A 114,569-nucleotide genomic window follows, 5' to 3' on the forward strand; every position below is an offset into this window, starting at 1 on the left:
AAAAAAATAAACACCCCCCACACACCCGGGGGGGGGCCCGGGCGGCGGCCCCCCCCCCCCACGACCGGGCGGGGTCAGGATGTCGGTGGCAGCACCGGCTCCAGCAGCGGCAGACCGGGGAGCGTGACGGCCGTCTCCTCGGGTTCCGCCGGCGACGGGGCGGACGACTCGCCGGCCACATCGTCGGACGGTGTCGACACGGCGGGTTCCTCCTGGAGCGACGGGTTGCCCCCGAGCAGCGCGGCGAGGAGGTCGTCGACCCCGCCCAGCAGGTCGTCGACCGCGGGAAGGACGCCGCCGACACCAGAGGTGATCGTCTTCAGGAGGCCGTCGACCGCTCCGACCACGAGGTCCAGCAGGTCGGTCACGGGGTCCGCGGCGCGCGGCACCGACACGCCCGGCATCGCGGCGGGCAGGGCGGGAGCCGGCAGTCGCACCATCGTCGACACGAGCGAGGTCGGCACACCGTGGGCGGCCGACTCGGCCAGGGCGGCCTTCGCGGCGGTTGCCAGCCGCGCGGCCTCGGCCGGGGGCAGTTTCCCGTCGCTGTCCCGGAGCACGGCGTTCAGCAGGTCGGCGACGGGGGTGAGCTCACCCCAGTTCAGTTTCCCGACCTGCGCGAGGCGCGCGTCCGCGCCGGGAAGCCGGGCCTCGGGCGCCGCACGGTGGCCGTGCCCCCGGGACGATTCGGCCGCCATGGCGACGGGGCCGGTGATCCCGACCAGAAGGGCGGCGCAGAGCGCGCCGGACACGATGCGCCGTGCGGACAGAGCGCACATGGGGATTCCTTTCGACGGCGTTGGATCTTGAGCCCACCGTGAAAGCGCCCACGACTTCCTGCAACCGCTCATACGCTTTTCGGGATTTCACAATTCCCCCGTTTGCTGCGTCCGGCCTGATCGGACGGTTTGTCAGGGCGCACCCTTTCGAACCCTGATGGAGCAAGGCCGCGGCCCGCGCCGAGCGGCAGCCGTCCCCGGGGGCGACTCGGCGGCCGGAACCGGTAAAGACGTGCGGTTTCACGATTCCGACACACTTGTCAGATTTCATCGAATTTCATCGACTATGTCCGGTTGGTGACTAGAGTTGCGAACCGCCCGACGCACTCTCAGCGCGGACACATCGCATTCGTGGCGCTCTGCCACGGCCCCCCGTTCGAAAGGGCAACGACCGGTCATGCGTCATTCCTTGGGCCCGCTGTTCCGCCGCGCGACCGTGGGCGTCCTCGCCCTTGCCGCCATGTGGGCGGCCGGCGGTTCACCCTCCGCCGCACCGGCCGCCGCGCCCGCGCCGGAAGCCGAGCGTCTCAGCTTCACCGAGCGGTACCGCGCGCTCCAGCACGGCGGCATCGTACGCGCCGCCAACGCATCGATCACCTGCCGCACGGCCCAGGGTTCTTCGTGTTCCGAGGCCCAGGCAGGCGGCCCCGGTGTGAACGGCGACTTCGACATGTTCTACGTCGACGTCGACCGCGACGCCAACACGTACAACTCCTCCCGCGGGGAGGTGCGTCTGCCCAGCGGCTCCCGGGTGACGTACGCGCGCCTCTACTGGGGTGGAAATCTGCGCGTGGGGGAACAGAAGCCGCCGCAGGACAACGGGCGCGTGCTGATCGCCGAACCCGGCGGCGAGTACAAGGAGTTGCTCGCGGACACGACGGTCGGACACCGCGTCATGGACGGCATGGACGCCTTCCAGGCCTCGGCCGACGTGACACGGCTGGTGCGGGAGGGCGGAGCGGGCCTGTACACCGTGGCGCAGATCAACATCGCCATGGGCAGGTCCACGGCCGGGGCCTGGGGCGGCTGGACGCTCGTGGTGGCCTACGAGAACCCGGCGGAGCCGCTGCGGCACCTCACGGTCTGGGACGGCTTCACCCCCCTGGGTGCCGTGGAGCTCGGCCTGGGCGGCCTCGATTTCCCCGCGGGCGCGTGGGGCCGTGCGGGCCTGGTGACGTACAACGGCGACCGCGGCACCGGCGGAGACTCGTTCACCGTGACGGCCGGCCAGTCCGCGTCCGCCCTCAGCAACTCCGCGAACCCCCGCGACGACGTCCTCAACTCCACCATCAGCGAGCCCGGGGCGGACGCGTCGCGTGTGCCCGCCCACGCCAACACCCTCGGTTACGACTCCGACGTGTTCGACCTCGGAAGCGCCCTGCAGAACGGCGGGGACCAAGCCACCTTCCGGATCCAGTCTCAGCAGGACGCGGCGTGGGCCGGCGTGCTCTTCGCCGCCGTCGACGCACGGCGGTGAGTACGTCGCCGCCCGCCCCGAACGCCTTCGCGAGCGAGGAATCCGCGCACATGCACCTGTCATCCGCCGCACCTCATCCCAGAGTCCTGCACCTCACCCAGCCGGTGGACGGCGGTGTCGCACGCGTCGTCACGGACCTGGTCCAGGCGCAGCTGTCGGACGGCCTGGACGTCACCGTGGCCTGCCCCGACAGCGCGCTCACCACGAAACTGCGGACGCTCGGCGCGCGCGTACGGCACTGGCACGCCACACGGTCTCCCGGTACGTCGCTCTTCCGGGAGGTACGGCACCTGGCCCGGGTCATCGACGAGGTGCGTCCGGATCTGATCCACGCGCACAGCGCGAAGGCCGGACTCGCCGGACGCCTCGCGGTACGCGGGCGGATCCCGACGGTCTTCCAGCCGCACGCCTGGTCGTTCGAGGCGGTCGGCGGGGGCACCGCGACCCTGGCGCTCATGTGGGAGCGCTGGGGAGCGCGATGGGCCTCACGCGTGGTGTGTGTGAGCGAGGCGGAACGCGCGACCGGCATGGGCGCCAGGATCACCGGCCGCTGGACCGTCGTCCCCAACGGCATCGACCCGGAGCGCTTCCGCCCGGCCGCCGCGGGCGCCGTACGGGCCGGACTCGCCCCGCTCGCCGGCCTCCACCCCACGGCACCGCTCGCCGTGTGCGTGGGGCGGCTGTGCCGCCAGAAGGGGCAGGACGTCCTGCTGCAGGCGTGGGAGACCGTCGAACAGCAGGTGCCCGACGCGCGCCTCGTCCTGGTCGGCGACGGGCCGGACCACGACCGGCTTCGCGAGAGCGCCCCGCGATCCGTGGTGTTCGCGGGCGCCGTAGCCGACGCCTCCCCCTGGTACCAGGCCGCCGATGTCGTCGTGCTGCCGTCCCGCTGGGAGGGCATGGCCCTGGCGCCGCTGGAGGCGATGGCCTGCGGGCGGCCGGTCGTGGTCACGGACGTCGACGGCGCCCGCGAGAGTCTGCCGTCCTCCACCTCCGCCCGGTGCCTGGTTCCGCCGGAGGACCCGGCGGCCCTGGCCGAAGCCGTCACCGCGCTGCTGGCAGACCCCCTGCTGCGCGAAACCCTCGGCGACCAGGGCCGCCGGCACGTGCTGTCCGCCCACGACGTGCGGCACACCGCCGAGGCCGTCTCGGACGTCTATCGCGACCTGCTCGGCCCATGGACCGCCACCACCCCCAGCGCTGAGCACGGTCAGCCGCTCGACACCGGACGTCGCGCCGAGACGAACCGGCCGGCACAGCGCGTCGAGCCCACCGAGTACAGGGAGTCCATCCACTCGTGACCGCCGAACGTACCGTGCCCTCCCCCGGCGTACCGCCGCGGGACCACGGGTCCTCACCAGTCTCGGTCATGCCCCCGCGCGGCACGACCACCGGTTTCCGGTCGTCCGCCCCGCGGCCCCCGGCCCGGCCGGCCTCACCCGTTCCGCTGCTCCTGGCCGACGGCTTCGCCGCCCTCGCGGGCACGCTCGTGCTGACCGGGGCCCAGCGCCACCCCCTCCTCGTCACCCTGCTGATCATCGCCTCGTCGCTGCTGCGCCGCCGCGACGGGCGGCCGACGGTGCCCGGGTTGCTGGACGAACTGCCCGCCCTGTGCGGCCGCATCGTGGTGGCGTGGCTGGCTCTCGCGGCGCTCCTCGCGGCGTACCGGCCGGAGCACGCGTTGTCCCTGCGTACCGTGCTGACGGGCCTCGCCCTGCACACGGCGGTCGGCTGCGCGCTGCGCGGAGCCGTGCACGCGCGGCGTCGCGCCGCGCTGCTGCGCCACCCGCACACGGCTCTCGTCCTCGGCCCGGTCACGACCGCGCAGCGGGTGGCCGCCGCCGTACTTCGCCACCCGCGCTGCGGGGTCCGGCCGGTGGGGATCGTCGCGGAGCAGCCGGAGGGCACCGAGACGCTGCCGGTGCTGACGACCGCCGAGGAGGTCGAGCGCGCGGTCATCCAGAACGGGGTGCGGGCGGTGCTGGCCGTGCACCCCTCCGTACGCGCCGAACAGGAGCCGCTGCTGCGGGCGCTGGCCGAGTCGGGCTGCGTGGTCTGGGAAGTCGACGCCGAGACCCCGTCGTACGCGACGCGGGAACGGCTGGCCGGGTTCTCCTGCCGACGGCTGGACATGTCCCCGGCCCGGCGTGACAGTGCGGCAAAACGGACGCTCGACATCCTTGTGTCGGGGGCGCTGTTGTTGCTGGTCAGCCCGCTGCTGCTGACCTTCGCCGCGGTGCTGCGGATCAGCGACGGGCCGGGTGTGGTGTTCCGGCAGGAGCGCATCGGCAGGGGCGGCGAGCCGTTCACACTGCTGAAGTTCCGTACCCACCGCCCGGTCGACGAGCACGAGTCGGCGACCCGGTGGAGCGTGGCGAACGAGAACGAGATGCGCTGGTTCTGCCGGATGCTGCGGCGCACCTCGCTCGACGAACTGCTCCAGCTGTGGAACGTGCTCCGGGGCGACATGAGCCTGGTCGGACCCCGACCCGAACGCCCCTACTTCGTCGCTCAGTTCGGCCAGACCTATCCCGGTTACTCGGTCCGCCACCGCATGCGGACCGGCATCACCGGCCTGGCCCAGATCCACGGCCTGCGCGGCGACACCTCGATCGAGGACCGCTGCCGTTTCGACAACGCCTACATCGACGACTGGTCCCTGTGGCAGGACGTCTGCATTCTGCTGCGCACCGCCGCCACGGTGGTACGTCCCACGGGGAGCTGAGACAGGTGAGCCTCGCACTGACACCGCTTCCCCTGCGCGACGCCGCGCTGACACCGGCCCTGCTCGTGGTGGCCGTGCCGGCCTTGCTGGCGCTGCCACTGACGTCGGACGGAGCGGGGCCCGCCGACGTGTTCTCCGGGCTGGTGGTGGTCTACTGCGTGATCCGTCTCGTGTTCGAACGGCGGCGCCCGCTCTCGCCCGCCGCCGCGGTGATTCTGGGCCTGCCGGTCGTGGGGCTGGCGCTCTCCACCATGGGGGCGTTCTCGCCGCAGGCCGGGCTCACCGGTCTCGGACGCTATCTGCAGACCTTCGTTCTCGTTCCGGCGGCCGTCCTGCTGCTGCTGCGCGACCGGACCGGCTTCCGGATGGTGGCCTGGGCCTGTGTGGGGCTCGGTCTGTGCCAGGGAGCCCTCGGCGTCCACCAGTTCGTCACCCGGACCGGTGCTTCCTACCAGGGCGCGAACATCCGGGCGGTGGGCACCTTCGGGGCGCACGACGTGATGGGCATGGCGACGGCGGTCTCCCTCGGCCTGGTGTGCGCGGTCGGTCTCGCGCTGGGCCGGGTGTCCGTACGGCAGCGGGCGGCCGCCGCCGCGTGCGCTTCGGTGCTGCTGCTGCCGCTCGCGCTCTCCTTCAGCCGGGGAGCATGGATCGCGACGTTCCTGACGTGTGCCGTGCAGCTGGTCCTGACCGGATGGCGGCGCGCTCTCAAGGTGGCCGCGGCGGCGGTCGCCGCCGGTGTGATCCTGGTGGGCGGGTTCGGGGTGGGCTCGGTTCTTCTGCAGCAGCGCATCGGCAGCATCGCCCAGGTCGCCGACGCCCCCGACCAGTCCGTCGTGGACCGGTACACCCTGTGGGCGTCCGCCACGGAGATCTGGCGGCAGCACCCGCTGACAGGGGTCGGGCTGAAGGGTTTCCCCGAGTACCGGGACGGACACGCCACGCTCGCGCTGTCGTCGGGCAGCGAGACCGAAGGCGCGGGAGCGGCGTACCAGCGGCAGCCGCTGCTGTCTCCGCACAACATGTACCTGCTGGTGCTGAGCGAGCAGGGCCTCATCGGGCTGCTCGCGCTCGCCGGAAGCTGGCTGGCGCTGCTGGTGTGCGGAGTGCGGCGGCTCGTGCGCGTCCGCGACCGCGGCCCGGGAGCCGACTGCGGGCTCGTCGCCTGCGGGCTGCTGATCTGGCTGCTGACCGACTTCATGTACGGCGACATCGGCGGACCCTCGACCGTGCTGATCGCCGTGGCGATGGGGCTCGGGGCCTGGTGGGCGCTGACCGGCGACGCGCGCGCGGAGGCGCCCCGCTGCACGGTGCCTGAGCGCGCCGAGGAGGCCCTGGCGCGATGACGGTGGTGCCTTCGCATTCCCCCGGCTCCGAAACGGACGACGCGGTGACCGTGCCCCCGGCGCGGGCCGCCACCAAGACCGGCGACGGTACCGACCAGGCCTCGGCGCCGTCGTCGGTCTCCGGGAGCTTCCTGGCCAGGGCCGCGCTCGTCACGGCATCGCTGTCCATCGCCGGTTCACTGCTCGGCCTGGTGCGCGACCAGTCACTGGCGCGGCTGTTCGGCGCCGGGAGCGACACCGACGCCTTCCTGGTGGCGTGGACGGTTCCGGAGTTCGCCGCCACGCTGCTCATCGAGGACGGGCTGGCGATCGCGCTGATCCCGGCGTTCAGCATGGCGCTGGCCCGCCGTGCCCGGGGCGCGCCGGGCGACCCGGTCCGCGCCCTGGTCGGCGCCACCCTGCCCCGGCTCTGCCTCGCCCTCGCCGCGGTGGCCGCCCTGATCGCCGGCACGGCTCCCTATCTGGTCAAGGCTCTTGCCCCCGGTCTGCCCGACCCCGGGCTCGCCGCCGACTGCACCCGGATCACAGCTGTCTGCGTGCTGGCCTTCGGGCTGGCCGGGTACTGCAGTGCCGCCCTGCGGGCACACCGCTGTTTCCTCGCGCCCGCGGCGATCTACGTCGTCTACAACACCGGCATCATCGCCGCGATGTTCCTGCTCGGCGAGGGCTGGGGCGTGCGCTCCGCCGCGGTCGGGGTCGCGGCGGGCGGTTGTCTGATGGTGGCGGTGCAACTGCCGTCGCTGTGGCGGCGGCTGGCGTCGCCCACGCCGCACCTCGCCAAGGCCGGGGCGGTGGCCGAGGAGCGGCCGATGCAACTCGCCCTGGTCGCCGCGGTGCTCCTCTTCGCCCTGTGCCGCCAGTCGCAGGTCCTCGCGGAGCGCTTCCTCGCCTCCGGCCTGCCCGCCGGTGCCATCTCGCACCTGAACTACGCGCAGAAGGTCGCCCAGATCCCGATGACGCTGTCGCTGATGGTGTGCACCGTCACCTTCCCGGTGGTGGCGCGGGCTCTCGCGGACGGCGACACGGCGCGGGCCCGCAGCCGTGTGGAGCGGGATCTGGCGCTCGCCTCGTGGCTGGTGCTGCTGGGCATGTGCGCGGTGGTCGCCTGCGCCCCCCAGATGATCGAACTGCTCTTCCAGCGGGGAGCGTTCACCCCGGGCGACACCGACGCGACAGCGGACGTCATGCGCGTGTACGCCCTCGGGCTGCTGGGCCAGACCCTGGTGGGCGCCCTCGTGCGGTCCTACTTCTCGGCGGGCCGGGCCACCTGGTACCCCCTCGGCGCGATGGCGGCGGGCATCGTCGTGACGTCCTGGCTCGGCGCCGGCGCCGTGCACTCCTGGGGAGTGGCGGGTATCGCCGCCGCCAACGCCCTCGGCATCACGGTCACGGCGACCCTGCTGCTCGCCGGGCTGCGTACGGGCCGGCCGGACAGCACGCACGGCGTCTCGGTCCGAGTCCGGCCGGTGCTGGCCGAGCTGGGCAGGCTGGTGGCCGCCGCGGCCGCCGCCACGGCCGCGGGGGCGTTCGCCGCGAGCCGGCTGCCGTCGCCGGCGGCGGGCCTCACGGCCGGCCTGCTGACCGTGACCTTCGTCTTCGTCCCGCTCAGCTGGGCCTTCGGGGCCCAGAGTTCCGCGTCCGCTCTGCGCTCCCTACGCGCCGTCACACGAAGGCTGACACATGGCCGTTTCCGTTGACTCCCTCGACACCGACAGACCCCGGGCCCCGCGCAAGGGCCCGGCCCCCTGGGTGGCGATGTACCACTCGGTGGGCGACTGCTCGGACGACCCGTACCGCATCACGGTCACGCCCGCACGGCTCGAGGAGCAGCTGGCCTGGCTGCGCCGGCGCGGGCTGCGGGGCGTGTCCGTGACCGAGCTGCTCGCGGCCCGTGCCCGGGGCGAGGGGCACGACCTGGTCGGGCTGACCTTCGACGACGGGTACGCCGACTTCGTCACCGACGCCCTGCCGCTGCTGCACCGCTGGGACTGCGGCGCGACCCTCTTCGTGCTGCCCGGACGGCTCGGCGGCGACAACGCCTGGGATCCGCTCGGCCCGCGCAAGCCGCTGCTGACCGGCGACGGCATCCGGCGGGCGGCCGCCGAAGGTGTGGAGATCGGCTCGCACGGGCTGACGCACGTCGACCTCACCAAGGCGGACGACCTGACGCTCAGGGCCGAGGTCGCCGAGAGCCGCGCACAGCTCGAGGAGCTGACCGGCACCCCGGTCGACGGCTTCTGCTACCCGTACGGCACGATCGACGCCCGCGCCGTTCAGGCCGTACGGGAGGCGGGGTACACCTACGCCTGCGCCATCGACCCGGGCCCGCTGACCGGTCCGCACGCCCTGCCGCGCGTGTACGTCGGCCAGGACGACACGGCGTGGCGCCTGCGTCTCAAGCACTGGCTGCACCGGCTGCGCCGGCGCCCGGTGGAGGGCCTGTGAGATGAGGGCTCTGCACATCATCACCGGCCTCGGGGTCGGCGGGGCCGAGCAGCAGTTGCGCCTGCTGCTGCGTCATCTGCCCGTCGAGTGCGATGTCGTGACGCTCACCAACCCCGGCGCGGTAGCCGAGGGCCTGGCGGCCGACGGCGTCCGTGTCGCGCATCTCGGCATGGGCGGCAACCGTGACCTGGCGGCGCTGCCGCGCCTGGTCCGGCTGATTCGCACCGGGGGCTACGACCTGGTGCACACCCACCTCTACCGGGCCTGCGTCTACGGCCGCTTCGCCGCACGCCTGGCCGGGGTCCGGGCGGTCGTCGCCACCGAACACTCCCTGGGCGACTCACAGATGGAGGGCCGCAGCCTGACCGCGGGGGTGCGGGGGCTGTACCTCGCCAGTGAGCGGCTCGGTTCGGCGACGGTCGCCGTCTCCCCGACGGTGGCCGAGCGCCTGAAGCGCTGGGGCGTGCCCGCGCCCCGCATCGAGGTCGTCCCGAACGGCATCGACCTCGACCGCTTCCGCTTCGACCCGGAGCGGCGCGCGCACGCCCGCCGGCATTTCGGCCTGCCGGAGGACGCCTGGGTCGTGGGCGGTGTCGGCCGGCTCACCGCGGGGAAGCGGTTCGACGTCCTCGTCCGCGCGCTCGCCCTGCTTCCGGACGAGTGCCGGCTGCTGCTGGTGGGCGGCGGCCCCGAGGAGCACGCCCTGCGTCGCACGGCCCACGAGGCCGGGGTTGCCGAGCGTGTCGTCTTCGCCGGCGAACGTCCCTACGTATGCGACGACTCCTCGGGTCCGGACCTGCCCTCACTCACCTCGGCGATGGACCTGCTCGCGTCCCCGTCCACGGAGGAGGCCTTCGGTCTGGCGGCCGTGGAGGCTCTGGCGTCCGGACTGCCGGTGCTCTACGCCTCCTGCCCGGCCATCGAGGACGTGCGGCCGTCCGCTGCCGCCGGGGCCCGGTGCGTGCGCGGTGGCCCCGAGGCGTACGCCCGCGCGATGGCCGAGGTCCGGGCGGCCGGCGCCCGGCCGCGCAGGGCCTCGGAGGTCGCCCGCCACTACAGCATCACCCACTGCGCGGCTCGTCTCTCGGACGTGTACGCGACAGCGGTCTCCAGTTCGCCGTCCCTCTCACCCCTGGGAGCCACCTCCTCATGACCGACACTCCGCCCCGTCAGCACCGCCTGTCCCCGGCTCGTCTCAGGGGCCTTCCCCTGTGGACCGTGCTGGCGGCCGGCACCCTCGTCGGGGGTCTGCTCGGCGGCTCCTACGGCTTGCTCACACCCTCCACGTACACGGCCACGAGCTACGTCATCGCCGTACCCACCGAGAAGTCCACGCCGGACGCCGCCCTCGGTTTCGCCCAGGCGTACGGCCGGGTCGCCACGCAGCTCGCGGTGCTCGGGGACGCTCAGGTGTACGCGGGCGTTCCGGTGCGCACCCTGCAGCACAGTGTGCGCACGGCGACGTCGCCGGACGCGCCGATGGTCGCCGTCTCGGCCACGTCCTCGCGGCCGGGCCTCGCCGTCGACATGGCCAACGCGGTCACCCGCTCGCTGACCCGCCACGCGCAGGACAGCAGTGACAGCACCCATGTGCGGCTCGTGCAGTTCTCCCGGGCGGTGGAGCCGCGCGAGCCGACGTCCGCGTCACCGGCGGTGACCGGTCTGGTGGGGGCGAGCGCCGGCGGTCTGCTGGGCGGCCTGGCCCTGCTCGCGCGGCCCAGGAAGGGCGGCCGGGACGGCGAGAGCGCCCCGGCCCCCTCGGTGCCCGGCCCGGCCGCCGCCGCCGATGTGCGCGGACAACGGTGACGACGGCGGGCCCGGACCGGCACGGCACCGGGGAGCGGTGTTTCACCGACCTGGCGGATCACCACCAGTCGAAGCGGAGGCAGAGCTTCCCGCCGAGCCACTCCTCCACCCAACTGCCCAGGTCCAGCGGGGTGCAGTCCGCCGGGGGCGGCGTCGTGCCGGGCGGGGTCGGCGTGGGCGTGGGCGTGGGCGTGAGGGGCGGTGCGGCCTGGTCGCTGCGGCCGAACAGGGCGGACCGGTAGAGGTGGGACGACTTCGGGTTGGCTCCGCACTGCCACACACCGTGCGGGCAGTAGTCGGTCAGCGTGTTGTAGAGCGGCTTGTACTCGTCCATCCAGGCGAGCATGCGCCGCATGTACTCGGGATTGTCACCGTTGCGGAAGAGCCCCCATTCCGGGTAGGAAATGGGTTTGCCGTGAGCCTTCGCGAAATCCACGTGGTGCTGCAGCCCGTAGGGCTCTTTCACCTGCTGGTCGAACGACATTCCGTTCGGCTGGTCATAGGAATCCATGCCGATGACGTCGACCGTGTCGTCTCCCGGATAGCATTTCGTCCAGGGAACGGCATCCTGGCCACGGCTCGGCGTGAAATCGAACCGAAACTGCTGGCCCGGCACGGAACGCATGGTGGCGACGATCCTGTTCCAGTACTTCTTCCAGGCCTCCGGGTCCGGCCCACAGCGATGGGTGTACGTGGTGCCATTCATTTCCCAGCCGAGCACGATGACCGTGTCCGGCACCTTCAGCTTCACCAACCGCTCGGCGAGGACACGGAAGTGGTGATCGAACTCCCCGGCCGCGCCGCGCCGCAGCAGCTGTCTGACCTCGCTGTCGGAGACACCCTCCTCGTTGCGCTCCTGCATGGGGACGTTGAGGACCAGCATCCGGTCGGCCTTCTCGTTGCGCCAGTGCGCCCACACGTCCAGGAAGTCGGCGGCACCCTCGATGTCGCGCCAGCGGTGTCCGGGCAGGTAGGTGTGGCCGACGCGGAGTTCCGTGCCGCCCAGCCAGTGGCTGAACAGCGGCATCCGCGCCACGCCGCGGGCGTCGGACTTGAGGAAGACGCCGAAGGCGGGAATCCCCTCACCGGCCGCCGCGGTGGTGGCCGGGGCGGGCGCCGGGGGCTGGTCGACGGCCGGAGGTGTGAGGGCCGAAAGCGTGGCGACGGGCGCCGGGGGCTGGTCGACGGCCGGAGGTGTGGGGGCCGAGGGTGTGGCGACGGGCGCCGGGGGCTGGTCGACGGCCGGAGGTGTGGGGGCCGAGGGTGTGGCGGCGGGCGCCACCGGGGTGGGCGCCGGGGCCCGGGGCTCGGCGGCCTGCGCCACCCCCACCTCCGACACGAGGCCGGACGCCAGGGCGGCCGACGCGGCGACCGCTGCCGCGCCCAAGGTCAGCCGGCGGGCCTTGGCCCGCCTGTGCTGTGGGGCCATGCCTGTTCCTTTCTTCGCTCTCGTCCGGAGTGCTGCCGCAATTGGTGTTATTGACGGGCAGTCATATAAGTGAGTCACAGAAAAGCCTGGAGCGCCAGTGCCGTTGCGGCTTTCGAGTGCCGGGCTCGCCCGTGCGGGTGAGCCGATCGAAGAGAAAGAGAGAATTCGTGTCGCTGCTCGACATCCGCGTCCCCGCTGTTGTGCTGCGGATCGACCGGAATCCTTTTCACCACGGAACACTGGGTGCCGTGCGCTCGCTCGGCAGGGCGGGAGTGGAGGTACACGTCGTCGCTGATACCGCGGGAAGTCCCGTCGGAGCGTCACGTTACGTACGTCAAATGCACCCCCCGCCGCCTCCGGGAGCGTCCACGGAGGACATCCTCGCCGTGCTGCGCCGCGTGGCCGACCGGATCGCGCGGCCCGCCGTCCTGGTCCCGATGGACGACGCGAGCGCGATCACCGTGGCGCGGGCGCGCGACGAACTCGCGTCCTGCTACCTCCTGCCGGACATGCCCGGCACCCTGGCCGAGCGCGTCGCCGACAAGGCGGAACTGGCCGCCGTGTGCGCGTCCGCCGAGGTCCCGCACCCGCTGACGCTGACCCCGGACGGTCCGGCCGAGGTCGACGAGGCCGTGCGGCGGCTCGGGCTGCCGGTGGTGGCGAAGTGGAGCCGTCCCTGGCTGCTGCCCACCGGCAGTGGGCTGCGCAGCACGGTCCTGGTGCGGTCCGCACAGCAGGCCCGGGACCTGTTCCTGCGTACCGGGGAAGCGGGCAGCCGGCTGCTGCTCCAGGCGTACCTGTCACCGGGTCCGGACCGGGACTGGTTCTTCCACGGCTACGCCGACCGCTCGGGCAGCGTGCGCGCGGGCGGGCCGGGCCGCAAGCAGCAGGCCTGGCCGCGGGGCGCGGGCCTGACCGCGGTGGGCTGCTGGACGCCCAACCCCCAGGTGCAGGCGCTGGCCGAGCGGCTCACCGGCGAGCTGGGCTACCGGGGCATCTTCGACCTCGACTTCCGCCGCTGCGGCGAGACGGGCCGTTACCACCTGCTCGACTTCAACCCACGCGCCGGAGCCCAGTTCCGGCTCTTCGCGGACAGCACGGGCCTGGACGTCGTACGGGCCCTGCATCTGGATCTGACGGGCCGTTCCCTGCCGGCCGGGGCCCCGATGGCCGGGCGGGCGTTCGTGGTGGAGAACTACGCGCCGATGGCGGCGCTGCGTGCGGCGCCGGGCGGGCGCGAACTGGCCTGGTACGCCGCGGACGACCGCTCCCCCGGACGGGTCATGTGGGCCCAGTGGTGCCGGCACGTGTCCCGCCGGCTGTACGAGCGGCTGGGCACGACGGCGGTGCCGACGCCCCGGCTGATCCCCCGGGCGGCCTCGCCCTCCCGGACCGACAACGAGAAAGCGAGCAGTTGATGGTGTACGACCTTCTGGTGGTGGGCGCAGGCCCGTACGGTCTGTCGATCGCGTCCCACGCCGCGGCCGCCGGGCTGAACCTGCGCGTGTTCGGCCGGCCCATGGCGTCCTGGCGGGACAACATGCCCCGCGGCATGTTCCTGAAGTCGGAACCGTGGGCGTCCAACCTCTCCGACCCGGCCGGGCAGTGGCGTCTGGACGTCTACTGCGAGCAGCACGGCCTGACGGCACGTCATGCGCAGCCGATCCCGGTCGAGGCGTTCGCGGAGTACGGCCTGTGGTTCGCGCGCAATGCCGTACCGGAGGTGGACGAGCGCACGGTGAGCCGTGTGGCGGCCGGGCCCGGCGGTTTCACGGCGGTCACCGAGGACGGGGAGGAGGTGCAGGCGCGAACGGTGGCCCTGGCGGTCGGCGTGATGCCGTTCGTCGAGGTACCGCAGGCACTGCGCGCACTGCATCCCGCCCTGGTGACGCACAGCAGCCACCACAGCGACCTCGACCGCTTCCGCGACAAGGACGTCACGGTGATCGGTGGCGGGCAGGCGGCCCTGGAAACGGCGGCACTGCTCGCCGAACAGGGCACGCGTGTCCGTGTGCTGGCGCGGGCGGAACAGCTGCGGTGGAACGACGTGCCGCCGCCCTGGGAGCGCCCCTGGTACCAGTCGGCCCGCTCCCCCCACAGCGGCCTCGGCCCCGGCTGGCGGAACTGGTTCTACGCGGAGCGCCCGAATCTCTTCCGGCGGCTGCCGGAGCCGACCCGGGCACGCATCGCGACCACGGCGCTGGGGCCGGCGGGCGCGTGGTGGGTGCGGGACCGGGTGGAGGGCGTGGTGGAGCTGCTGCCGGGCCATGAGGTCACCGCGGCCTGTGCGGTGCCGGGCGGGGTACGGCTGGACATGGCGAGCCGTACGGGTGCCCTGCGCAGTCTGGAGACCGAACACGTCATCGCCGCCACGGGGTTCCGGGCGCGTTGCGACCGGCTCGGACTGCTCTCCCCCGAGTTGCGCGGAACGCTGGCGGCACTGCCGGACGGCTCCCCGGAGGTCGGGCGCAGCTTCGAGTCCTCCTACCCCGGCCTGTTCCTCGCGGGGCTGGTGACGGCCTCGGGCTTCGGCCCGGCCATGCGCTTCGTGCAGGGCGCGTCCTTCACGGCGTCGACACTCGTCCGCGGGGTACGCCGCCGACTCGGGGCGACGCCGGTGGGCGGCATCGTCCCCGCGCCGGTGGACGGCAGCCGGAGCGAGTCGCCGTCGCCCGCGCACCGCTGACGGGGCACCCCGCACGGTGAGCCGTGGGCCGCTGACGGCGACAGCGTCGTCAGCGGCCCGCTCTTGTGCCGGAGCGCGGTCGGGCAACCCGGTGTGACGCGACGGCCGACACCCCCCGGACCTCGGTCGACGGGGGGTGCGGGTGATGCGGTCCGGGGCGGCCCCGGCGTGCGGGTGTGGGTGCCGGAGAACTGTCCGGCACCCGGCCACCCGGGGGAACGGCTAGCGGGACGAGGTGGTGCGGGCGCGGCGGTACATCATCACTCCGCCCGCGATCAGGACGGCACTGGCGGCCGATGCCGCCGCCAGGGCCTCGCTGCCGGTCTCGGCCAGCTGGGGCAGGGTGCTGGGCTCCTCCTGCTCCTCCTGCTCCTCCGCTTCTTCGGTGACGGACGAGTCCTCGGTGTCCGGAGTCGTGGAACGCGGCGTCTCGCTGTGCGGCGGGACGGAACCGTCCTTGGCCGGGGGCTTCGGCTTCTCCTCCGTCGACGGCTTGTCGTCGTCGCCGTAGCCGCCGCCGTAGGAGCCGTTCTCGCAGTCGTTCTCGAGCGCGTCGTTGAACAGCGCGCCCCCGTCGACGCTGTTGCCGCAGGCGTTCACGGGCACATCGAGCGGCACCTGCACGTTGTTCCCGGACCCCACGCCGGGAGAACCCTTGACGACCGCCGACGCGTCCGCGCCCGCCTCGTGGCCCGACGACTTGTGCGAGATGTTCCTGCAGGAGTTGCCGAACGCGGTGTTGAGCGCCGCGAGCACGTTGACGGTGTTGCCGCACACGTTGACCGGCACCTCGACCGGCACCTGCACGCTGTTCCCGGACAGCACACCAGGGGAATCCTTCGCCACTCCCGACGCATCGGAGTCGGCGAGGGCGGGGCTGCCGTACAGGGACAGAAGCCCCGTGGCGGCGGCCGCCGCGAACGCTCCCTTGCTCAGGGTCTGTCGCATTGCAGTTGTCCTCCTGCTTGAAGAATCGGGGCGGCCGGCCTCGGTGCGGGGATCCACATCCAGGGCCGACGGTGCGGCGGCATGAACAGGTCGCAGCGCTGAACAGGAATCAGGCGTGTGGAACGCCGTCTCGCGGCACAGGGGCTGCGGAGGCAGCGTTACTCGCCGTTGCCCTGCGCGACGGCCGGTCCGCCGGCGAGTGCCGGGACAGCGGCCGTCACCGGCACATCAATGGCGGAAGCGGCGGCCGCCGCAGCGATCATTGCCTCCTTGAGCACTGCGCGTTCCTTTCTCGTGGCGCCGCATGCTCTACTGCCTCATCAACCCGGTGCAGAAGAATTGGTTCCGCAGGTTCACCCGGTTGGCCCGCGTCCCGTCCCGTGACGCCGGGAGGTCTTCAGTCCCGCTGCCGGTCCGCCTGTTCGATGGCCCGGGCGAGTGCGCGCACTGCCCCGTCCTCAGTGGTGTCGGACAACACGCGAGCCCGGTCGGCGAGTTCGGCGAAACCGGCCGGAGCTCCCGGAAGGCGGTCGTAGCGGCCGTCCCGCGAGCGGAGGGCGTCGGCGAAGTAGGCCGCCACCGCGGTGACCTGGAAACGGCCGGGGGCGGCGCGCAAGGAGCCGTGGAGGGCGTCGGTCTCCAGGTCGCCGGCCTCCTCGTGCGGGTCGCGGGTCTCCGGGTCGAGCCAGCGCACGGTGGCGGTGGCGAGGTGGCCCTCGGCGCCGGGCCGGGTGCGCACGGCGTACAGGGCGGTGACGGTGTGGCCCGGGCCGACCTCGCCGCCGTCGACGCGGTCGTCACGGAAGTCCTCGTCGGCGACACGCCGGTCGTCGTAGCCGACCAGGTGGAACTCCTCGACCGTCTCCGGGTCGAAGGCGACCTGGGCCTTCGCGTCGCGGGCGGTGAGGTCGACGTTGCGCGGGAGCTGCTCGGAGAAGACCTTGCGAGCCTCCTCGGAGTCGGACACGTAGGCGGTGTGGCCGTCGCCCTTGTCGGCGAGGCGTTCCATCAGGGCGTCGCCGTAGTCGCTGCCGACGCCGACGCCGAAGAGGGTGATGCCGTGCTCGCGGCGTTCGCCGGCGATGCGCTCCAGGATGGCGTCCGCGTCGGTGTCGCCGGTGTTGGCGAGCGCGTCGGAGATGAGGACGACCCGGTTGGTGGCGCCCTCGCGCAGGCCCTCGGCGGCCGTCTCGTAGCCCGTCTCGACGCCGGCGCCGAGGTTCGTGGAGTCCTGGGTGTCCAGGTCGGAGACGGCGTCCTGGATCTCGTCGCGGTTGCCGTCGAGGCGGGTCATGGGCAGGACGGTCTCGGCCTCGTCGCTGAAGGTGACGAGCGCGACCGAGTCGTCGTCGCGCAGCCGGTCCGTCATCACCGAGAGGGACTCCTTGGCGAGGTCCAGGCGGCCCGGTTCGTCCATGGAGCCCGAGACGTCGATGACGAAGGTGAGGGCGGCGGGCGGGCGTTCGCCGGTGCGCTCGGTGGTGCGGGTGGCGAGGCCGACGCGGACCAGGGACCAGTCCTCGTCGTCGGTGCGGGCGCCGTCGACGGTGACCGAGAAGCCGTCGCCGTCGGGGCGGTCGTAGTCCTGGCGGAAGCTGTTGACGAACTCCTCGGGGCGGACGGTCGACGGGTCGGGCAGCCGGCCGTCGGCGAGGGCCCGGCGGGCGTAGTCGTAGGAGGCGGTGTCGACGTCGAGGGCGAAGGTGGAGAGGTGGTCGGGGTCTTCCCGGCGGTCGTCCCGCTCGCTCGTGCCGTCCTCGTCGCCGTGGGCGGGTGCGGGCTCGGCCGCTCCGTAGCCGGGGCGGTCGGCGGCCTTGCTGCTCCCGCCCGAGTCGGCGCTGCCGCTGCACGCGGTGAGCAGCAGGCCGCTCGCGGCCGTGAGGGCGAGCAGCGCTGTTCGTGTCCGGAACCGCTCCATCGTCCGTACCCCCTGCATCCGTTGGTGTCGGCTTCTTGCGACTGTGACGGTGCAGGGGGCCCTAACGTGCGGTACGGGGCGTTGCGGAAGCGTCTCGAAGCGGCCACGGGGGCGGGCTTTCGAGACCGGTGGGTGATCCTCCGTTGACCTGTCCGCTGGCCTGGCCGTTGGCCTGGCCGTTGACCTGTCCGCTGGCCTGTCCGTCGGCCTAGGAGACGACGTCCTTGCGGGCGAAACCGCGGAAGGCCAGGGCGAACAGTACGAGTGCGTAGGTCACGGAGATCGACGTGCCCTGGATCATGTCCGACCACTCCGGCTGGGGCCGGACGGCGTCGAGCCAGGCGTACTGCCAGTGCGCGGGCAGGAAGTGGCGCCAGTCGCCGAGGGCCGTCACCTCGTCGAGGACGCTGCCGATGATGGTGAGGAACACCGCGCCGCCGACCGCGCCCAGCGGGGCGTCCGTTCTGGTCGAGAGGTAGAACGCCAGTGCGGCGGTGACCAGTTGGGACACCATGATGTACGCGACCACGATGAGCAGGCGCTGGGCGGCCGTGCCGGTGGGCAGTATGCCGCCGGTGGGCAGTTCGAGCGGCCCCCAGCCGTAGGCCGCCGTGCCCACGGCGAGGGCGACGACCGGGAGCAGGACCATCGCGGCCAGACTCAGGGTGAGTCCGACGGCGAGCTTGGACCACAGCAGCCGGGCCCGGGGCACGGGGGCCGCGAGCAGATAGCGCAGGGACGACCAGCTCGCCTCGGAGGCGACGGTGTCGCCGCAGAACAGGGCGACGGGGATGACGAGCAGGAAGCCCGCGGCGGAGAAGAGGTTGACGGCGGCGAAGTTGGCCCCGGACGCGGTCGCCGTGTCCATGAGGTTGACGCGGTTGTTGTTGCCGCCCGGGTCACCGCCGACCTGGAAGGCGATCAGCAGGATGATCGGCAGGGCGACCAGGACGCCGCCCATGACCATGGTGCGGCGCCGCTTCAGCTGCCGGGCCAGCTCGACGCGGAAGGGCAGGGTGCGGCCCGCGCGGTAGCCGTCGGCGACCTCGACGGGCGGCTCGGCGAGCGTGCTCATGCTTCGGCTCCGATCAGGGTGAGGAAGGCGTCCTCCAGGCGGCGGTGGGGGCCGACCGACGCGACCGCCACGTCCAGCCGTACGAGGTCGGCGACCAGGCGCTGCGGGGTGCCGTCGGCGTCGAGCTGGATCAGGAGGCCCTCGTCGGTGCGCACGGCCGAGGCGACGCCGGGCAGGGCGGCGACCTTCTCCACGACGGGCTCGTCCACGGGCGTGGCCGTGCCGACGAGGAGGGTGTCGCCCGAGCCGACGATGTCCTCGACCGGGCCCGCCTGGACGAGCTGCCCGTGGTCCATCACCACGAGGTGGGTGCAGGTCTGTTCGACCTCCGCGAGGAGGTGGCTGGAGACGATGACCGTGCGGCCGGCGGCGGCGTAGCGGATCATCACCTCGCGCATCTCGCGGATCTGGGGCGGGTCGAGGCCGTTGGTCGGCTCGTCGAGGATGAGCAGGTCCGGCAGGCCGAGCATGGCCTGGGCGATGGCGAGGCGCTGGCGCATGCCCTGGGAGTAGGTGCGCACGGCGCGGGCGAGGGCGTCGCCCAGGCCCGCGATCTCCAGGGCCTCCTCCAGGTGCGCGTCCTCGGGCGGGCGGCCGGTGGCGCGCCAGTACAGCTCCAGGTTCTCGCGGCCGGACAGGTGGGGCAGGAAGCCGGCACCTTCGACGAAGGCGCCGACCCGGGAGAGGACCGGGGCGCCGGGGCCGATGGCGTGGCCGAAGACGCGGATCTCGCCGCCGTCGGGCTTGATCAGGCCCATCAGCATGCGCAGGGTGGTGGTCTTGCCCGCCCCGTTGGGGCCGAGCAGGCCGAGGACCTGGCCCTGCTCCACGCGGAAGGAGAGGTCCTTGACCGCGTACCGGTCGGTGGACTTCGCGTACCGCTTGGTGAGGTCCGTGATCTGGAGGGGGACTTCGGCGAGGGCCGGGTCCGGCGGTGCGGGTGCGGCGGTGCGGCGGCGGCCCGTGAGGATCAGCGCGAGCGCGATTCCCGCACCGGCGAGCGGCAGCCACCACACCCAGGCGGGCAGCCCGTCCTGGGAGTCGCGCTGCCCGAGGGCCGAGGGGACCTTCAGGTCGCCCTCGAGGGAGACGGTGTACGTCGCCGGGGCCGTCGGGGAGGCGTAACCGAGGTCGGTGGAGGCGAGGACCAGGCGGAGCCGGTGGCCGTCGTCGATCTCGTGGTCGATCGCCGGGAGCGTGATGGTGACGTCCCTGCCGGCCTTGGCGCCGTCGACCCTGAGGGGTGTGACGAGCTGGGAGGGCAGCACCTGCTGGGTGCCGCCGCCCGGGCCGACGTCGTAGAGCTTGGCGAAGAGCACGGCGTCGTCGCCGGTGGACTTCACGTGCACGGTCGCGGTGGGTGAGCCGGTGATCTGGAGGTCCTCGCGCATCGGCGCGGACTCGAACGCGGCGAACTGGCCGGGGAAGTCCAGGGAGACGCCGATGCCGAGCGTGGACAGCTGGCTGAGGCCGTCGGCGCCGCCGAGGCCGGGCAGGGCGGAGACGCCGGGCGGGCTGGCGCCGGGCGGATTGTCGAAGCTCTGCTCGCGGCCGGCCAGGGAGACGGAACGCTGCTTGCTCTCCAGACCGGGGTAGCGGTCCGACGTCACTCCGGTCAGGCGGGGTTCGCCGTCGCCGGAGCCCGTGCCGAGGGTGCGGGTGACGCGGAAGGCGGGGCCGGTGTCGGCGCTCTCGTCGTCCTTGAGGTAGCGGTCGAACCAGGATGTCACGCGGCCTTCGACCCGGCCGGTCTCCATGTCGCCGCCGTCGTGGCCGCCGGCGATCCAGTCGACGTCGACGGGAGCGCCGTTGGCCCGGATCGCCTTCGCGGCCTGGTCGGCCTGGCCGAGCGGGAAGAGGGAGTCGGTCTGGCCCTGCATCAGCAGCGTCGGCACCTTGATGTTCTTCCCGACGGCGGACGGCGAACGCTCCTGAAGCAGCTTGCGCGCCTCGGCATCCGGCTTGCCCGCCTCGGCGACCCGCTCGTACATCCGGCACAGCGCGGGCTCGAACTTCTCGCAGCCGCCACCGGAGTTGACGAAGATGCCGGCCCAGAGCTTCTTGAAGACGCCGTTCGGGAAGAGGGCGTCGGCGAGGTTCCAGTACGTGATCGCCGGGGCTATGGCGTCGACGCGGTCGTCACGGCCCGCGGCGAGCAGGGCGATCGCGCCGCCGTAGGAGGCGCCTGCCAGGCCGACGCGGGGGTCGCCCTTCTTGTCGAGTTCGACATCGGGCTGCTTCGCCAGCCAGTCGATGAGCTTCGAGACGTCGGCGACCTCGCCCTCGGGGTCGTTGAGGCCGATCTTCCCGTTGGACTTGCCGAAGCCTCGGGCCGACCAGGTCAGGACCGCGTAGCCGTCCCGGGCGAGGTCCTCGGCCTGCTGCCGTACGTCGTTCTTGCTGCCGCCGAAGCCATGCCCGAGCAGCACGGCGGGGCGGCGGCGGTCTGCTCCGGAGGTGAAGAACGAGGTGTCGATGCGGACGCCGTCGCCGGTGGCCAGGAACCGGTCTTCGCGGTGGACCGGGGGCGTCTCGTCGTTCGCGACGGCCGTCCACGTGCCCGCGCCCGCGAGGACGACGACGGCGGCCCCGGCGGCGAGGAGCCTCCGGGGCCTCCGCAGCAGCCCGTGGAGTCCGGGCAGTCGAAGATCCATGCGTCAACGGTACGGGGTGAAGCTGTCGAACAGTTGTCGACCGCAGGTCGAACCGGCACCCCTCCCAGGGGAGTACGGGGCTCCTCGGCATACCGCGTCCGCGGTACGCCACCAGGGACACTCCGCCGACTCGGATTCCTTTGTCCTTGGAGTCGGTGAGCAGAGCACCGACCCGACACCCTTTTTACATGCGAACAAATCCCGAGGGGAGAACAAAGCACAATTGGAATCTCAAATTCCGCGAAAATATTTGTGATGTGACGCCCATCACATGGGTAAAGCATTGATCAAGCCGAGTCGGCTCTTCGTATACTGTCGGGGCGGACGGTCACTGCCCGGATGGGTGACTCCACTGTGCAAATCACCCCTTCCACCTCCCGCCCGAAAGGCGCTGCTGAAGGGGCGTCCGCACTGTTCGCGGAACCGAACGGCTAGGGGGAAGCATGCTTCACGCCAAGACCCGCACAATGAATCCGAACCAGCTCAGTTTCTGATCAGTAGCTCCGCCTGACACGCGCCTCAGAGGATCTTCGCTCCACCGAATTCCTCTTTGTTGACGGCGTGATGGGCGTGCCGGCCTGGTCGAATGACCGCGGACATATGGTGCTGGCATCGACGCCGAGAGAAGAGCCGGCGTTTTTGACATGCGCGTCCGCGGGACAGCTGAGCGGACAGGCGAGCAGCGCAACTTTCACGCCATCAGGCGGAGCTCCGACGCCCCACCGTCGGACGAAAAATGAGGTTTGCCAGGTGACATTGAATAGTTCCTTGAGAGAGCCCCACCTCAGATTAGGGAACGATCACTTGAGAATATTGCAACTCGTCTCCCAGGGCTGCACCATGACGCAGGTCGCCAGACGCATGGACATGAGCGACCGCACACTCCGTCGTAAACTTCGGTCGATCTGCGACCGCGTCGACGTGGAAACCCCCATAGAAGCAGTGGTGTGGGCCGTGCGTCGAAGAATCATCTGAGCCGGGAGCGCACGGCCGGCAGGTCGATGCGGCGGCGGGTGACGGTTAGCGGAGGAAACCGTCACCCGCCGCCCCTCTTTCCACCTCGCCGCGCCCCGCTTCACCGCGCCCGGCTCCGTGACCTGTCACCGCCGGGCGGCCTCGCGAACCGCCACACCGGGGTCCCGCCGGCGGTGGCCGATGCCGGTCAATTCGTTGTCCGGCGTCGGCGCCCCGCGATAGAAAGCCCATGTGGCAGGAGAAAAGATTGCATATCCGCAGGGCCGGTCTTCCGCGTCGGCTGTCGACAGTCCCGTGGACTCATCGGTCGAACAGCTGCTGAACCGGCTCGGGCTGGGATCGTTGAACGCCTCGGAGATCTACTCCTATCCCGGCCGGAACGAGAACTGGTCAGGTATCACGGACACCGGAAACTCGGTATTCGCGAAAAGACTCAAAGGGAACCCCAAGGAATCCCTGAAGCGGTACCGGAGAATCCTGCTCTTCGAGCGCCTCGCGCGGGAGGGCGAACGCCCCTTCCCTCGCCCCGAGTTTCTCGGGGGCGACGAGGAGCAGCGGCTGCTGGTGTTCCGGATGCTCGACGGCATCAGGTCCGGCAGCGAGCTCGCCGCGGACCAGGAGTTCACCGAGTCCATGTCCGCCGAAGCCGGACGGACGCTGGCGGCGCTGCACGGGCTCCCGTACTCGGCCGGGGATTTCCCGGAAGCGGATCCCCATCCGTACCCACCGGTCGAGGACCTGCGGTCCCTGCCGCTGGAGAGTTACGTCAACGCCACCGGTGCCTTCGTCGAGGCGTGGGGGCTGCTACAGCGCGACGCCCCGCTGGTCGAGGAGCTGGAGCGGCTGCGCGCGACCGAGGCCGGGGCCGCACGCGTGCCCATCCACGGAGATGTGCGGCTGGATCAGTTCCTGATCACCGACACGGCGTTCTACGTCAACGACTGGGAGGAGTTCCGGCTCGGCGACCCGGCACGCGATGTCGGGTCGTACGTCGGCGAGTGGCTGCACCGTGCGGTGCTGCGCATTCCCGCGCAGGAGACGGACGACGCGTTCTCGGCCGTGCTCACCCACGAGGAGGTCGTGGCGCGGGGCACCGAGGAGCTGACCCGGGTGCTTCCTCTCATCTCCGCCTTCCACCGGGGCTACCGCGAGGGCGGCGGACCCGACGACGACGGGTTCGTGGTGCGTGCCACGTCCTACGCCGGATGGCACCTGATCGACCGTCTGATCGCCTCGACCAGGGAGAGCGGCCGGCTGTCGGCCATCGTCCGGGCGGCGGCGGGCATCGGCAGGACCGCACTACTGGATCCGCGGAGCTTCGTCTCCACGGTCGGACTCGGGGAGGCAGCATGAGCACGCGTGCCGGGCAGACCGTCGCGGCCGAGCGCCGGCCGGGGCAGGCCGACGCCGGGGAAGCAGCGGTGCCGGAGCTCGCGGCCGGGCTCCGCCGGGCGCTGGAGGACGTGACGATCACGCCGGACGGCAGGACCGCATGGGTGCGCGACGACGAGGTGACCGCCGAGTCCGCGTCGGCGATGCGCTTCCTGCTGGCCCGCACGTTGTACGAAGTGCTGCACACCGGTCGGGGTGTCAAGGACCGCGAGGCGCCCAGGACCCTGCGCGCGCCGGACTTCGAGGCGCGGCTGGCACAGGCGACTCCGCACCGCGAGACGGTCGCCGCGGGGATCCTCACCGGGCAGCGCACGGCTGCCGGCCGGCAGGTCGTGCAGATCGACGGCCTGCGCGTGAACGTACCTGACTCGGTCACGCTGCGGGACAGCGGGCGTACGGCGGGCGATCCCGCCCGCCCGGTGGTGCGGATGAACCTCCCGTCGGCCCGCCCCCTGGTCTCTCCCGGGTTCTTCCTCGTGGACAGCGGCGCAGGCCGTGCCACCGGCGGCGGGGCTCTGCTGCGGCTGTATCTGAGGGTGGCCGACCCCGACGCGGCGCCCGAGCTGTGGCATGCCGTGCTGAGCGCTCTGGAGGGCCGTTCCGCGACCTACCGGGCGAAGATCATCTCCAATCCGGCGAGTCTGCCGCGCAACGACGGCATGGTCGTCTATCTGAACTCGGGTTCCTGGGACGCCGTCGACACGGTGGTCGAAAGCGCCCTGGCCACGGCTCTGCCGGAGGGGCCCGCCCCCGCTTTCGCCCATGTGCTGGCGCCGGGTGTGACGGCCGCGTGGGAGCCGAAGGACGAGCGGACGGGCATGCGCGCCCTGAGCTTCGGCGAGCACCGGGCGCATGTGGTCGCGCGGGCCTTCGTGGACGCCGCGGAACGGCACCGTGAGCGTCCGACGGCCACCGAACTGGCCTCCGCGTGCATCGCGGCGAACGTGGACCCCGCCGACCCCGCCCGCAATCTCGACTCGGACGACTGGCCGTGGAAGACGGCTCTCCGGTCCACGATCTGAGCCGTCCGCCGTGCCTCCGACGGCCGGCCGGACGTCACCGCATACTGCAGGAGGTCCCTCACCATGGCCAGAGCACCACGCCCGGACGGCACGGACGAACTGCGTGTCTTCGCACAGCTCCTGAAGGGCCGTAGGGCGACCGTCGCCGCCGCGGTGGTGCTGAGCCTGCTCTCCGCCGCCGCCACCCTCGTCCTCCCCCTTCAGGTGCGCGACCTGGTGATGGCCCTCGCCGGGGACGAACGTCCCGTCGGTCCGCTGCTGACGATGGCGGGCCTCGCGGTGGGCGCCGGGCTCGCGTCGGCGGGGTCCTCCTACCTGCTCGCCCGTGCGGGTGAGGGCCTGGTCTCCGAGGCTCGGTTCCGCATCGCCTCGCACATTCTGACCCTCCCGCTGCGACGGGTTCGGCGGGAGGGGGCCGGCAACCTGGTCGCCCGGGCCACCTCGGACAGCACACAGCTGCGGTCCGTCGTGGACGTCGGCGTGGCGCAGATCCCGTCCTCGCTGTTCCTGGCCGTCGGCACCCTGATCGCCATGGGCCTGCTGGACGGAGTCCTGCTGCTCGTCGTGCTCGCCACGTTCACCATCGCCGGCGTCGGCATCTTCCTGTGCGTACGGTCGATCCGCAGCGGTGTCGAGCGCCAGCAGAACGCCGTCGGCACCATGTCCCAGAACATGACCGCGGCCGTGCTGTCACTGCCCACGGTCAAGGCGTTCCTCGCCGAACGCCAGGTGGCGGCCACACTGGGCCACAGCATCGAGGACGCCCGCACGGCCGCCGTGTCGGTCGCGCGGGTGACCGCCCTGGTCGGACCCACGATGCAGCTCGGCCAGCAGCTGTCGATCGTCGCGGTGATGGTCACCAGCGGCGCCCGGCTCGCCTCCGGCGCCCTGGGCATCGGCGAGTTCGCCGCCTTCATCGTCTACCTGCTGCAACTCGTGGCGCCGCTGACCCTGCTGGTCTCGGGAGTCGCCAGGATGCAGAGTGGCCTGGCGGCGCGCGCCCGCCTGAACAGCGTGCTCACGATCGCCCCGGAGCATCCCGGGGGCCTCTCCCCGGTCGTTCCGTCACCGATCGCACCCGCGGTGGAGTTCGAGTCGGTCACCTACCGGGACAGCGGGCGCACCATCATCCACGAGGCGACGTTCGCGGCCCCGACGCGCGGGCTCACCGCCATCGTCGGGCCGTCGGGGGCAGGAAAGACAACGCTGCTCGGCCTCACCGAACGCTTCCTTCTGCCGGAGTCCGGCCGAATCGCCGTCTGCGGACTGCCTGTCGAGCAGTGGCCCCTGCACCAGTTGCGCGGCGCGATCAGCTACGTCGACCAGAGCTTCACCCTCGTGGAAGGCACGGTACGGCAGAACCTCCTGCTCGGACGGGACGACGCATCGGGTGCCCCGCCGGAGACGGAGCTGTGGCGGGCGCTGGAGGCACTGGCACTGCGCGAGGCCGTGGAAGCGCTGCCGGACGGCCTGGACACCGAACTGGGACGGGCCGAGGATCTGTCCGGCGGTCAGCGGCAGCGGCTTGCGGCCGCGCGCGTCCTGCTGCGGGACTCGCGCGTCGTCCTGTTCGACGAACCGACGTCCCAGCTCGACAGCGAGAACGAGGAACGGCTGCGGACCCTGATGCGCACCCTCGCCGAGGAGCGCGCGGTGCTCGTGATCGCGCACCGTATCTCCACGGTGCAGGACGCCGATCTGATCGTGGTCGTGGACGAGGGACGCACCGTCGACCGGGGCACCCACGAGGAGCTGCTGACGCGCTCCGCGCTGTACCAGGAGCTGGTGCACGGACAGTCGCTGCGCGGCGGCGGTGTCCGGCAGCCGGCCGGCGGCGAGCGGGCGCCGGCCACGCCGGCGGTCGGGGCGGTGGTCCGGTGAGCGGCGCGGCGACCGCGGTCCAGCCGGTGGGGGCGCGGCGCCTGCTGGTGATCGGGACGGGTTCGGTCACCGCCGCGCATCTGCCCTTCTGGGCGAGCTGGCTGAAGATCGGGCACCCCGGGACGGAGGTGCGGTACGTACTGACCGGGGCGGCCGGCAGGTTCGTCACCCGGGAGTCGCTGGCCGCCATCGGCGGCTGTGAGGTGCAGGCGGACCGGTGGCCCGACGAGCCGGAGCCGAGGGCGCGGCATGTGGACCTCGCGGAGTGGCCGGACACGGTCGTCGTCTTCCCGGCGACGCTGAACTACCTGGCCAGGCTTGCTCTGGGGCTGGGCGACTCGCCTTCGCTCCTCGCGCTGCAGTGCACGCGGGCGGCGATCGCGCTGGCGCCCGCGTTGCCGCCCGGTGGCGCGGAGAGCGCGGCGTACGCGGAGCACGCCGCCAAGCTCCGCGCGCGTCACAACGTGGTCGTCGTGACGCCCCACCCCGGCCGCAGCACGACCAGCGGGAGACGCGAGGCGTGGGCGCCCGCGCCGTTTCCCGACGTGCTGTCCGCGGCCGACCGGCTGCGGGCGGCGCTGGAGGAACCGGCCCTCAGCGGCCCCGACGGGCACGAGCCGGAAACCGTATCCACCTGACACCGCACGGAGGCAGCACGATGACCACCGAGACAGACCGGCCGACCGGCGCCGAGGCGACTTCCGGCGGGAGCGCCGCACCGGGCGGGAACAGCAGCGCGTACGGCGAGTCGCTGGCCGACGTCTACGACTCGCTCTATCCCGCCGCCGGCCCCGCCATCGACTCGATGGTCGGCTTCCTCCAGGAGCTGCGCCCCGCCCCGGCCTCTCTGCTCGAACTCGGGGTCGGCACCGGCCGGCTGGCCATCCCGCTGGCCGGGAGCGGCTATCGGGTCCACGGAGTGGACGCGTCCCCCGCGATGCTGGCGAAACTTCACGAGAACGACTCCACCGGCCGTGTCACCACCGCGGTGGGCGACTTCAGCGCGCTGGCCGTCGAGGAGCGTTACGACCTGGTGCTCACCGCGCTCAACACCTTCTTCATGCTGCCCACCCAGGAACAGCAGATCAGTTGCCTGCGCGGCATTCACGACGCGCTCGCGGACGACGGTGTCGCGGTCTTCGAGACCTACAACCCGCAGGTGTACCACCGGCTCACCGAGGCGACGACCCGGGTCGGTCATCTGGCGCCGGACGCGCTGCTGCTCGACACGATCCAGGTGAACCAGTCGCTCCAGTCCGTCCTGGTCGTCCACACGATCATGAGCGCCGGCGGGCTGCGGAAGGTGCCCGAGGTCAGCCGGTACGCCTGGCCTGCGGAATTCGACGTGATGGCCCGGCTCGCGGGACTGCGCGTGATGGACCGCTGGGCGGACTGGGACCGCAGCCCGGTCACGGTTCATTCAGAGAAGCACGTCTACGTGGTAGAGCGGCAGAACGTATGACTACCTTGACGGAGTGATGTGTTAACGCAATACTTCATCGAGTTAGTGCATCACTCTGGTACATCGCTCTGGAGGTACGGCATGACTGCGCCTGTGCTGGAGGTCGACGGCCTGCGCAAGAGGTACGGCAGACGTCAGGCAGTCGCGGACATGGCCTTCGGCATCCACGCCGGTGAGCTGTTCGGCTTCGTGGGGAGCAACGGGGCGGGCAAGACCACCACGATGCGGATGATCCTCGGCGTCCTCACACCCGACGAGGGAGAGGTCCGCTGGCGCGGCCGCCCGGTCGATTTCGCCGCCCGCAGGCAGTTCGGCTACATGCCCGAGGAGCGCGGCCTGTATCCACGGATGAAGGTCGGCGAACACCTGCGGTACCTGGGCGAGTTGCACGGCCTGCCGTCGGCCGCAGCGCGAAGGGCGGCCGACCGGTGGGTCGAGCGGCTGGAGCTCTCCCGATACGCCTCCGAGGAGGTCCAGAACCTCAGCCTCGGCAACCAGCAGCGGGTCCAGCTGGCCGCGGCACTGGTCCACGACCCTCAGGTGCTGGTGCTCGACGAGCCGTTCTCGGGCCTGGATCCGGTGGCGGTGGACGTCATGCACGACGTGCTCGTCGAACGGGCCGCCGACGGGGTGCCCGTCATGTTCTCCAGTCACCAGCTGTCGCTCGTCGAGCGCGTCTGCGACCGGGTCGGCATCGTCTCGGGCGGGCGCCTCATCGCCTGCGGCACGATCGACGAGCTGAGCGAGAACACCGAGCGACGGCTGCTGGTCGACGCCCCGGAGGCGGGCGAGGACTGGGCCGCGGGGCTGCGCGGCGTGTCGGTCGTGAGCCGCGAGGGCTCCCGTACGCGGCTTCGCCTGGCCAAGGGTGCCGACGACCAGCGGGTCCTGCACGCGGCGCTGGCCACCGGGCCGGTCTTCGCCTTCGTGTCCGAACGACCGCCGCTGTCCGACCTGTACCGCGACCTGCTCACCGCAACCGGCGCACACGGGGAGGACACCGGACGGACGTCGGAGACGGACACCACGGCAGGCGTCGCGACGACAGTGAACGGAACCGACGGGGACGAGACATGAACACAGTGGCACCAGCACCGGGCGGCACGCACGGCCCACAGGTCCCGGACGGGGAGCGCACCTCCGCCTCGGGCGGGGGCGCCTCCGGCCCCCGGAACGGCACCGGCGCGCTGCCGGCCCGCCGGGCCGTCGGCCTGGTCGCCCGGCGGGAGATCAACAGCCGGATGCGGACCCGATCCTTCGTCCTGAGCACCCTGGGGCTCCTGCTCGGCCTCGGCGTCTACGCCCTCGTGATCCTCCTCGCCAAGGACGGTCCGGCCAGGGTCGGCGTCGAGCGGGAGGTCGCGGCGATGCGCCCGGTGCTCGCCGCAGTGGCCGAAAAGGCCGGGGGCGACTTCGAGTTCGTCACCGTCGACGGCGACCGTACGGACCGGATGCTGCGCGACGGGGACCTCTCCGCCGTGCTCGGCGGCACCGACGGGCGGCTCACGCTCTCCGTGGAACACGAGGCGGACGAGAACCTGCTCGGCGTCGTGCGCGCCACGATCGCCGAAGAGCGCACCACCCGGGAACTCGAACGCGCCGGCGTGGACCCTGTGGAGTTCAGGGAGCGCGTGGCATCGTCCACGGTGCGGGTCCACGCACTCGAGCCGTCGGAGAACAGCGCGGCCGAGCAGTTCGCGCTGATCGTCTCCTCCACCGGGCTGCTGTACTTCTTCTTCGTCTTCTACGGGATCACCCTGGCGCAGGGCGTGGTGGAGGAGAAGAGCAGCCGCGTGGTGGAGTTGCTCCTCTCCACCATCCGCCCCTGGCAGCTCCTCGCCGGAAAGCTCATCGGTGTCGCGGTGGCCGGCCTGACCCAGCTCCTGCTGCTCGGCGGAGCCGCGGTGGCGCTCGCACAGGGCACCGGCGCCCTCACCCTGCCGAGTGCGGTGGGCGGGTCGCTGGTGACGATGGGCGTCTGGTTCCTGCTGGGCTTCTTCCTCTTCGCAGCCCTGCTGGCCGCAGCCGCCGCCCGGGTCTCCCGGCAGGAGGACCTGCAAGGGGTGGTGCAACCGGTGATGCTGCTCATCACCACGCCGTTCGTGCTGGGCATCGCCCTGTTGAGCAAGGACGCGCACGACCCGTTGATCGAGTGGCTGTCGCTCGTACCGCCGCTCAGCCCGATCCTGATGCCGGCCCGCATGCTGCTGGGCACCGCCCCCGCCTGGCAGGTCGCTCTCTCCCTGGTGCTGGCGGTCGCCGCGCTGGTGGGGATGACCCGCGTCGCCGGGCGTATGTACGCGGGCAGCGTGCTGCGCAGCGGCTCCCGGGTACCGCTCGCCGAGGCGCTGCGGGTGCGTTAGTTCCCCATCCCCGACCGACCCCCTCCTGTTCCCGACCGACCTCCTCCTGTCCCCGCCAACCCTCTCCTGTGCCCCGCCGACCCTGTTGTCCCCCGCCAACCCTCTCCTGTGCCCCGCCGTCCCTGTTGTCCCCCGCCCACCCCCTGCCGAAAAAACCTGAAGGAGCACCTCATGAGCACCGCCCTCTGGATCGCCGTCGGTATCGCCGTTGTCGTCGCCGTCGTCGCGGGAATCAAGAAGAGCCGGGGCTGACCCGCCCGATCGGCTCGCCCCGAGGGGCTGTGCTTCCGAGTGGTCGCTCGGAAGCACAGCCCCTCGGGCCGTCAGAAGCTCAGTTCGCCGGTGGTGCCCCTGCGCAGGGGCACCACCGCCGTCTCGTCGGCGACGACCACCCCGGTGAAACCGGCGGGCCGGAAGAACCGGTGGGCCGCCTCGCCGACCTGGTCGCGGGACACGCCGTCCAGCAGCGGCCCCCAGTCGTGCAACCAGTCGGCACCGACCCCGACATGCAGCAGGTTCGCCAGCCCGGAGGCCAAGGCTGCCGGTGACGACATCGCCGTCGCGGTGGAACCGACCGCGTAACTCCTGGCGGCGTCGATCTCCCGCGCCGAGGGCGGATCGGCGGCCATGCGCTCCAGTTCCTCCCTGATCACCGCGAGAGCCGCGACGGTGTGCTCGGCGGCGGTGTCGGCCTCGACCATCAGCGTCGATGCGCCCGGCACCGACTCCACACCCGAACCGAGCTGATAGGCGTACCCCTTGTCCTCGCGCAGGCGCGTGACCAGCCGCGAGGCGAAGGACCCGCCGAAGACCAACTGGGCCAGGTGCAGGGCCGGGTAGCCGGGGTCCGTTCGGGGCAGGGCGGGGGCGGCCAGCCGTATCACGCTCTGGACGGCCCCGGGCCGGTCCACCTGCCGCAGGGGCCCGCCCGGGAACCACGGCGGCACCTCGGGTACGTCGCCTTCGGGCCCTGGCTTCCACGCTTCGAACAGCTCGGTGACCGAGGCCAGGGTCTCCTCCGGCTGCAGGTCTCCGACCAGCACGAGCACCGCGCCCCTGGCGCCCAGATGCCGCGCGTGCACGCGAGCCAGGTCGTCCCGCGTGCAGGCGGCCACCTGTTCGGGCGTCGGCTGCCAGCGGGCGGCTCTCTCCTCGCCGTACCTCCGCCGCAGCAGTGCGTGCTGTGCGAGCGCCGCCGGCTGGTGGGTGGCCAGCCGTATGCGGCGTGCCAGCCGTTCGCGTTCGGGGGCGACGGCATCCTCGGTCAGCCGGGGCCCGCCGACGGCCTCGGCCAGCAGGGCGAGCACGGCGGGCAGGCCGTCGGCCATGGTGTGACCGGTGACGGTGAGCTTGCGGGCGTCCGCGGAGGCGTCCAGGGTGGCGCCGTGTCCGGCCAGTTCCGCGTCGTGGTCGTCGGCGCTCCGGTGGGCGGTGCCGCGCAGCAGGAGCTCGGCCAGCAGCTGGCAGTGCGCCACCTCCCCGGGTGCCGTGGCGGCGTAGGGGACGGTGAGCCGGATCTCCACCAGGGGGACGACGGGAGCCGAACACACCACGACCCGTAGTCCGTTGCCGAGGGTGAGGTCGGCATCGGGCAGCGGCAGCCGCCCCTGAGCGACACCCGCCTCCGGCCGGCTGCCGTACCCGGGCAGTTCCTTCGCCGCAGCACCGGTCATGCCGTCGCCTCCCGTGCGATGTCCCGCGGCACGGCCTGGCGTCCTGGCACGAAGCGCACGACCGCCCGGTGGGAGGACCTGAGCCGGGCGGCCGCCCGGCTCACCTGTTCACCGGTCACGCCGGCGCGTACGAGCTCGGGCAGCGCGTGGGTCAGCTCCGCCTCGCCGAAGAGCGTCTCGCGCAGGCCGAGCAACTGCGCCCGGGTACCCGGATCACCGAGTTCGCGCATCGCCCCGGCGGCCCAGCGGGCGGTCGTGGCACGCAACCGCCCGGCAGCGAGCTCGTTCGTCGCCAGCGCTTCCAGCGTGCCGTCGAGCGCGTCCAGGACGTGCTCAGCGCCTCGCTCGTGCTCGTGCACGGCGAACAGCGTCAGCAGATCCGGCCCCACCGTGTCCAGTGGCAGCCCGAAGAGACCGCAGCCCACGGAGAGGCTCGACGCCCCCGCGGCCGCGGTCGGACCTCGGCGCAGCAGGGCGTGTCTGCCCTGTCCGAGCAGCGCCGCCAGGACGAGGTGCGCGAGGTAGTCGGCGCGCTCGGTGACCGGGTCCGGCATCCGGTAGCCCACCGCCACAGCGGGTGAACCGGCGTGCGGGTCGACGACCGTCAGCCGCCGCTCCTCCCCCGGCATCGGCTCGTGGGGATCGGGCGATCGCACCGTCGGACGCGCCGGCAGGTCCTCGAAGTGCCGGCGTGCAAGACGTTCCGCCGTGTGGCGGTCGAAGGCACCGGTGACGGTCACCACGGCATTTCCGGGACCGTAATGGTCGGCGAAAAACCTCTCGCACAAAGCAATGTCGAAGGCGGCGAGGTCGACGGTTTCGCCGTACCCGTCCCGCACGTTCTCCGAGCGCCGGTGCAGAGCGCGCGGCAGCGCCCAGGGATGAGTTCCGTAAGGGCGATTGCGGACCATGAGCCGGATCTCCTCGTCGATCACCGCGGTCTGTGTTCGGAGGTTTCGCGCGGAAATACAGGGCGAGCGCATTCGGTCCGCTTCGAGCGCGAGCAGCATTTCCAGTGCGGAGGCGGGTCCGGCGGCGTGATAAACCGTCACGTCCTGGCGGGTCCGGGCGTCGCCGAAACCGCCGGCGCGCTGCACCCGTGGCAGATAACCCTCGGGCTCGGCGCCCCTGCCCCCGCGGAACATGAGGTGCTCGAAGAGATGCGCCAGGCCCGTGCGCCCCTCGGGTTCCGTGCGGAAACCGACGCCGTAGTGCACAGCGACACCGATCGAAGCGCCCACGGGATTCGGCGCCAGCAACACCCGAAGACCATTGTCCAATACCAAGCGATGCAGCTGATCTCGGCTCATCCCGGCGAGCATAGGACCGAGTCAAGTACCGGCTCAACAGGGGACGTTGACCGATTGCGGACAGTGTCCGCATGCGGTCAACTCCGTTGCCATCACGACTCCGTTCGAGGAATGGTTCTGCCACGGCCGGAGAGCGCGGTTGCCGAAATCGCCGATCCGGTCGCCATCAAAATCCGAGAAAACGGGAGTCGACATGAACACCCAGTCCCTCATCAGCGGTTACTCCACCTACGCCGCCGCCGACGAGATCGTCCCGGCCGTGGAGGCCCCGGCCGCCACCATCACGATCACCACGTCGTCGCAGGCGTGCATCTCCGCCGCGTCCGCCGTCTCGGCCGTCTCGGTCGACAACACCTTCGACCACTCCTGCTGAACCGCGTGACCCGCTGAGAAAAAGGGGGCGGGTGCCCACCGCCGCAATCGGTGGGCACCCGCCCTGTCGCACGAGAACCTGATTCCCGCTCCGCGCCGGCCGAATCACTCGTCCTCGTCCTCGTCGGCGTCCTCGACGCCCACGCCGGACATTCCCAGGATGACGGAGGGGACGGCGGACGCGGTGAGCATGAGGCTCGTCAGCAGCGCGGGCATCCGCTCGATCATGTCGGGCTGGTTCTGGAAGACGACCATGAGCAGCACGACGACCATGCCGGCGCCGACCGCGCACTGGTAGCCGATGAAGGAGACCTGGTCGCGCAACCCGCGCTCGCGTTCGTCCAGTCCCACCTGCGGCCGTTCGGCCACTCCGCGGGTCATCGAGCGCAGCACGCCCCAGAGCAGCAGCCAGAGCACGAAGGCCACGAGCCACCACGAGTCGGAGAACGCGTTGCCGTCCGAGATGAGCGACAGCACCATCATGACCGCGCTCAGCACACAGAGGGAGAGCGCCACAGGACGCATGGGGCTGCGCGCCAGATCCGTCGTCCCGTTGACACCTTGCCGACTCACGAGCGGTCCTCCTTGTTGTACAGCTGGGCGGAGAGGGGGGCGAAGGGCTTGCGGTTGAAGATCGCTTCCACCGGAAGCTCGAACACGTCGCTGAGCCGGAACGCCAGGTCGAGACTCGGGAAGTAGTCACCCCGCTCGATGGCACCGATGGTCTGCGGGTGCACCTCCACCAGCTTGGCCAGCGCGACGCGACTGAGGCCACGCTCGGCGCGGAGCACTCTCAGCTGGTTGTAGATCTGCATTCCCTCGCGATGACTCACTGGGCTCATGGAAAAAACGTAGTAGAAACACAACAGTTCGTCAAGGAACAGCAACAGCTCCGGCAGATGTCAGAGCACCAGCGACATAAGGAAGGTGTCCAGCCGTGACCGCCGACAACGTGCTCCCGAGCGTGCTCGTGCCGAACATGCCGGAGACCCCGGACTCCCTGCGGCCCCACACCGAGCTGGTCCGCGACACCGGAGTGCGCCGCCTGTGGACAGGGCAGTCGCTCAAGGTGGAGGCGCACCAGGCGTTCGCGCACCTCGCCGGCGCCGGGCTACGCGTCCCCGTCGGCCTCAGCGTGACCCTGATGCCGCTGCGCCATCCGTACGAGGCCGCCCTCCAGGCCCGCTCGCTCGCCCTGCTGACCGGCCTGCCGGTGGTGGCCGGCTACGGCGTCGGCTCGACGGCGTTCGTCCGCAGCCTCAACGGACGCCCGTACACCAGCCCGCGCACGATGGCCGCGGACTACCTGCGCACCGTTCGGGCCCTGCTCGACGGGGAGATCGTCGACCACGCGGGCGACTACCACAGCCTGCAGGGCCGGTTGATCCCCATGGAGCATCCGCACGTGGAGGTCGGCGTGGGCGTGCTGCGCCCCAACATGGCCCGGACCGCCGGCGGCGTCGCCGACGTCGCCATCACCTGGATGACCCCGCCCGCCTATGTCGCCGAGACCCTGCTGCCCGCCCTGGAGGAAGGGGCCAAGGACAGGGACAGGGACACCCGCTGCCGGGTCGCGACCGTCGTCCATGTCGCGGTGGAGCGCGAGGGCCGGGACCCGCACGTGCTCGCTCACACGGCCACCTCCGGGCACCTCACCATGGAGCACTACACGGACATGCTGCGCCGGGCCGGCGTGCCCGTCGACCCGGCGGACCCGGTGGCCGGTGCCGCCGCCCTGGTGGACAGCGGCACGTACCTGTACGGCTCGGCCGACCACATCGCCGCAGAGCTGGAGAAGTACCGGAACGCCGGCGTCGACGAAGTGATTCTCAACTGCGCCGGAGTGCTGTTCACCGAGGGGCAGTCAGCGGCGTTGCGGGACACCCGGGAGATCATCGAGGCGGTCGGGCGGCGGAACAGTGGCTGAGCCGGTCGATTCCGGGCCGGCGGTGCCCGCGGGGCCGACGGACACGGGACGGCCTCCCGGCACGGAGCCCGTCACCGTACGTGAGTACGGGACCCGCTATCTGCGGATCACCGTGCGCTACCACGGGGACGCGGGATTCAGCTGGCTGCGTGCCCCGGGGCCGGCCCACACCACTTCGCAGCGCCTCCCCCCGGCGGAGGCCCGCACGGCACTGCGCCGCGTCGACCGGGCCGTCGCTACGGCCACGGCAGGGGCCCGCGGCACCGCCGAAGCGCCGCGCGGCGCCCGGCTCGCCCTGGGCGAACGGGCCGTCGGCTCCGCGCGGGACGGGTCGACCCTGCCGGACTCGGGCGTGCTCTACCGCGTGCCCGGCGCCGTCTCGGTGGCACGGCTGCTGCCCTCCGGCGACGAGACCGCCTTCCGGCTCTCGATCGACGCGCTGGCGGATCTGGGCAGGACCCTGCGAAGGCTGCACCAGGAGCCGTGGGACCTCCCCGAGCGGCCGCCCCACCAGGGAGTGCGACGGCTCACGGCCTGGCTCTCCGGAGACGAGGACGCTCCAGGAACGTCCCGGCTGCGCACGCTGGCCCGAGCCCGGCTCGGTCCCTCACTGTGGTCCCGGCTGACGGACTGGGCACGGGCCGCGGACGAGCCCCCCGGAGGCGGCGCGGTCCTGCTGCACGGAGCGCCCAGCACCGGCTGGCTGGTCCCCTCCGCCACCGGTGGCCGCACCGCCCTGCTCACCGGCGAGGAGGTCACCGGGGGCGACCCGGCCCTCGATCTCGGCTGGACCCTCGGCGAGTTGCACGAACTGCGCGCCGCCGCAGCCCGTGGCCTCGGCTCCGCCGGAAAGGGCCCGCGGGTCGACTACCCGGTCGCGGCCCACGCCCTGCTCCGCGGTTACACCGGCGGCGACGGCACCGCCGCCGTCCCGCCGGGCACCGCACGCGCGGCCACCCTCCGTCTGGCCGTCCACATGCGGGACTTCGCGTCGTTCGTCGGCTGGCACGAGGACCTGCGGCACTACTGCGACCTGCTGGCGGAAGCACTCAGTGAGGACGGCACGCCCTGTCTTCGCTGGCCCACGCCACGGTCGTCCGCCGAGGGCGGCCTTTCGGAGCCGCCCCCGGGACATCCGGCACATCAGAAGGGATCGGACCCATGTCACGCACGATGAAATCTCTGGCGGGCGCTGCGCTGCTCGCCCTGGCGGTCTCCGCCCACGGCACGACCGCCCACGCGGCCGAGGGGTGGTCCGTCTCCCACGCGACGGCCACCGCGTCGGGAACGACCCGGTCCGTGGACTCGGGTGGAATATGGCCCGACACCGCCGTCGAGGGAGAACTCCGCAACACCGGCTCCGGGTGCTACACGCTCTGGATCCAGTGGACGGTGGACCTGACCGTGGGGCCGCCGTTCAAGATGGGCACGCAGTGCGGCGCGGGTTCCGTCCCGGTCCGCTTCCAGAAGCCGGGCGGTCTGGGAACGACCTGGCTGAAGATCTGCCGCGACACGCAGCACACCGACTGCAGCCCCCTCCGGTACCTGTGACGGGGCGGGCCGCCGACGGCCGGGCGCCTCACGCAGATCCGCCCGGTATCCGTCCGTGCCCCCTGTAGTCCCCTTCGGCCGAGCACAGGCGGACCTGCCCCGTTGCCACCTTCGGCCGAGCACAGGGGACCGGCCCCTCCTGCCTCTCCCCCCGCGGCAGCGGGGTCTCGACAGCCCCTCCCCGGTGATCCGGGGAGGGGCTGTCCGCTGTCGTCAGCTGCCGGCGACGATCGTCGTCGTCGCCGTCACGGCGACGATCACCGCCAGCGCCTCCTCCGCCGCCCGCACGACCTGGCGCACCGCCGTCGCTGACCACTGGCCGTGGGAGATGGCCTCCATGGCCTCCCGGACCTCACGCGCGTCGGCGTCCGGGAAGGCCAGCCGGTGCAGCTTCGCCCCGTGCAGCAGGGCCACCAGGGACGCCGTACGCTCGTCCGGCGCCGCTCCTCGAAGGACGACCTCGTCGAGCCGCTGCCGTACCGCCGCCTCCGCCGAACCGTCCGCCTCGGGATAGCGGCGCACGGAGAAGAGGCCGAGCACCTTCTTCTTCTCCTCCCGGACCAGACCCTTCTCGATCAGGCCCCGGTTCGCCCAGGCCGCCGCGTCCGCCTTCAGCCGGGTGATCCAGTCCCTGGTCCTGCCCGGCTTGTCCCGGCCGGCGATGTCGGCGAGTGCCGTGTCCAGGGCGGGTTCGCCCAGCGGCGTGGCGTCGACGACCGTCACCTTGTCGTCGGTCACGTCGATCCGGCCGGCCAGCGCCAGCTCCACCAGCAGGGCGGCGGATATCGCCGGCGCCACCTTCGCCGACTCCTTCGCCGCGCCGGACTCGTCGTCCAGCGACAGGAGCAGGAGCTGCTCGCCCAGGGTCGTGGGGGTTTCCGCGGGAGGGTGCATCGGTGTGTGCATGTCCCACAGTCTCCGTGATCGACTCCCGGCCCGGTGAAGAGTGGCCGATACCGGTCAGTGGTTGCGCGGGAAGCCCAGGTCCACGCCCGCCGGGGCGTCGGCCGGGTCCGGCCAGCGGGTGGTGACGACCTTGCCGCGGGTGTAGAAGTGCGTGCCGTCGTTGCCGTAGATGTGGTGGTCGCCGAAGAGCGAGTCCTTCCAGCCGCCGAAGGAGTGGTAGCCGACGGGGACCGGGATCGGGACGTTCACGCCGACCATGCCGGCCTCGACCTCCAGCTGGAAGCGGCGGGCCGCGCCGCCGTCCCGGGTGAAGATCGCGGTGCCGTTGCCGAACGGGGAGGCGTTGATCAGGTCCAGCGCCTCCTCGTAGGTCTCCGTGCGGAGCACGGTCAGGACGGGACCGAAGATCTCGTCCTGGTAGGCCTTGGCGGACGTGGGCACCTTGTCGAGCAGCGAGATGCCGATCCAGTGGCCGTCCTCGAAGCCGTCGACGGTGAAGCCGGTGCCGTCCAGGACGACCTCGCAGCCCTCGGCCGCGGCGCCCTCGACGTAGGAGGCGACCTTGTCGCGGTGGACCTTGGTGATGAGCGGGCCCATCTCGGAGGCGGGGTCGTTCCCCGGGCCGATCTTGATCTTCTCGGCGCGCTCGCGGATCTTCTCCACCAGCTCGTCGCCGATCGAGCCGACGGCGACGACCGCGGAGATGGCCATGCAGCGCTCACCGGCGGAGCCGTAGGCGGCCGAGACGGCGGCGTCGGCGGCCGCGTCGAGGTCGGCGTCGGGCAGGACCAGCATGTGGTTCTTGGCGCCGCCGAGGGCCTGGACGCGCTTGCCGTTCGCGGAGGCCGTGGTGTGGATGTACCGGGCGATCGGGGTCGAACCGACGAAGGAGACGGCCTTGACGTCCGGGTGCTCCAGGAGACGGTCGACGGCCACCTTGTCGCCGTGGACGACGTTGAAGACACCGTCGGGCAGGCCCGCCTCGGCGAGCAGCTCGGCGAGCTTGACGGACGCCGACGGGTCCTTCTCGGACGGCTTCAGCACGAAGGTGTTGCCGCACGCGATGGCGATGGGGAACATCCACATCGGCACCATCGCCGGGAAGTTGAACGGGGTGATGCCCGCGACGACGCCGAGCGGCTGGCGGATCGAGGACACGTCGACGCGGCTGGCGACCTGCGTGGACAGCTCGCCCTTCAGCTGCACGCTGATGCCGCAGGCCAGGTCGACGATCTCCAGGCCGCGCGCGACCTCGCCGAGGGCGTCGGAGTGGACCTTGCCGTGCTCGGCGGTGATCAGCTCGGCGATCGCGTCCCGGTTGGCGTCCAGCAGGGCGCGGAACTTGAACAGGATCGACGTGCGCTGAGCCAGCGAGGACTGGCCCCAGGTCAGGTAGGCCTCCTTGGCGGCGGCGACCGCCGCGTCCACCTCGTCGACCGAGGCGAACGCGACCTTCGTCGTCACCTCGCCGGTCGCCGGATCGGTCACCGGCCCGTGCGTGCCCGAGGCGCCTTCGACGGTCTTGCCGCCGATCCAGTGGTTGACGATCTTCGTCATGGCCGGGAACTCCTTCACAGATGGCGGCGTCGGGTGGAGACGTGCCGTTCGTACAGCTCACGTGCCTTGACCGCGGACGGCCGTGTCGCGGTCTCGGCCACGGGTACATCCCACCAGGCCTGCGCGGGAGGCGCGCCCGACACTGTGTCTGCCGTTTGGGTCTCGACGTAGACACATGTGGGAGTGTCGGCCGCCCGGGCCTCGGCGAGGGCCTCCCGCAGGTCCCGGACGGTCTTCGCGCGCAGGACGCGCATGCCGAGGCTGGCCGCGTTGGCGGCGAGGTCGACGGGCAGCGGCGCCCCGGTGTACGAGCCGTCCTCGGCCTGGAAACGGTAGGCGGTGCCGAACCGCTCGCCACCGACGGACTCGGACAGGCCGCCGATGGAGGCGTAGCCGTGGTTCTGGACGATCAGGACCTTGATCGCGATGCCCTCCTGCACGGCCGTCACGAGCTCCGTCGGCATCATCAGGTACGTGCCGTCGCCGACCAGGGCCCACACGGGCCGGTCCGGGGCGGCCATCTTGACGCCGATGGCGGCCGGTATCTCATAGCCCATGCAGGAGTAGCCGTACTCCAGGTGGTACTGGTCGGGCGACCGGGTCCGCCACAGTTTGTGCAGGTCGCCGGGGAGGGAGCCGGCGGCGTTGATCAGGATGTCCGAGGCGTCGGCGATCTCGTCCAGGGCGCCGAGGACCTGCGGCTGGGTGGGGCGGGTGTCGGGTTCGTCCACCTCGTAGCAGGCGTCGACGCGCTGCTCCCAGCGTTCCTTGTCCTCGGTGTACTCGGTGGCGTAGGTGCCGGCGACCCGGTACGCGTGCAGCCGGAGGGCGTCGGTGAGCTCCTGCAGGCCGCTGCGGGCGTCCGCGACCAAGGGGTGCCCGGCGAGCTTGTGACCGTCGAAGGGCGCGATGTTGAGGTTGAGGAAGCGGACGTCCGGGTTGCCGAACAGCGTGCCGGAGGCGGTGGTGAAGTCGGTGTAGCGGGTGCCGACGCCGATCACCAGGTCGGCGGTGCGGGCGAGTTCGTCCGCGGTGGCGGTGCCGGTGTGGCCGACGCCGCCGACGTCCTGGGGGTGGTCGTGGCGCAGGGAGCCCTTGCCCGCCTGGGTGGAGGCGACCGGGATGCCGGTGGTCCGGGCGAACTCGGCGAGGGCCTCCTCGGCGCGGCTGTGGTGGACGCCGCCGCCCGCGATGACCAGGGGCCGCTTCGCCGAGCGGATGATCCCTACCGCCTCGGCCAGTTCCGTCGGGTCGGCGCCGGGCCGCCGCACGGTCCAGACGCGCTCGGCGAAGAACTCCTCGGGCCAGTCGTAGGCCTCGGCCTGCACGTCCTGGGGCAGGGCGAGGGTGACGGCGCCCGTCTCGACCGGGTCGGTGAGGACGCGCATCGCGTTCAGCGCCGAGGGGATCAGGGCCTCGGGCCGGGTGACCCGGTCGAAGTACCTGGAGACCGGGCGCAGGCAGTCGTTGACCGACACGTCGCCCGCGTACGGCACTTCGAGCTGCTGCAGGACCGGGTCGGCGGGGCGGGTCGCGAAGACGTCGCCGGGCAGGAGCAGCACCGGCAGGTGGTTGATGGTGGCGAGGGCGGCGCCGGTGACGAGGTTGGTGGCCCCCGGGCCGATGGACGTCGTCACCGCGTGCGTGGACAGCCGGCCGGACTGGCGGGCGTAACCGACCGCCGCGTGCACCATGGCCTGTTCGTTGCGGCCCTGGTGGTACGGCATCTCCTCGGCGTGTTCCAGGAGCGCCTGGCCGATGCCGGCGACGTTGCCGTGGCCGAAGATGCCCCAGGTGGCGCCGATGAGCCGCTGCCGGACGCCGTCGCGTTCGGTGTACTGGGCCGACAGGAAGCGCACGAGCGCCTGTGCGACCGTCAGTCTCGTCGTCGGGGTCATCGGTGTCCCTCCCTCTGGGTGGTCACGGGTACGCGACGCCCGCACCGAGCGTTCACAGGGCGAGGCCGCGTACGCCTCTCCCGGGAGACCTCCGGCGCGGGGCCGTAGCGGGCGGGGAGTTGTCGCTCGCACTTCGCTCCTGCCAAAGCAAAGCGGCTTCCCGCGCCGGAGGCGATCTGGTCCCGGGACCCGCCCGGGAGAGGGAACTGCCACACTTCCGCGCCGCCGCCCGGAAGGGGGAACCCTCGGTCTTGCGTACCGTCGTCCGACATGAAGGTCCGGGTGGTCATGACGCGGCCCTCACAGCAGTCCGACAGCGGTGTCCACGGCGGCGGCCACATCGCCGTCCGCCGGATACAGCAGTGAGCGGCCGACCACCAGCCCGCGCACGGTGGGCAGGCGCAGGGCGCCGCGCCACTTCTCGTACGCCCCGGCCTGCTCCTCGACGGAGCCCCCGACCTCTCCGCCGAGCAGCACGGCGGGCAGGGTCGACGTCGCCATGACCTCGGCCATGTCGTCGGGGTTCTCGGTGACCGGCACCTTCAGCCAGGTGTAGGCGGAACTGCCGCCCAGGCCCGAGGCGATGGCGATCGACTTGGTGACGGCCTCGGCGGAGAGGTCGTTCCTGACCTTGCCCTCGGGGGTGCGGTGGCTGAGGAACGGCTCGACGAAGACGGGGAGTCGACGCGCGGCCATGTCGTCGATCGCGCGGGCGGTGGACTCCATCGTGGTGAGGGAGCCCGGGTCGTCGTAGTCGATGCGCAGGAGCAGCTTGCCCGCGTCGAAGCCCAGGCGCTCGATGTCCTCGGGGCGGTGGCCGGTGAAACGGTCGTCGAGTTCGAAGCGCGCGCCCTGGAGGCCGCCGCGGTTCATCGAGCCGAGGACGATCTTGCCGTCCAGGGCGCCGAGCAGGAGCAGGTCGTCGAGGATGTCGGCGGTGGCGAGGACGCCGTCGACGCCCGGGCGGGACAGGGCCAGGCAGAGGCGTTCGAGGAGATCGGCGCGGTTGGCCATGGCCATGCTGCGACCGCCGGCTCCGAGGGCACCGCGGGCCGGGTGGTCGGCCGCGATGATCATCAGGCGGCCGGTGCCGTTCATCAGCGGCCGGCGGGTGCGGCGGGCGGCGGCCTCGGCGATCGCCTCCGGACGGTGGCTGCGCAGGTTGACGAGCTCGGCGATGTCGACGGTCACTGGACGGCCCCCGCGGTGACGGCCGCCTCGATCTCGTCCGGGGTGGGCATCGCGGAGGAGCACTCCAGGCGGGAGGCGACGATGGCCCCGGCGGCGTTGGCGTGCCGCATGATCTTCTCCAGGTCCCAGCCGGCCAGCAGCCCGTGGACGAGGGAGCCGCCGAAGGCGTCTCCGGCGCCGAGGCCGTTGAGGACGTTCACCGGCAGCGGCGGGACCTCGGCGCTCTCGCCCTCGCGGTTCACGGCGAGGACGCCCTTGGGGCCCTGCTTGACGACGGCGAGTTCGACGCCCGCGTCGAGGAGGGCAAGGGCGGCGGCGTGGGGTTCGCGCACGCCCGTGGCGACCTCCACCTCGTCGAGGTTGCCGACGGCGACGGTGGTGTGCCGCAGTGCCTCCGCGTAGAAGGGGCGGGCCGCGTCGGGGTCGGTCCAGAACATCGGGCGCCAGTCGAGGTCGAAGACCGTCGTGCCGGACTTGGCGCGGTGGGCGAGGGCCGCGAGGGTCGCCGTACGGCTGGGCTCCTCGCTCAGGCCCGTGCCCGTGACCCAGAAGACCCGGGCGTCACGGACGGCGTCGAGGTCGAGCTCGTGGGCGTCGATCTCCAGGTCGGGGGCTTTGGGCCGACGGTAGAAGTACAGCGGGAAGTCGTCCGGCGGGAAGACCTCGCAGAAGGTGACGGGGGTGGGCAGGCCGGGCACCGGGGTGACCCAGCGGTCGTCCACGCCGAAGTCCCTCAGGGCCTGATGGAGGTAGGTGCCGAAGGGATCGTCGCCGGTGCGGGTGATCACCGCCGTCCGCCGGCCCAGACGGGCCGCCGCGACCGCGACATTGCTCGCGGAACCGCCGAGGAACTTGCCGAAGGACGTGACCTGCGGCAGCGGGACGCCGGTCTGCAGCGGATACAGATCCACTCCGATCCGCCCCATGGTGATCAGGTCGTACGTCATCGGTGTCCCCTCGATGCTCGGCTCTCCCGGCTTTGTAGCCCCCCTCTCGACGCCCTGTCAATGTTTTGTCCGGACATTCGGACCAGATCATGACAGCGCTTTCCCGATCCGATGGCGGTGTCCCTGTCCGCAGTCCTTACGGTTCCGAGTCTTCAACCCCCCGCCCCGGTCCGCCTCTCCGGTCGGCCGCGATCGGATCCGAGCGCGGCGTCAAGAAAACCCGCCGCCTCACCGGCGCGCGTCTTTGCCCCGGCTGTGTCACAAACGCCCCTCCCCTGTCACACATGTCGCGTGTACGCGGGGCTTCCGTCACACCCGGCGCACAGGCCCTGCCCGGTATCACGGGCCGTCGTTGACCGGACACAGGCTTGTTGATCGCCAGCGCAGCGCCCGGCTCCCCCGGACGGCCGTCCACGGCCGCCGCCGTGGTGCGCGCGGGGAGGTGCACGTCATGACCGACCGAAGACTCTGGTCCTACAAGGAGATCGCGGCGCACATCCGGGTGCAGCCGGACACCGTGCGGTCCTATCGAAAACACGGGCTGCTACCCCCGCCCGACCATGTCGAGGGCGGCAAGCCCTACTGGTACGCCGACACGGTCCGGGCCTGGGTCGCCTCCAGGCCCGGCAACCGCGGCCGAAGAACCGACTGACCCGATCCCTCCCCTTCGTGCCCCACCGTCGCGTGGGGCACGGCCGTCCGCCGGCGCTTCAGCTCCACGGCTCGATGACCGTCGCCCCCGCTCCCGCCGCCGTCCCCCTCGCCGCCAGCGCGGACGGGACCTCCTCCAGCGCGATCGTCGACGTCACCAGCAGATCGGGGCGCAGCACGCCGCTGCGGACCGGTTCCAGCATCGGCGGGCATGTTGTGCGCGGCCATGCCGTGGCTGCCGAGGCGTTCGAACTCCAGGGCGATCACGCGGGCCATCGGCACGAGTGTCGTGCCGTCCGGCGAGGGCAGCAGGCCGACCTGGACGTGCCGACCGCGGACCGCCCTCGCACCCCGGCCGGCCGCGCCTCGGTCGGTCGCGACCCGGTCCGTCGCACCCCGGCCGGTCGCGCCTCGGCCGGTCGCGCCTCGGCCGGTCGCGCCTCGGGGGAACGCTAGTCCCGGGACCCGACCTTGTCCCGGGCCGGTTCCCGCGCCCCCGCCGGTTTCCGCTTCCCCGCCGATGCCGGCTCCCCCTCGGTCAGGCCGAAGCGTTCGTGGAAGCGACGCAGGGGGGCCGGGGCCCACCAGGTGGCGCGGCCCGTCAGGCGCATGACCGCCGGGACCAGGAGGCTGCGGACGATCATCGCGTCCATCAGGACCGCCAAGGCGATACCCAGGCCGAGCATCTTGGTGTTGGTCACCCGGGAGGTGCCTATCGCGACCATGACCACGGCCAGGATGACCGCCGCCGCCGAGATCAGCCCGCCGGTGCGCTGGAGGCCGTGGCGGACGGCCTGGTCGTGGTCGCCGGTGTGGTCGTACTCCTCCTTGATGCGGGAGAGCAGGAACACCCCGTAGTCCATGGACAGGCCGAAGGCCACGCAGAACATCAGGACCGGCAGGGTCGTCTCGATGGACCCGGGGCTGGTGAAGCCGAGCAGGCCGGAGAGGTGGCCGTCCTGGAAGACCCAGACGACCGCACCGAACATGGCCGTCAGACTGAGCGCGTTCAGCACGACCGCCTGGATCGGAATCAGCACGCTGCCCGTGAGGAGGAAGACCAGGAGCAGGGTGACGATCGTGATGAAGACGGCCGCGAGGGGCAGGCGCTCCCCTATGGCGTCCTTGGAGTCGACCAGGACGGCCGCCGTGCCGGTCACCTCGGTGCCGAAGGGGGCTCGGACCGCGCGCAGTTCACCGACGAGACGCTGCGCCGGATCGCCGACCGCCTCGCCCTTCGGCAGCACCGTGAAGTACGCGGAGTCGCCCTTCACCAGAGGGCCGTCGACCCGGGCCACGTCGGGCAGTGCGGCGACGCGCTTCTTGTAGGCGCCGTACTGCGCCTCGGTGGCACGGCCCTCGGCCAGCACTTCGAGGCCGCCGCCGGGGCTGCCCGGGAAGCCTTCCCGGATGTGCTGCTGCACGACATGGGACTCGGACGTCGAGGGCAGCTGGCGGTCGTCGGCGGTGCCGAACTTCACGCCCAGGAAGGGCAGTCCGAGCAGGACGAGGACCGCTGTGGTGCCGAGGGCGAAGAAGGGGGCGCGGCGCATGACGAGCGTCGCCGTGCGGGCCCAGGCCCTCCCTTCCTGCCGGGTGGGGTCCGGCCGCTGTCCGCGCCGGAACAGGCGGCGCAGGTCCAGCGCGTTGACCCGGTGGCCCAGCAGGATCAGCGCCGCCGGGAGCAGGATCAGCGCGGCCGCGGCGGCCAGCAGCACCACGGCGATCCCGGCGTAGGCGAAGGAGCGCAGGAAGTACTGCGGGAAGACCAGCATCGCGGCCAGGGACACCGCGACCGTGAGGGCGGAGAAGAGGACGGTGCGGCCGGCTGTGCGCAGGGTCGTGCCGATCGCGGTCAGGGGCTCGGCACCCGTGGACAGTTCCTCGCGGTACCGGCGGACGATGAAGAGCGCGTAGTCGATGGCGAGGCCCAGGCCGAGGGCCGTGGTGAGGTTGAGCGCGAACACGGAGACGTCCGTGAGCTCGGTGAGGCCGCGCAGAACGGCGTTCGTCCCGAGGATGGCGACGATGCCGATGCTGAGCGGCAGCAGGGCCGCGACGGCGCTGCCGAAGACCATCACGAGCAGCACCAGCGTCACCGGCAGGGCGATGAGCTCGGCCCGGGTGAGGTCCTCCTGGATGATCGTCTGCATCTCGTGCCGCACGGCGACCGGGCCGCCGATGCCGGCCTCCACCGGGCCGTGCGCGCCGCGGTAGTGGGGTGCGATGCGCTCCAGCGTCGCGCCGGCGGTCTTCTCGTCGCCTGTGATGCGGGCGGCTATCAGCGCCTCGTGCCCGTCCTCCGCGCGCAGGGCCGGGGTGCGTGACTGCCAGTAGGAGCCGACTCCGGTGACGCCCCGCTCGCCCGCGAGCCGCTCGGCGAGCCGCTCGGCCTCGGCGGCGACGGCCGGGTCGTCGACGGAGGCCTCGCCCGCGTCGATCAGGAGCAGCAGGTTGGGCTGGGAGCTCGGGAACTCGCGCTCCAGGGCCTTGGTCGCGTAGGTGGACTCGGCGGCCGGATCCTCCCAGCCGCCGGCACCGAGCCGGTCGGCGACGCCGCTGCCGGCCAGCACCGCGAGCGCGGTGATCACCAGCGCCACCAGCAGCGACAGCCTGGGCCGGGCGGTGACGAAACGGGTCCAGCCGCCGACGCGCGGTGGTGTGTCGACTTCGGTCATCGTGCGGTGTCCCCTTCACCGTGCCCCGTGTCCAGGCGCAGCCTGACAGCATGGAGCTGCCATAGACTGGCAAACACGAGAGATCGCTCGCATTTCTGCGGACTCCAGAATGCGAGCGACCACTCGCGTTTGTCAATCGCGTCCTGAGACCTGGGGATAACGCGTGCCCGAGAAGACCGAGAAGCCCGCAACGGAGATCGAAGGGGCGACGACCGCCGAAGCGGCGACGACCACCGAAGAGCGGCCCCGGCGACGGCAGGCCCGCGGTGAGCGGCGGATCGCCCAGCTGCTCGAAGCCGCTGCCCGGGTCTTCGCCACGACCGGCTACACGGCCGCCAGCACCAACGCGATCGCCCGCGATGCCGGCGTCTCCCCCGGGACGCTGTACCAGTTCTTCCCGAACAAGGAAGCGATCGCGATCGAGCTGGGCAGCCGGCTCATGCATGAGATGCGGCAGTCGTACGACGAGGTCCTCACCCCGATCACCTCCGACACGACCCCGCTGGAGGAGGTGATCGCCGGGACCGTCGACCGCTTCATCGAGTTCAACTGCCGCCATCCGGCCTTCTTCGTGCTGATGCACGGCCCCGACATCCCGGGCCGCATCGCCGAGGAGCACGACGCCCTGCACACGACGCTGGTGGCCCGCGTCGAGACGATCCTGGCCCCGTTCGCACCCGACGCGCCCCGGGCGGCCGTCACCCGCATCGCCCAGATGTGCGTCGGCATCTACAAGGCCGGCCTGGAGCTGGTCCTGGCCCACGAGGGCGACGAGCGGGAGGCGTACGTACAGGAGCTGAAGGGTGCCCTCGTGCGCTACCTGGAGCCGCTCATGGGGACGTCGTGAATTGATACCCCCTAGGGGTACAGTGGAATGTGCGGGTCCCTCAGCGGACCCCACAGCCCCACATGCCTCGACGAGGAGTAACGACATGACCGCCCAGACCGACACCACGGGCCCCGTCACCACCGTCTTCAAGGTGAGCGGCATGAGCTGCGGACACTGTGAGGGCGCGGTCTCCGGTGAGATCTCCCAGATCTCCGGCGTGAGCTCGGTGACGGCCGTCGCCAAGACCGGCGAGGTCACCGTCGTCTCCGCGACCCCGCTCGACGACGAGGCCGTACGCACCGCGGTCGACGAGGCCGGCTTCGAACTGGCCGGCCGGGCCTGAGCCACCCGGGCCCGGCAGCCGACGGAGGCCGAGCCACCCGGGTCCGGCCCACAGCCGGGCCCGACCCCACCCGAGTCCGGCAGCCGGCAGGTCTGAGACGCGCCGACCCTGGCACTCGTACCCGTGTACGGGCCGTACGCCGCCGCCCCGGCCCGTACGGCCCGTTCCGCTTCCCGGGCGCCCGCATCTCCTGGAGTCAGAGGACATGACCAGCACCACCGCCCAGGCACCGGCCGACCGTGAGCCGGCCCTCGCCGAGGTCGAGCTGCTCATCGGCGGGATGACCTGCGCCTCCTGCGCGGCCCGCGTCGAGAAGAAGCTCAACCGCATGGACGGCGTCTCCGCCACGGTGAACTACGCGACGGAGAAGGCCCGGGTCGCCTATCCCGCGGGCATCGAGGTCGCCGATCTGATCGCCACCGTGGTGAGGACCGGCTACACCGCCGAGGAGCCCGCACCCCCGCGGGAGGAGGCCTCCGAGGCCGAGACGGAAGACCCCGAGCTGTCGGCGCTCCGCCGGCGCCTCACCGTCTCCGCCGCCCTCGCCCTGCCCGTGATCCTCCTGGCCATGGTCCCGGCGTTCCAGTTCGACAACTGGCAGTGGCTCTCGCTCACCCTCGCCGCACCGGTCGTCGTCTGGGGCGGGCTCCCGTTCCACCGGGCGGCCTGGACGAACGCCCGGCACGGCGCCGCCACCATGGACACCCTGGTCTCCCTCGGCACCCTGGCCGCGTTCGGCTGGTCCCTGTGGGCGCTGTTCCTGGGCGACGCGGGCATGCCGGGCATGCGGCACCCCTTCGAGCTCACGGTCTCGCGTGGGGACGGCGCCTCCTCGATCTACCTGGAGGTCGCCTCCGGCGTCACCGCCTTCATCCTGCTGGGCCGCTACCTTGAGGCCCGTTCCAAGCGCCGCGCGGGAGCCGCGCTCAGGGCGCTGATGGACCTGGGCGCCAAGGACGTGGCCGTGCTGCGGGACGGGCGCGAGGTGCGGATCCCGGCGCAGCGCCTCGCCGTCGGGGACCGGTTCGTCGTACGGCCCGGCGAGAAGATCGCCACCGACGGCACGGTCGTCGAGGGCGCCTCCGCCGTGGACGCCTCGATGCTGACCGGCGAGTCGGTGCCGGTGGACGTGGCGGCCGGGGACGCGGTCACGGGCGCGACGGTCAACGCGGGCGGACGGCTGGTCGTAGAGGCCACCCGGGTCGGCGCCGACACCCGGCTCGCGCGGATGGCGAAGCTGGTGGAGGACGCGCAGAACGGCAAGGCCGAGGTGCAGCGGCTCGCCGACCGGGTCTCCGGGATCTTCGTTCCGGTGGTGCTGCTGATCGCCGTGGCGACGGCCGGGGCCTGGCTCGGGCTGACCGGGGACGGCGTCGCCGCGTTCACGGCGGCCGTCGCGGTCCTGATCATCGCGTGCCCGTGCGCGCTGGGCCTCGCCACTCCGACCGCGCTGATGGTCGGCACGGGCCGGGGCGCGCAGCTCGGCATCCTCATCAAGGGCCCGGAGGTCCTGGAGTCCACGCGCCGGGTGGACACCGTCGTCCTGGACAAGACCGGCACCGTCACCACCGGCCGGATGACCCTCCAGGAGGTGCACGTCGCCGAGGGCACCGACGAGAAGGAGGCGCTGCGGCTCGCGGGCGCCGTCGAGCACGCCTCCGAGCACCCGGTGGCCCGGGCGATCGCGCGGGGCGCCGAGCAGAGCACCGGGCCGCTCCCGGACGTCGAGGGGTTCGAGAACGTCCCGGGGCGAGGCGCACGCGGGCGCGTGGAGGGCCGTGACGTCGCCGTGGGGCGGCTCTTCGACGACGTTCCGCCGGAGCTGGCCCGCGCGCGGGACCAGGCCGAGCGGGCCGGGCGTACGGCCGTCCTGGCCGGCTGGGACGGGACGGCACAGGCCGTGCTGGCCGTGGCGGACGCGGTCAAGGAGACCAGCGCCGAAGCCGTGCGGGAACTGCGCGCGCTGGGGCTCACGCCGGTGCTGCTGACCGGGGACAACCGGACGGTGGCCGCGACGGTGGCCGCGGCCGTGGGGATCGAGCAGGTGGTGGCCGAGGTCCTGCCCGAGGACAAGGTCGCCGCGGTACGGCGGTTGCAGGCCGAGGGGCGGGTCGTCGCCATGGTGGGCGACGGCGTCAACGACGCGGCCGCGCTCGCCGCCGCCGATCTGGGCCTGTCCCTGGGCACGGGCACGGACGCGGCGATCGAGGCGGGGGATCTGACGCTGGTCCGCGGCGATCTGCGGGTGGCCGCGGACGCGATCCGGCTGTCCCGCCGGACGCTGGCCACGATCAAGGGCAACCTGCTGTGGGCCTTCGGCTACAACGTGGCCGCGCTGCCGCTGGCCGCCGCGGGCCTGCTGAACCCGATGATCGCCGGGGCCGCGATGGCCTTCTCGTCGGTCTTCGTCGTCACGAACAGTCTGCGACTGCGGACATTTCGGTGAAGTCGCCCGAATTCCACCTAAGTTCACGGCGAACGTGATTTGAGCCCCTCTGGAGTCCCGGGCCCGGCTCACATAAGCTCTTCACAAGGCTCGCGCATCATCCTTACGCTTGGGCCCCGGACGGGATATCCGGGCTCTTGCGCATCTAACGGACATATGCAAGAGACGCAGATCACAGTGATGTGAACGTAACCATCTGAGGGGTTCGAAGGTCTAAGTTGACGATGTCGGGGAGCGTCTTGGGGGGCGCCACCTGGCATCTGGGGATGTCTTGGGGGACTTTCCCAGGTAGAGGTACCTCCCTGCTCCAACGGAGTTGAGAGCTTGGGGGAGCGTTGCCGGGGCACGTACACCGGGAAGCTTTGAGCGGCCCTCCCGGGCGTGCGCTGTCCCGGCAGATCGCACCTCACAGAAGTACGGCGAGTTCTGCTCGTTCTGCTCAACAGCGATTCAGGCGCTGTCCTCACAGACGCCCGGCCGGATCCCGTGGGGGGAATCCGTACCGGGACTGGGAAGGCGCCCTGGACGTCGGCCCGTGGGGGGACCGACGCCGGGGCGCCTTCTTCATTGCGTAAGAAATCACGTGAGAGATCAGGCGAGAACACTCACCCGAGCACCAGCCCGCGCCCGGCCCGACCACGCGGAAGCGCCCGCGCCCGACCACGCGAAAGCCCCGCGTCCGGCAACGCACAAGCCCCGCGTCCGGCAACGCAAAAGCCCCCGCACCCGGCAAGCGGATACGGGGACCTGACGCGGTACTGCGCTCAGCGCTCCTCGACGGGGACGAAGTCGCGCTCGACCACGCCCGTGTAGATCTGGCGCGGGCGGCCGATGCGGGAGCCCGGCTCCTTGATCATCTCGTGCCACTGGGCGATCCAGCCCGGCAGCCGGCCGAGGGCGAACAGGACCGTGAACATCTCGGTCGGGAAGCCCATGGCCCGGTAGATCAGACCCGTGTAGAAGTCGACGTTCGGGTAGAGGCTGCGCGAGACGAAGTAGTCGTCGGAGAGCGCGTGCTCCTCCAGCTTCAGCGCGATGTCCAGCAGCTCGTCGGACTTGCCGAGAGCGGACAGCACGTCGTGCGCGGCGGCCTTGATGATCTTGGCGCGCGGGTCGAAGTTCTTGTAGACCCGGTGGCCGAAGCCCATCAGGCGGACGCCGTCCTCCTTGTTCTTCACCTTGCGGATGAAGGTGTCGACGTCGCCGCCGGAGTCGCGGATGCCCTCCAGCATCTCCAGCACGGACTGGTTGGCGCCGCCGTGCAGCGGGCCCCACAGGGCGTTGATGCCGGCGGAGATCGAGGCGAACATGTTCGCCTGCGAGGAGCCCACCAGGCGGACCGTGGAGGTCGAACAGTTCTGCTCGTGGTCCGCGTGCAGGATCAGCAGCTTGTCGAGCGCGGAGACCACGGTCGGGTCCAGCTCGTACTCCTGCGCGGGGACCGAGAAGGTCATGCGGAGGAAGTTCTCGACGTAGCCGAGGTCGTTGCGCGGGTAGACGAACGGGTGACCGATCGACTTCTTGTACGCGTACGCGGCGATCGTCGGGAGCTTGGCGAGCAGCCGGATCGTGGAGAGGTTGCGCTGGCGCTCGTCGAACGGGTTGTGGCTGTCCTGGTAGAACGTGGACAGCGCCGAGACGACCGAGGAGAGCATCGCCATCGGGTGGGCGTCGCGCGGGAAGCCCTTGTAGAAGTTCTTGACGTCCTCGTGCAGCAGGGTGTGCTGCGTGATGTCGTTCTTGAACACCGAGAGCTCGTCGACGGTCGGCAGCTCGCCGTTGATCAGCAGGTAGGCGACCTCCAGGAAGGTGGAGCGCTCGGCCAGCTGCTCGATCGGGTAGCCGCGGTACCGCAGGATGCCCGCTTCGCCGTCCAGGTACGTGACGGCGGATTTATAGGCGGCCGTGTTGCCGTAACCGCTGTCCAGCGTCACCAGACCGGTCTGGGCGCGGAGCTTTCCGATGTCGAAGCCCTTGTCACCGACGGTGCTGTCGATCACCGGGTAGGTGTACTCGCCGTCGCCGTACCGCAGTACTACAGAGTTGTCGCTCACGTCTTCCCTCACCGACGTTGTGCCTCATCTTCGAGGTTGCCCTGACTGTCTCTACCATCCCCCACTTGGCTCAGGAGAGTGCACTCGGGGTCGACCATCGGGCCTATTGACGGCACTGAGTGCCGTCAACTTGCTCATCCTGCCCCCTGGGTCCCCCTTCCGGAAGTGTCTTGTGACCTTCACGACTCATTTGATCGATCATTTTTTGCGGAACCGAGCCGGAAGTCGAGTGCCGTGCACCGCCGGCCCGCCGAAATCGTGCGCACCGCCTGGCCGATCGCCTTGCGCGAACCGACGAGGACGACCAGCTGCTTGGCCCGGGTGACCGCCGTGTAGAGCAGGTTGCGCTGAAGCATCATCCAGGCGCCCGTGGTGACCGGGATGACCACCGCCGGGTACTCGCTGCCCTGGGAGCGGTGGATCGTCACGGCGTACGCGTGGGCCAGCTCGTCGAGCTCGTCGAACTCGTACGGCACCTCCTCGTCCTCGTCCGTGAGCACCGTCAGGCGCTGGTCGACCGGGTCGAGCGAGGTGACCACGCCGACGGTGCCGTTGAAGACACCGTTCTTGCCCTTCTCGTAATTGTTGCGAATCTGGGTGACCTTGTCGCCGACACGGAACACCCGTCCGCCGAATCTCTTCTCGGGCAGGTCGGGCCGGCCCGGGGTGACGGCCTGTTGCAGCAGGCCGTTCAGGGTGCCCGCGCCGGCCGGGCCGCGGTGCATGGGGGCGAGGACCTGGACGTCCCGGCGCGGGTCCAGGCCGAACTTGGCCGGAATCCTCCGGGCGGCCACGTCGACGGTGAGCCGGCCGGCTGCCTCGGTGTCGTCCTCGACGAAGAGGAAGAAGTCCTTCATGCCGTCCGTGACCGGGTGTTGGCCGGCGTTGATCCGGTGCGCGTTGGTCACCACACCGGACTGCTGGGCCTGCCGGAACACCCGTGTGAGCCGGACCGCGGGGATCGGGCCGCCGTCGGCCAGGAGGTCCCTCAGGACCTCGCCCGCGCCGACGCTGGGCAGCTGGTCGACGTCCCCGACGAACAGCAGATGAGCCCCCGGCGGGACGGCCTTGACGAGCTTGTTGGCGAGCAGCAGGTCGAGCATGGACGCCTCGTCGACCACCACCAGATCGGCGTCCAGCGGGCGGTCCCGGTCGTAGGCCGCGTCGCCACCGGGCTTGAGTTCCAGCAGGCGGTGGACGGTGGAGGCCTCGGCGCCGGTCAGCTCGGACAGGCGTTTGGCGGCCCGGCCCGTGGGGGCGGCGAGCACGACCTTCGCCTTCCTGGCACGGGCCAGCTCCACGATCGAGCGGACCGTGAAGGACTTGCCGCAACCCGGGCCGCCGGTGAGGACGGCGACCTTCTCGGTCAGCGCCAGCCTGACGGCGGCCTCCTGCTCGGGCGCGAGCTCGGTGCCGGTGCGCCCCTTGAGCCAGCCCAGCGCCTTGTCCCACGCCACGGTCCGGAAGCCCGGCATGCGGTCCTCGTCGGTACGCAGCAGGCGCAGCAGCTGGGCGGAGAGGGAGAGTTCGGCGCGGTGGAAGGGGACGAGGTAGATCGCGGTGACCGGCTCCCCGCCGTCGGGGCCGGGCACCTTCTCCCGTACGACGCCGGGGTCCGCGCCGTCCTCCTGCGGCTCGGCCAGTTCGGCCAGGCACTCGATGACCAGGCCCGTGTCGACCTGGAGCAGCTTCACCGCGTCCTTGATCAGCTGCTCCTCGGGGAGGAAGCAGTGGCCCTGGTCGGTGGACTGGGACAGCGCGTACTGCAGGCCCGCCTTGACGCGCTCCGGGCTGTCGTGCGGGATGCCGACGGACCGGGCGATCTTGTCGGCGGTGAGGAAGCCGATGCCCCAGACGTCGGACGCGAGCCGGTACGGCTGGTTCTTCACGACGGAGATGGAGGCGTCGCCGTACTTCTTGTAGATGCGCACGGCGATGGAGGTGGACACCTCGACCGTCTGGAGGAAGAGCATGACCTCCTTGATGGCCTTCTGCTCCTCCCAGGCGTCGGCGATCTTCTTGGTCCGCTTGGGGCCGAGTCCGGGGACCTCGATGAGGCGCTTGGGCTCCTCCTCGATGATTCGGAGGGTGTCCATGCCGAAGTGCTGCGTGATCCGGTCGGCGAAGACCGGGCCGATGCCCTTGACCAGGCCGGAGCCGAGGTAGCGGCGGATGCCCTGGACGGTGGCCGGCAGGACCGTCGTGTAGTTCTCGACGTGGAACTGCTTCCCGTACTGCGGGTGGGAACCCCAGCGGCCCTCCATGCGCAGGGATTCGCCCACCTGTGCGCCGAGCAGCGCGCCGACGACCGTGAGCAGGTCGCCGGCGCCTCTGCCGGTGTCGACGCGGGCGACCGTGTAGCCGTTCTCCTCGTTGGCGTACGTGATGCGCTCGAGTACGCCCTCCAGCGTGGCCAGTCGCCGCTCGCCCGTCTGGGCTGCCCCCGCCTGATCGGTCATGATCCGACCGTACCGCCCGGGTACGACAGTGCGGCGAGGCCGGATCTCCGGAGCGGCCCCCGCATCAAGCGACCGATCAGTATGCGGCCGGGGGCTCACCTTTCACGGTGAATCCACAAGAAAGCCGGAAACTTTACAGTTCAAGCATCCGGGCTGCCCTTTTTGTGATTCCGTCACATGGAAGAATTCAGGGGTCCATGAAAAAGGGGGGGCGGACTCGATTCCGGAGCGACCGTGATGCCGATGCGTCCCCCAGGCCCGAGTGCCCCCGGGCGCGCGCACAAGGCGGGCACCCTTCTCGTCGGCCTGTGCGCGGTCAGCACATTGACCCTGCTCGTGACGGCTCCGATGTCCGGACACCGCGCGATCGTGGCCCCGGGGGGTTCCGCGCCGAGCCAGAGCACACCCGGTCCTCCCCCGTCGAATGTGGCACCGCTGCCGGAATTCCCGCCCCCTCCCGGTCCGGGGACGGGCTGATTCCGCCTCGGTCGCCCCATTCCCACGGCCCCGAATGACGACGAAGGACGACGAGGAACGATGTCACCCCAGGCCCAGAGCGTCGCTCTGTGGATCATGTCCCTGGCCATCAACATCACGGCGGCGTGCGCGGGGATCGTCTGGGGCTGGGAGGCCTTCGCGCAGTTCCTGCTGCCGGCGTTCGGGTCGGTGGTGGGGGCGTCGATGGTGAGCTACAGCCTGCGGCGGTGAGGGCGCCGACCAAAAGCCCTTACGCGGGGGCGAGGGGGTCCGTCGCGCGCATCGCTGCGACCGCCTCGGCGACCGTGCGTCGAGGGTGGGCGAAAGTCGATTGCCGCCCCGCGATCGCCTGAGTAGTGTCCCCCGGCATGCCCCCGACCCTGCGCACCGCGCGCCTGTTGCTCGACGCCTACAGCCCGGACGACGAGGAGAGCTTCGTCGCTCTGTTCCAGGACACGAGGGTGTCCCGGTGGATGGGTGACGGGCCTGTCGCCGAGGCGGAGGACCGGGCGCTGTTCGGGCGGATCTTCAGCAAGGTGTACGCGGGGAACCTGTTCGACGTGTGGGCTGTCCGGCGCGGGGGGCTCCTCGTCGGGCACGCGGAGATCAAGTGGACCGAAGAGGCCGGAGGGCACGAGATCGTCTATGCCCTGGGCCCTGAGGTCTGGGGCAGCGGGCTCGGAACGGAGCTGGCGGAGGCGCTCGTGGGTTACGGCTTCGAGGCGCTCGGACTGACCGAGGTGCACGCCACCGTGGCCGCGCAGAACCAGGCGTCACTGCGCCTGTTGGGCAAGATCGGGTTCGAACACACCCGGGACATCGTCGAGGACGACGGCACTCTCACGTACCTGCTGACCCGCCGTCTGCCGGTGTGCTCCCGGTGACGTACGGGTACGGGGCCGCCCGGCGGCTCCGTACCCGAGACCGCCGGAAGGGGCGTCGGGCGCCCGCACCTCTTCGGCCGCACAGCGCGTCAGGAGGTCAGGGGGCCAACACGGGCCGCAGGACGCCCCTGGTCTCCTCCTTCTCGACCGCCGCCGCGCCCTCGTCGCACCGGGTCTCCTGCGTCGGCATGCCCTGGGGCCCGAACAGCACACTCCAGACGATGTCTTCGAGGCCATGTCTCTGGACGCGGGTGGTCTGGCACGAAGAACTCCCGTCCGGGTCGCGGCCGGGCAGCGCGGCGGCGTGGGCGGCGACGGGGGCGGCGGAGGCCAGGGCTGCCGCGAGGACGATGACGGTCGCGCCGGCCGAGTGCGCGAGTGAACGGTGCACGGAGTGCAGTCGGGAAGTTTTCATGATCACACCCTGAGCGCAGAAGCACCCGGGAGAAAGGCTGACGGCCCCGAGGGCCGGCCAACTCAACCCGATCGTGCGATGCGCTGAGGGCAATCGACCGAGCGGGCGTCGGCAAGGGCGGCGTCAGAGCGCTTCGGTGACCTCGGTGACCTCGGTGAACCGGGTGGGCCATCCGGCCCAAGGGGTATCCGTAGCGCCCGCCGCCGGGGCCGGTTCACGGCCGGGTGGAGGGCTGAGGCGGCAGCATCACGTCTCCGCTGCGGCTGAGCCGCTGCCAGGGCAGTCGGTAGCCGTTGATCGCGGTCAGGCAGGCCTGGACGAGGACCAGGTACATCACCTGGCGGTAGACGATCTGCTGGAGCGGCAGCGCCCACAAGGGCCGGAGCGGTTCGCCGTCGAGGTGGAAGGCGTACGCCGCGCAGACGGCCTGCACGGCCAGCACGCCGCTCCAGGCGAGCACCGTGGTGAGCGGGTTCCCGAACACCAGGCCGTACAGGGCCAGTATGTCGATCAGGGGGGCGAGCAGCGGGGTGAGGATCTGGAAGACGGCCAGCAAGGGCAGACCCCGGCGGCCGAAGCGGCCCGCGGGGCCACGCTCGACCAGCGCGTGCCGGTGCTTCCACGCCGCCTGCATCGTGCCGTAACTCCATCGGTAGCGCTGGCGCCACAGTTGCCGCAGCGAGACCGGTGCCTCGGTCCAGGCGAGCGCGTCCGGCACGTAGCGGATCTCCCACCCGGCCCGGTGCAGGGCCATGGTGATGTCGGTGTCCTCGGCGAGCGTGTCCGCACTCATCATCCCGGCGTCCCGCAGGGCCTCGACGCGGAACGCCCCCACGGCACCGGGAATGGTGGGCAGGCAGTGCAGCAGGTCGTACATGCGGCGGTCGAGGTTGAAGCCCATGACGTACTCGATGTGCTGCCAGCGGCCGAGCAGACGCCGGCGGTTGCCGACCTTGGCGTTGCCCGCGACGGCGCCGACGCGGGGGTCGGCGAACGGCTGGACGAGGCGGCCGACGGTCGAAGGGGCGAAGACGGTGTCGGCGTCCAGCATGACGACGAGGTCGTGGGAGGCCCGCAGCACTCCGTTGTTGAGGGCGGACGGTTTGCCGCCGTTGGGCTGCCGGATGACGGTGACGTTCTCCAGGGCGAGGGACTGGGCGAGGTCGGCGGTGCCGTCGTGGGATCCGTCGTCGACGACGACGATCTCGACGGGGTGGTCGCTCGCGGCGAGCGAACGGAGTGTCTTGGGGATGCACAGCTCCTCGTCGTAGGCGGGTATGACGACGCTGACGGGCCGGGTGACGGGTCGGTGAGCGCCGGTGTGCCGGAGCCGGTACCGACGGGCGTGACGGCGGGCCAGCACGAGCAGGAGCACACACCGTGCGAGGACGAGCGAACCGACCACCAGCAGCAGCACACTGACGGCCGACACCGCTGTCCCGGACAGGGTGACAGCGGCCACGAAGATGCGGCCCTGCCACAACTCCGCCGTGCCGACGGGGCTGGTGAAACTGTCGGTGCCGACGAGGTCGGCGAGGGTGGTGAAGCGGTACCCCTGGGCCTTCAGCCGGGGGATCAGAGTCTCGAGCGCTTCGACGGTCTGGGATCGGTCTCCTCCCGCGTCGTGCAGGAGGACGACCCCGCCGGCCGGCGCGTCGGGCACGGCCGCGTCGGCGATGGCCCGGGCGCCCGGCCGCCGCCAGTCGTTGGTGTCGTGGTCGATGAACGCCAGGACGTAACCCTTCTCCCCCAGACGCCGGGTCACGGTCCACGCGCGCGTGTCGAGTGCCGAGGTCGTCGAGGAGTAGGGCAACCGCATCAGCGACGTGTTGACGCCCCCGGCCCCGGCGAGGGCGAGTTGGGTCAGCGCGAGCTCACGGTCGACGGTACTCGCGGACTGGGTGGCCAGGTCCGGGTGGGAGAAGGTGTGCGCACCGACCTCGTGACCGGAACGGATCACACGACGCAGAACTCCCGGGTGGCGCACGGTCTGTTGCCCGGTGACGAAGAACGTGCCGGGCGTGCCGTAGTGGTCGAGAACGTCCAGTACGCGGGGCGTCCAAGTGGGGTCGGGGCCGTCGTCGAAGGTCAGCACGACGGTCTTGGCCGGTGGGCGATAGGTCCGCAGGTGATCGTCGGTGGTGTCGACGACCGGGCCACCTCCGGCGATCACGCGGGGGACGCCGGAGGTGGGGCGCCCGCCGTGCCCTTCCTGGTCACCGGTGAAGCCCCGCGTGGTGTACCCCTCGATCAGGAGGACCGAGGCGACGAAGGCCAGCAGGACGACGGGAACGACGATGCGGAAACGGTGCCGCGGCGACAGGGGCGCTCGCGACCGCCGCGGACCGGGCGACCTCGGTGAGCGACCGGGTGACCGGTGAGGGCGCCGCGACATCAGGGAACCTCGGCCACCGGGGGGTCGGAGGGCAGGAGGGTGGCGGCCGTGGAACCGGACGGCGCCACGGGGCTGGGGGCCGGTGCCGGGGGCTGGGAGCCGGGCGGCGGCGTTTGCGCCGGGGGCTCGGGGGCCGGCGGGGCGGTGGTCGGCGGAGCGGGCGGGGGCGAGGCGGGGGTGGTGCCGACGCCGGGCGTGGGGGTGGTGCCCGTGCCGGGGGCCGGGGTGGTGCCCGTGCCGGGGGTCGGGGTGGGAGCAGCGGGATCGCCGGGGGTCGGGGTGGGAGCAGCGGGATCGCCGGGGGTCGCGGGCTGCGACGGTGAGGTTGCTGGTGCTTGCGGGTCTGATGTGTCAGGGCGTGCCGGTGAGCCGGCCGGTGGGTCCCCGGGCAGCCGGGGCGGAGCTACGGGAGCGCCGGGCTCGGCGGCTTGCGGAATGAGCAGGGTGCTCGGGGAGCCGGGGCCCACCCGTTCCGACGCGGGAAGCTCGCCGGGTACCTGGGGCCTCGGGCCGGGTGTGCGGGGTCCCGGCGCTTGGGGCCCCGCGATGTCGCCGGGCAGGATGGCCCCCGGGGCGAAGGGAGTTGCTCCCATCAGGCTCAGACCCAGGACCGCCATGTACGTGGCCGCGGCGGTGGCCAGCCCGTAGCCGGTGCGTCGCAGATACCGCGCACGCCGACCGGAGGAGTCGACGAACACAGGGGTGCTCCGCTCGCCCGGCGATCCCTGTCCCGTATGCCCCCTATTGGCCCGAAGAAGCGCCATGAATTCAGCGTACGCCGCCGCGACGCGGGAGAGTTCCTCAAGAAACCGGCAAGAATTTCTTACCTGTCGTGCAACCCTTCTCGCCCTACGCGGGTCGTACTTGATGTCAGGACCCTTGGGGGAGGGGATCTGGGGGGATCGCGGGGGTTCCTGACGGGAGGGGAAAAGCCGAGGGGGCCCGGTCGACGGACCGGGCCCCCTCGAAACGTTCAGAGCCTCGCGCAACCCTCCGCCGGCGTCAGAAGAAGACCCCGCACCTCAGCAGGACGTTCGCGTACGGCCGTGCCTCGCCCGTGCGGACGACCAGCCGGGCCCCCGCCGACAGCTCCTTGAGCCGTTCGTGGGACACGAGGTCCAGCCCCGGGAAGTGCCCGTCCAGCAGTGACGACGCCTCCGGGTTGGCCTCCCGCAGCTCCTGCGCCGCCGTCGCCCCCTCGACCACCAGCTCGGCCAGCAGGCCGTCCAGTACCTCGGCGAACGACGGCACGCCCGCCCGGAAGGCCAGGTCCACCACCCGGGGGCCGTCAGGGATCGGCATGCCCGCGTCGCACACCAGCACCCCGTCGCCGTGGCCGAGCTCGGCCAGCGCTCCGGCGAGGTGACGGTTCAGTATTCCGGCCTTCTTCATGATCCGGCGACCTCCGCCGCCGTCGGGAAGGACGCCTGCGCGCCCTCCTTGGTCACGGTCACGGCACCCACCCGAGTCGCGTACGACGCCGCCTGCGCCAGCGACTCGCCCGCGCCCAGCCGGTAGGCCAGCGCCGCGGTGAAGGAGTCGCCCGCTCCCGTCGTGTCCACCGCCTCCACCTTCACGGCCGGCACCCGCGAGACGCCCTCCCGCGACGCCACCAGCGCGCCCTGTCCGCCCAGCGTCACCACCACCGACCTCGGGCCCTTGGCGAGCAGGATCCGCGCCCAGTCCTCGGGGGTGTCCCCGACGGCGGAGTCGCCCAGGATCACCTTCGCCTCGTGCTCGTTCACGATCAGCGGGTCGCAGGCCGCCAGCACCTCGGGCGGAAGGGGGCGGGGCGGGGACGGGTTCAGCACGAAACGGCTCTCGGGCGCCAGGTTCCGTACGGTCTCCACCACCGTCTCCAGCGGGATCTCCAGCTGTGCCGACACCACCTTGGAGCCCTGGAAGAGGCATCCGGCGGCCCTGACGTCCTCGGGTGTGAGACGGCCGTTGGCGCCGGGCGAGACGACGATGCTGTTGTCTCCCGACGGGTCGACCGTGATCAGCGCGACGCCGGTCGGCGCACCGCCCACCAGCACTCCCACCGTGTCCACGCCCGCCGCGCGCTGCGAGTCCAGCAGCAGCCGGCCGTGCGCGTCGTCGCCGACCCGGGCCAGCAGGGCCGTGCGGGCACCGAGCCGGGCGGCGGCGACCGCCTGGTTCGCGCCCTTGCCGCCCGGGTGGACGGCCAGGTCGGAGCCGAGCACGGTCTCGCCGGCACCGGGCCGGCGCTCCACTCCGATCACCAGGTCGGCGTTGGCCGACCCCACGACCAGGAGGTCGTAGTCGTACATGAGTTACTCCCCACGTGAGTGACATGGCCGGGTGGTCACCCACGCTGTGGACAACCGCCCGGCCGTTCCCCGATGTCAGCCGCTGAAGCCGGACACGTTCTCCTTGGTGACCACCTTCACCGGCACCTTCACCGTCTCCTCGACGTCCTTGCCCTGGAGTGCCTTCAGGGCGTTGTCCACGGCGATCTTCCCCAGCTGGGACGGCTGCTGCGCCACGGACGCGTACAGCGTGCCGCCCTCGACGGCCTTCAGTCCGTCCGGCGTGCCGTCGAAGCCGACGACCGAGACCGACGTGCCGGCCTTGGAGCCCAGTGCCTTGATCGCGCCGAGCGCCATCTCGTCGTTGGCGGCGATGACGCCCTGGACGTCCGGGTGGGCCTGGAGCAGGTTCGACATCACGTCGAGGCCCTTGGTGCGGTCGAAGTCGGCGGGCTGCTGGGCGACGACCCGGATGCCCGGGTAGGCCTTGAGGCCGTTGGCGAAGCCCTGCGCGCGCTCCCGGGCCGCGGACGTGCCGGCCTGGCCCTGGAGGATCACGATCTTGCCCTTGCCGCCCAGCTTGTCGGCGATCGTCTTGGCGGCGAGTTCACCGCCGGCGACGTTGTCGGAGGCGACCAGGGTGTCCAGCTTGGCGTTGTTGACGACGCGGTCCACGGCGATGACCGGGATGTCCGCCTTGTCGGCGGCCTTGACCGAGTTGCTCGCCGCGTCCGAGTCCACCGGGTTGACGATGATCGCGCCGAGCCCGGAGCTGGTGAAGTTCTGCAGCTGGTTGGCCTGCTGGGAGGCGTCGTTCTGGGCGTCCGTGACGGTCAGGTCGACACCCAGCTTCTTCGCCTCGGCCTGGGCGCCAGCCCGGATCTGCACGAAGAAGGGGTTGTTGAGGGTCGACAGCGACAGGCCCATCTTCGGCTTGTCCGCGGAGGCGGAGCCGTTGTGCAGGAACGACGTGGCGCCGACGATCGCGACGGTGACCACGGCCGCGAGCCCGTAGGTCGCCGCCTGCCTGCCCTTGCCTCCCTGGGAGGCACCGGCCACCGGGGTCGCCCCCGCCTTGCGCCGCAGCGTGTCGAACAGCACCGCGAGCGCGATGACGACACCGATGACGACCTGCTGCCAGAACGCCGACACGTTCAGCAGGTTCAGCCCGTTGCGCAGCACGGCCAGGATCAGCGCGCCGATGAGGGTGCCGGAGGCCTTGCCCGTGCCGCCCGCGAGGGAGGCGCCGCCGATCACGACGGCGGCGATCGCGTCCAGCTCGTAGCCGTCGGCGGCCTGGGGCTGCGCGGACGACAGCCGGGCCGCGAGCACGACACCGGCGACGGCGGCGAAGACGCCGGAGAAGGCGTAGATGGCGAGCTTCTGCTTCTTCACGCGCAGGCCGGACAGCCGCGCCGCCTCCTCGTTGCCGCCGATCGCGTACATCGAGCGGCCGATGTAGGTCCGGCCGAGCACGAAGGCCGCGATCAGTCCCATGACGACCATCACCAGGACCGGCACCGGCAGCCAGCCGCCGAGCGTGTCGCCGAGGTGGGAGACGGAGTCGGGGAAGGCGATCGGGGAGCCCTCGGAGATGACGAGGGACAGGCCGCGGGCCACGGACAGCATGGCCAGGGTCGCGATGAACGGCGGCAGCTTGCCGTAGGAGATCAGGATGCCGTTGACCAGGCCGCAGACGATGCCCGTGGCTATGGCGAGCAGCACGGCGAGGAAGACCGGGACGCCCGCCGAGGTGGCGCTCCAGGCGAGGACCGTGGCGGACAGCGCGGCGACCGAGCCGACCGACAGGTCGATGCCCGCGGAGACGATCACGAACGTCACGCCGAAGGCGAGGATGGCCGTCACGGCCGCCTGCACGCCGACGTTGAGGAGGTTGTCCGTCGTCAGGAAGTCGCCGGACAGCGCCGACATCGCGATGACGAGGACGATGAGCGCGGTCAGCGCCCCGTTGTCGAGCAGGAGGCGGCGCAGGCCTCCCGAGGCGTCACCCGCGCCCGTCGTGCTCTTGAGCGTGTCAGTGGCCACGGGAGGCCTCCGTTCCGGTCGTGATCGTGTTCGTGGTCGTGCTCGTCGTCGGGGTGCTGACGGCGAGGGCCATCACGGCGTCCTGGGTCGCCTCGTCGGCGGAGAGTTCACCGGCGATCCGGCCCTGGGCCATCACCAGCACCCGGTCGCTCATGCCGAGCACCTCGGGAAGATCGCTGGAGATCATCAGGACGGCCGCGCCGGCTGCGGTGAGTTCGTTGATCAGCTGGTAGATCTCGACCTTGGCGCCGACGTCGATGCCGCGTGTCGGCTCGTCGAGGATCAGCACCTTGGTGTCGGCGAGCAGCCACTTGCCGATGACGACCTTCTGCTGGTTGCCGCCGGAGAGGGTGCGCACGTGCTGGCCGAGTCCGGCCATCCGCACGCCGAGCTGCTTCGCGATCCGCTCGGCGGCCTCGCGCTGCCCCTTGAGGTCGACGAGCCCGCCGCGCGTGGCCGACCGCAGCGTCACCAGGCCGAGGTTCTCCTCGACGGAGGCGTCCAGCACCAGGCCCTGGCCCTTGCGGTCCTCGGGGACGAGCCCGATGCCGGCGGTCATGGCCGCGTTGACGTCGTACTTGGTGATCGGGGCGCCGGAGACCTTCACCGTGCCCTTGTCGTACGAGTCGGCTCCGAAGACGGCCCGTACGACCTCGGTACGGCCGGCGCCGACCAGTCCCGCGATGCCGACGACCTCACCGGCGTGCACCTCGAAGGCGACGTCGTGGAAGACGCCGTCCCGGGTGAGTCCCTCGACGGACAGCAGCGCGGCGCCCCGGTCGGCCCGCTCGCGCGGGTACTGCTGCTCGATGGAGCGCCCGACCATGAGCCGCACGAGCTCGTCCTCGGGTGTCGACGCGGGCACCTGGCCGACGCTCTTCCCGTCCCGGATGACCGTGACCCGGTCGCCGAGCGCGGCGATCTCCTCCAGGTGGTGCGTGATGAAGACGATCCCGACGCCGTCCTCGCGCAGCGCGCGCACGATTCCGAAGAGCTTGTCGACCTCCTCGGAGGTGAGCACGGCGGTCGGCTCGTCCATGATGAGCACGCGCGCGTCGAGGCTGAGCGCCTTGGCGATCTCGACCATCTGCAGACGCGCGATGCCGAGTTCACGGACCCGCGCGCGGGGCGACACGTCCACGCCGACCCGCTTCAGCAGCACCTCGGCGTCGGCCTCCATCCTCTTCCGGTCGATCATCCCGAACCGGCGCGGCTGGCGCCCGAGGAAGATGTTCTCGGCGACCGTGAGGTCGGGCACCAGGTTGAACTCCTGGTAGATGGTGGCGATCCCGAGCCGCTCGGAGTCCTGCGCACCCTGGATGCGCGTCTCCTCACCGCCGACCAGGATCCGCCCGGCGTCGGGGGTGTAGGCGCCGGAGAGCATCTTGATGAGGGTGCTCTTGCCGGCACCGTTCTCACCGAGCAGGACGTGCACCTCGCCCCGGCGCAGATCGAAGTCGACGCCGTCCAGCGCGACCACGCCCGGGAAGGTCTTCCGTATGCCCTCGATGCGCAGCAACTCGTCCGCGTTGCTCACGTCGTGCTCCTTTGCACTGGGGTTGGGTTCTGGCCGCACGAGCGGCGTACGACGAGCCGGGCGGGGAGGGTGACGGACTCGCCGGACCGGCCCTCGATGCGGTCGACCAGGGCCCGTACGGCGGCCCGGCCCAGCTCGCCCGTGGGCTGGGCGATCGCGGTGACCGGCGGGTCGGTGTGCACGAACCACGGGATGTCGTCGAACGCGGCCAGCGCGAGGTCGTCCGGGACGCGCAGGCCACGCGCGCGTACGGCGTCCAGCGCGCCGAGCGCCATCAGGTTGTCCGCCGCGAAGACGACCTCGGGCGGCTGGGCCAGGTCGAGGAAGCCCTCGGTGACCAGCCGGCCGCTCTCGGCCTGGAAGTCGCCCTGCCCTATGTAGGCGTCGGGCAGTTCGAGCCCGTACGCGCCGAGCGCCTCCCGGAAGGCCTCGACGCGCTCCTGGCCGGTCGTGGTCGCCGCCGGGCCCGCGATGATCGCCAGCCGCCGGTGCCCGAGCCCGTGCAGATGCGCCACGAGGTCCCGCACGGCGGCCCGGCCGTCCGCCCGCACCACCGGCACGTCCACGCCCGGGATCCACCGGTCCACGAAGACCATGGGCGTCCCGGCTCGCGCGGCGTCCAGCATCAGCGGCGAGCCGCCGTCCGTGGGTGAGACGAGCAGTCCGTCGATACGGCGGTCCAGGAGGTTCCGTACGTGGTGGTCCTGGAGGTCCGGCCGCTCGTCGGCGTTGCCGATGATGACGCTGTAGCCGAGCGCGCGGGCCTCCTCCTCGACGGAGCGGGCCAGCTCGGTGAAGTAGGGGTTCATCACGTCGCTGATGACCAGGCCCAGGGTGTGGGTCTGGTCGGTGCGCAGCGAGCGGGCGACGGCGTTCGGGCGGTAGCCCAGGGTCTCGACGGCGGCCAGCACGCGGGTGCGTGCGTCGGCGCTGACCGACGGGTGGTCGTTCAGGACGCGCGAGACCGTGGCGACGGAGACGCCGGCCTCGGCAGCGACGTCCTTGATGCTGGCCACCGCCGCTCCACCTCCTTGTGGATCAGTCGTGGGAGCACCGGGTGGGTGCTCGTGGAATCGATTACATCGACGGGAGCATGGAATCGATTACACGTGGCCGAATCAAGCCCCCGGCGGTACCTCTTGACCGGATCGTGATGTCGCGGGGCGCGGCCCGGCGGGCCACGCTGGAGGTACGGGGGTTTCCTGTGGGGCGTTCGAGGCCCTGACGGGCCGGAGCGGAGGAACCATGACGGCGGCGACCCGGAACGACGTACCTGTCGCCCTCGAAGGCGACGGCGTGGAACTGCGCATGATGCCGATCGGCGGCGGTCTGTCGGTGGGCTACATCACCCTCCCCCAGGGCACGGACATGGGCCCGGCCCTCAAAGGCCTGCCCGACGACGCCTGCCAGTGCCCGCACTGGGGCTACCTGCTCAAGGGCCGGATCAGGATGCGCACGGCCACCGGCGAGGAGGAGTACGAGGCGGGGCAGGCGTACTACTGGGGCCCCGGCCATGTGCCGGTGGCGTTGGAGGACAGCGAGCTGGTGGAGTTCTCGCCGAGTGAGGACTTCCAGCAGGTGATCGACCACGTGGTGGCACAGGCCGGGTGAAGCCGCAGTCTTTGACGCGCCGGGCCCGCGCCGATGAGTTTCGCCGGGCCGGGCGGTCTTTCTAGTGTCGATCTCTTGCATTGATCACAGGAGGAGCGCCGTGACCCAGCTGCTGCGCGTACAGAACTTCAACGTCTCGAGTGACGGATTCGGCGCCGGTGAGGGCCAGAGCCTGGAGCGGCCGTTCGGCCATGCCGATCCCGGCACGATGTTCGCCTGGGCCGGCGCGACCGCGAGCTGGCCGAACCGCACCGATCCGGGCGGGAGCCGCGGTCTCGACGACTACTTGGTGCGCGACTTCCACCACAACATCGGCGCCGAGATCATGGGCCGCAACAAGTTCAGCCCGCAGCGCGGCCCTTGGCAGGACCACGAGTGGCAGGGCTGGTGGGGTGACGAGCCGCCGTTTCACACCCCGGTGTTCGTGATGACCCACCACGAGCGGCCCTCGTTCACCCTCTCCGACACGACGTTCCACTTCGTCGGCGGGGATCCCGCCGAGGTCCTCGCCCAGGCGCGCAAGGCGGCCGGGGGCAAGGACGTCCGGCTCGGCGGCGGGGCGACGGTCGTCCGGCAGTTCCTGGACGCAGACTTGGTCGACACGCTGCACGTGGCGGTCTCGCCCGGCGTGGTGCTCGGGTCCGGCTCCCGGCTGTGGGAGTCCCCCGAGGAACTGTTCGACCGCTTCCACTGCGATGTGGTGCCGAGCCCCAGTGGGGTGGTCCATCACCTTTTCTGGCGGAAGTGACGACAGCTCAGGCGTCTTCTGGCCGAAGTGGCGGCAGGTCAGGCGCCCTTGCCCCAGTCCAGGCGGTCGGCGAGTCCGGCGGCGGTGAAGGCGGCCGCCAGCTCGTCGCCCCCTTCGGTGAAGTGCGCCCAGCTGTCGTAGTGGACGGGGACCACCCGCCGGGCACCGAGGATCCGCGCGGCCTCGGCGGCCATGGCGCTGTCCAGGACGAGGACACGGTTGTCGAAGAGGACGGGGAAGCGGGGGGCGCCGGCGAAGAGGACGGCGGTGTCGACGGGTCCGAAGCGGCCGGCGATCTCGCGGACGGCGTCGAGTGAGGCGTTGTCGCCACTGACGTAGACGGTGGGCAGGCCCTCGCCGGTCAGGACGAAGCCGACGACCTGGCCGGTGAACGCCTCGACCTGCTCACGGGGACCGGGGCCGTGCAGGGCGGGAACGCCGGTCACGGTGACCGTGCCGCCGCCGGGGCGCTCCAGCTCGACGGACTCCCAGTCGGCCAGGCCCCTGACCTTGTCCCCCAGGCCCTCACGAAGACGCTCGCCGCCGCCGGGCGTGGTCAGGGTCAGGGGTATGCCGGCGAGCAGGGCCCGGCCCGAGGTGTCGAGGTTGTCGGCGTGCTCGTCGTGGGAGAGCAGCACCACGTCGACGTTGCCGAGGTCGGCGGGCGTGGCGGCGGCAGGCGCGGTCTTGGTCAGGAGCGGGCCCCCAACCCGGGGGTAGTCGCCGGGGGCGTCGAAGGTCGGGTCGGTCAGGAAGCGCAGGCCGCCGTACTCGAACAGGGCGGTCGGACCACCGAGGACACGGACGGGGAAGTCGGTCGTCACGGGAGTGGAAGACATGGAGCACCTCACGGATAGATTCGATTGAACCGTGAGAACCGTAGCCGCTTCTCATGGACAGAGGCAAGCCGTACCATGAGAAGCATGGAGGAGCCCGTGACCGAACAGCCCGCCCCACCGCCCGCCCAGGGCGAGGAGGAGCACCCCTCGCTGGCCCTCGCCAACACCGCGATCGCACTGCCCGGCGGGCGCACGCTCGACCTCGTCGGCACCCCCACGCAGGCGAACCACTGGCTGACCCAGCGCGGCCTCGCACCGGTCGACGCCGGCATGCGGGAGATGTGCGCGGCCCAACTGCGGTCGCTGCGCGAGCAGATCAGGTCACTGTTCGCCGCCCGAACCGACGGCGTGCCCGCCCTGCCCGCGGCGGTGACGGCCATCAACGACGCGATGACCAGGGTCCCGACGGCCCCGCTGCTGCGGTGGGACGACAAGACCGGCCCCTACCGCACGGCCCCCCATCCCACCACCGCGATCGTCGACCTCGCCCTGGCGACCCTCGCCGCGGACGCCGCCGACCTGCTCACCTCCCCTGCGGCCGAGCGCCTCACCGCCTGCGGCTCCCCGCCCTGCAACCGCTACCTGCTCCGCCACGGCCGCCGCCACTGGTGCTCCACCCGCTGCGGCGACCGCGCCCGCGCGGCCCGGGCGTACGCCCGCCGCACCGAGCAGCGCTGACACCGTCCCGGTCATGGCCGGGGCGGACGGCCGAGCCGCTCCCCTCTGCTCTCCGCGACCCTTATGACGTCCCGCAGGGACTCGCTGAGCCGCCGGGCCAAGTAGCGCAGTTCCGCGCTGGTCACCCGGCGTTCCGCGAGGAGTTCGACGGCGTGCCCGAGCAGCCGGTCCGCCATGTCGATCTGCACGTCCTCGATCTCGTCGGCGAGCCGTGAGACGTACCCGGTTCCGTCGCCCACGAGGTAGCACGGCCTGCCGTCGGTGCCGCTCCACGGCAACAGCCGCCCGGCCACGGCGTCGTCCCGCGCCCCGCCGGTCATGCGCCCGCCTCCGCCATCGGACAGGGGCGCACCAGGGGCGGGAAAAGGAAGCGGAGCAACGGTTCCAGGAGCTGGGCGATGAGGTCTACCACGTCTGTCTGCCTGCCTTCTCACCTGCGGTGACTGCGTTCAGTGGTGAATCACTCACAGAGTGAGGCCGGCGCTCGCTACGCTGCCAGGGGGTGGAGCTTGACATCGGGCTTGTCAAGAAGAGGAGTTGGCCGATGGACGAACGCCGGATGCTTCGAACACCGCGTCAGAAGTACGGGGAGGAGATGCGGCTGAGGCGGACCGCCGCCCGCCTCACCCAGGAGGAACTGGGCGACCAGGTGGTGTGCTCGCCCACGCTGATCAGCCATTTCGAGGCGGGCAGACGCCTCCCCAAGCCGGATGACGCACAGCGGATCGACCGGGCCCTGGGGACGGACGGGTTCTTCGCGCGGTGGCTGGAGGATCTGGAGTCGCGCTACACCGACCATTTCGCGGCGGTGGCCGAGCTGGAGCAACTGGCTTCTCAGATTCAGCAGTTCGCACTCTCCCTGATTCCCGGAGTGCTTCAGACCGACGGCTACGCACGCGCCCTGTTCGGGGCCTACCGTCCGAACCACACGCCCGAAGAACTTGACGAGCTCGTTGTCATTCGAACGCAACGCCGCCGAATCCTCGACGGCCCTGCACAGCCTGTCGTCTGGACGCTGCTCGACGAAGCAGTCCTCCGTCGCCGTGTCGGCGGGCCGCGGGTCATGGCAGAGCAGTTGCACAAGGTGGCGAACATGGCTGAGTCGGGACGGTTGCGCCTGCACGTGCTCCCCTACGGCGTGGGGGCGCACGCACTCATGCAGAGTCTGCTCACGCTCATGACCTTCGAGGACTCGGCCCCGGTGGCCTACGTGGAGGGCTTCCAGACAGGCAACTTGATGGACGAGCCGGCTCTGGTGAGTGCCTGTCAGACCGCCTACGCTCTGGCGCTGAGCGACGCATTGTCGCAGCAGGAGTCACTGGCCCTCGTCAGGGCGGCAGCGGAGGAACATGCGCATGATGAGTGAGCACCTCGCCCTCACAGGTTGGTACAAGTCCAGCTACAGCGGCGGGGATCAAGGCGAGTGCCTCGAAGTCGCCCCCGGCCACCCCCACGTCCCGGTGCGGGACAGCAAAGCCACCCACATCCCCGCCCTGGTCTTCTCGCGGAGCGGCTGGGCGGCGTTCGTCACCGCCGTCAAGGACGGGCACATCCGGAATTAGGCAGGCTGCGTGAGAACCAGGGGCGGATAGCTCTCGCCGCCCACGCGTTCGGCCGCCTCGATGTAGTCGGCGAGCGCGTCCCGTGACCGGGCGAGGCTCGCCAGCTGGTCGTCCAGCCGCCGCAGCCGTGACCGCATCGCGGCCAGCAACTCGGGGCACCCGACCAGCGTCGGGGCCTCCCCCGTCGCACAGGGGAGCAGGTACGCGATGTCCTCCGAGGACAGGCCGGCGCCGAGCAGGTGGCGGATCTGCTTCACACGCAGCAGGGCGCTCTCGTCGTACTCGCGGTAGCCGTTCGCCCCACGGGCCGGCTCCAGCAGGCCCTGCGACTCGTAGTAGCGCAGCTGATGGGCGTTGACGCCCGTCCGCCGGCTCAGTTCCCCGATCCGCATCGACAACCTCGCTTGACCTTCACACCGGTATCAACGTTGACGATGCTGCCATGGACGACGAAGCCACAACACCCGTTACTGTCATCGGACTTGGCCTGATGGGCCAGGCACTCGCCGGGGCGTTCCTGAAGGCAGGGCATCCCACGACCGTGTGGAACCGTACGGCCGCCAAGGCCGACCGCCTGGTGGCCGAGGGGGCGCGGGCGGCGACGACCGTCGGCGACGCGATCGCGGCCGGTTCCCTCACCGTCGTCTGCGTCACCGACTACCGAGCGTTTCACGAGTTGCTCGACTCGGGCGACGTCACGCTGGAGGGCACGACGCTGGTCAACCTGACCTCCGGCGACTCGGGCCAGGCCCGGGAAGCCGCAAGGTGGGCCGAGCAGCGAGGTGCCCGCTACCTGGACGGCGCCGTCATGGCCATCCCGTCGACCATCGGGACGGCCGAGGCGGTGATCCTGCAGAGCGGGGCGCGTGCGGACTTCGACGCGCACGCGTCGGCCCTCGGCGCGCTCGGCACCGTCACCCATCTCGGAGCGGACCACGGGCTGGCGTCGCTGTACGACGTGTCCGGCCTGGCCATGATGTGGAGCGTGCTGAACGCCTGGCTCCAGGGCACGGCCCTGCTCAGGACGGCGGGTGTCGAGGCCGCCGCTTACGCGCCGTTCGCGCAGCAGATCGCCGCCGGGGTGGCCACCTGGCTGCCGGGGTACGCCGAGCAGATCGACCGGGGCTCGTTCCCGGCCGAGGTGTCGGCGCTGGAGACCGACGTGCGCGCGATGGCGCACCTGATCGACGAGAGCGAGGCGGTGGGGGTCAACGCCGAGCTGCCGAAGCTGATCAAGGCGATGGCCGATCGTGCGATCGCAGCCGGGCACGGCCAGGAGCAGTACCCGGTGCTGATCGAGGAGTTCGGCAAGCCCGGCGTCCGTTGACCGAGGGCCGGGGCCTCACGCCGAGTCGTTCAGCAACCGGCTCAGGTGCTCACGCCCGGTGTCCAGGAGGTCCGGCAGCGGCGCCGCCGCCTCGTACCAGCGCTTCTCGTACTCCCAGCAGAGCCAGCCGTCCCAGCCGTGGCGGGAGAGGACCTCGACGCATTCGGCCAGGGGCAGCACGCCCGCGCCGAGCGGCAGGGGGGTGGTGTCCTCGACGGAGGCGATGTCCTTGACCTGGACGTAGCCAAGGTGCGGGGAGAGCGCCGCGTAGGTCTCGGAGGGCTGTTCGCCGCCGAGCCAGGTGTGCATCACGTCCCAGAGGGCACCGACTTGGCGGTGGCCCACGAGGCCGAGGATCCGCATGGCGTCGGCGGCGGTGCGGTGGGAGTCATGGGTTTCGAGGAGGATGCGCACGCCCAGGTCGCCCGCGTGCTCGGCGGCCGTGCCCAGGCGGCGGGCGGCCGTCGCGTCGGCCTCCTCGGGGGTCTGGACGTCCAGGTCGCCGCCGGGGAAGACACGGACGTACGGGGCACCGAGGTCGCGGGCCAGGTCGAGGAGGGCCCGGATCTCGGCCAGGACGGGTTCGTCGTCGCCCGGCGCGGCGACCCGTGCGTAGCCCGCCAGGCCCAGGAGCTCTACGCCCGCTCCCTTGAACTCGGCCGCGACGTCCGCCCGTTCGGCGGGGCCGAGGCCGGTGTGGACCGGTTCCTCGGGATGGGTGCGCAGCTCCACGCCGTGATAGCCGTGGGCGGTCGCGAGCCGCAGGACGTCGGGCAGGGGCAGGCCAGGGACACCGAGGGTGGAGAACGCCAGCTTCATGTGGACGGAATCTACCCGGCACCCCCGCCTACGACTCCTCTCCGTCACTCCTGTGTTGCGTGAAGATCCAGTCGCCAGTCCTGGCCGGTCAGGTCCCGGCCGAAGGAGTGATGCGGTTTCTCCGCCACCAGGACGAAGCCGTGGCGCCGGTAGACGCGGCGGGCCGCGGCGAGGATGTCGTTGGTCCACAGGACAACTTCGCGGTAGCCGGCCTCGCGCGCGAAGTCCATGAGCGCGCGGCGTCCGTGCGCGGCGCGTGCGCCGGCTCGTAGAGGACGCGGGACTCGGTGAGGGTGTAGGGGGCGTAGAGCCGGCGGGCGTAGTCGAGGGCGCCGATGACGTTCGTGTAGAAGCGGTTGAACGAGCGGATGTCCTGGACGGTCATGGCGTGGACCCCGATATTTGACTGAGCCAGAGATGTCCGTGAGCCGAGCCCAGCCCTCCAGGACGGTCGAGACCAGGCACGAGATGATCCGGGCAGGAGACGGCCGATGAGTTTCTGCGTATTCCGCAGTCAGGAGAAGAGAACCCGACACGAGATACCGAGGAACCCAGGATGCGCACTCTGATCAGCACGGCTTTCATCTCGCTCGACGGCGTCGTCGAGGCCCCGGGCGGCGAGCCCGGTTACCGGAACTCCGGCTGGACCTTCAAGGACGTCGAGTTCCTTCCCGAGGCGTTCGAGATCAAGGGGCGTGAGCAGAAGGAAGCCACGGCGATGATGATGGGCCGCACCAGCTATGAGGCGTTCAGTCCGGTGTGGCCCGACATGGAGGATTTCGCCGACTACAAGGTGATGCCGAAGTACGTCGTCTCCACGACCCTCTCCGAGGACGACCTGGTGTCGAACTGGGGGGAGACGACGATCCTGCGCTCGCTCGACGAGGTCGCCGCGTTGAAGGAGACCGAGGGCGGCCCGATCATCGTCCACGGCAGCGCCTCCCTGAACCAGGCCCTCTCCGACGCCGGCCTGATCGACCGGTACCACCTGCTCGTCTTCCCGCTCCTGCTCGGAGCGGGCAAGCGGCTCTTCAGCGCCACGGACAAGGACACCCAGAAGCTGCGGCTCGTCGAGCACGAGGCCTACGCCAACGGTCTGCAGAAGAACGTCTTCGACGTCGTCCGCTGAGCCCCTGAGCACGGGCCGCAGGGGCCGGACCGCCCCCAGGTGTGATCACCGGAAGGCGAGACCGGCCGCCTGGGCGGGGCGTGAGCCGGGGCAGGGGGCGTGAGGCAGTCCCCGAGCCCCGAGCCCTCTCGAGCCCAACCCCTCAAGAAGACCGCGGCACCCCGGAGGACCCGCGCACCATCAACTCTCCTCGCACCGACGCGATGCCCCCGGGCGGTGCCTCCTCGCGCCCCATCGCGATCCGCCCGGCCCGGGCCCCGGCCTCGGCCAACGGCAGCCGCACGGTCGTCAGCGAAGGCACCGCGTCGATGCTGAACGGCAGGTCGTCGAAGCCCGCCACCGACACGTCCTCCGGGATCCGCAGCCCCGATTCCCGCAGAGCGGCGCACGCGCCCAGCGCGACGGAGTCGTTCGCCGCGACGACCGCCGTCAGCGACGGATCACGCCGCATCAGCTCCAGCGTCGCCTCGTAGCCGGACCGCCGGTCGTAACGCCCGTGCACCGTCCATCGCGGGTCCTCCTCGATGCCGTGCGCGGCCAGCGCGGCCCGGTGGCCCTCCAGCCGGTGCCGTGTGGTCGTCCGCTCCTCCGGGCCCGCGATGTACCCGAGCCGCCGGTGCCCCAGCCCGATGAGGTGCTCGGTCAGCTCCTGCCCGCCGCCGCGGTTGTCGAAGGTCAGCGCGATCGCCCCGGTGTCCGGCGCCTGCGGCCGTCCGCACAGCACGACCCGCGTCCCCGCCTCGACCAGCTTCCGGACCTTCGCGTCCATGGCCGCCTGGTGCGCCGCGTCCTCGATCGCCCCGCCGGTCAGCACCACGGCCGCCGCCCGCTGCCGCTGCAGCAGCGTGAGGTACGTCAGCTCCCGCTCGGGAGAGCCGCCCGTGTTGCAGACCACCGCGAGTCTCTCCCCGCCCGCACGTCCGCCCGGCCCGCCGATCTCGCCCTGGATCGCGCTCGCCATGATCCCGAAGAACGGGTCGGCGATGTCGTTCACCAGGATTCCGACCAGGTCGGAGGTGGCGGCGGCCAGGGCGCTCGCGGGCCCGTTGAGCACGTAGTCCAGCTCGTCCACGGCCTTCAGCACCCGCTCGCGGGTGGAGGCCGCCACGGGGTAGTTCCCGTTCAGCACGCGCGACACCGTCGCGGGTGAGACCTGTGCGCGGGCCGCCACATCCGCCAGGGTCACCGTCATCTCGTCGTCCTCCGGTCGCGCATCTCGTCTCCGCCCTCGTACACACTCAGACCACAGGCCATGGTTCCGAGCGGAACAGCAGGTCGACCGCCACTGCCCCGACGAACCCATGGCCATGGTTCCGAGCAGACCTTAAGCCCCCGACCCCCTGTTGTTCGCCCCCTCGAACAACTCGTCCTGGTCACGGTCTTGTCCGGACCGCGGTTCAGAGGCTAGCTTCTCCCTATATAGAAAGCGCTTGCTGCAACGCTCACCAGTCCACGACCGGCTCAACGGGTCGCCCGTGAAGGGTGGGGCGTACGCGGCGCGACGACCGCGTACGAAGGGAACGACGTGACACGCAAGACGGTGCGTATCGCCATGAACGGCGTGACCGGGCGCATGGGCTACCGCCAGCACCTGGTCCGCTCCATCCTCGCCCTCCGCGAGCAGGGCGGCCTCGACCTCGGCGACGGCACCGTGCTGTGGCCCGAGCCGATCCTGGTCGGCCGCCGCGAGCACGCGCTGAAGGCGCTGGCCGAGCAGCACGGGCTGGAGCACGTCTCCACGGACGTGGACGCGGTCCTCGCCGACGAGACGGTGGACATCTACTTCGACGCGCAGGTCACCTCCGCCCGCGAGGAGGCCCTGAAGAAGGCCATCGCGGCCGGCAAGCACATCTACACCGAGAAGCCGACCGCCACCGGTCTCGACGGCGCCCTGGAGCTCGCCCGGCTGGCGAACGGGGCCGGCATCAAGCACGGCGTCGTCCAGGACAAGCTCTTCCTGCCGGGTCTGCTGAAGCTGAAGCGCCTCATCGACGGCGGCTTCTTCGGACGGATCCTGTCCGTGCGCGGAGAGTTCGGCTACTGGGTCTTCGAGGGCGACTGGCAGGCCGCCCAGCGCCCGTCGTGGAACTACCGCGCCGAGGACGGCGGCGGCATCGTCGTCGACATGTTCCCGCACTGGGAATACGTGCTGCACGAGCTGTTCGGCCGGGTGAAGTCCGTCCAGGCGCTCACCGCCACGCACATCCCGCAGCGCTGGGACGAGAACGACAAGCCCTACGACGCGACGGCCGACGACGCCGCCTACGGCGTCTTCGAGCTGGAGGGCGGCGCCATCGCCCAGATCAACTCCTCCTGGGCCGTCCGCGTCAACCGCGACGAGCTGGTGGAGTTCCAGGTCGACGGCACCGAGGGCTCCGCGGTCGCGGGCCTGCGCAACTGCCGCGTCCAGCACCGCAGCGCCACCCCCAAGCCGGTCTGGAATCCGGACATCCCCGCCACGGAGGTCTTCCGCGACCAGTGGCAGGAGGTCCCGGACAACACCGAGTTCGACAACGGCTTCAAGGCCCAGTGGGAGCTGTTCCTCAAGCACGTCTACGCCGACGCCCCCTACCACTGGGACCTGCTGGCCGGTGCCCGCGGCGTCCAGCTCGCCGAGCTGGGCCTGAAGTCCTCGGCGGAGGGCCGCCGTCTCGACGTGCCGGAGATCTCGCTGTGACCATCCGACTTCCCGGCGCCGGCGGGGTGTTGCGTACCTACGAGCCCCGCACCGAGCCCCTGGCCGTGACCCCCGGCACGCCCTTCACCTCCCGCACGGTCTTCTCGGCCGCGCACGTCGTCGCCGACCCGTACGCCGACGTCTCCCCCGACTCACCCGCCGCCGTCGACTGGGACCTGACCCTCGCCTTCCGCCGCCACCTGTGGTCGCACGGGCTGGGCGTCGCCGAGGCCATGGACACCGCCCAGCGCGGCATGGGCCTGGACTGGGCGGGCGCGGCCGAGCTGATCCGCCGCAGCGCCGCCGAGGCCAAGGCAGTCGGCGGTCTGATCGCCTGCGGTGTCGGCACCGACCAGCTGACCGGACCGGCGACCCTGGACGCGGTCCGCGCGGCCTACGAGGAGCAGCTCGCCCTCGTCGAGGAGTCCGGCGCGCAGGCCATCCTGATGGCGTCCCGGGCGCTCGCGGCGGCGGCCTCCGGACCCGAGGACTACCTGGAGGTCTACGGCCACCTGCTGCGCCAGGCCTCCGAGCCGGTGATTCTGCACTGGCTCGGCCCGATGTTCGACCCGGCCCTGGAGGGCTACTGGGGGTCGGCCGACCTGGACGCGGCGACGGACACCTTCCTGGAGGTGATCGCCGCCCACCCCGACAAGGTCGACGGCATCAAGGTCTCCCTGCTGGACGCCCGGCGCGAGATCGACATCCGCCGTCGGCTCCCGCAGGGCGTGCGCTGTTACACGGGCGACGACTTCAACTACCCCGAGCTGATCGCGGGCGACGAGCAGGGCTTCAGCCACGCGCTGCTCGGCATCTTCGACCCGCTGGGCCCGCTGGCGGCTCAGGCCGTGCGGGTCCTGGACACGGGCGACACACAGGGCTTCCGGGAGCTGCTGGACCCCACGGTCGGACTCTCCCGCCACCTCTTCCAGACCCCGACCCGCTTCTACAAGACGGGGGTCGTCTTCCTCGCCTGGCTCGCCGACCATCAGCCGCACTTCACGATGGTCGGCGGCCTGCAGTCGGCCCGCTCGCTGCCGCACCTCGCGAAGGCGTACGAACTGGCCGACCGGCTCGGGCTGTTCCCCGACCCGAAGCTGGCGGAGGAACGGATGAAGACGCTGCTGAGCGTGTACGGGGTGAACCAGTGAGCGGGTCGCTGGAGCGCTTCTCCATCAACCAGATGACGGTGAAGCAGCTGTCGTTGCCGGAACTGGCCGACGGCTGCGCCCGGTTGGGTATCCGCAACGTGGGGCTCTGGCGCGAGCCGGTGCAGGCGCACGGCCTGGAGGCCACGGCCAAGCTGGTCCGGGACGCCGGGCTGACGGTGACGACGTTGTGCCGGGGCGGGTTCTTCACGGCGATCGATGCGGCGGAGCGCGCCGAGGCACTGGCGGACAACCGCCGCGCGATCGACGAGGCGGCAACGCTGGGCACGGACACGCTGGTCCTGGTCTCGGGCGGGCTCCCCGCCGGCTCCAAGGACCTGCACGGTGCCCGTGAGCGCATCGCGGACGCCCTGGCGGAACTGGGCCCGTACGCGCGGGAGCACGGCGTCCGTCTGGCCATCGAGCCGCTGCACCCCATGTACGCCTCGGACCGCTGTGTCGTGTCGACCCTGGCCCAGGCCCTGGACCTCGCCGAGCGTTTCCCGGCGGACCAGGTCGGTGTCACGGTCGACACGTACCACATCTGGTGGGACGACACCGCGCCCGCGCAGATCGCCCGGGCCGGTGCGGGCGGCCGCATCCACACCTTCCAGCTCGCCGACTGGACGACCCCCCTCCCGGAGGGTGTCCTCACCGGCCGCGGCCAGATCGGCGACGGGTCGATCGACATGCGGGAGTGGCAGGACCACGTGGAGGCGGCCGGCTACACCGGCGCCATCGAGGTGGAGCTGTTCAACGACGTCCTGTGGGCCCGGGACGGCCAGGAGGTCCTGGCCGAGACGGCGCGGAGGTTCACGGAACACACCCGCTGACCCGCCCTCGCACCGGGCCGCTGCCCCGCCCCGCCGATCAGGGGGCGGGGCAGCGGCATGTCGGGCCGGCGTACCCGAGGCCGAGTGGCCTGTCCCGGCCCCGTGCACCCCGGGGGCAGAGCGGCAAGCCGCTCCGGATGCAGCCGCCCCTCGGGCGTGACACGCTTTTCCCAAGGACTCGGCCGGTCGCAGTGCTCTCTCTTCCCCTGGCGCCTGTCGCTTGGAGAGCAACCATGGCTGACTTCCTCGTCAACACCACCAGGTCCGGCGACCAGCTCCAGCCCGCCGTCGACGCCCTGTTCGGCACGCGGTTCCTGGAGCTGTGGTCGGACGAGAGCGACTTCGTCATCAAGGGCCGGTTCCTGGGGGACGACGGCGACAAGCTGGGGGACGAGTTCGCGGTCAGTACGCAGCCGGCGGACGGGCCGGGGGTGCGGCCGCTGTGGCCGTCCGTGCTGTCCGCCGGGATCAGCGGCCAGTTCGCCGTATGGCTGGAGACCCCGTTCGGCACGCCGGGCCCCAGCCCCTCCGTGAAGCTCCAGCGGTTCACCGAGGGACGCAAGGCCGGCCCGGAGACACTCGTCACGGCGGACGCGGATCCGCAGGTCCGGCCGTGCCTGGCGTTCATGATCGACGGTGGTGTGCTGGTCACCTGGGCGAGCCGGCGGCCCGACCGGCGGATCCGGGCGCGGCGCTTCCACGCGGACGGCAGCCCCGCGACACCGGAGTTCACGGTCAGCACCACCGAGGGCTTCCACGAGAAGCCCGCCGCCTCGATCCTCACCAACGGCAATGTGGTCGTCGCGTGGTCGACGGACCCCTCGTCGATCGGCGGCGGCCGGCTCACCCTGCGGTTCTTCGACTTCGAGGGCGACCCGCTGGGCGGGGAGACTCGGCCCGACGTCGGCGGCTTCACCGGGGTCAACGCGATCACTCTGATCGACAGCGGACGCTTCGTCGTCGCGCACATCGAGGGCATCCAGCCCAGCGACCTGGGCAAACCGCAGACAACCGTGGCGGCGAGCATCTTCCAGCCGGACGGCACGGAGACGCTCGACATCACCGCGGGGAACCGCAGGGGCTTCTCCCGGAGCTCCCCGGCCCTGTCCCGGCTGCCGAACGGACGCTTCCTGATGGCGTGGGTCGAGGAGAGCGCGGACACGCACGACACCGTGCCGACGGTGATGGCCAAGGTCTGCTCGGAGAGCCAGGGTTCCCTCGGCGACCCGGTGCGGGTCAGCAGGGCGGCCCCTGGGCGGCGCTCCCACACCTGCGCCGCGACGGCCTTCGGCAACGGCCCGGAGAGCGTGCTGATCACCTGGGACGACGACAGCCACCTGGACGGCGACCCGGGCTTCGGCGTACGGGCCCGCACCTTCCACGTCAGCCCGCCCGGGATGCTGGTCGAGGCGTCCTGACGGCGGGCGTCGGGTCCGGGGACACCGCGGGTGCGGTGCCGCGCGGGGTCAGGGACGCCAGGCCCACCCCGCCCACCAGCAGGGCCGCCGCGCACCACCGCAGCGGGCTCACCGGCTCGCCCAGGAACAGGAACGCCGACGACATGCCGAAGACCGGGACGAGGAGGGAGAACGGGGCCACCGTGGAGGCGGGGTGGTGGCGCAGGAGGAAACCCCACGCGCCGAAACCGAAGACGGTGGTGATCCAGGCGACGTAGAGGACCGTGCCCGCGCCCTGCCAGTCCAGGGCCCGCAGGGCCGCCAGGTCGCGCGAGGGGCCCTCCGTGAGGAGGGAGAGGGCCAGCAGGGGGAGGACCGGGACCGTGCTGACCCAGACCATGAAGTTCAGCGCGTCCGGCGGGGCCGCCTTGCGGGTGAGGACGTTCGACGCGCCCCAGCACGCCGCCGCCCCGACGACCAGGGCGAACGCGCCGAGCGGGCCGGAGGCGCCCTCGTCCACGGCCGCCACGGCGATGCCGGTCAGGGCGATCAGCATGCCCAGCAGGCGGACGCGGGACGGCCGTTCCCCCAGGGTGAGGGCCGCGACGGCCGCCGTGAACACCGCCTGGATCTGCAGGACCAGGGAGGACAGGCCGGCCGGCATGCCGGCGTCCATACCGACGAAGAGCAGGCCGAACTTCGCCACGCCGAGGACCAGACCGACCGCCACGATCCACTTCCACGCCACCTTCGGGCGGCCCACGAGGAACACCGCCGGGAGTGCCGCCGCGAGGAAGCGCAGGGCGGAGAAGAGCAGGGGCGGGAAGTGGTCCAGGCCGATCTCGATGACCGTGAAGTTGACACCCCAGACGGCGGCGACCAGGACGGCGAGGGCGAGGTGTGACGGGCGCATGCCGTGAGCATCGCCCCGAGCGACCGTGAAGCACCAGCGATCATTGCTGCATGGTTGGATGAAGCATCACTTAGCAAACCTTGAGCGGTCCGCTCAGCAGAAAGAGGCATACCGTGCTCGACCTCCAGCGCCTGCGCGCCCTGCACGCCGTCTCCGTGCACGGCACCGTCGGCGCCGCCGCGCTCGCGCTCGGGTACACGCCCTCCGCGGTGTCCCAGCAGATCGCCAAGCTGGAACGGGAGACCCGGACCGTCCTGCTGGAGCGAGAGGGCCGGGGCGTCCGGCTCACCGACGAGGCCCGTCAACTGGTGGTGGCCGCACAGGAGTTGCTGGCCATCGTGGAGCGCGCCGAGACCGAGCTGGAGGAGCGCCGGGGCCGGCCTTCGGGGCGGCTGACCGTCGCCGCGTTCGCGTCGGCGGCACGCGGGCTGATGCCGGGGGTGCTGGCCGAGCTGAGCCGCCGGCATCCCGCCCTGGACGCCCGGCTGTCGGAGGTCGACCCGCATCTGTCCGTCGACCTGGTGGCGAAGGGTGCCGTCGACCTCGCCGTCGCGCACGACTGGGACATCGCGCCGTTGCCCGCCCCGCCCGGCTTGGAGCAGGCGGTCATCGGCAACGACCTGTGCGACCTGCTCGTCCCCGAGGGGCACCCGTTCGCCGGACGGTCCGCCGTACGGCGGGAGGAGCTGGGCGGGGAGCGGTGGATCTGCCAGCCGCCGGGGCGGGTCTGCCACGACTGGCTGCTGCGGACGCTGCGCACGGCCGGGCACGAGCCGGACATCGTCCACCAGGCCGACGAGAATCCCACCCTCGTGGCCCTGGTCGCGGCCGGGCTCGGTGTCGCGCTCATCCCGCGGCTCGGGCGCGGTCCGCTGCCCGCCGGGGTGGTGGAGGTGCCGCTCGACCCGATGCCGGTGCGGCGGCTGTACGCGCTGTGGCGGACGGGGGCGGCCCGGCGTCCGGCCATCGCGGAAACCGTACGGGTGCTCGGCGAGCAGTGGCCGAAAGTGGCGGCTCATCCGCCTCGTTGACCTGCTGGTTCCCCCTGCGTACCGATGTGCGGAAATCCGGGCCGAGTCGGGAACCCGGGGCGGACCGGCGCCGTCCAATCGCAGGCCGTCGGAGAGTCACCACGGTGCGGTGTCGGCCCTCGCCACTGGCTGCGATCGCTGACCACCCTCTCCGCCGTACCGCGGCCGGCGGCACCCGCCGCCATCGGCGCGTCCCCCTCCTACCGCGCCGGTGGCGGCCCCCGAGCGTTGCTGCGCGTTCCCTTGACCGGCAGAAACTTCCCGGATATTCGTGACTTCTTGGAAGTTTCCTTCAGTGGATCCGAACGGATCACCTCCGGAAGGAGCGCACGTGCACGACACCGGCACGGGAAGCACGGGAAACACCGCCCAGCCCTCCAGACGTACCGTCCTCGCCGCCACGGCCGGCGTCACCGCCGCCCTCGCGGCCGCCGGGCCCGCGCACGCAGCCGCCCCGGACGACAGGCGGCTGCGCGCCCTCGTCTCCCGCATGACGCTCGAGGAGAAGGTCGGCCAGCTCTTCGTCATGCGGGTCTACGGCCACTCCGCCACCGCCCCCGACCAGGCCGACATCGACGCCAACCTCAAGGAGATCGGGGTCCGTACGGCCGCCGAGCTGGTGGCGAAGTACCGGGTGGGCGGCATCATCTACTTCACCTGGGCGCACAACACCCGCGAACCGCACCAGATCGCCGAGCTGTCCAACGGCATCCAGAAGGCCTCCCTCGAACTGCCGCGCGGCCTGCCGGTGCTCATCTCCACCGACCAGGAGCACGGGATCGTCGCCCGGGTGGGCGAACCCGCCACGCTCTTCCCGGGCGCCATGGCCGTCGGCGCGGGCGGGTCACGGTCCGACGCGCGCACCCTCGGCCGGATCGCGGGCGCCGAGCTGCGGGCGATGGGGATCCGGCAGGACTACTCCCCCGTCGCCGACGTGAACGTCAACCCGGCCAACCCGGTCATCGGCGTACGGTCCTTCGGTGCCGACCCGCGGGCGGTGGCCGCACTGGTGGCGGCCGAGGTCGCCGGGTACCAGGCGTCCGGGGTCGCCGCGACCGCCAAGCACTTCCCCGGGCACGGCGACACCAACGTCGACAGCCACACCGGCTTCCCCACCATCACGCACAGCCGGGAACTGTGGGAGAAGCTGGACGCGCCGCCGTTCCGGGCGGCCATCGCCGCGGGCATCGACTCGATCATGACCGCCCACCTGATGGTCCCGGCCCTCGACGACTCCGGCGACCCGGCCACCCTCTCCCGCCCGATCCTCACCGGCATCCTGCGCGAACGCCTCGGCTACGACGGGGTCGTGGTCACCGACTCCCTCGGCATGGAGGGCGTACGGACCAAGTACGGCGACGCCCGGGTGCCGGTGCTCGCGCTGAAGGCGGGCGTGGACCAGCTGCTCAACCCGCCCGACCTGGATCTCGCGTGGAACGCCGTCCTGACGGCGGTGCGCGAGGGCGAGCTCACGGAGGCCCGGCTCGACGAATCGATCCTGCGGGTGCTGCGGCTGAAGTCCGAGCTGGGGCTGTTCCGTTCGCCGTACGTCAGCCAAGGCGGAGTGGACCGGACCGTCGGGACCCGGGCGCACCTGGCGGCGGCCGACCGGATCGCCGAGCGGACCACCACGCTGCTCGTCAACGAGGGGCGGCTGCTGCCCCTGTCGCGGCGCCGGTATCCCAAGGTGCTGGTGGTCGGCGCGGATCCGGCCTCGCCGTCGGGCACGACCGGCCCGCCCACGGGGGTGCTCGCCGGCGCGCTGAGCGAACTGGGCTTCACCGCCACGGCCCTGTCGACCGGCACGGCCCCGTCCGCCGCGACCATCGCCAAGGCGGTCGCGGCGGCGCGGGAGGCGGACGCGGTGGTCGCCGCCACGTACAACGTCACCGCGAGCAGCGGCCAGAAGACGCTGGTGGAGCAGCTCGTGACGACCGGGCGGCCGGTGGTGGCGGTGGCGATCCGCAATCCGTACGACGTGGCCCGGCTGCCGTCCGCGCCGGCCTGCCTGGCCACCTACTCCTGGACCGACGTCGAACTGCGGGCCGCCGCACGGGTGATCGCCGGGCGGGTGAGGCCGCGCGGGAAACTGCCGGTGCCGGTGCCACGGGCGGATGATCCGGAGCAGGTGCTGTACCCCATCGGCTACGGGCTGTCGTACTAGACGTACGCCACGGACCGCGCGCACCACCCCCAACGTGCGCAAACCACCCTGTCCGCCTGGCGTGCGCCCGCTACGGCAGGTCACGCTGGGCGAGCACACTCGGGGGGACGGCGATGCGCGAGCGAAGTGTTGTGGGGGTGGTCTTCGGGCTCCTGGTCCTGATCGGCGCACTGCTGACCGGCTGCCAGAGCCCGTCCGGAGGCGTGGCGGAGGACGGCCGGCTGGGCGAGCCGGCGACCGGCAGGACCGGGAACACCGTCACGGTGTCGCCGGTGCCGACGCGGCCCTCCGGGTACGGGGCGGTGTTCCTCGCGATCGGCGAGTGCTCCTCGTTCGGCACGACGAGCTTCACCGAGGTGTCGTGCACCGGTGAGCGGGCGGCGGCCCGGGTCGCGGCACGGCACGACGGCACGGTGCGGGACGGGCCGCGCTGCCCGTCGACCACCGACTTCGTGCTGCACATCAGCGAGCAGCGGCCCGCGTCCGACGAGGACGGCGACGGAGCGGTCCCCCAGGGCTACGCCTGCATGCGCAACCTCCAGCCGCCGCATCCCGGTGACCCGGGCGGCGGGGGCGGGCCGCGCACGATCGTCGGCGACTGCGTCTACGACTCCGGGGGCGGGCAGGTCCGCGAGACGGCCTGCGACGGCACGGGCGAACGGCGGCCGCAGTACGAGGTGGTCCGGGCGGTCGCCGAGCGGACCGACTGCCCCGGCCCGACCGCCCTGTACGTCCGGCTGGGCGGGAAGCGGCCCGTGGGATGCGCCCGGCCGCTGTGAGCGGGCCTTGGCCACCGCCCTCAACCCATCAGCCCCCTGCGTGACAGTCGCCGCCTGGCCTCGGCCATCTGGTCGCGGACGTGCTCGGGGGGCAGGTCCGCCGCCAGTCGGGCCAGTTCCTCGAAGGTCGACAGATAGGTTCCCTCGCTGCCCTCGCCCCGCAACGCCCGCTCCCGCTCGACGAAGGGCCGCACGGCCTTCCAGACCGAGACGATCCGGGTGCGCAGGACCGTGACCAGCAGGGTCTGGTCGAGCAGACCGAAGACGGCGAGGTTGGCGAACGACTGGTAGTAGTACACGACGCTGCAGAAGGCCGCCTTGGCCTCGGCCGGTAGTCCGCGTACCCCGTCGGCCGGGTCGTGCTCGGCGCCCAGGCGGGTGCACACGTAGTCGTGCTGTTCGTGGAACTCCGCGGACCGGAACTCCCTGAGCAGGTCGATCAGCACCGATATGTGGTTGGCGTGCTTCGCGGTGCGGGCCTGCCGTGCGCTGAACACGATGGAGGTCACCACTGCGACGACGGCGATGGCCGTGGTCACGACGTTGAAGACGACAGAACTGTCCATCCGGTCACCGTACGGAGCATTCACCGCGGGCGCAGGAACATGCGAACCGCCCCTCGGTCCCGGGGGTGAGGGGCGGTCGTGTGCATGCGGCGGACGGTTACGGACGCAGCGTCATCTCGCGCTGCACGTCCCGCTTGTCGAGCTTGGCGTCGAACTTCGCCAGCGGCTTCGCCGCCTGCGGGTCGGCCTGCACCGCGCCGGGGGCGACGCCGGCCCAGTCGAGGATGCGGGCGGTGGCGAGGGCCTTCTGCTCGGGCACGAGGCCCGCGACGTTGGCGCCGTGGTTCATGCCGGGGGCGGTCATGACGTAGGAGTCCTTCGCGCCCTTGCCGACGCGGAACGGCTCCGCGCCCCACGGGTCGTTCTGGCCGTAGACGAACAGCATGTGGCGGGCGTTGTGCCGGACCCAGGTGTCCACGTCACGCATCGCCGACGGCTGGAACCTCATCGGGATGTCCCGGGGGACGAAGTTCCGGGGCGGCTGGTAGCCGTAGCGGATGTACTGCTTCTCGACGTGCGGGAAGCGGATGGTCGGCGCGCCGAGCTGGGTGCCGGCCTGGTAGTAGTACGGCGTGTAGGTGGTCAGGCCCTGGTCGGCGTAGGCGGAGAAGCCGGAGATCGTGTCGACGGAGTCCCAGATCGCGTCGTCGGTGGCGTTCTTCGCGTCGGCCGGGATCTGGTCGCAGTCGGACAGCAGGCTGTACTGCCAGAAGCCCCACACGTAGTCCAGGACGGTCGCCTCGTAGGCCTTGTCCAGGCTGCCGATGGTGGTGAAGGTGAGGCCGTTCTCCTCGGCGTAGGCGGCGTACTTCTTCTCCAGCGGCTCGCGGCGCACCAGCGCCTCGCGCTGCACGGCGTTCAGCCGGTCGCGGCACTCCTTGGTGCCGACCCGGGCGAAGAAGCGGTCGTAGGCCGAGTCCTCCTTGTTCACCACGTCGTTGGGGGCGACGTAGGCGACGACGCCGTCCATGTCCCGCGGGTAGAAGCGCTCGTAGTAGGTGGCGGTCATGCCGCCCTTGGAGCCGCCCGTGGAGATCCACTTCTTGGAGTAGATGCCCTTGAGCGCCTTGAAGACGCGGTGCTGGTCGCTGGCGGCCTGCCAGATGTCCAGCTTGGACCAGTCGGCCGGGGCGGGCCGGGACGGGGTGAAGAAGCGGTACTCCAGGGAGACCTGGTTGCCGTCCACGATCTGGGTGGGCTCGCTGCGGCGGGGCGTCGTGGAGACGTTGTAGCCGCTGGTGAAGAACACCGTCGGGCGCGAGACGTCCTTGTGCAGCACGGTGATGCGCTGCTGGAACGTGCCCTTCGAGGGCTTGTGGTGGTCGACCGGCTGCGTGTAGTTCAGGACGAAGAAGCGGTAGCCGGTGTACGGCTTCTCCTCCACCAGGCTCATGCCCGGTATGGAGAGCAGTCTCTCCTTGATGTCGGTGGTGCTGTCGGTGCCGGCGGCGTCGGCGGCGGTGGCCGCTCCCGCCGTGCCCAGTGTGCCTATGAGCACCGTGAGCGCCAGCAGCCATCTGAGCGCCTTGCGCATGCGCACTCCCCTGTGAGACAGATGTGCGCCGGAAGCTAGCGGACCAACTCACCGGAGCACCAGGGGACATAGGGAAAACCCTGTGTGCGCCTGCCTACGGGTTTGCGTCGAGACGCACGAGCGCGCCGATCTCCACGAGTTGGTCCGGCAGTGCCAGGTCGGAAACACCCATGACCGTGCTGGCCGGCCGGTGCTCACCGAAGTACTCGGCGTGAAGGCGTGCCGTCGTGTCGAAGTTCTCCCGCAGGTTCCTCACCAGCACCGTGGTCTCCGCTATCTGGCTGCGCTCGGCCCCGAACTGCGTCAGCACCAGGTCCAGATTCTCCAGCGTGGTGCGGACCTGCAGTTCGAAGTCGCCTGCGCCCACGAAGTCGCCGTCACGGTCATGGGACAGCTGCCCCGACACGTAGACCGTGTCACCGACCTGGGTGGCCTGACTGTAGCCGTACGACGACTCCCACGGCATGCCGAAACCGAAGGCCTTCATCTGAGAACCCATGACCCACTCCCTTGAGACAGTGCGCGGGACCGTCAGTTGCCGCCAGGCCCCTGCACGCAGAAGTTACAGGTTCGTACGAACGATGCTTGCCCGGCAGCGCAGTTGAAGTGTTCTCTGCGCGCACAGAATCGAGTTCTGGGTCAGCACAGGATCCAGCCGGAGCTGAACTTCCCCCGGCCGACCTGGCCCTTGAGCCAGACGCAGCGGCGCCCGGCGTGCACGATCACCGGGCCCGCGTGGTAGGCGTACTTGCCCGCGTCGACGACCGGCCGGTTGCCGCGCGCCTGCACGCTCACCGACATCTTGCGCTTCACGCCGGGCCTCTTGGTGAGGGTCACGGCGCAGACGTAACCGCCGCGCTTGTAGACGAGCACGGTGCCGGTGGAGAACGGCAGGGTGCGGACCTTGCGGCCGGGACAGTACGCGGAGGCGGCCTGCGCCTCCCCCGGCGCGGCGACGGCGAGCAGCCCGGAGGCGGTCAGCACGGCCAGCCCGAGCGCGAGCCGCCGGCGTATCGCTCCACTGTGCACTGTCGTCCTCCCGTACCGCGTCCTGCGCGACCATCGGCGTACGCCTGTACGGACGCATGACGTATGTCGGACGGTTGCACGAGCGTTACGGAAACGCCGTCGGGGGTGCTCAGCGGGACGCGCCGACCGGCTCCTCCGGCTCCGCGCCGATGAACGTCCGCCACAGCTCCGCGTACCGCCCGCCGCGCGCGAGCAGCTCCTCGTGCGTGCCGTCCTCGGCGACCCGGCCGTGGTCCATGACGACGACCCGGTCGGCGCGGGCGGCGGTGGTGAGGCGGTGGGCGACGACCAGGGTCGTGCGGCGGCCGGCGAGGCGGTCGGTGGCCTGGTTGACCTGGGCCTCCGTGGCCAGGTCCAGGGCGGCCGTGGCCTCGTCGAGCAGCAGCACGTCCGGGTCGACCAGCTCGGCGCGGGCCAGCGCGATCAGCTGGCGCTGCCCGGCGGACAGGTTGCGCCCGCGCTCGGCGACCTCGTGGAGGTAGCCGCCCTCCAGGGTGGCGATCATGTCGTGCGCGCCGACCGCGCGGGCCGCCGCCTCGACCTGGGCGTCGGTGGCGTCGGGCCGGCCATAGGCGATGGCGTCGCGGACGGTGCCCTGGAAGAGGTACGCCTCCTGCGGGACGACCCCCAGACGGTGCCGGTACGAGGTGAGGTCCAGGGCCCGCAGGTCGGTGCCGTCGACGGTGACCCGGCCGCCGGTGGGGTCGTAGAAGCGGGCCACGAGCTTGACGAGGGTCGACTTGCCCGCGCCGGTCTCGCCGACGAAGGCGACGGTCTGTCCGGCCGGGATGCGCAGGTCGACCCCGCCGAGGGCTTCTTCGTCGGTCCCGTAGGCGAAGTGCACGTCCTCGAAGGCGATGTCGCCGCGCAGCGACAGGACCTCCAGGGGTTCGTCGGCGGACTTCGTCGAGGTCGGTTCCCGGAGCAGCTCCTGGATGCGGCCCAGCGAGACGGTGGCCTGCTGGTAGCCGTCGAAGACCTGGGAGAGCTGCTGCACGGGCGCGAAGAACAGGTCGATGTAGAGCAGGTACGCCACCAGCGAGCCGATCGCGAGGGTCCCGTCGTCGACCCGGGCCCCGCCCACGATCAGCACGGCCGCCGCGGCCACCGACGACAGGAACTGCACGAACGGGAAGTACACGGAGATCAGCCACTGGCCCCGGATGCGGGCCTGACGGTAGCTGTGGCTGTGCTCGGCGAACCGCCGTCCGCCGTCCCGCTCGCGCCGGAAGGCCTGCACGATCCGCAGCCCGGACACCGACTCCTGGAGGTCGGCGTTGACCACCGACACGCGTTCGCGGGCCAGCTCGTACGCCTTCACGCTCGCCCGGCGGAAGAAGAACGTGGCGATGATCAGCGGTGGCAGCGTCGCGAAGACGACCAGCGCCAGCTCCACGTCGATCACCAGCAGCGCGACCATGATCCCGAAGAAGGTGACGACCGAGACGAAGGCCGTGACCAGGCCCGTCTGGAGGAACGTCGACAGCGCGTCGACGTCGGTCGTCATCCGGGTCATGATCCGCCCGGTCAGCTCCCGCTCGTAGTAGTCGAGCCCGAGGCGCTGGAGCTGGGAGAAGATCTTCAGCCGGAGCGAGTACAGGACCCGCTCGCCGGTGCGCCCGGTCATCCGGATCTCGCCGATCTGGGCCGCCCACTGCACGACCACCGTCAGCAGCCCCAGCAGGGCCGCCGCCCACACGGCGCCGAGCGCGGCCTCGGTGACGCCCGAGTCGATGCCGTGCCGGATCAGCACCGGCAGCAGCAGGCCCATGCCCGCGTCGGTCGCGACCAGGGCGAGGCTGATCAGCAGCGGCAGTCCGAAGCCGCGCAGCAGCCGGCGCAGGCCGTAGGAGTCCTCCGGCTGGACGGCCTTCGCCTCGTCGACGTCCGGTACGTCGGTGGCCGGGGGCAGCGCCTCGACCTGGGCGAGCAGCTCGGGGGTGGCGGGGCTCTCCGCGAGGGCGGTGTCCTTGCGCTCGCGGTCGCCGGTCCACAGCCTCGGGGTGACCCCGCGCTCGGCGTCGAACTCGGCGTCGAGCTCGTCCCTCACGGAGGTGTCCTCCTGGGGGCAGGCGGGCGGGGTGTGTCCCGGGGAGACCGCGCCCAGCTCGTCCGGGTCGGTGAGCAGGCGCCGGTAGAGGGCGGACCGCTCCTGGAGCTCCTCGTGGGTGCCGATGTCGGCGAGCCGGCCGCCGTCCAGGACGGCGATGCGGTCGGCGAGGTTCAGGGTGGAGCGGCGGTGGGCGATGAGCAGGGTGGTGCGGCCCCGCATGACGCCCTTCAGGGCCTCGTGGATCTCGTGCTCGACCCGCGCGTCCACGGCGGAGGTGGCGTCGTCCAGGACCAGCAGGCGCGGGTCGCTGAGGATGGCTCGGGCGAGGGCGACGCGCTGGCGCTGTCCGCCCGAGAGGGTGAGGCCGTGCTCGCCGACCGTGGTGTCGTAGCCCTCGGGCAGCTCGGTGATGAAACGGTCCGCCTGGGCTGCGCGGGCGGCCTTCTCGATCTCCTCGAAGGTCGCGTCCGGACGGCCGTAGGCGATGTTGGCGCGGACCGTGTCGGAGAAGAGGAACGAGTCCTCCGGGACCAGCCCGATCGCCGCCCGCAGGGACTGAAGGGACAGCTCGCGCACGTCGTGGCCGCCGACCAGGACGGCCCCGCGGCTGACGTCGTAGAAGCGCGGCAGCAGCAGGGAGACCGTGGACTTGCCGGAACCGGAGGAACCGACCACGGCGAGGGTCTCGCCCGGGCGGATCTCGAAGCTCAGCCCGTCGAGGACGGGGTGGTCGGCGTCGTAGCCGAAGGAGACGTCGTCGAACTCGACCGTCGCGGGGGCGTCGGCGGGCAGGTCCCTGTGGCCGTCCTCGATGGACGGCTCGGTGTCGATCAGCTCCAGGACGCGCTCGGTGCCGGCCCGGGCCTGCTGGCCGACGGTGAGCACCACCGCGAGCATGCGGACCGGGCCGACCAGCTGGGCGAGGTAGGTGGAGAAGGCGACGAACGTGCCGAGCGTGATGTGCCCGCGCACCGCCAGCCAGCCGCCGAGGGCCAGCATCGCGACCTGGCCGAGCGCGGGGACGGCCTGCAGGGCCGGGGTGTAGACCGAGTTCAGGCGGATGGTGCGCAGCCGTCCCGCGAACAGCCGGCGGCCGACCTCCCGGAGCTTGCCGGTCTCCTGCTCCTCCTGGCCGAAGCCCTTCACCACGCGGACGCCGCTGACGGCGCCGTCGACCACGCCCGCGACGGCGGCGGCCTGGGCCTGGGCGTACCAGGTGGAGGGGTGCAACCGGGTCCGGCTGCGCTTGGCGATCCACCACAGGGCGGGCGCCACGGCCAGGGCGACCAGGGTGAGCGGCACGGACAGCCACGCCATGATCACCAGCGAGATCAGGAAGAGCATGAAGTTCCCGATGGTCATCGGGAGCATGAAGAGCAGGCCCTGGATCAGCTGGAGGTCGCTGGTGGCGCGGCCGACGACCTGGCCGGTGGACAGCTCGTCCTGGCGTCGGCCGTCGAGCCGGGTGATCGTGCCGTACATCTCCGTCCGCAGGTCGTGCTGGACGTCGAGGGCGAGGCGGCCGCCGTAGTAGCGACGGACGTAGGTCAGCACGTAGACGATCAGCGCGGCGGCGATGAGCAGCCCGGCCCAGGTGGTCATGTCCCTGGTGTGTTCGCTGATGACGTCGTCGATGATCACCTTGGTGATCAGGGGGACGAGCGCCATGACGGCCATGCCGGCCAGTGAGGAGCCGAGGGCGAGTACGACGTCCTTCGGGTGGCGCCACGCATAGGCCCACAGTCGTCGTGCCCATCCCCGTTTCGGTGTCACGCCGGTACCTTCCAGTCGTCCTGAGCTGCCGGAAGGCACCAACGCGATCGGGAGCGGATTTCATCCCGCCGTGACAATTGCCGCGGGTTTTCGGGTGGGGCCGGACGCTGCCGGTGCGGCGGCCGGGCCTCGGGGCAGCCGGACGTGCGCTGGGCGGGCCCGTCGGCCACTCACCTCAGCTACCCCCGGGAGCAGAAGTCGGACCTGGGAGCCACTCGTGTGCCAGAGCGATCAGAGCGGCAACGTCGATCTTCGGCAGGGCGACCAGCGCCGTTGTCCAATGCGACGTCGCCAGGATCGGCGTGATCAGACTTCTCGCGGTGTCGGTGTCCGTCTCGGACGCGACCGTTGCCAGCCCGATCGCCTGCTGCAGCGGGTCGGATATGTCCTGCGCGATGGACACTGCTTGATCGAGCTTCCCCGCGCCTGCCGCTCCGCACGCCACCTGGATCATGGCCTGCCGGTGGAGCGCCGGGTGCGCAATCGTGTCGACGATCTTCAGGGCACGGCTTGTCCGTCCTGCCTTGGCCGTGGCTCCGGCGACCCATACCAACGCCTGCCACCGTTGTTTGAGGTTGGTGATGAGCCCGGCCACGGTCTCGGCACGATCGATGTCTCCGGTGGCGGAGGTAGCGCGTGCCGCTGCGATCAGCGCCGGGCTGCGACGGGCTCTGTCGTGGGTCGCGCAGGCCAGATCGTCCAGTGTCGCGCTCAGAGAGCGAGCATGGGCAAGGTCCAGAGGGGCCAGTTCCTCCACCAGGACGGCCAGGCCCTCGGCCTTGAGATCGGTGAAAGGCAGTTGATCCACCAGCCGTTGTGCGCGGGACGGGTCGTGGGGTGTCATTTTCCGGATCACTTCGATCAGAGCCTCATGCCGGCGCCATGGCTCGCCGAGGGAGCGCACCAGTTCCAGTGAGCGCTCGGGTTCCTTGGCGGCCGCGGAAGCAGCCGCCGCAATGTGCGCCTCCCCCCGGTAATCCGCGTATGCGATGGAGTCGACGAGATCCATGGCGCGGTCGATCTCTCCCGCCGCCGCCCGGGCAGCTGCTACGGCGATCAGGGCTTCGCCGCGTTCTCGGGGCAGACCCATGGTGTGGGCCAGGGCTTCCGCCAGATCCGCGTCTCCGGCGGCGGCCACTGCCCTGGTCATGGCCAAGAGTGCGTGGGCTTGGGGAGGAGTGACCGTGCGCACGAGGGCTTCCACTTTGCGTGCCAGTCTCTCGGCCGCCTCGGTGTCGCCGGCCGTGGTCATCGCCGATGCCACGCCGATCAAAGCCTGGGCCTTGGCATCTGTGTCCTCTATCGCTTCCGCGAGGGCGGTGGCCCGCTCGGGATCGCCTGAGGCAGCCACGGCTCCGGCGACCCCGGCCAGTGTCCTGGCCTGGAGCTGCGGTTCGGTGATGGCACGGGCGAAGATCTCCGCCCGGTCGGGGTCGACGGCGGCTGTTGCGCGCGCCACTTCGGCATAGGCACGCCACTTCTCCTCGCTCGTCCGGAAGGTGTCGATGATCTCCTGAGCGAGCTCGGGGTTTCCTTTGGCCGCCACCGCGGAGGCGACGGCAGTGTGAATGGTGCCCGCGAACAGAGACTTCGCGTTGGCTCTGGCGAAGTGCAGGGCTCGGTCCGGATCACCGGCTGCTGCCAGGGCTCCCGCCACCCCGCTGGCAGCGTGGCCGTAGGCCGTCTGGACCCGTGAGCGAACGACCGTATCGGTGATGTCGGCAATGTTCCTGCGCGTTGCGTGGGCAAGCAGCTCGGCGTCGTGGACGTGTCCGGCAGCGGCCAGGGCCTGCACCACTTGACTGAGGGTTTGCAGCCGAAGGCCCTGGTCGGAAAGAGCCGCGGCCAAGCTCTCGGCTCGTTTGGGGTCCGTGGCAGCCACTGCGCGCGCCAGTTCGGCCAGCGCTCTGTCGCGGTAGTGCGGATCATCGATGGAGCGGGCCAGGTGCTCGGCACGGTCGGGATCGCCGCCCCGCGCGACGGCGCGCGTCGTAGCCACTCCTGCCTCGTGTTCCAGGCGCGTGCCGATCCTGCGCGCTATCTCCGCGGCGAGGGAGGGGTTGTGGGCGGCCACGGTGTGCACCACCGCGTTGAGGACGTTGCGACGCTGTACGGGGTCGTCGATGGAGGAGGCGAAGCTCTCCGCTTCACCCGGGTCTCCGACGGCGACCACCTGGGCGACGGCGACCAGGGCGTCTGTCTGGGCCCGAGGGTCGTTGATCGCACGAGCGAGGGCCTCAGCGCGGGCGACGTACCCCAGTTTCGCCCACAGGGCGGGCAGATTCGTCGGGATGCGGTCGTTGCGGTGCTCCAGGCGGTCCAGACGGCCGGCGATCCGAGCCAGGGCCAGGACATGGGTGTCGGGACGCGAACGGTCGAGGATCATGTCGCGGACGGTGGTGAGTTCGGCCAGGGCCGCCGCGTCGCTGCCAGTGAGGTCGAGCATGCGTTCGTGGCGTGCGGCGTCGCGCGTCAGGTCGATGAGCCGCTCCACGTCGTCGTGAGCGCGCAGCAGCCCGAAGTAACCGCTGAAGAGGTACTCGGGGGCGTTCTGGGGCCACGAACTCAGACGGTAGCCGTCGGCCCAGGTGTGGATCCGGTCGTGGTAGCGCTTCAGCGACGTGCCGAAGGCCTGCTCCGCAGTGACCTGGAGTTCCTCATGGCCCAGGATGTAGACCTCGTGCCCATCGTGCGGACGCCACCGGCTCTCGCGCGGCTCGAAGGTTCGTCCGGCCACCGTGTGCAGGTGGTTCCTCACCGTCCAGGCGCTCACGTCGACGAGTTCCGCGAGATCCGCTGCGCTCAGACCACCGCCGGCGGCCGTGATCAGTCCCAGCAGGTCCTGCTCCAACTGGGTGCCGTTCAGCAGGCGTTTGAGCTCCCGCTCGAGGTCGCCCTGGATGTCATGCGCGTGCCTTGAAGTGCCCAGGATGCGAATGATCGACGGGTCGTACAGCGGATGCCTTCTCGGCACATCGTCAGGGGGCGGGGGGTTGTTGCGGCTGGCAACCAGAATGCGGAGATTGGCCGGCACCGGGTCGGGCAGCAGGGCGGCGATGCTGTGCGCATCCGGCCTGCTGGTCACGCCTCGGTCCTCGTCGAGGCCGTCGACCAGCAGCACCAAGCGCGTCCCGGCCTCACCGCACAGTGCAGCCGCACGGTCCAGCAGATCCAGGTAGTACGGCTCGCGGGCCGTGTCAGTCAGGTACTGGGAGACCAGGTCCTCCCCCAGCAGGCCGGCCAACTGGCCCATCACTATCTCGGTGAAGGCAGTGCGGTCGTTCTGGGCCGCATAACGTGCGGTCACGAAGAAGGGCACCACCTGGACTTCAGGGGGCGGGTGCAGCGCGAACCACGCCATCAACGCGGTTTTGCCGGACCACTTGGGCGCCCGCCACCAGCTGTAGGACGAAGAGTCCTCGGCAGTGCAGAAACGGGCGAGTTCGGCCAGCTCGTCCTCACGGTCCAGTAGCTGCTTCGGGGCAATACGCCGAACCTGCCACCAGTACATAGCCTGCTCGGCCCGCACTTTCCAGGCCGGCCCACCAGGGCGTTCACGCGCCTGTTCCCGCCGAGCCAGCTCCACCTGCCGGCGCCACCAACGCTCGTCCGGCGGCTCGCCCGCCCACCGTGACCACACGTGGATCAACGCGATGAGCGCGTCGTCGCTGTCGGACCCGGGCACCTTGAACCGTTCGACCTCTTCGGGCGCCCAGTCACTGGTCCGCTTCCCGTTGAACTCCTGCGCTCCCGGCAGGCCGCTCTCGCGCACCGTGTGTTGTAGAGCTGCCTGACTGGCGGACTTGGCCGCGGCCTTGCGGGCAGTTTCGGCTCTCTCGCGCAGCCCGCGCAGCCGCGCGTGTAATTCCCGCTTCTGGGCTCCCACCCGGGCCGCCCCTTCCTTCGCCGCTCCAGCCCGCTCGTGCCCGCGGCGGGCGCGGCGTCCATCGGCCGGAGATGGGTCTGACCGGCAGCGTAGCCCGCACTCCGCCCGCCGCACCCGCGATCGAGGACACCGCCCGCCAGTGGAGGAAAGAGTCACAGCAACGCCGGGCCCGGCGGTCCGATCCGACTCACATGGTGATCAGGAGACTGCTCCATGACCGACCACACCAACCGTGACACCGACGCCCCACGTGCCCGCCGGGCTCCACGAAGCTTGCTGTACCGGACGGCCCTTCGCGCCGCCTTCAGCCTGGCCGGCTCGTCCGGTCCGATCGCGTACGCCCTGGTGCAGTGGTGGATCCGCACCCACTGAACGTCACCTCTGGGTGAAGACAGGCGCTGTACATCCGCACCCGGGCGGGTCCGGCAGCGGTCAGGCACGTGACCGCCGCCGACCCGCCGTACGGAGGGCGGAGTGAGTACTCGCCGGTCCGGTGGGACCGGGCCGGTGGTCTCAGCTCGCCGCAAGATCCTTGTGGATGACCTTGGCCACGGCCTGGATGGTGGCGATGCCGTAGTTCATCGTGCTGTTGCCGTGGGTGAGCACCGTCATCACGTAATCGTGGCCGCCGCCCTTGAACGCGCCGACGCTGTGCACCCGCCACCCGTTGGTGGAGCGCTGCAGCCAGCCGTTCTTGACGGCCACGGTGACGCCCGAGGGCACGCCGTACGGGGTGCCCCAGCGCTGGGACGACACGACCTGGCCCATCAGCTTGAGGATGTAGGCCCGGGAGTTGTCGCTCAGGACCGCGTTCTTGGCGGTGAGGAGCTTCAGCAGCTTCTGCTCGTCGGTGACGGTGATCTGGGTCAGGCCCCAGTAGCCGTTCGCTCCGGGCTTGGTCTGCGTCATGCCGGCGGCCGCGAGGAAGTTCTTGATCTTCGTCATGCCGAGCTGCTTCCACAGGGTGGAGGTCGCCGCGTTGTCCGACTTGGTGATCATCGCCTTGGCGAGGCTGTGCTCGCGGTCGGTGAGGTACCGGTTCGATTTCTTCGCGTCCCACAGCAGCGTGGCGAGGACGGTGACCTTGACGACGCTGGCCGAGTCGTAGGCGGAGCTCGCGCGCAGCGTGCAGGTGGTGTTGGTGCTGCGGTCGTGGAGGCCGACGGCGACCGTGCCCTTGCGGGTGGCCAGCGCGGCGGTGATGTCCTTCTTCAGCTTGGTGGCCAGCCCGGCCTTGGCCGACGTGCAGGTCACGGCCGGCGGGGCGGCGGAGGCAGGCGTGGCGGCGGCTGTGAGCGGCACGAGCACGCCGGTACCCACGGCCGCTGCCAGCACTCGCGCGCGGCGGGATATCCCAGAAGTCATGCCCCCCTTGACTCGCGGACACGGTCGAAAGGTTGCATGGACGGCGAGAGCTTGTACGAGTCGTTATCGGGAGCCACCCGGATTCACAGGCGGCGGCCAGGTTCGGCACAGCGGCCTCCCACCGGAGCTCCCCACCATGCTGGGGTGACCTCTGCCACCGAACCCCAGCTCCGAGCCGCCGAGTCCCCGCCGGCCCCGCCGGACGCCGCCCCCGCGCCGCGTTGGTCCCTCCCCGCGCTGCTCGCGATCCTCGCCCTGGCGGCGGTGCTGTACTCCTGGAACCTGTCCGGATCCGGCCTCAACAGCTTCTACAGCGCCGCCGTACTGAGCGGCACCGAGAGCTGGAAGGCCTGGTTCTTCGGCTCGTTGGACGCCGGGAACTTCCTCACCGTCGACAAGCCGCCGCTCGCGCTGATGGTCATGGGCCTGTCCTGCCGGGTCTTCGGCTACGGCACCTGGCAGATGATGGCACCGATGATCGTGGCCGCGCTGGCCACCATCTGGATCCTGCACTCCGGTGTGAAGCGGGTGTTCGGGCACGCGGCGGCAGCCGTCGCGGCACTCGTCCTGGCCCTGACCCCGATCACGGTCGCCATCAACCGGGACAACAACCCCGACACCCTGCTCGTGTTCCTGATGGTGGCCGGTGCGGCTCTCGCCCTGCGTGCGACGCGCGACGGCCGGCTGCTGCCGCTGCTCGGCTCGGCGGCCTGCTTCGGGCTCGCCTTCAACACCAAGATGCTGCAGGGGTACATCGCGCTGCCCGCCGTGTTCGTGGTCCATCTCTACGCGGCGAGGCCGGCGGTGGTGAAGCGGATCGTGAACCTGTGCCTCGCCGCGGTGGTGCTGGCCGTCTCCAGCTTCTGGTGGGCCGCGGCCGTGTCGCTGGTCCCCGCATCGGAGCGGCCGTACATCGGTGGCTCGACTGACGGCACCGCCTGGAATCTGATCATGGGCTACAACGGCCTCGGCCGGATCCTCGGCGGCGAGGGCAACGGCGGGGGCGGCGGGGGCGGCGGCTTCTCCGGCACCGCGGGTCTCGGCAGGATGTTCAACGACATCCTCGGCGGTCAGATCTCCTGGCTGATCCCCTTCGCGGGCATCGCGTTCGTCGGCGGCCTGGTGCTGTGCGGCCGCGCCCCGCGCACGGACCCCACCCGGGCCGCGCTCCTGCTCTGGGGCGGCTGGACCCTGCTGCACTACCTGACCTTCGCCCTGGCCGAGGGCACCATGCACCCGTACTACACGACCGCACTCGCCCCGGGCATCGCGGCGCTGTGCGGAGGGGGCGGGGTGCTGCTGCTGCGGGCGTTCCGGTCCGACCGGCGGTGGGTGTGGGTGCTGCCGCTCGCCCTGGGTGTCACGGCCCTCTGGGCGGCGGTGCTGCTGCGGCGCGCCTCCGGCTGGAACACCTGGCTGTGGCCGGCCGTACTCGTCGTGATGGCGCTGGCCGTGGTCGGCCTGTTCGTGTTCCGTTCCGGCGCCCCGGGACTGCGGCCGCGGCTGCTGGCGGTGTCGGTCACGGCCGCGGTCGTCGCGGCGGTGGCGGGCCCGGCCGCGTACGCCTGGTCGGTGCCCTCGTCGGGGGCGGGCGGCGGCATGGGCGGTACGAACCCGACGGCAGGACCGACCACGGGCAGCGGCTTCGGCGGGCCCGGGGGCGGGGGCGGCCGGGGCTTCCCGGGCGGTGCCGGTGGCGGGGAGCTGCCGGGCGGCGGCGCCCGGCAGGGTGGCGATGCCCAGGCCGGTGGCGGCTTCCCCGGTGAGGGCTTCCCCGATGGCGGAATTCCGTCGGGCGGGACGCCGTCGGGCGGGACGCCGTCGGGCGGGACGCCGTCGGGCGGGACGCCGTCGGGCGGGACGCCGTCGGGCGGGACGCCGTCGGGTGGGACGCCGTCGGGTGGGACGCCGTCGGGTGGGACGCCGTCGGGTGGGCAGAGCGGGCAGGCGCCCGAAGGGGCGGGCGGCTCCGGCGACACGCCCCCGGCCGGCACGGGCTCCGGCAGCGGTGGTGGCATGGGCCGGGGCGGCATGGGGGGCGGCGGCGCGAGCAGCGAGCTGATCGCATACCTGAAGAAGCACCAGGACGGCGCCGAGTGGCTGCTGGCGGTGCCGAGTTCGCAGAGTGCCGCCCAGCTCATCCTGAGCAGCGGGGAGCCCGTCATCTCCATGTGGGGCTGGTCCGGCAGCGACAAGGCGATGACGCTCGCCAAGCTCAAGGAGCTGGTGAAGAAGGGCGAACTGCACTATGTCCAGCTCGGCGGTGGCATGGGCGGCGGCCCGGGTGGGAGCTCCACCGTCGGCTCCGAGGTCACGGCGTGGGTGCAGAAGCACGGCACGGCGGTGAAGGAGAGCGACTACAGCACCGGCACGAGTGGGGACCCGGCCTCCGGCGCCGGCTCCGACTCCGGCTCGGGCTCGGGCTCCGACTCCGACTCCGACTCCGGCTCCGGCTCCGGCTCCTCGTCAGGCACCGGCTCCTCGTCAATGTCCAACTCCGGAATGTCCAACTCCGGCTCGTCGTCAGGGTCCGGGTCGGCCGTCTACCGTCTCGACCCGTCCGACGTCGGCTGATCCGCCATAACCCAGCATGATCGAACGGCCCCCGACTTCTCGGTCCGGGGCCGTTCCCCCGTCCCCGATCATGGAGGCCGGTGTCCGGCGAACGGGTGAAGGGAAACGCAGCGGTGGGCTACTGCCTGGAGATGAGCACCGGCGACATGAGAACGGTGGTGCGGCTGCTCACGGCGGTGGAGCGGACCGCGCAGCAGGAGCGCACGCTCGCCCGGGTGCGCACGGAGTGCGAGCGGACCGACGCCCGCTTCCGGGAGCAGGGCATCGCCCTGGACGTCTCCATCAGCCGGGCCCTGGACGAGCTGATCGACGGCACCCCGAGCACCGACCTCTGTCCGGCGTACAGCTACGCCTTCTACCAGGCCGTGGCGGCGCACTTCTCCGACCCGACCGACCTCGGCACCTGGCGCCGACCGGCCTGGTTCCACGCCATGGACGACGAACTGGCCCGGCACGGCGTACCGTCCGACCTGCTCCCGGGCACGTTCCTGTTCAGCGGTCCGCCGCTGCGGCTGCCGCACCCCGGCGACGCGGTGCCCGCGATCGGCACCCTGCCGGCCCGGCGGGCCGCCGCCCTGGCCGATGCCTACGGGCGCGTGCTCGATCGCCTCGACCCCGAATTCCGTGGTCCGGCCCGCCGGTTCGCCGAGGCTCTGCGCTTCGAGGCGGAGGAGTGGGAGGGGGCGCGGCAGCTCGGGACGAACCCTGACACCCTGCTCTTCTGGTTCCACTGACCTCTGCCGGAACTCTTGACGCCGCCTTTCCCGCCGGAATACTTGCGGTCGGCAGCGCGCCAACTGCCGCGTCTTTCGAGGGCTTTGAGTGAACGGCGGCGCCGCTTGTCCGAGATCCCGAACGTCGTGCGAAGTTTCGCAAACTTCGTGACGACCACCCCCACAGGAGGATCCGCACATGAGACCACGCAAGGCACTCGTGAGTCCGGGCAAGGCACTCGTCGCCGCCCTCACCGCCGCATTGCTGGCGGGCCCCGGCGTCGCCCAGGCCGCGACTCCCCAGGCTCCGCCGGCCCCTGCCCGGGAACGCGCCGCGGCGGCCACCATCACCTGGTCCCTGGTCCGCGCGAGCAACCCCACCGAGGACCAGCGCTCGGCCTACGACCTCATCACGAAGGCCATGAACGCGGCGGTGGCCCGCTACAACAACCTCAGCGACCTGGGCAAGACCCTCACCGTCCGCTACGAACCGGGCGTCCCCACCGCAGACGGCAACATCAACGGCACGATCCGCTTCGGCAGCAACCGCAGCTACATGAGCGAGCGGACGGCCCTGCACGAGATCGCCCACACCATCGGCGTGGGGACCAGCTCGGGCTGGTCCCGCCTGGGCGGCAGCGGCACCTGGACCGGCGGCCAGGCCACCGCGCTGGTCAAGCAGTACGACGGCTCGGGCGCCAAGATCTCCACCGGCGGCGGCCACTTCTGGCCCTACGGCCTGAACTACGACAACGAGTGGTCGGGCACGGCGGCCGACCGCCATGTCCGCATCGTCGCCGCGATGGTCCGCGACGGGCTGTAGCCGAGCAGGCGGGGCTCGGCCGGCGCTCATCCCAGGTGCGTCGGCACGAACATCCGCACACGGCCGGGGCAGGACCACCGACGGCACGTGCGCCTGGAGTGCCTTCGCCAGGTCCTGCTCCAGGCTCTCCGGGGTCGTCCGGACCCCGGAGACGCCGCAGGACTTCGAAGGACGACGCAGTCCGGCCGGGTCAGCTCCGTCGCGGTCGCCTCACCGAAAGCGTCGTTCATGTACTCGCCGCCCACACCTGCGCCGAGTGCATGCGGTTGGGGCGGGGACTGTTTTTGGTAAGTCAACTCGCGTAGAAGACGCTCGACTTGTCGGTTTCCGTCATCTGATTGCCATGTCGGATTCATTTACACGGCAGCATGTTCATGTCACTCTCCCGATTGCCGCCTCCGATCAACCCGCGTAGATGGGACCCCACATGCTGGCGACAAGACGGATACGCCGATGGAAGCCCGCGGCTCTGGCCACGGCCGCCGCCCTGGCCGGCCTCACCGCGTCCACCCTGACCGCTACCCCAGCCGCGGCCACGACGACCGCGTACGACACGACGTACTACAAGAACGCGGTCGGTAAAACGGGCCCCGGTCTCAAGTCCTCCCTGCACACCATCATCAGCAGCCAGACGAAGATCTCGTACTCCGCGGTCTGGAACGCCCTCAAGGTCACCGACCAGGACCCGAACAACAGCAACAACGTGATCCTGCTGTACAGCGGCGCCTCGCGCAGCAAGTCCCTCAACGGCGGTGACCTCGGCGACTGGAACCGCGAGCACACGTGGGCCAAGTCCCACGGCGACTTCGGCGAGGTGACCGGCCCCGGCACCGACCTGCACCACCTGCGCCCGGCGGACGTGCAGGTCAACAGCATCCGCGGCAACAAGGACTTCGACAACGGCGGCAGCGCGGTCAGCGGCGGGGGCGGCAGCCTCACGGACTCCGACTCCTTCGAGCCGCGCGACGCCGACAAGGGCGACGTGGCCCGCATGATCCTGTACATGGCCGTGCGCTACGACGGCGGCGACGGCTTCGCCGACCTCGAGCCGAACGAGAAGGTCGACAACGGCAGCAACCCCTACATGGGCAAGCTCTCCGTCCTCAAGCACTGGAACGAGCAGGACCCGCCGAGCGCCTTCGAGGAGAAGCGCAACCAGGCCATCTACGACACCTACCAGCACAACCGCAACCCGTTCATCGACCACCCGGAGTGGGTCGAGGCGATCTGGTAGCGACTACCGTGACTGAACTCCCTTCCTATGGGGGGAGTTCAGCCCGGCCCACCGAACATGCCCATCCAGAGCCGCCGCTCCGGCTCGTCGAGGTCCGGCCGCCGCTCTTCGTGCTCGGGCAGCCCGGTCCGCAGCAGCCGCCAGAAGTCCTCCCGGTGCCCGGACACCTTCACGAGGGCCAGTTCATGGGCGATGACGTAGTCGACCAGGTGCATGGGCAGCCGGAAGAGCGGCCGCCCGGGACTCATCAGACCTCGGCGCTCGACCCGGTCTGCGGCAGCCGGTACGAAAGGTCGTCGCGCGCAGCCGATCGGGTGATCAGTCCGCTCCCAGGTGCGTCGGCGCGAACATCCGCAGCACCGCCGGGAGCAGGACCACCGAGGGCCCGGGCGCCGCAAGCGCCTTGGCGAGGTCCTGCTCCAGGTTCTCCGGGGTCGTCCGGGCCCCGGGGACGCCGAAGGACTCCGCCAGGGCCACGTAGTCGGGCCGGGTCAGTTCCGTCGCCGTCGCCTCGCCGAACGCGTCATGCATGTATTCGCGCAGGATGCCGTAGCCGCCGTCGTCGACGATCAGCCAGGTGACGTTCAGGTCGTACTGGCGGGCCGTGGCCAGCTCGGCGATGGAGTACAGGGCCCCGCCGTCACCGGAGACGGCGAGGACCGGGCGGGTCGGGTCGGCCGCCGCCGCCCCGAGTGCGGCGGGGAAGGCGTAGCCGAGGCCGCCGGCGCCCTGCGCGGAGTGCATGTGGTTGGGGCCCTTGGCGTCGAAGGCCGACCAGGCCCAGTACGCGAGGATCGTCATGTCCCAGAAGGACGGGGAGCTCGCGGGGAGCGCCCTGCGGACGGACGCCAGCACGTCCTGCTCCAGGGTGAGTTCCTGGGCGGCGATGCGCTCGGCGACCTTGGCGAGCACCTCCCGGACCCGGTCGGCGGCCATCGCGTCCTCGCGGTCCGGCACGGTCTCCAGCAGCGCCTGCAACGCCAGCCGCGCGTCCGCGTGGATGCCCAGCGCGGGGTGGTTCGACTCCAGCTTGCCGAGGTCCGCCTCGATCTGGATGATCCGGCCGCGCGGTGTGAACGTGTGGTAGTTCGAGGAGAGTTCGCCGAGCCCCGAGCCGACGACCAGGAGGACGTCGGCGTCCTCCAGGAAGTCCGTGGTGTGCCGGTCCTCGATCCAGGACTGGAGCGACAGCGGGTGCGTCCAGGGGAAGGCGCCCTTGCCGCCGGGCGTGGTGACGACCGGCGCCCGGAGCCGCTCCGCCAGCTGCTTCAGCTTGCCGGAGGCGTCCGCCCGGACCACTCCCCCGCCCGCGATGATCGCCGGACGGACGGCCTTGGACAGCAGGTCGGCGGCCACGGCGGTCAGTTCGGGGCGCGGCGGCAGCTCCTCGGGGAAGGCGTCCCCGCCGGTCACGACGGGGATCGCCGTCTCGGCGAGCAGCACGTCCTGCGGGATCTCCACCCAGACCGGTCCGTGCGGGGCGCTCAGCGCCGACGTCCAGGCCGCCTCGATCGCGGAGGGGATCTGCGACTGGGTGCGGACGGTGTGCACGGACTTCACCACACCCCGGAACGAGGCGGCCTGGTCCGGCAGTTCGTGGAGGTAGCCGTGCCGGCCGCCGCCGAGACCCGCGGTCGGGACCTGGCTGCTGATCGCCAGCACGGGCGCGGAGGCCGCCGCCGCCTCCTGGAGAGCGGCCAGGGAGGTCAGGGCACCCGGCCCCGTCGACAGCAGCAGCGGCGCGGCCTCACCGGTGATCCGGCCGTACGCGTCCGCCGCGAACCCGGCGTTGTTCTCCACCCGCAGGCCGATGTACCTGAGGTCCGAGCGGCGCAGCGCGTCGAACACGCCGAGGGCGTGCTGGCCGGGCAGCCCGAAGACGGTCGTCGTGCCCAGCCCGGCCAGCGTCTCCACGACCAGGTCTCCGCCCGTGCGGCCGGGAGGAGGGTTCAGGGCGGCCTCCGTCTGGGCGGGCGTCGGGCGGAGCACCAGGTCGTGGTCGTGGGTCACTTGGCTTCCGAGTCCTTCCGGGCCGCGGCGATCTGGCGGGACATGATCGTGGTCAGTTCGTACGCCGTGTGGGACGCGGCCACCGACGTGATCTCCGCGTGATCGTACGCGGGGGCCACCTCGACCACGTCCGCGGAGACCAGGTTGCAGGAGGCCAGCCCGCGCAGGATCTCCAGCAGTTCGCGGGAGGTCATGCCGCCGGCCTCGGGGGTGCCGGTGCCGGGGGCGTGGGCCGGGTCGAGGCAGTCGATGTCGATGGAGATGTACAGCGGGCGGTCGCCGATGCGCTGGCGGAGCTGGTCGGCGACCTCGTCGGCGCCGCGCCGGTAGACGTCGGCCGAGGTGACGATGCCGAAGCCCATCTTCTCGTCGTCGGTGAGGTCCTGCTTGCCGTAGAGCGGGCCGCGGGTGCCGACGTGGGACAGGGCGGAGGTGTCGAGGATGCCCTCCTCGACCGCGCGGCGGAACGGGGTGCCGTGCGTGTACTCGGCGCCGAAGTAGGTGTCCCAGGTGTCGAGATGGGCGTCGAAGTGCAGCAGGGCGACCGGGCCGTGCTTCTTCGCGACCGAGCGCAGCAGGGGCAGCGCGATGGTGTGGTCGCCGCCGAGGGTCATCAGGCGGGCGCCGGTGCCGAGCAGGTCGTCGGCGGCGGCCTCGACGGTCTCGACGGCCTCGTTGATGTTGAACGGGTTCACGGCGATGTCGCCGCCGTCCGCGACCTGGGCGAGGGCGAACGGGGAGGCGTCCTGCGCCGGGTTGTACGGGCGCAGCAGCCGGGACGCCTCACGGATCGCGTTGCCGCCGAAGCGGGCGCCCGGCCGGTACGAGACGCCCGAGTCGAACGGCACGCCCACGACCGCGACGTCGGCCCGGCCGACCTCGTCGAGCCGGGGCAGCCGAGCGAAGGTCGCCGGTCCCGCGTACCGGGGAACGCGGGAGGAGTCGACGGGCCCGCGCGGAGTCTCGTTGCTGCTCATGAAGAAATGCCTTCTTTCCTACGCTTCATCGCGTATGTACTGCTTGCCCTATGACTTTACCGGGGTGCCGGGACGGGTTCGGACGCGAGTTCGGGAGACCGCCCGGCGAGCCGCTCGCGCCAGGCGGTGAGGACGGCGGCGTCGGTGGCGGGGGTGGCCGTCAGCACGACGACCGCGACTGCCCGCGGAGGACGATCGCCGCCATGGTGCCGGAGTACAGGGACGGGCCGAGGCGGCGGCCGGCCGCGAGGAACTCGCTCTTGGAGCGGGCGCGGCGCATGCCCCACCGGCCCATCGCCGGCATGCCGACCAGGTACACGACCATGACGGTGCAGTCGACGGCCACGGGGCCTCCTTCGATCGGTGTCGCCGGCGGGTGACGAGGACTGACCTTAGGTGGCCGGAGAGCGACTGCGAAGTGTACGTTTCATCCATTCGAGCCGGTACTGGATGGAGGGAACGCACACCATGCCGGATCCGGCGGTTCCGCCCACTCCCCCCGTCCCGCTGACCGCGCTGCTGGCCCGCGAGGATCTGGGCCTGCGGCAGGTCGCGGGACCGTCCGCGGAGGGTGTCGTCGTCCACTGGGTGCACACCTCGGAGATGGCGGACCCGTATCCCTATCTGCTGGGCGGGGAGCTGCTGCTCAGCGCCGGCGTGCACATCCCGGAGGCGGCGGACTCGGGGGCCTCCTACTTCGACGACTACGTGTCCCGGATCGTGGCTGCGGGCGGCGCGGCCCTCGGATTCGGGGTCGCGCCGGTGCACGACGCCGTGCCGGAGGCACTGGTCGCGGCCTGCGTCTCGCACGGCCTGCCGCTGCTGGAGGTGCCGCCCCGGACCACCTTCTCGGGAGTGGCCCGGGCGGTCTGGCAGCTGATGGCCCAGGCCCGCCTGGCCGAGCTCCGCCATGTCACCGAGGCCCAGCAGAGCCTCGCCGCCGCCGCGTCCCGCCCCGACCCGGTCCCGTCGGTGCTCCGGCAGCTGGCGCAGCGGCTCGGCGGGTGGGCGGTGCTGTACGGCCCGGAGGGCACGGAGATCGGGCGGGCGGGGCGGGAGCCGGGCGGCGAGGTGCGCGGGGCGCTCACACGGCTGGCGGAGGTGGTACGGCCGGCCGGCGACCCGGGTGAACGCCCCGCCCCCGCCTCCGCGACCGACGCCGTCGCAGGCAGCCACCTCGCCGCCTACGCCCTCGGCGCCGGACACGGTTTCGTGCTCGGGGTGGCCGAGCCCGAACGGGCGGCCGGGGACCACACCATCGCCTCCGCCGCCGCCGTCCTGCTGTCGCTGCTCACCGGCGAGCAGCAGAGCGGCACAGGGGCCGCCCGGTCCTCCGCTCTGGTACGGCTGCTGCTGGGAGCGCCGCCCGAGGAGGTCGCCGCGCTGCTCGGTGACGGGCCGTGGACCGTCGTGCACGCCCGCCCGGACGGTGACGGCGCCCCCGAGCCCCTCGCGGCCTCCGCTCTGGGCGCCGCGCTCGGCTCCGCCCTGGTCGACCCGTCGGGCGACGTCGTGCGCGTCCTGGTCCCGGCCGGCCGGGCACCGGCCCCGCTGCCGGGCTGGACGCTGGGCGTCAGCGCCGCCGTCGCCCCGCACGACTGGCCCACCGCCGACACGCAGGCGGCTCGCGCCCTGGCCCGGGCCCGTGCCACCCGCTCCCCGCTGCTCCGGCACGGCCCGCGTCCCGCCCTGGCCGACCTCGTCCCGTCCGGCGAGGCGGCGGCCCACGCCCACGCCCTCCTCGCCCCCGTCGCGGCCCACCCCGCGCTGACCGAGACCCTGCGCACCTGGCTGTCCCTGCACGGCAGCTGGGACCGTACGGCCGTCGCCCTGTCCGTGCACCGCAACACCGTGCGGCAGCGCATCGCCCGCTGCGCGACGCTGCTGGAGACGGACCTGGACGATCCGGACGTCCGGATGGACCTCTGGTTCGCGCTGCGGCGGATCTGAGGGGCGAGCGGATCTGAGTACGTGAGCGGTGTCCCTCTGAGTACGTGACGCACGTCCCAGCGCTCGATACGCCAGGGACGCCCCCCGTCGGCTGCCTCACAATGGATGCCATGCCGATATCCGGGACACCCAGCCGCGCCGAACTCGTCGAACACCTCGTCAGGACGCGCATCGCGGGCGACGTCGCCACCCCTCGCGAGAACAACCTCTCCCACTACCGCAAGCTGGCGAACAGCGACCGCCATTACTGGCTCGGGCTGGAACTCGGTGACCGCTGGAGCGACGAGCAGGACGTCCTCGCGGTGATGGCGGAGCGGGTCGGTGTGAACGACGACCCCGAATACCGGTACGGCCAGGACACCATCGACCCGGAGCTGACCGTCGACGGTCTGGAGCGGATGGCCGGGCGGCTGCGCAAGGCGGCGGACGGGCAGCAGCGCGTCCTCTTCGCCACCGGCCACCCCGGCGGCCTCCTCGACGTGCACCGCGCGACCGCGTCCGCGCTGCGCGCGGCGGGCTGCGAGATCGTCGTCATCCCGGACGGGCTGACGACGGAGGAGGGTTACGTCATGCAGTTCGCGGACGTGGCGGTCCTGGAGCACGGCGCCACCCTGTGGCACACCCACTCGGGCGAACCGATGAAGGCGATCCTGACGGCCCTGGAGCGCGGGGGACGCCCGCTGCCCGACCTGGTGGTCGCCGACCACGGCTGGGCCGGCTACGCGGGACAGCACGGCGTGGACTCCGTCGGCTACGCCGACTGCAACGACCCGGCCCTCTTCATCGCCGAGGCCGAGGGCACCGTGCAGGTGACGGTCCCCCTCGACGACCACGTGATCAGCCCCCGCCACTACGACCCGATGACGGCGTACCTGCTGGCGGAGGCGGGCCTCAGCTAGGGTCCGGCTCGCGCGGGACGCGGACCACGCCCTCCTGGATCACGGTGATGGCCAGCCGCCCGTCCTGCGTGTAGATCCGCGCCTGCCCCAGTCCCCGGCCGCCGTACGCGGACGGGGACTCCTGGTCGTACAGCAGCCACTCGTCGGCGCGGAAGGGCCGGTGGAACCACATCGCGTGGTCGAGCGAGGCCCCGACGACATCCCCGACGGCCCAGCCGCCGCGTCCGTGCGCGAGCAGCACGGAGTCGAGCAGCGTCATGTCGGAGACGTAGGTGGCGAGGACGACGTGCAGCAGGGGATCGTCCGCGAGCTTGCCGTTGGTGCGGAACCACACCTGCGAGTGCGGCTCGCGCGGCTCGCCGAACCGGCCGTAGGGCGGCTCGTCGACGTAGCGGAGATCGACCGCGGCCCGGGCCTCGAGGAACTTCTCGACCACGACGGGGTCGAGATGCCCGTACCCGCGCAGCCGCTCCTCGCCGGTCGGGAGGGTGACGGGGTCGGGCGAGGCGGGCATCGGCTCCTGGTGATCCAGCCCGTCCTCGTGCACCTGGAACGATGCCGAGAGATGAAAGATCGGCTTGCCGTGCTGGACGGCGACCACCCGGCGGGTGGTGAAGGAGCGGCCGTCGCGGATCCGGTCGACCGTGTAGACGATGGGCGCGCCGGGGTCGCCGGGGCGCAGGAAGTACGCGTGCAGCGAGTGCGCGGGCCGGTCCTCTGGGACCGTGCGCCCGGCGGCGACGAGCGCCTGGGCCGCGACCTGCCCGCCGAAGACCCTGGGGACGACGGCGGACCGGGACCGGCCGCGGAAGATGTCCTCCTCGATCTGCTCCAGGTCGAGCAGATCGAGGAGGCCCTGAAGTGCATTGCTCATGGCAACTGTTGTACCGGCCAATGACTACGGTCGGCTTACAGGCCCATGTCCTTGGCGATGATCGTCTTCATGATCTCGCTGGTGCCGCCGTAGATGCGGTTGACGCGGTTGTCCGCGTACAGGCGGGCGATCGGGTACTCGTTCATGAAGCCGTAGCCGCCGTGCAGCTGGAGGCAGCGGTCGATGACGCGGTGGGCGACCTCGGTGCAGAACAGCTTCGCGGAGGCGGCCTCGGCGGGGGTGAGCTCACCGGCGTCCAGGGCCTCGGTCGCGCGGTCGGCGACGGCCTCGGCGGCGTCCACCTCGGCCTGGCAGGCGGCCAGCTCGAACTTGGTGTTCTGGAAGGACGCGACCGTCTTGCCGAAGACGGTGCGGTCCTGGACGTACTGCTTGGCGAACCGCACGGCGGCCTTGGCCTGGGCGTAGGCGCCGAAGGCGATGCCCCAGCGCTCGGAGGCCAGGTTGTGGCCGAGGTAGTAGAAGCCCTTGTTCTCCTCGCCGAGGAGGTCCTCGACGGGCACCTTGACGTCGACGAACGCCAGCTCGGCGGTGTCGGAGGTCTTCAGGCCGAGCTTGTCGAGCTTGCGGCCGACGGAGTAGCCCTCGGACTTGGTGTCCACGGCGAAGAGGGAGATGCCGTGGCGGCGGTCCTCGGCGGTCGGGGCGGCGGTGCGGGCGCAGACGATCATGCGGTCGGCGTGGACACCGCCGGTGATGAAGGTCTTGGCGCCGTTGAGGACGTAGTGGGTGCCGTCCTCGCTGAGCTTGGCGGTGGACTTCATGCCCGCGAGGTCGGAACCGGTGCCCGGCTCCGTCATCGCGATGGCCCACATCTCCTCGCCGGAGACGAACTTCGGCAGGAAGCGCTTCTTCTGCTCGTCGGTGGCGAGCATCTTGATGTAAGGCAGGGCGAGCAGCACGTGCACGCCGGAACCGCCGAAGGCGACGCCCGCGCGAGCGGTCTCCTCGTACAGGACGGCCTCGAACTTGTGGCTGTCCAGGCCCGCGCCGCCGAACTCCTCGGGCACGTTGATGCCGAAGATGCCCAGCTCACCGAGCTTGTAGTAGAAGTCGCGGGGCGCCTGGCCCGCCGCGAACCACTCGTCGTACACCGGTACGACCTCGGCCTCGATGAAGGCGCGAAGGGTCTCCCGGAACGCCTCGTGATCCTCGTTGAACACCGTACGGCGCACGCCGCCACCTCCAGGACTCCGCATGTCTAAGCGCTTGCTCAGCCAAAGATACCGGCCAGTATTGAGACGCGTCCAGGGTGAGGCCGGGGTGGGCGGGGTAACACTCGTCACGCTGACGGGTCATCCCGTACGGCGAGCCGGTGGTGGGACCGAGCGGTCAGGACGCCGGAGCCATCGCCGGTATGAGGTACAGCTGCCACGGCGAGTACGACTGCACGTGGTACAGGCCCGGCCCCGGCAGCACACCCTGCACCTCGCTGGTCCCCTTGCCGCTCAGCAGGCGCGCCGTGGACGAGAGGTCCTCGCCGAGTGCCTCCACCGCGAAGGGACCGCCGCCCTGATGGCTGAAGAGGAGCTCCCCGGGCCCACCCTCGTAACGGAAGACGTACGACCCGGTGGCCTGCAGGCTGCGCTCGACGACCCGTACACGGTCCGGTGACTGGAGCCACAGCCGCCACGATCCCGACGACTCCACTCGCACGCGGACGCGCCGGGCGCCGTCGGCGGGTACGGGCGTCACCACCCGCTCCACCCTCCGCTCGATCAGCGCACGCCGGCCCGCCGCACCGTCGAGGTACGCCTGGCCCGCACCGTCGCGGAACATGCGCAGGACCAGGAGCACCGGCTCGGCCGAGTCGGTGCGCAGCAGCTCCACTTCACGCGTGCCGCTGCCGCCGGCCCGCCGGGTGTCGGGGGTGTCGGGCGGCCACTCCTTGTACAGCAGCCACTTGGGCGTGGGCCCGGCCGAGGTGCGTCCCGGCCCGCCTGATGCCGGGGCGGCAGGACCCGGACGGGGCGCGAGCCGTGGGGCCGGCGCCGCGGCAGGCTGCGGCGTGGAGCCCGTGGTGATGGGCGGCTGCCCTTCCCGGATCCGTACGGCGTCCGCCGCGCAGACCGGGACCGTCCGGGCCGCGCCGCCGGGGGGCGCCCAGTCGACCTCCGCCGTGGAGGGCCCGTGCCTCGGATCGAAGAAGCACGGCAGCCTGCGCTCCGGCAGCGCCCGGCCCTCCGACCGGGCCACGGCGCAGGCGAGTGCGTACCGTCCGTCGTCCAGGGCCCGGAGAACGTCCGCGGCGTCCTCGCGGTCACGGTCCCCGACGAAGTCGCGCTTCGCCCGGTCGTACGCGTCCAGAGCACGCTGGAAGTCGGCGAGAACGGCGCCGTCGGCCTCTTCCCCGCGGGGCACGAACTGGAACCGGGCAAGCGCCTCACCGAAGTCGGTGATCTCCGCTTCGATGTCCGCCAGTTCCTCGGCGCGCCTGCGCCGGAAGAACCGCAGAAAGCCCAAACGCCCCTCACGACCCACCTGTCGCGCACCCCCCTGGGCATTCATGCCGACGCGCGCATCCTAGCCCGCACCCTGGGTACCCGCCGCGGCGAACGCCCCCCGGGCCATCCGGTGCAACAGCTCGGCCGTGGCCCCCCGCCCGGGGAGCGACCCGCCCCTCCCCAGATGCGGCGTCGAGTTCAGCAGCCCGAACACCGAGTGCACAGCGGACCGGGCCGCGGGCTCCCCGAGCCCCGGGTACACCTCCCGAACGACCCCGACCCACAGCTCCACGTACTGCCGCTGCAGCTGCCGCACCATCTTCCGGTCGCTGTCCCGGAGGCGATCCAGCTCCCGGTCGTGCAGGGTGATCAGAGGCCGGTCATCGAGCGCGAAGTCGATGTGCCCCTCGATCAGCGAGTCGAGGACCACGTCCGCCCGCGCACCCCCGTCCGCCTCCGCGTCCGCCAGCCTCCGCTTCGCCCCCGTCAGCAACTGCCCACTGATCCCCACGAGCAGCTCCGCGAGCATCGCGTCCTTGCCCGCGAAGTGCCGGTACAGCCCGGGCCCGCTGATCCCGACCGCGGCACCTATCTCGTCGACTCCGACCCCATGGAAGCCCCGCTCGGCGAACAGCCGCGCGGCCTCCTTGAGGATCTGCTCACGGCGGGTGGGGGCGTCGGTTCTGGTGGCCATGAAATCAATTCTAGACAGGGAGGTTAGCGGTCGTTAACCTGAAGGAAATGCGTTAACGCTCATTAACAAGGTGAGGGGACCCGCAGGATGCACGAGGCACCGGAGCTCACGAGCGCGGCAGACCCCGCGTCGGAGGCCTTTCGGGCCAACGAGGAGGCGCACCACGCCCTCGTCGAGGAGCTGCGCACCAAGCTCGCCACCGCCGCACAGGGCGGCGGCGAGAAGGCCCGCGCGCGCCACACCGCGCGCGGCAAGCTGCTCCCCCGCGACCGCGTCGACACCCTCCTCGACCCGGGCTCGCCGTTCCTGGAGCTGGCCCCGCTCGCGGCCGACGGGATGTACGAGGGCCAGGCCCCGGCCGCCGGCGTCATCGCCGGCATCGGCCGGGTCAGCGGCCGCGAGACGGTGGTCATCGCCAACGACGCCACGGTCAAGGGCGGCACCTACTACCCGATGACCGTGAAGAAGCACCTCCGCGCCCAGGAGGTCGCCCTCGACAACCGCCTCCCCTGTGTCTACCTGGTGGACTCCGGCGGCGCCTTCCTGCCCATGCAGGACGAGGTCTTCCCCGACCGGGACCACTTCGGCCGCATCTTCTACAACCAGGCCCGTATGTCCGGCGCCGGCATCCCCCAGATCGCCGCCGTCCTCGGCTCGTGCACGGCCGGCGGGGCGTACGTCCCGGCGATGAGCGACGAGGCGGTGATCGTCCGCGACCAGGGCACGATCTTCCTGGGGGGCCCGCCCCTGGTTAAGGCGGCCACGGGCGAGGTCGTCACGGCGGAGGAGCTGGGCGGCGGCGAGGTCCACTCCCGCGTCTCGGGTGTCACGGACCACCTCGCGGAGAACGACGCGCACGCCCTGCGCATCGTCCGCACGATCGTCTCCACCCTCCCCGCCCGCGGGGCCCTCCCCTGGGAGGTCACGGAGGCGACGGAACCCAAGGTCGACCCGCACGGCCTCTACGGCGCGGTCCCGGTCGACTCCCGCACCCCCTACGACGTCCGCGAGATCATCGCCCGGGTCGTCGACGGCTCCCGCTTCGCCGAGTTCAAGTCCGAGTTCGGACAGACCCTGGTCACCGGCTTCGCCCGGATCCACGGCCACCCGGTGGGCATCGTCGCCAACAACGGCATCCTGTTCTCCGAGTCCGCCCAGAAGGGCGCCCACTTCATCGAGCTGTGCGACCAGCGCGGCATCCCCCTCGTCTTCCTCCAGAACATCTCCGGCTTCATGGTCGGCAAGGACTACGAGGCGGGCGGCATCGCCAAGCACGGCGCCAAGATGGTCACGGCGGTGGCGTGCACGCGCGTGCCGAAGCTGACGGTCGTGGTCGGCGGCTCGTACGGCGCGGGCAACTACTCCATGTGCGGCAGGGCGTACTCCCCCCGCTTCCTGTGGATGTGGCCGAACGCCAAGATCTCGGTGATGGGCGGCGAGCAGGCCGCCTCGGTCCTCGCGACCGTCAAACGGGACCAACTGGAGGGCCGCGGCGAGTCCTGGCCCGCGGAGGACGAGGACGCCTTCAAGGCCCCGATCCGCGCCCAGTACGAGCGCCAGGGCAACGCCTACTACGCGTCGGCCCGCCTCTGGGACGACGGTGTCATCGACCCGATGGACACCCGTCAGGTCCTGGGCCTGGCCCTGACCGCCTGCGCCAACGCGCCCCTGGGTGACCCCCAGTTCGGCGTCTTCCGGATGTGAGGGGACGGACGACGATGTTCGAGACAGTTCTGGTGGCCAACCGCGGCGAGATCGCCGTACGGGTGATCCGTACGCTGCGGTCGATGGGCGTGCGCTCGGTGGCCGTCTTCTCCGACGCGGACGCCGACGCCCGGCACGTCCGCGAGGCGGACACGGCGGTCCGGATCGGCCCGGCCCCGGCGTCGATGAGCTACCTGTCGGCGGAGCGCCTGCTGGAGGCGGCGGCCCGCACGGGCGCCCAGGCCGTCCACCCCGGCTACGGCTTCCTCGCCGAGAACGCCGCCTTCGCACGCGCCTGCGCCGAGGCCGGCCTGGCCTTCATCGGCCCCCCGGCGGACGCGATCGCGCTGATGGGCGACAAGATCCGCGCCAAGGAGACGGTCCGTGAGGCCGGGGTACCGGTCGTGCCCGGCGGACGCGACCCGGACCTGGCCGACGCGGCCCGCGAGCTGGGCGCGCCGGTGCTGCTGAAGCCCAGCGCGGGCGGCGGCGGCAAGGGCATGCGACTGGTGCGTGACCTCACCCGGCTGGAGGAGGAGATCGCCTCGGCCCGCCGCGAGGCCCGGGCCTCCTTCGGCGACGACACGCTCCTCGT

95 protein-coding genes and 5 pseudogenes (1 of these 100 only partly in view) are annotated in these 114,569 nt (G+C 71.5%); 50 read left to right on the forward strand and 50 right to left on the reverse strand.

Annotated features, from left to right (window positions below):
* Positions 1-74: 74 nt before the first annotated feature.
* Positions 75-779: a hypothetical protein gene (locus tag ACFY5B_RS04420; RefSeq protein WP_389964333.1), complete on the reverse strand. Its 705-nt coding sequence runs from the start codon at positions 777-779 to the stop codon at positions 75-77.
* Between the two features lie 397 nt (positions 780-1,176).
* Here ACFY5B_RS04420 and ACFY5B_RS04425 point away from each other — a divergent pair, with 397 nt between their 5' ends.
* The 8 genes from ACFY5B_RS04425 to ACFY5B_RS04460 are packed head-to-tail and all read left to right on the forward strand — an operon-like array spanning position 1,177 to position 10,578.
* A complete protein-coding gene (locus ACFY5B_RS04425) occupies positions 1,177-2,256 on the forward strand; it encodes a DUF3344 domain-containing protein (RefSeq protein WP_389964336.1) in 1,080 nt (359 codons plus the stop codon).
* A gap of 50 nt (positions 2,257-2,306) precedes the next feature.
* On the forward strand, positions 2,307-3,557 hold the full coding sequence (locus ACFY5B_RS04430; RefSeq protein WP_389964339.1) for a glycosyltransferase family 4 protein: 1,251 nt from the start codon (positions 2,307-2,309) through the stop codon (positions 3,555-3,557).
* Positions 3,554-4,981, forward strand: a complete 1,428-nt coding sequence (locus tag ACFY5B_RS04435; protein ID WP_389964342.1) for an exopolysaccharide biosynthesis polyprenyl glycosylphosphotransferase — start codon at positions 3,554-3,556, stop codon at positions 4,979-4,981. Before ACFY5B_RS04430 ends, ACFY5B_RS04435 begins: the two co-directional genes overlap by 4 nt.
* A 5-nt stretch (positions 4,982-4,986) precedes the next feature.
* Positions 4,987-6,327 (forward strand): O-antigen ligase family protein, encoded by a 1,341-nt coding sequence (locus ACFY5B_RS04440; protein ID WP_389964345.1) that lies wholly within the window; start codon positions 4,987-4,989, stop codon positions 6,325-6,327.
* Entirely contained in the window at positions 6,324-8,024 is a 1,701-nt protein-coding gene (locus ACFY5B_RS04445) for a lipid II flippase MurJ (RefSeq protein WP_389964348.1), read from the forward strand. The genes ACFY5B_RS04440 and ACFY5B_RS04445 overlap by 4 nt, the downstream gene beginning before the upstream one ends.
* Entirely contained in the window at positions 8,008-8,772 is a 765-nt protein-coding gene (locus ACFY5B_RS04450) for a polysaccharide deacetylase family protein (RefSeq protein WP_389964351.1), read from the forward strand. The genes ACFY5B_RS04445 and ACFY5B_RS04450 overlap by 17 nt, the downstream gene beginning before the upstream one ends.
* Position 8,773: 1 nt before the next feature.
* Positions 8,774-9,925 (forward strand): glycosyltransferase, encoded by a 1,152-nt coding sequence (locus ACFY5B_RS04455; RefSeq protein ID WP_389964354.1) that lies wholly within the window; start codon positions 8,774-8,776, stop codon positions 9,923-9,925.
* A complete protein-coding gene (locus ACFY5B_RS04460) occupies positions 9,922-10,578 on the forward strand; it encodes a lipopolysaccharide biosynthesis protein (RefSeq protein WP_389964357.1) in 657 nt (218 codons plus the stop codon). The genes ACFY5B_RS04455 and ACFY5B_RS04460 overlap by 4 nt, the downstream gene beginning before the upstream one ends.
* A 58-nt stretch (positions 10,579-10,636) precedes the next feature.
* Here the strand turns inward: ACFY5B_RS04460 and ACFY5B_RS04465 are convergent, their stop codons facing one another.
* A complete protein-coding gene (locus ACFY5B_RS04465) occupies positions 10,637-12,007 on the reverse strand; it encodes a glycoside hydrolase family 26 protein (RefSeq protein ID WP_389964359.1) in 1,371 nt (456 codons plus the stop codon).
* A gap of 167 nt (positions 12,008-12,174) precedes the next feature.
* Here ACFY5B_RS04465 and ACFY5B_RS04470 point away from each other — a divergent pair, with 167 nt between their 5' ends.
* Entirely contained in the window at positions 12,175-13,425 is a 1,251-nt protein-coding gene (locus tag ACFY5B_RS04470) for an ATP-grasp domain-containing protein (RefSeq protein WP_389964362.1), read from the forward strand.
* The gene (locus tag ACFY5B_RS04475; RefSeq protein ID WP_389964365.1) at positions 13,425-14,693 is read left to right on the forward strand and encodes an NAD(P)-binding domain-containing protein; all 1,269 of its coding nucleotides are present in this window, start codon (positions 13,425-13,427) and stop codon (positions 14,691-14,693) included. Before ACFY5B_RS04470 ends, ACFY5B_RS04475 begins: the two co-directional genes overlap by 1 nt.
* Positions 14,694-14,915: 222 nt before the next feature.
* Here the strand turns inward: ACFY5B_RS04475 and ACFY5B_RS04480 are convergent, their stop codons facing one another.
* The 4 genes from ACFY5B_RS04480 to ACFY5B_RS04495 form a co-directional block, all read right to left on the reverse strand.
* Positions 14,916-15,641 carry a chaplin gene (locus ACFY5B_RS04480; protein ID WP_389964368.1) on the reverse strand — a complete coding sequence of 242 codons (726 nt, stop codon included), beginning with the start codon at positions 15,639-15,641 and terminating at the stop codon, positions 14,916-14,918.
* Between the two features lie 397 nt (positions 15,642-16,038).
* Positions 16,039-17,559, reverse strand: a complete 1,521-nt coding sequence (locus ACFY5B_RS04485) for a von Willebrand factor type A domain-containing protein (protein WP_389964370.1) — start codon at positions 17,557-17,559, stop codon at positions 16,039-16,041.
* 208 nt (positions 17,560-17,767) lie between these two features.
* A complete protein-coding gene (locus ACFY5B_RS04490) occupies positions 17,768-18,634 on the reverse strand; it encodes an ABC transporter permease (RefSeq protein ID WP_389964373.1) in 867 nt (288 codons plus the stop codon).
* The gene (locus ACFY5B_RS04495; RefSeq protein ID WP_389964376.1) at positions 18,631-21,288 is read right to left on the reverse strand and encodes a CocE/NonD family hydrolase; all 2,658 of its coding nucleotides are present in this window, start codon (positions 21,286-21,288) and stop codon (positions 18,631-18,633) included. The genes ACFY5B_RS04490 and ACFY5B_RS04495 overlap by 4 nt, the downstream gene beginning before the upstream one ends.
* Positions 21,289-22,557: 1,269 nt before the next feature.
* Between ACFY5B_RS04495 and lxmK the strand changes: the two genes are divergently transcribed.
* The 7 genes from lxmK (at position 22,558) to ACFY5B_RS04530 (ending at position 30,383) form a co-directional block, all read left to right on the forward strand.
* Positions 22,558-23,616 carry a class V lanthionine synthetase subunit LxmK gene (gene lxmK / locus ACFY5B_RS04500; RefSeq protein ID WP_389964379.1) on the forward strand — a complete coding sequence of 353 codons (1,059 nt, stop codon included), beginning with the start codon at positions 22,558-22,560 and terminating at the stop codon, positions 23,614-23,616.
* On the forward strand, positions 23,613-24,677 hold the full coding sequence (locus tag ACFY5B_RS04505) for a T3SS effector HopA1 family protein (RefSeq protein ID WP_389964382.1): 1,065 nt from the start codon (positions 23,613-23,615) through the stop codon (positions 24,675-24,677). The genes lxmK and ACFY5B_RS04505 overlap by 4 nt, the downstream gene beginning before the upstream one ends.
* Before the next feature lie 63 nt (positions 24,678-24,740).
* Entirely contained in the window at positions 24,741-26,558 is a 1,818-nt protein-coding gene (locus ACFY5B_RS04510; protein ID WP_389964385.1) for an ABC transporter ATP-binding protein, read from the forward strand.
* Entirely contained in the window at positions 26,555-27,196 is a 642-nt protein-coding gene (locus ACFY5B_RS04515) for a flavoprotein (RefSeq protein WP_389964388.1), read from the forward strand. The genes ACFY5B_RS04510 and ACFY5B_RS04515 overlap by 4 nt, the downstream gene beginning before the upstream one ends.
* A gap of 20 nt (positions 27,197-27,216) precedes the next feature.
* A complete protein-coding gene (locus ACFY5B_RS04520) occupies positions 27,217-28,020 on the forward strand; it encodes a class I SAM-dependent methyltransferase (RefSeq protein ID WP_389964391.1) in 804 nt (267 codons plus the stop codon).
* A gap of 81 nt (positions 28,021-28,101) precedes the next feature.
* Positions 28,102-29,097, forward strand: coding sequence for an ABC transporter ATP-binding protein (locus ACFY5B_RS04525; protein WP_389964394.1), 996 nt, complete (start codon positions 28,102-28,104; stop codon positions 29,095-29,097).
* Positions 29,094-30,383, forward strand: a complete 1,290-nt coding sequence (locus ACFY5B_RS04530; protein ID WP_389964397.1) for an ABC transporter permease — start codon at positions 29,094-29,096, stop codon at positions 30,381-30,383. Before ACFY5B_RS04525 ends, ACFY5B_RS04530 begins: the two co-directional genes overlap by 4 nt.
* A gap of 323 nt (positions 30,384-30,706) precedes the next feature.
* On the opposite strand, the gene ACFY5B_RS04535 is transcribed toward ACFY5B_RS04530, so the two are convergent.
* Positions 30,707-32,056 (reverse strand): M16 family metallopeptidase, encoded by a 1,350-nt coding sequence (locus ACFY5B_RS04535; protein ID WP_389964400.1) that lies wholly within the window; start codon positions 32,054-32,056, stop codon positions 30,707-30,709.
* On the reverse strand, positions 32,053-33,378 hold the full coding sequence (locus tag ACFY5B_RS04540) for a M16 family metallopeptidase (RefSeq protein ID WP_389964403.1): 1,326 nt from the start codon (positions 33,376-33,378) through the stop codon (positions 32,053-32,055). The genes ACFY5B_RS04535 and ACFY5B_RS04540 overlap by 4 nt, the downstream gene beginning before the upstream one ends.
* A 181-nt stretch (positions 33,379-33,559) precedes the next feature.
* Here ACFY5B_RS04540 and ACFY5B_RS04545 point away from each other — a divergent pair, with 181 nt between their 5' ends.
* A complete protein-coding gene (locus ACFY5B_RS04545) occupies positions 33,560-33,739 on the forward strand; it encodes a hypothetical protein (protein WP_159030605.1) in 180 nt (59 codons plus the stop codon).
* Between the two features lie 104 nt (positions 33,740-33,843).
* On the opposite strand, the gene ACFY5B_RS04550 is transcribed toward ACFY5B_RS04545, so the two are convergent.
* Positions 33,844-34,311 carry a hypothetical protein gene (locus tag ACFY5B_RS04550; RefSeq protein ID WP_389964406.1) on the reverse strand — a complete coding sequence of 156 codons (468 nt, stop codon included), beginning with the start codon at positions 34,309-34,311 and terminating at the stop codon, positions 33,844-33,846.
* Positions 34,308-34,580 (reverse strand): helix-turn-helix transcriptional regulator, encoded by a 273-nt coding sequence (locus tag ACFY5B_RS04555; RefSeq protein ID WP_097216740.1) that lies wholly within the window; start codon positions 34,578-34,580, stop codon positions 34,308-34,310. Before ACFY5B_RS04555 ends, ACFY5B_RS04550 begins: the two co-directional genes overlap by 4 nt.
* 95 nt (positions 34,581-34,675) lie before the next feature.
* On the opposite strand from ACFY5B_RS04555, the gene ACFY5B_RS04560 reads away from it, so the two are divergent.
* The 3 genes from ACFY5B_RS04560 to ACFY5B_RS04570 are packed head-to-tail and all read left to right on the forward strand — an operon-like array spanning position 34,676 to position 37,216.
* Complete coding sequence (locus ACFY5B_RS04560; RefSeq protein WP_389964410.1) at positions 34,676-35,665, forward strand: LLM class flavin-dependent oxidoreductase; 990 nt, start codon at positions 34,676-34,678, stop codon at positions 35,663-35,665.
* Entirely contained in the window at positions 35,658-36,842 is a 1,185-nt protein-coding gene (locus ACFY5B_RS04565) for a phosphotransferase family protein (protein WP_389964413.1), read from the forward strand. The genes ACFY5B_RS04560 and ACFY5B_RS04565 overlap by 8 nt, the downstream gene beginning before the upstream one ends.
* On the forward strand, positions 36,827-37,216 hold the full coding sequence (locus ACFY5B_RS04570; protein WP_389964416.1) for a hypothetical protein: 390 nt from the start codon (positions 36,827-36,829) through the stop codon (positions 37,214-37,216). Before ACFY5B_RS04565 ends, ACFY5B_RS04570 begins: the two co-directional genes overlap by 16 nt.
* Positions 37,217-37,429: 213 nt before the next feature.
* On the opposite strand, the gene ACFY5B_RS04575 is transcribed toward ACFY5B_RS04570, so the two are convergent.
* From ACFY5B_RS04575 to iolC, 6 genes and pseudogenes are all read right to left on the reverse strand, one after another.
* Entirely contained in the window at positions 37,430-38,122 is a 693-nt protein-coding gene (locus ACFY5B_RS04575; protein WP_389964419.1) for a GPP34 family phosphoprotein, read from the reverse strand.
* A 54-nt stretch (positions 38,123-38,176) separates the two neighbouring features.
* Positions 38,177-39,679, reverse strand: a complete 1,503-nt coding sequence (mmsA, locus tag ACFY5B_RS04580) for a CoA-acylating methylmalonate-semialdehyde dehydrogenase (protein ID WP_389964422.1) — start codon at positions 39,677-39,679, stop codon at positions 38,177-38,179.
* A gap of 14 nt (positions 39,680-39,693) precedes the next feature.
* On the reverse strand, positions 39,694-41,577 hold the full coding sequence (gene iolD / locus ACFY5B_RS04585) for a 3D-(3,5/4)-trihydroxycyclohexane-1,2-dione acylhydrolase (decyclizing) (protein WP_389964425.1): 1,884 nt from the start codon (positions 41,575-41,577) through the stop codon (positions 39,694-39,696).
* A 50-nt stretch (positions 41,578-41,627) separates the two neighbouring features.
* Positions 41,628-41,777: pseudogene (locus tag ACFY5B_RS04590) on the reverse strand (5-deoxy-glucuronate isomerase); the annotation flags it as partial.
* Between the two features lie 100 nt (positions 41,778-41,877).
* Complete coding sequence (locus ACFY5B_RS04595; RefSeq protein ID WP_344453778.1) at positions 41,878-42,768, reverse strand: deoxyribose-phosphate aldolase; 891 nt, start codon at positions 42,766-42,768, stop codon at positions 41,878-41,880.
* Positions 42,765-43,715 (reverse strand): 5-dehydro-2-deoxygluconokinase, encoded by a 951-nt coding sequence (gene iolC, locus ACFY5B_RS04600; RefSeq protein WP_389964428.1) that lies wholly within the window; start codon positions 43,713-43,715, stop codon positions 42,765-42,767. Before iolC ends, ACFY5B_RS04595 begins: the two co-directional genes overlap by 4 nt.
* A 451-nt stretch (positions 43,716-44,166) precedes the next feature.
* Between iolC and ACFY5B_RS04605 the strand changes: the two genes are divergently transcribed.
* The gene (locus tag ACFY5B_RS04605; RefSeq protein ID WP_104779857.1) at positions 44,167-44,367 is read left to right on the forward strand and encodes an AlpA family transcriptional regulator; all 201 of its coding nucleotides are present in this window, start codon (positions 44,167-44,169) and stop codon (positions 44,365-44,367) included.
* Positions 44,368-44,425: 58 nt separating this feature from the next.
* Here the strand turns inward: ACFY5B_RS04605 and ACFY5B_RS04610 are convergent.
* Both ACFY5B_RS04610 and ACFY5B_RS04615 read right to left on the reverse strand, forming a co-directional pair.
* Positions 44,426-44,702 (reverse strand): annotated as a pseudogene (locus tag ACFY5B_RS04610) (alcohol dehydrogenase); the annotation flags it as partial.
* 116 nt (positions 44,703-44,818) lie between these two features.
* On the reverse strand, positions 44,819-47,044 hold the full coding sequence (locus ACFY5B_RS04615) for an MMPL family transporter (RefSeq protein WP_389964432.1): 2,226 nt from the start codon (positions 47,042-47,044) through the stop codon (positions 44,819-44,821).
* A gap of 196 nt (positions 47,045-47,240) precedes the next feature.
* Here ACFY5B_RS04615 and ACFY5B_RS04620 point away from each other — a divergent pair, with 196 nt between their 5' ends.
* The 3 genes from ACFY5B_RS04620 to ACFY5B_RS04630 all read left to right on the forward strand — a co-directional run bounded on the left by ACFY5B_RS04620 (position 47,241) and on the right by ACFY5B_RS04630 (position 50,662).
* A complete protein-coding gene (locus ACFY5B_RS04620; protein ID WP_389965144.1) occupies positions 47,241-47,891 on the forward strand; it encodes a TetR/AcrR family transcriptional regulator in 651 nt (216 codons plus the stop codon).
* 85 nt (positions 47,892-47,976) lie between these two features.
* Entirely contained in the window at positions 47,977-48,216 is a 240-nt protein-coding gene (locus ACFY5B_RS04625; protein WP_107455074.1) for a heavy-metal-associated domain-containing protein, read from the forward strand.
* Between the two features lie 205 nt (positions 48,217-48,421).
* On the forward strand, positions 48,422-50,662 hold the full coding sequence (locus tag ACFY5B_RS04630) for a heavy metal translocating P-type ATPase (RefSeq protein WP_389964436.1): 2,241 nt from the start codon (positions 48,422-48,424) through the stop codon (positions 50,660-50,662).
* Between the two features lie 764 nt (positions 50,663-51,426).
* On the opposite strand, the gene ACFY5B_RS04635 is transcribed toward ACFY5B_RS04630, so the two are convergent.
* The gene (locus tag ACFY5B_RS04635) at positions 51,427-52,716 is read right to left on the reverse strand and encodes a citrate synthase (RefSeq protein ID WP_062926960.1); all 1,290 of its coding nucleotides are present in this window, start codon (positions 52,714-52,716) and stop codon (positions 51,427-51,429) included.
* A 179-nt stretch (positions 52,717-52,895) separates the two neighbouring features.
* A complete protein-coding gene (locus ACFY5B_RS04640; RefSeq protein WP_389964440.1) occupies positions 52,896-55,175 on the reverse strand; it encodes an ATP-dependent RecD-like DNA helicase in 2,280 nt (759 codons plus the stop codon).
* 537 nt (positions 55,176-55,712) lie between these two features.
* On the opposite strand from ACFY5B_RS04640, the gene ACFY5B_RS04645 reads away from it, so the two are divergent.
* Together ACFY5B_RS04645 and ACFY5B_RS04650 are read left to right on the forward strand one after the other, a co-directional pair.
* The gene (locus ACFY5B_RS04645) at positions 55,713-55,883 is read left to right on the forward strand and encodes a hypothetical protein (RefSeq protein ID WP_157851227.1); all 171 of its coding nucleotides are present in this window, start codon (positions 55,713-55,715) and stop codon (positions 55,881-55,883) included.
* A 137-nt stretch (positions 55,884-56,020) separates the two neighbouring features.
* On the forward strand, positions 56,021-56,536 hold the full coding sequence (locus ACFY5B_RS04650) for a GNAT family N-acetyltransferase (protein ID WP_389964444.1): 516 nt from the start codon (positions 56,021-56,023) through the stop codon (positions 56,534-56,536).
* A gap of 97 nt (positions 56,537-56,633) precedes the next feature.
* On the opposite strand, the gene ACFY5B_RS04655 is transcribed toward ACFY5B_RS04650, so the two are convergent.
* The 7 genes from ACFY5B_RS04655 to ACFY5B_RS04685 form a co-directional block, all read right to left on the reverse strand.
* A complete protein-coding gene (locus ACFY5B_RS04655) occupies positions 56,634-56,951 on the reverse strand; it encodes a hypothetical protein (RefSeq protein WP_389964447.1) in 318 nt (105 codons plus the stop codon).
* 214 nt (positions 56,952-57,165) lie between these two features.
* Positions 57,166-59,346, reverse strand: a complete 2,181-nt coding sequence (locus ACFY5B_RS04660) for a bifunctional polysaccharide deacetylase/glycosyltransferase family 2 protein (RefSeq protein ID WP_389964450.1) — start codon at positions 59,344-59,346, stop codon at positions 57,166-57,168.
* Positions 59,347-60,348: 1,002 nt separating this feature from the next.
* Positions 60,349-60,738, reverse strand: coding sequence for a D-ribose pyranase (rbsD, locus tag ACFY5B_RS04665; RefSeq protein WP_389964453.1), 390 nt, complete (start codon positions 60,736-60,738; stop codon positions 60,349-60,351).
* Positions 60,735-61,637: a ribokinase gene (locus ACFY5B_RS04670; protein WP_389964456.1), complete on the reverse strand. Its 903-nt coding sequence runs from the start codon at positions 61,635-61,637 to the stop codon at positions 60,735-60,737. Before ACFY5B_RS04670 ends, rbsD begins: the two co-directional genes overlap by 4 nt.
* 75 nt (positions 61,638-61,712) lie before the next feature.
* Positions 61,713-63,662 carry a substrate-binding domain-containing protein gene (locus tag ACFY5B_RS04675; protein WP_389964459.1) on the reverse strand — a complete coding sequence of 650 codons (1,950 nt, stop codon included), beginning with the start codon at positions 63,660-63,662 and terminating at the stop codon, positions 61,713-61,715.
* A complete protein-coding gene (locus ACFY5B_RS04680) occupies positions 63,652-65,199 on the reverse strand; it encodes a sugar ABC transporter ATP-binding protein (protein WP_389964461.1) in 1,548 nt (515 codons plus the stop codon). The genes ACFY5B_RS04675 and ACFY5B_RS04680 overlap by 11 nt, the downstream gene beginning before the upstream one ends.
* Positions 65,196-66,215 (reverse strand): LacI family DNA-binding transcriptional regulator, encoded by a 1,020-nt coding sequence (locus tag ACFY5B_RS04685; RefSeq protein ID WP_389964464.1) that lies wholly within the window; start codon positions 66,213-66,215, stop codon positions 65,196-65,198. Before ACFY5B_RS04685 ends, ACFY5B_RS04680 begins: the two co-directional genes overlap by 4 nt.
* Before the next feature lie 229 nt (positions 66,216-66,444).
* Between ACFY5B_RS04685 and ACFY5B_RS04690 the strand changes: the two genes are divergently transcribed.
* Together ACFY5B_RS04690 and ACFY5B_RS04695 are read left to right on the forward strand one after the other, a co-directional pair.
* On the forward strand, positions 66,445-66,810 hold the full coding sequence (locus ACFY5B_RS04690; RefSeq protein WP_184846565.1) for a hypothetical protein: 366 nt from the start codon (positions 66,445-66,447) through the stop codon (positions 66,808-66,810).
* A gap of 100 nt (positions 66,811-66,910) precedes the next feature.
* Positions 66,911-67,558: a dihydrofolate reductase family protein gene (locus ACFY5B_RS04695; protein ID WP_389964468.1), complete on the forward strand. Its 648-nt coding sequence runs from the start codon at positions 66,911-66,913 to the stop codon at positions 67,556-67,558.
* A gap of 38 nt (positions 67,559-67,596) precedes the next feature.
* Here the strand turns inward: ACFY5B_RS04695 and ACFY5B_RS04700 are convergent, their stop codons facing one another.
* Entirely contained in the window at positions 67,597-68,397 is an 801-nt protein-coding gene (locus ACFY5B_RS04700) for an MBL fold metallo-hydrolase (protein WP_389964471.1), read from the reverse strand.
* A gap of 84 nt (positions 68,398-68,481) precedes the next feature.
* On the opposite strand from ACFY5B_RS04700, the gene ACFY5B_RS04705 reads away from it, so the two are divergent.
* Positions 68,482-69,075 carry a CGNR zinc finger domain-containing protein gene (locus ACFY5B_RS04705; protein WP_389964474.1) on the forward strand — a complete coding sequence of 198 codons (594 nt, stop codon included), beginning with the start codon at positions 68,482-68,484 and terminating at the stop codon, positions 69,073-69,075.
* Between the two features lie 11 nt (positions 69,076-69,086).
* On the opposite strand, the gene ACFY5B_RS04710 is transcribed toward ACFY5B_RS04705, so the two are convergent.
* Positions 69,087-69,395: a hypothetical protein gene (locus ACFY5B_RS04710; protein ID WP_389964477.1), complete on the reverse strand. Its 309-nt coding sequence runs from the start codon at positions 69,393-69,395 to the stop codon at positions 69,087-69,089.
* A gap of 224 nt (positions 69,396-69,619) precedes the next feature.
* On the opposite strand from ACFY5B_RS04710, the gene ACFY5B_RS04715 reads away from it, so the two are divergent.
* Positions 69,620-70,441: a Scr1 family TA system antitoxin-like transcriptional regulator gene (locus ACFY5B_RS04715; RefSeq protein ID WP_389964481.1), complete on the forward strand. Its 822-nt coding sequence runs from the start codon at positions 69,620-69,622 to the stop codon at positions 70,439-70,441.
* Positions 70,431-70,637 (forward strand): DUF397 domain-containing protein, encoded by a 207-nt coding sequence (locus ACFY5B_RS04720; RefSeq protein ID WP_389964484.1) that lies wholly within the window; start codon positions 70,431-70,433, stop codon positions 70,635-70,637. Before ACFY5B_RS04715 ends, ACFY5B_RS04720 begins: the two co-directional genes overlap by 11 nt.
* On the opposite strand, the gene ACFY5B_RS04725 is transcribed toward ACFY5B_RS04720, so the two are convergent.
* Positions 70,634-71,029: a MerR family transcriptional regulator gene (locus ACFY5B_RS04725; protein ID WP_389964487.1), complete on the reverse strand. Its 396-nt coding sequence runs from the start codon at positions 71,027-71,029 to the stop codon at positions 70,634-70,636. The genes ACFY5B_RS04720 and ACFY5B_RS04725 overlap by 4 nt on opposite strands.
* Before the next feature lie 50 nt (positions 71,030-71,079).
* Here ACFY5B_RS04725 and ACFY5B_RS04730 point away from each other — a divergent pair, with 50 nt between their 5' ends.
* Entirely contained in the window at positions 71,080-71,964 is an 885-nt protein-coding gene (locus ACFY5B_RS04730; protein WP_389964490.1) for an NAD(P)-dependent oxidoreductase, read from the forward strand.
* Between the two features lie 15 nt (positions 71,965-71,979).
* Here the strand turns inward: ACFY5B_RS04730 and ACFY5B_RS04735 are convergent, their stop codons facing one another.
* Together ACFY5B_RS04735 and ACFY5B_RS04740 are read right to left on the reverse strand one after the other, a co-directional pair.
* Complete coding sequence (locus tag ACFY5B_RS04735; protein WP_389964492.1) at positions 71,980-72,783, reverse strand: sugar phosphate isomerase/epimerase family protein; 804 nt, start codon at positions 72,781-72,783, stop codon at positions 71,980-71,982.
* A gap of 44 nt (positions 72,784-72,827) precedes the next feature.
* Positions 72,828-73,168 (reverse strand): annotated as a pseudogene (locus ACFY5B_RS04740) (hypothetical protein).
* Between the two features lie 171 nt (positions 73,169-73,339).
* Here ACFY5B_RS04740 and ACFY5B_RS04745 point away from each other — a divergent pair.
* Entirely contained in the window at positions 73,340-73,912 is a 573-nt protein-coding gene (locus ACFY5B_RS04745; RefSeq protein WP_389964494.1) for a dihydrofolate reductase family protein, read from the forward strand.
* Positions 73,913-74,054: 142 nt separating this feature from the next.
* On the opposite strand, the gene ACFY5B_RS04750 is transcribed toward ACFY5B_RS04745, so the two are convergent.
* Positions 74,055-75,104: a LacI family DNA-binding transcriptional regulator gene (locus ACFY5B_RS04750; protein ID WP_389964496.1), complete on the reverse strand. Its 1,050-nt coding sequence runs from the start codon at positions 75,102-75,104 to the stop codon at positions 74,055-74,057.
* 333 nt (positions 75,105-75,437) lie between these two features.
* On the opposite strand from ACFY5B_RS04750, the gene ACFY5B_RS04755 reads away from it, so the two are divergent.
* The 4 genes from ACFY5B_RS04755 (at position 75,438) to ACFY5B_RS04770 (ending at position 79,988) form a co-directional block, all read left to right on the forward strand.
* A complete protein-coding gene (locus tag ACFY5B_RS04755; RefSeq protein WP_389964498.1) occupies positions 75,438-76,589 on the forward strand; it encodes a Gfo/Idh/MocA family protein in 1,152 nt (383 codons plus the stop codon).
* Positions 76,586-77,740: a dihydrodipicolinate synthase family protein gene (locus ACFY5B_RS04760; protein ID WP_389964501.1), complete on the forward strand. Its 1,155-nt coding sequence runs from the start codon at positions 76,586-76,588 to the stop codon at positions 77,738-77,740. The genes ACFY5B_RS04755 and ACFY5B_RS04760 overlap by 4 nt, the downstream gene beginning before the upstream one ends.
* A gap of 32 nt (positions 77,741-77,772) precedes the next feature.
* Positions 77,773-78,570, forward strand: coding sequence for a sugar phosphate isomerase/epimerase family protein (locus ACFY5B_RS04765; RefSeq protein ID WP_389965147.1), 798 nt, complete (start codon positions 77,773-77,775; stop codon positions 78,568-78,570).
* A gap of 233 nt (positions 78,571-78,803) precedes the next feature.
* The gene (locus ACFY5B_RS04770; RefSeq protein WP_389964503.1) at positions 78,804-79,988 is read left to right on the forward strand and encodes a hypothetical protein; all 1,185 of its coding nucleotides are present in this window, start codon (positions 78,804-78,806) and stop codon (positions 79,986-79,988) included.
* On the opposite strand, the gene ACFY5B_RS04775 is transcribed toward ACFY5B_RS04770, so the two are convergent.
* Positions 79,954-80,880, reverse strand: a complete 927-nt coding sequence (locus ACFY5B_RS04775) for an EamA family transporter (protein WP_389964506.1) — start codon at positions 80,878-80,880, stop codon at positions 79,954-79,956. The genes ACFY5B_RS04770 and ACFY5B_RS04775 overlap by 35 nt on opposite strands.
* A 113-nt stretch (positions 80,881-80,993) precedes the next feature.
* On the opposite strand from ACFY5B_RS04775, the gene ACFY5B_RS04780 reads away from it, so the two are divergent.
* The 3 genes from ACFY5B_RS04780 to ACFY5B_RS04790 all read left to right on the forward strand — a co-directional run bounded on the left by ACFY5B_RS04780 (position 80,994) and on the right by ACFY5B_RS04790 (position 84,854).
* Positions 80,994-81,911, forward strand: coding sequence for a LysR family transcriptional regulator (locus tag ACFY5B_RS04780; protein ID WP_389964509.1), 918 nt, complete (start codon positions 80,994-80,996; stop codon positions 81,909-81,911).
* Positions 81,912-82,242: 331 nt separating this feature from the next.
* Positions 82,243-84,075, forward strand: a complete 1,833-nt coding sequence (locus tag ACFY5B_RS04785) for a glycoside hydrolase family 3 protein (RefSeq protein ID WP_389964512.1) — start codon at positions 82,243-82,245, stop codon at positions 84,073-84,075.
* A 113-nt stretch (positions 84,076-84,188) separates the two neighbouring features.
* On the forward strand, positions 84,189-84,854 hold the full coding sequence (locus tag ACFY5B_RS04790; protein ID WP_389964515.1) for a hypothetical protein: 666 nt from the start codon (positions 84,189-84,191) through the stop codon (positions 84,852-84,854).
* Between the two features lie 20 nt (positions 84,855-84,874).
* Here the strand turns inward: ACFY5B_RS04790 and ACFY5B_RS04795 are convergent, their stop codons facing one another.
* The 6 genes from ACFY5B_RS04795 to ACFY5B_RS04820 all read right to left on the reverse strand — a co-directional run bounded on the left by ACFY5B_RS04795 (position 84,875) and on the right by ACFY5B_RS04820 (position 95,695).
* A complete protein-coding gene (locus ACFY5B_RS04795; protein WP_389964518.1) occupies positions 84,875-85,420 on the reverse strand; it encodes a hypothetical protein in 546 nt (181 codons plus the stop codon).
* Between the two features lie 97 nt (positions 85,421-85,517).
* The gene (locus ACFY5B_RS04800) at positions 85,518-86,954 is read right to left on the reverse strand and encodes a S28 family serine protease (protein ID WP_389964521.1); all 1,437 of its coding nucleotides are present in this window, start codon (positions 86,952-86,954) and stop codon (positions 85,518-85,520) included.
* Between the two features lie 94 nt (positions 86,955-87,048).
* Complete coding sequence (locus ACFY5B_RS04805) at positions 87,049-87,453, reverse strand: RidA family protein (RefSeq protein ID WP_389964524.1); 405 nt, start codon at positions 87,451-87,453, stop codon at positions 87,049-87,051.
* Between the two features lie 140 nt (positions 87,454-87,593).
* Positions 87,594-87,983 (reverse strand): hypothetical protein, encoded by a 390-nt coding sequence (locus tag ACFY5B_RS04810; RefSeq protein ID WP_389964527.1) that lies wholly within the window; start codon positions 87,981-87,983, stop codon positions 87,594-87,596.
* A 109-nt stretch (positions 87,984-88,092) separates the two neighbouring features.
* Positions 88,093-91,809, reverse strand: a complete 3,717-nt coding sequence (locus tag ACFY5B_RS04815) for an ABC transporter ATP-binding protein (RefSeq protein ID WP_389964530.1) — start codon at positions 91,807-91,809, stop codon at positions 88,093-88,095.
* A gap of 175 nt (positions 91,810-91,984) precedes the next feature.
* Positions 91,985-95,695, reverse strand: a complete 3,711-nt coding sequence (locus ACFY5B_RS04820; RefSeq protein ID WP_389964533.1) for a hypothetical protein — start codon at positions 95,693-95,695, stop codon at positions 91,985-91,987.
* Between the two features lie 213 nt (positions 95,696-95,908).
* Between ACFY5B_RS04820 and ACFY5B_RS04825 the strand changes: the two genes are divergently transcribed.
* Positions 95,909-96,067: a hypothetical protein gene (locus tag ACFY5B_RS04825; RefSeq protein WP_389964536.1), complete on the forward strand. Its 159-nt coding sequence runs from the start codon at positions 95,909-95,911 to the stop codon at positions 96,065-96,067.
* Between the two features lie 141 nt (positions 96,068-96,208).
* Here the strand turns inward: ACFY5B_RS04825 and ACFY5B_RS04830 are convergent, their stop codons facing one another.
* Positions 96,209-97,060 (reverse strand): serine hydrolase, encoded by an 852-nt coding sequence (locus ACFY5B_RS04830; RefSeq protein ID WP_389964539.1) that lies wholly within the window; start codon positions 97,058-97,060, stop codon positions 96,209-96,211.
* A gap of 144 nt (positions 97,061-97,204) precedes the next feature.
* On the opposite strand from ACFY5B_RS04830, the gene ACFY5B_RS04835 reads away from it, so the two are divergent.
* The 3 genes from ACFY5B_RS04835 to ACFY5B_RS04845 all read left to right on the forward strand — a co-directional run bounded on the left by ACFY5B_RS04835 (position 97,205) and on the right by ACFY5B_RS04845 (position 101,170).
* Entirely contained in the window at positions 97,205-99,634 is a 2,430-nt protein-coding gene (locus ACFY5B_RS04835) for a glycosyltransferase family 39 protein (RefSeq protein WP_389964542.1), read from the forward strand.
* Between the two features lie 80 nt (positions 99,635-99,714).
* Positions 99,715-100,368, forward strand: a complete 654-nt coding sequence (locus ACFY5B_RS04840; protein WP_389964545.1) for a hypothetical protein — start codon at positions 99,715-99,717, stop codon at positions 100,366-100,368.
* 178 nt (positions 100,369-100,546) lie between these two features.
* On the forward strand, positions 100,547-101,170 hold the full coding sequence (locus ACFY5B_RS04845) for a hypothetical protein (RefSeq protein WP_389964548.1): 624 nt from the start codon (positions 100,547-100,549) through the stop codon (positions 101,168-101,170).
* A gap of 26 nt (positions 101,171-101,196) precedes the next feature.
* Here the strand turns inward: ACFY5B_RS04845 and ACFY5B_RS04850 are convergent.
* Positions 101,197-101,424 (reverse strand): annotated as a pseudogene (locus ACFY5B_RS04850) (thiamine pyrophosphate-binding protein); the annotation flags it as partial.
* A 173-nt stretch (positions 101,425-101,597) separates the two neighbouring features.
* Between ACFY5B_RS04850 and ACFY5B_RS04855 the strand changes: the two are divergent.
* The gene (locus tag ACFY5B_RS04855) at positions 101,598-102,404 is read left to right on the forward strand and encodes an endonuclease I family protein (protein ID WP_389964551.1); all 807 of its coding nucleotides are present in this window, start codon (positions 101,598-101,600) and stop codon (positions 102,402-102,404) included.
* Between the two features lie 38 nt (positions 102,405-102,442).
* Here ACFY5B_RS04855 and ACFY5B_RS04860 read toward each other — a convergent pair whose 3' ends face one another.
* The 4 genes and pseudogenes from ACFY5B_RS04860 to ACFY5B_RS04875 form a co-directional block, all read right to left on the reverse strand.
* Complete coding sequence (locus ACFY5B_RS04860; protein WP_389964553.1) at positions 102,443-102,652, reverse strand: M48 family metallopeptidase; 210 nt, start codon at positions 102,650-102,652, stop codon at positions 102,443-102,445.
* Between the two features lie 70 nt (positions 102,653-102,722).
* A complete protein-coding gene (locus ACFY5B_RS04865; RefSeq protein WP_389964556.1) occupies positions 102,723-104,414 on the reverse strand; it encodes a thiamine pyrophosphate-binding protein in 1,692 nt (563 codons plus the stop codon).
* Entirely contained in the window at positions 104,411-105,391 is a 981-nt protein-coding gene (gene speB / locus ACFY5B_RS04870; RefSeq protein WP_030838119.1) for an agmatinase, read from the reverse strand. Before speB ends, ACFY5B_RS04865 begins: the two co-directional genes overlap by 4 nt.
* Before the next feature lie 175 nt (positions 105,392-105,566).
* Positions 105,567-105,737: pseudogene (locus ACFY5B_RS04875) on the reverse strand (sodium:solute symporter); the annotation flags it as partial.
* 122 nt (positions 105,738-105,859) lie between these two features.
* On the opposite strand from ACFY5B_RS04875, the gene ACFY5B_RS04880 reads away from it, so the two are divergent.
* Together ACFY5B_RS04880 and ACFY5B_RS04885 are read left to right on the forward strand one after the other, a co-directional pair.
* Positions 105,860-107,341 (forward strand): PucR family transcriptional regulator ligand-binding domain-containing protein, encoded by a 1,482-nt coding sequence (locus ACFY5B_RS04880; protein WP_389964560.1) that lies wholly within the window; start codon positions 105,860-105,862, stop codon positions 107,339-107,341.
* A gap of 110 nt (positions 107,342-107,451) precedes the next feature.
* Positions 107,452-108,240: a phosphatase gene (locus ACFY5B_RS04885; RefSeq protein WP_389964563.1), complete on the forward strand. Its 789-nt coding sequence runs from the start codon at positions 107,452-107,454 to the stop codon at positions 108,238-108,240.
* Here the strand turns inward: ACFY5B_RS04885 and ACFY5B_RS04890 are convergent.
* From ACFY5B_RS04890 to ACFY5B_RS04905, 4 genes are all read right to left on the reverse strand, one after another.
* Positions 108,233-109,114, reverse strand: coding sequence for an acyl-CoA thioesterase (locus ACFY5B_RS04890; protein ID WP_389964566.1), 882 nt, complete (start codon positions 109,112-109,114; stop codon positions 108,233-108,235). The genes ACFY5B_RS04885 and ACFY5B_RS04890 overlap by 8 nt on opposite strands.
* Positions 109,115-109,149: 35 nt before the next feature.
* Positions 109,150-110,307, reverse strand: a complete 1,158-nt coding sequence (locus ACFY5B_RS04895; RefSeq protein WP_033313900.1) for an acyl-CoA dehydrogenase family protein — start codon at positions 110,305-110,307, stop codon at positions 109,150-109,152.
* 157 nt (positions 110,308-110,464) lie between these two features.
* The gene (locus ACFY5B_RS04900) at positions 110,465-111,595 is read right to left on the reverse strand and encodes a hypothetical protein (protein ID WP_389964570.1); all 1,131 of its coding nucleotides are present in this window, start codon (positions 111,593-111,595) and stop codon (positions 110,465-110,467) included.
* A 60-nt stretch (positions 111,596-111,655) separates the two neighbouring features.
* Complete coding sequence (locus ACFY5B_RS04905) at positions 111,656-112,270, reverse strand: TetR/AcrR family transcriptional regulator (protein ID WP_389964573.1); 615 nt, start codon at positions 112,268-112,270, stop codon at positions 111,656-111,658.
* Positions 112,271-112,357: 87 nt separating this feature from the next.
* Here ACFY5B_RS04905 and ACFY5B_RS04910 point away from each other — a divergent pair, with 87 nt between their 5' ends.
* Both ACFY5B_RS04910 and ACFY5B_RS04915 read left to right on the forward strand, forming a co-directional pair.
* A complete protein-coding gene (locus ACFY5B_RS04910) occupies positions 112,358-113,974 on the forward strand; it encodes a carboxyl transferase domain-containing protein (protein ID WP_389964576.1) in 1,617 nt (538 codons plus the stop codon).
* Between the two features lie 14 nt (positions 113,975-113,988).
* A protein-coding gene (locus tag ACFY5B_RS04915) for a biotin carboxylase N-terminal domain-containing protein (RefSeq protein ID WP_389964579.1) crosses the window boundary here: on the forward strand, positions 113,989-114,569 show its 5' portion. The gene runs 1,336 nt beyond the window's last position; only the first 581 of its 1,917 coding nucleotides appear in the window; its start codon is at positions 113,989-113,991; the stop codon falls past the right edge of the window.

It is taken from the genome of Streptomyces sp. NPDC013187 (genome assembly GCF_042899705.1).
Lineage (GTDB): Bacteria > Actinomycetota > Actinomycetes > Streptomycetales > Streptomycetaceae > Streptomyces > Streptomyces hawaiiensis_A.

Coding starts and splice junctions, on each gene's coding strand:
- ACFY5B_RS04615 (WP_389964432.1), bottom strand. CDS start 47,044: ATGACCGAAGTCGACACACCACCGCGCGTCGGCGGCTGGACCCGTTTC.
- ACFY5B_RS04650 (WP_389964444.1), top strand. CDS start 56,021: ATGCCCCCGACCCTGCGCACCGCGCGCCTGTTGCTCGACGCCTACAGC.
- ACFY5B_RS04750 (WP_389964496.1), bottom strand. CDS start 75,104: ATGACGGTGACCCTGGCGGATGTGGCGGCCCGCGCACAGGTCTCACCC.
- ACFY5B_RS04745 (WP_389964494.1), top strand. CDS start 73,340: ATGCGCACTCTGATCAGCACGGCTTTCATCTCGCTCGACGGCGTCGTC.
- ACFY5B_RS04495 (WP_389964376.1), bottom strand. CDS start 21,288: ATGGATCTTCGACTGCCCGGACTCCACGGGCTGCTGCGGAGGCCCCGG.
- ACFY5B_RS04705 (WP_389964474.1), top strand. CDS start 68,482: ATGGAGGAGCCCGTGACCGAACAGCCCGCCCCACCGCCCGCCCAGGGC.
- ACFY5B_RS04830 (WP_389964539.1), bottom strand. CDS start 97,060: ATGACTTCTGGGATATCCCGCCGCGCGCGAGTGCTGGCAGCGGCCGTG.
- ACFY5B_RS04775 (WP_389964506.1), bottom strand. CDS start 80,880: ATGCGCCCGTCACACCTCGCCCTCGCCGTCCTGGTCGCCGCCGTCTGG.
- ACFY5B_RS04655 (WP_389964447.1), bottom strand. CDS start 56,951: ATGAAAACTTCCCGACTGCACTCCGTGCACCGTTCACTCGCGCACTCG.
- speB (WP_030838119.1), bottom strand. CDS start 105,391: ATGAGCAGCAACGAGACTCCGCGCGGGCCCGTCGACTCCTCCCGCGTT.
- ACFY5B_RS04725 (WP_389964487.1), bottom strand. CDS start 71,029: ATGCGGATCGGGGAACTGAGCCGGCGGACGGGCGTCAACGCCCATCAG.
- ACFY5B_RS04710 (WP_389964477.1), bottom strand. CDS start 69,395: ATGACCGGCGGGGCGCGGGACGACGCCGTGGCCGGGCGGCTGTTGCCG.
- ACFY5B_RS04605 (WP_104779857.1), top strand. CDS start 44,167: ATGACCGACCGAAGACTCTGGTCCTACAAGGAGATCGCGGCGCACATC.
- ACFY5B_RS04855 (WP_389964551.1), top strand. CDS start 101,598: ATGCTGGCGACAAGACGGATACGCCGATGGAAGCCCGCGGCTCTGGCC.
- rbsD (WP_389964453.1), bottom strand. CDS start 60,738: ATGAAGAAGGCCGGAATACTGAACCGTCACCTCGCCGGAGCGCTGGCC.
- ACFY5B_RS04700 (WP_389964471.1), bottom strand. CDS start 68,397: ATGTCTTCCACTCCCGTGACGACCGACTTCCCCGTCCGTGTCCTCGGT.
- ACFY5B_RS04805 (WP_389964524.1), bottom strand. CDS start 87,453: ATGGGTTCTCAGATGAAGGCCTTCGGTTTCGGCATGCCGTGGGAGTCG.
- mmsA (WP_389964422.1), bottom strand. CDS start 39,679: ATGACGAAGATCGTCAACCACTGGATCGGCGGCAAGACCGTCGAAGGC.
- ACFY5B_RS04715 (WP_389964481.1), top strand. CDS start 69,620: ATGGACGAACGCCGGATGCTTCGAACACCGCGTCAGAAGTACGGGGAG.
- ACFY5B_RS04825 (WP_389964536.1), top strand. CDS start 95,909: ATGACCGACCACACCAACCGTGACACCGACGCCCCACGTGCCCGCCGG.
- ACFY5B_RS04730 (WP_389964490.1), top strand. CDS start 71,080: ATGGACGACGAAGCCACAACACCCGTTACTGTCATCGGACTTGGCCTG.
- ACFY5B_RS04510 (WP_389964385.1), top strand. CDS start 24,741: ATGGCCAGAGCACCACGCCCGGACGGCACGGACGAACTGCGTGTCTTC.
- ACFY5B_RS04525 (WP_389964394.1), top strand. CDS start 28,102: ATGACTGCGCCTGTGCTGGAGGTCGACGGCCTGCGCAAGAGGTACGGC.
- ACFY5B_RS04420 (WP_389964333.1), bottom strand. CDS start 779: ATGTGCGCTCTGTCCGCACGGCGCATCGTGTCCGGCGCGCTCTGCGCC.
- ACFY5B_RS04800 (WP_389964521.1), bottom strand. CDS start 86,954: ATGCGCAAGGCGCTCAGATGGCTGCTGGCGCTCACGGTGCTCATAGGC.
- ACFY5B_RS04640 (WP_389964440.1), bottom strand. CDS start 55,175: ATGACCGATCAGGCGGGGGCAGCCCAGACGGGCGAGCGGCGACTGGCC.
- ACFY5B_RS04505 (WP_389964382.1), top strand. CDS start 23,613: ATGAGCACGCGTGCCGGGCAGACCGTCGCGGCCGAGCGCCGGCCGGGG.
- ACFY5B_RS04645 (WP_157851227.1), top strand. CDS start 55,713: ATGTCACCCCAGGCCCAGAGCGTCGCTCTGTGGATCATGTCCCTGGCC.
- ACFY5B_RS04425 (WP_389964336.1), top strand. CDS start 1,177: ATGCGTCATTCCTTGGGCCCGCTGTTCCGCCGCGCGACCGTGGGCGTC.
- ACFY5B_RS04445 (WP_389964348.1), top strand. CDS start 6,324: ATGACGGTGGTGCCTTCGCATTCCCCCGGCTCCGAAACGGACGACGCG.
- ACFY5B_RS04770 (WP_389964503.1), top strand. CDS start 78,804: ATGGCTGACTTCCTCGTCAACACCACCAGGTCCGGCGACCAGCTCCAG.
- ACFY5B_RS04845 (WP_389964548.1), top strand. CDS start 100,547: ATGAGACCACGCAAGGCACTCGTGAGTCCGGGCAAGGCACTCGTCGCC.
- ACFY5B_RS04890 (WP_389964566.1), bottom strand. CDS start 109,114: ATGAGCAATGCACTTCAGGGCCTCCTCGATCTGCTCGACCTGGAGCAG.
- ACFY5B_RS04880 (WP_389964560.1), top strand. CDS start 105,860: ATGCCGGATCCGGCGGTTCCGCCCACTCCCCCCGTCCCGCTGACCGCG.
- ACFY5B_RS04480 (WP_389964368.1), bottom strand. CDS start 15,641: ATGCGACAGACCCTGAGCAAGGGAGCGTTCGCGGCGGCCGCCGCCACG.
- ACFY5B_RS04795 (WP_389964518.1), bottom strand. CDS start 85,420: ATGGACAGTTCTGTCGTCTTCAACGTCGTGACCACGGCCATCGCCGTC.
- ACFY5B_RS04430 (WP_389964339.1), top strand. CDS start 2,307: ATGCACCTGTCATCCGCCGCACCTCATCCCAGAGTCCTGCACCTCACC.
- ACFY5B_RS04475 (WP_389964365.1), top strand. CDS start 13,425: ATGGTGTACGACCTTCTGGTGGTGGGCGCAGGCCCGTACGGTCTGTCG.
- ACFY5B_RS04885 (WP_389964563.1), top strand. CDS start 107,452: ATGCCGATATCCGGGACACCCAGCCGCGCCGAACTCGTCGAACACCTC.
- ACFY5B_RS04575 (WP_389964419.1), bottom strand. CDS start 38,122: ATGCACACACCGATGCACCCTCCCGCGGAAACCCCCACGACCCTGGGC.
- ACFY5B_RS04450 (WP_389964351.1), top strand. CDS start 8,008: ATGGCCGTTTCCGTTGACTCCCTCGACACCGACAGACCCCGGGCCCCG.
- ACFY5B_RS04860 (WP_389964553.1), bottom strand. CDS start 102,652: ATGAGTCCCGGGCGGCCGCTCTTCCGGCTGCCCATGCACCTGGTCGAC.
- ACFY5B_RS04485 (WP_389964370.1), bottom strand. CDS start 17,559: ATGGAGCGGTTCCGGACACGAACAGCGCTGCTCGCCCTCACGGCCGCG.
- ACFY5B_RS04545 (WP_159030605.1), top strand. CDS start 33,560: ATGAACACCCAGTCCCTCATCAGCGGTTACTCCACCTACGCCGCCGCC.
- ACFY5B_RS04630 (WP_389964436.1), top strand. CDS start 48,422: ATGACCAGCACCACCGCCCAGGCACCGGCCGACCGTGAGCCGGCCCTC.
- ACFY5B_RS04570 (WP_389964416.1), top strand. CDS start 36,827: ATGTCACGCACGATGAAATCTCTGGCGGGCGCTGCGCTGCTCGCCCTG.
- ACFY5B_RS04765 (WP_389965147.1), top strand. CDS start 77,773: ATGACGGTGAAGCAGCTGTCGTTGCCGGAACTGGCCGACGGCTGCGCC.
- ACFY5B_RS04460 (WP_389964357.1), top strand. CDS start 9,922: ATGACCGACACTCCGCCCCGTCAGCACCGCCTGTCCCCGGCTCGTCTC.
- ACFY5B_RS04670 (WP_389964456.1), bottom strand. CDS start 61,637: ATGTACGACTACGACCTCCTGGTCGTGGGGTCGGCCAACGCCGACCTG.
- ACFY5B_RS04690 (WP_184846565.1), top strand. CDS start 66,445: ATGACGGCGGCGACCCGGAACGACGTACCTGTCGCCCTCGAAGGCGAC.
- iolC (WP_389964428.1), bottom strand. CDS start 43,715: ATGACGTACGACCTGATCACCATGGGGCGGATCGGAGTGGATCTGTAT.
- ACFY5B_RS04910 (WP_389964576.1), top strand. CDS start 112,358: ATGCACGAGGCACCGGAGCTCACGAGCGCGGCAGACCCCGCGTCGGAG.
- ACFY5B_RS04465 (WP_389964359.1), bottom strand. CDS start 12,007: ATGGCCCCACAGCACAGGCGGGCCAAGGCCCGCCGGCTGACCTTGGGC.
- iolD (WP_389964425.1), bottom strand. CDS start 41,577: ATGACCCCGACGACGAGACTGACGGTCGCACAGGCGCTCGTGCGCTTC.
- ACFY5B_RS04535 (WP_389964400.1), bottom strand. CDS start 32,056: ATGACCGGTGCTGCGGCGAAGGAACTGCCCGGGTACGGCAGCCGGCCG.
- ACFY5B_RS04625 (WP_107455074.1), top strand. CDS start 47,977: ATGACCGCCCAGACCGACACCACGGGCCCCGTCACCACCGTCTTCAAG.
- ACFY5B_RS04660 (WP_389964450.1), bottom strand. CDS start 59,346: ATGTCGCGGCGCCCTCACCGGTCACCCGGTCGCTCACCGAGGTCGCCC.
- ACFY5B_RS04735 (WP_389964492.1), bottom strand. CDS start 72,783: ATGAAGCTGGCGTTCTCCACCCTCGGTGTCCCTGGCCTGCCCCTGCCC.
- ACFY5B_RS04520 (WP_389964391.1), top strand. CDS start 27,217: ATGACCACCGAGACAGACCGGCCGACCGGCGCCGAGGCGACTTCCGGC.
- ACFY5B_RS04720 (WP_389964484.1), top strand. CDS start 70,431: ATGATGAGTGAGCACCTCGCCCTCACAGGTTGGTACAAGTCCAGCTAC.
- ACFY5B_RS04555 (WP_097216740.1), bottom strand. CDS start 34,580: ATGAGCCCAGTGAGTCATCGCGAGGGAATGCAGATCTACAACCAGCTG.
- ACFY5B_RS04530 (WP_389964397.1), top strand. CDS start 29,094: ATGAACACAGTGGCACCAGCACCGGGCGGCACGCACGGCCCACAGGTC.
- ACFY5B_RS04490 (WP_389964373.1), bottom strand. CDS start 18,634: ATGAGCACGCTCGCCGAGCCGCCCGTCGAGGTCGCCGACGGCTACCGC.
- ACFY5B_RS04905 (WP_389964573.1), bottom strand. CDS start 112,270: ATGGCCACCAGAACCGACGCCCCCACCCGCCGTGAGCAGATCCTCAAG.
- ACFY5B_RS04540 (WP_389964403.1), bottom strand. CDS start 33,378: ATGCTCGCCGGGATGAGCCGAGATCAGCTGCATCGCTTGGTATTGGAC.
- ACFY5B_RS04455 (WP_389964354.1), top strand. CDS start 8,774: ATGAGGGCTCTGCACATCATCACCGGCCTCGGGGTCGGCGGGGCCGAG.
- ACFY5B_RS04790 (WP_389964515.1), top strand. CDS start 84,189: ATGCGCGAGCGAAGTGTTGTGGGGGTGGTCTTCGGGCTCCTGGTCCTG.